The organism is Burkholderia sp. AU45274, assembly GCF_030482505.1.
Classification (GTDB): domain Bacteria; phylum Pseudomonadota; class Gammaproteobacteria; order Burkholderiales; family Burkholderiaceae; genus Burkholderia.
The window spans coordinates 223,675-334,936 of record NZ_JAUJQE010000007.1 but is presented as its reverse complement, the minus strand read 5'-3'; the positions used below and the strand labels follow the sequence as shown (position 1 = coordinate 334,936).

Genomic DNA, 111,262 nt, shown 5'->3' with positions numbered 1-111,262 from the left:
TGCCGGCCCCATTCGCGCAATGGCGGAAATGGCATTCCACGGGGATATTGCATTCAAATTTCGAGATACTGGAATATCGAATTTGAATGCAATGGGCGGAATGTTTTGTCCGAAGCGAACCGCTAATGGGCGGCGTTCGGATTTCACGAAACGGCCTGAATACGGAATAGAAAAATGAAGATCGGCAAATACATCATCGCGGCGGGCGCGTGCATTGCATTCACCGGCATCGCCCAGGCGGGCCCGACGTCGCCGCACGCCGTCGTCAAGACGATCCGGTTGACGGCGCACATTGGCGACAGCCTGTTCGTGTCGACCTCGGGCGATGCGGCCGCCCATGGCGTGGTCGAGCTGAATGCGACGGACGGCTCGCCGCAGGCGTTCGGCGCAACGCTGCCGATCCGCGTCTACACGACGAATCCCGACGTCCGCGTCGCGCTGCTGCAGCCGCTGAGGCTGTCGAACGGCCGCTACGACATGACCGACGCGAAGGTCGTGCTGGCGGACAAGGCCGGCGGCGCGGACATCGCGCACGACGGCGCGCGCACGCTCACCCTGGTCAAACCCGGCATCAATGGCTACGACGAAACCCGCAACCTGACGATCCGTGCCAATGCGCCGACTACGCGCGGGGCAGCCGGAGTCAACGGAAGCTACCGGGGCGATCTGTTGCTGATGTTCGAACCGGTCGCGTCGGCGGGGGACGATACGGTCCCGGGCGGCAGGGTGGCGGCGGTAGGCAAGTAAGGATTGGGCCGGCCGGGTTGCTGCAATAAAAGTTTTTGCGCATAAACCGACAGCGGCACGACTGGCCGCTGTCGTATTGCATGGAAAGTTAGTGTGTGCTCACAGTCGGGCTGTTGCGTTCGACGTGTGTTCGGCGCCGGTCCATGGTGTGCCGACGTCGCTGCGAATGACGGGAGCGTCGACGCGCGGTGCCGGTGAGTGGGTGCTCGCTTGGCGGTGCCTGGCGCTTCCCGTTCGCAGCAGCGGCACGCTACGCCAGCGTCTTGACCATGTGGTGCTCGTCATAGAACCGCCCGTCGACGAACATCGAGCGCGGTTCCGTCCCGAACCGCACGAACCCTTGCGACGCATACAGCCGCTCCGCGGTGGCGTTGACCTCGTTCACGCACAGCATCAGTTGCTTGCAGTCCCATTCCCGCGCCGCGTGGGCGGTCGCGCTTTCGAGCAGCGTTTGCGCGATGCCTTGCCCGCGATACGCGGGATCGACGAACACGCCCCAGATCGTCGCCTTGTGCGCGATCTTCACGCGCGCATCGCGGCGCACGCCGGTGATGCCGACGAGCGTATCGCCGTCGAACGCGCCGAACACGGCGCGTTCACGGGTCGGCGTGATGCGCGTCGCGAATTCGTCGACCGGCACCTGCGACTCTTCGTCGAGCGTCGGCAGGAAGGAGGTGGGAGCGGTGTCGACCGCACGCAGGCGAACGGTCTGGAAACGGGCGGCGTCGGCCGCATCGAGCAGGCGGGTGGTGATCGTCATCGGGGGCGTTCCGGTTGAAGGTCGTGCATGCCGGCGCGAGCCGCTGGGGCCGCGGGATGCATCGTCCTTATCGTAATAGGAATCCCGGTGTTGCGCGGCGACGTTCGGCACCGCCGCGTGATCGCATTCAGATCGTCAGATCGTCAGATCGTCAGATCGCGTCGCGCGGCCGCCTGGCATCGCCGTCGACGCAGCACGCGAGCACCTCGGCATCGGTGTCGCCGAGGCTCAGGTACACGTGCCCGACCGCGCTGTCGAAATACAGGCTGTCGCCGGCGCCGAGCCGGTACGCATGGCCGTTCTCGAAGCGCAGCTCCAGCTCGCCGCTCAGCACGAACACGAACTCCTCGCCGCTGTGCCGGATGTAGTCGGCGAAGTCCGACAGCTTGCGCGCATGGATGCGCCCGCGCACGGGCACCATCCGCTTGCCGGTCAGGTCGTTCGCGAGCATCCCGTACGCGTAGTTCGGCGTGTCATAGACCATCTGCTGGCCGGCCGGCGTGAACGACGGCGTCATCGCGCCGGCGGGCGCCGGGCGGCCGAACATCGTGTCGAAGTCGAGCGCGAGCGCATGCGTGAGCGCCGCGAACTTGTCGTAGGTGAGCGCGATGTCGCCGCGCTCGGCCTTCGAAATCGTCGACACCGCGATGCCGGAGCGCTCGGACAGTTGCGCGAGCGTCAGGCCGCGCGACTTGCGCGCGTCGCGCAGCCGCGCGCCGACCGTCTGGTGGTCGAGCTGCGGCGCGGCGTCGGTGGGCGGCGGAACGGGGACGGTGGCTTTGGGCATGCGGATACGGGGCGCGGCGTACGTGACGTGAATACGGGTTTTGTCGTATACGAGAATATATTTTCTCGTATATGATAATTTTCGTCGAAATCGCCGACGGTGGGCGTGACGGCCACTCTAGCATCGGACGGCGCGAAACTCGCGGGACTGGTGCGGCCGGCGTGAACGACACGTGTGCGTATCGGCACAGCTCGCCCGTGCGGCGGTTGCCCGACGATTCCGCACACGGCAGCGGCTTTCCCAGCCATTTATTTTCCCGGCCGGTCGCGGCCGGCCTTGCGAAGGTGCAAACCATCATGTCCAGTGAAATCCAACGTCTGCAGACGAGCGCACGCATGAGCCAGGTCGTGATCGCGAACGGCTTCGTCCACCTGGCCGGCCAGGTGCCCGATACGGCCGGCGCGCCGATCGCCGTGCAGGCGACCGAAATCCTCACGCGCATCGATGCGTTGCTCGCCTCGGCCGGCGTCGACAAGACGCGCATGCTGACGGCCAACATATGGCTCAGCGATGCCGCGCACTTCGACGCATTCAATGCGGTGTGGGACGCCTGGGTGCCGGCCGGCCACGCGCCGACCCGCGCCTGCGTGCAGGCGTTGCTGATGAAACCCGGTCTCGACGTCGAGATCGCCGTGACCGCGCTCGCCTGACGCCGGCACCGCCCGCCCCGAGGAACTCCCGATGACATTCGACACGCTCGTCCTGGGCGGCGGCATGATCGGCGTGTCCGTTGCCGTGCATCTGCAACAACGCGGCCTGTCGGTCGCGCTCGTCGACCGCAAGGCGCCCGGCAACGAGACATCGCTCGGCAATGCCGGGCTGATCCAGCGCGAAGGCGTGTATCCGTATGCGTTTCCGCGCGGCTTCGGCACGCTGCTGAAATACGCGTGCAACCGCTCGCCCGACGTCCGCTATCACGTCGGCGCGCTGCCGAAACTGATTCCGTTCCTGTACCGCTACTGGCGCAACTCGCATCCGGCGCGCCATGCGGAGATCGCGCGCGCGTATGCGCCGCTGATCGAACATTGCGTGACCGAGCATCGTGCGCTGATCGAAGCGTCCGGCGCCGGCGCATTGCTGCGCGAAGGCGGCTGGCTGAAGGTGTTCCGCACGGCCGCGACGCGCGATACGGAAACGCGCGCCGCCGAGCGCTGGCGCGCCGAATACGGCGTGACCTTCGACGCGCTCGATGCGGCCGCGCTGCGCGTCGCCGAGCCGAACCTGAGCCGCGCGTTGGTGGGCGCGCTGCGCTACACGGGCTCCGATTCGATCAGCGATCCGAATGCACTCGTGAGCGCGTATGCGCGCCACTTCGAGCAGCTCGGCGGTCGCATCCTCACCGGCGACGCGCTGACGCTGTCGGCCGCGAACGGCTGGCGCGTCGACACCGCGCAAGGCCCGGTCGATGCGCGCGCGGCAGTCGTCGCGCTCGGGCCGTGGTCGGACCTGCTGTGCGAACGGCTTGGCTACACGCTGCCGCTCGCGGTCAAGCGCGGCTATCACATGCACTACGCGGCGCAGCCGGGCGCGCGGCTGAACGGGCCCGTGCTCGATGCCGACAGCGGCTTCCTGATCACGCCGATGACGCGCGGCATCCGCCTGACGACCGGCGTCGAGCTCGGGCTTTGCGATACGCCGCCGACGCCCGTCCAGCTCGCCGCCGTCGAACCGGTCGCGCGCGAGCTGTTTCCGCTCGGCGCGCGCGTCGACGGCGCGCCGTGGCTCGGCCGCCGGCCGTGCACGCCCGACATGCTGCCCGTGATCGGTGCGGCGCCGCGCCACCGCGATCTGTGGTTCGCGTTCGGGCATGCGCATCACGGCTTCACGCTCGGCCCCGTGACCGGCCGGCTGGTCGCCGACCTGATGACCGGCACGCAGCCGTTCGTCGACCCGACGCCGTTTCGCGTCGAACGCTTTCTGCACGGCCGCTGAACCGGCGACCGTGCGCTGCAGCAGGGCGGCCGGCACACGACGCCGGCCGCTCCATCCAGCGGCCGGCCGACCCGGCTCGCCGCGACGATCAACGACTGGAGACAACATGCAACAGCACACGATGCGGCGCGAACTCGGCGCGCGCCAGATTTCGTTCATGGCCCTCGGCATGGCCATCGGCGTCGGCCTGTTCCTCGGCTCGGCGTCCGCGATCAAGGCGGCCGGGCCCGGCGCGCTCGTCGCCTACCTGATCGGCGGCGCGATGATTTTCCTGATCATGCGCGCGCTCGGCGAGATGGCCGTGCACCGGCCGGTGTCCGGCTCGTTCGGTGCGTATGCGTTCGAATACGTCGGGCCGTTCGCCGGCTACGTGGTCGGCTGGAGCTACTGGCTGCTGATGGTCGGCGTCGGTGTCGCGGAGACGACCGCCATCGGCATCTACATGGGCTTCTGGTTTCCGGACGTGCCGCAGTGGTTGTGGGTCGTGTCGGCGATCGCCGCGATCTCGGCGTTCAACCTGCTCAACGTGAAGGTGTACGGCGAACTGGAGTTCTGGTTCGCGATCGTGAAGGTCGTGACGATCGTGCTGATGATCGCGGGCGGCGCGCTGATCGTGTTCACCGGGATCGGCCATGGCGGCGAGCCCGTCGGCCTGTCGAACCTGTGGCGCCACGGCGGCGTGTTTCCGCATGGCGTGCTCGGGGTCGTGAGCGCGCTGCCGATCGTCGCGTATTCGTTCGCGGGCGTCGAGATGATCGGCCTCACCGCCGGCGAGGCGCGCGAGCCGCAGAAGATGATTCCGCGTGCGATCAACTCGGTGCTGTGGCGCATCCTGATCTTCTACGTCGGCGCGCTGTTCATCATCATGGCGCTGTATCCGTGGCACGAGCTCGGCGAGCATGGCAGCCCGTTCGTGACCACGTTCGAATCGCTCGGGCTGCGACAGGCGGCCGGCATCGTCAACTTCGTGGTCGTGACGGCCGCGTTGTCGAGCTTCAACTGCATCGTGTTCAGCGGCGCGCGCATGCTGTCGAGCATGGCCGGCAACGGCCTCGCGCCCGCGTCGTTCGCGGCGCTGAGCGCAAGCGGGTCGCCGTCGCGCGCGGTGCGGGCGACCGTGCTGTTCATGTCGGTCGGCGTGGTGCTGAACTACGTGATCCCGGCACGCGTGTTCGGCTGGCTGATGTCGTTCCTGTCGTTCGACGTGGCCGTGATCTGGGCGATGATCGTGCTGACCCACATGCGGTTCCGGCGCGCGCTGGCCGCGCGCGGCGAGACGGTGGCGTTCCGCATGCCGTACGCGTCGGTCACGTCGTGGATCTGCCTCGTGTTCGTCGCGTTCGTGTTCGTGATGCTCGGCGTCGATCCGTCGACGCGCGGGTCGCTGTATGCCGGCGCGGCGGTGATGGCGCTGATGGCGATCCTCTACCGGCGTTCGCGGCACCTGCAGGCGGCTGCGCGGTCGACGCGCGTCGGGCTTGGCGTCGAGCGCGTTTGATGGCGATGCGCTGAGTCGTGGCTGTTGGTGCGGGAGAGTGGCCGTGCGATGGCGCGCGTTGGAGACGGGTGCGAAGGCGCCGCGGCAGTGTCGGCGGCGCGTCATGCGCGCCGCGCGGGCACGAAGAATGAGGGTGAGGTGAAACAGGCGCGCCGTCGCGCCGAACCGGTGCCCGACGCCAAACGCGCGACGAGGCGCCCGATCAGGTCAGGCGCACCACATCGGAATCAATAACGCGACAATTGATTGCCATTGATCTGCACGCGATCGCCCGGACGCAGGTTGCCCGGCGACTGCACGTCGAACGAGCGCATCGTTCCGTCGCTGACCTGCACGTCGATCCGGTAGCTGCTCGGGCCTTGCGCGGCGCCCATCTGCTGGCCGATCTGGTTGCCGGCCACCGCACCGCCGAGTGCACCGATCACGGTGGCGGCATCGCGGCCGTGACCGCGGCCGAACTGGTTGCCGACCAGGCCGCCGACCAGTGCACCGACGACGGTGCCGGCGACGCCCGACGGGCCGACCGAGCCGTTGACCGGCTGGATGTTCGAGACCGTGCCGTATTGCGTGCCGTAGCCGTTGCCGTACTGCTGCTGATTGCCGTACTGGTCATACGGCTGCGATCCGTATTGCTGCGGGTTGCCGTACTGGTCGTACGGTTGCGGCGCCTGGTTCGGATACGGCTGTTGCTGCTGCACGTAACCCGGTTGCGAATACGCGGGCTGCGCGTAGCCGGGCGTCGCGTATTGCTGCTGCTGCGGATACCCCGGCTGCGCGCCGTAGTAACCCGGCGCGACGCAGGCGGTCAGCGGAAGCGCCGCGACGGCGACGAGCGAGGCGAACAGAACGGTCTTCGTGGAAGGCATGCGCATCATGATGTTTCCTGCATCGGCAACGGGTTCGCCGACGAATACCGGAACGGGTGGCGAACTCGGCGTGAGTATAAGGAATGGCCGGAGGCGCGTCCGGTGCGGCCGGGTAACAACGTGTAAAGTCTGTTGCCGCGTAAATCGTCGAGCGGGCGGGGCGTTGAAGCGAGTCCCGGCAAGGGCGCGAGACGGCCGCATTCCGGTGATGCCGACGCTGCGCGGCCTTCGGTTTTTCCGTCGCTTTCCCCGCGATCCCGCCCCATCGCCGTGCCAGGCCCGGCGGCCGCGCGCGCCGCGCATCGCGAAATCGAATGCGCGGCATCGCGACATTTAATTGGCCTCGGGCGACGGCGTCCGATATCGTGGCCGGATTCCCTGCCAACGGTCGCGCCGTGCCGGCTGCGGTGCCTTCCCCTGTCCGCGCCGGCGACGTGCCGCGACCGCCCCACATTCCGAGCCATGACCGATCGTATCTTCATCAACGCCGTCGACGCCGGCGGCCAGCCCATCCATCTCGTCGTCCGTGACGGCCGCTTTACCGCGATCGGCGCCGATTGCGCCGCCGCGCCCGGCGCGGAAACGATCGACCTCGACGGCCGCGTCGTGCTGCCCGGCTTCGTCGACGGTCACATCCACCTCGACAAGAGCTTCGTCGGCGATCGCTGGGTGCCGCACGAACCGGTCGGCACGCTGCGCGAGCGGCTCGCGGTCGAGAAGCGCCAGCTCGCGGCCGCGCCGCCGATCGTCGAACGCGCGAATGCGCTGATCGCGCAGGCCGCCGCATTCGGCACGGTCGCGATGCGCAGCCACGTCGACGTCGATGCAACCACCGGCCTGTCGAACCTGCAGGCCGTGATGGCCGCGCGCGAGCAATGGCGCGGGATCGTCGATATCGAACTGGTCGCGTTTCCGCAGGCCGGCGTCGTCACGTGCCCCGGCACCGCCGAGATCCTCGACGCGGCCGTGCGCGAAGGTGCGGACGTGGTCGGCGGGATCGACCCGACGACGCTCGACGGCGATGCGGACGGCCAGCTCGACATCGTGTTCGGCATCGCCGAGAAGCGCGGCGCGAAGATCGACATCCACCTGCACGAGCCTGGTGAAACGGGCATCGCGCAGCTGCTGCGGATCGCGGCGCGCACGCGCGCGGCGGGGCTCGGTGGCCGCGTGAACGTGAGCCATGCGTACGCGCTCGGCCAGGTGAGCGATGACGACGTGCAGCGCACGGCGGCGGCACTGGCCGACGCCGGCGTGTCGATCCTGACGAATGCGCCGGGCGACTGCGCGTTTCCGCCGGTGCAGGCGCTGCGCGACGCGGGCGTGCTCGTGTTCGCGGGCAACGACAACATCCGCGACGCCTGGTGGCCGTACGGCAACGGCGACATGCTGCAGCGCGCGATGATGGTCGGCTATCGGTCGGGCTTCTACACCGACGAAGCGCTCGGCATCGCGCTCGACATGGCGACGCACGCCGGCGCTCGCGTGATCGGCAAGGATAACTACGGAATTGCAGTCGGCTGCGATGCGACGTTCGTCGCGGTGCGTGCGCCGAATGCGGCGGCGGCCGTCGCGGGCGTGCCGGCCGAGCGCTGGGTGTTCCGTCGCGGTGAAAGCGACACCGGCGCGCCGTTCGCTCCCGCGCTGCGCTTCACGCGCTGACCGACCTGACCGGCGGCACGGCATGCGCCGTGCCCGCTTCACGCTGACCGCACTGACTGCACTGACCGACCTTACCGGAACCGACATGACGAACCTGCTGATCCGCAACGTCCGCCCGAACGCCGACGCCGCGCTCGACATCCTGATCGAAGGCGATCGCATCGTGCGTGTCGGCCCGTCGCTCGACGCGCCCGCCGGCTGCGCGATCGAGGACGGCGCAGGCGCGCTCGCGCTGCCCGGCCTCGTCGAAGGCCACACGCACCTCGACAAGACGCACTGGGGGATGCCGTGGTATCGCAACCAGGTCGGGCCGCGCCTCGTCGACCGCATCGAGAACGAGCGCCACTATCGCGCGACGAGCGGCCATGACGCCGGCGCCGCGTCGCTCGCGCTGGCGCGCGCGTTTCTCGCGGCCGGCACGACGCGCATCCGCACGCACGTCGACATCGATACCGAAGCCGGGCTGCGGCATCTGCACGGTGTGCTCGCGACCCGCGAGACGCTGCGCGGGCAGGTCGAGATCCAGATCGTCGCGTTTCCGCAATCGGGCGTGCTCAAGCGGCCGGGCACCGATGTGCTGCTGTCCGAAGCGCTGGCCGCCGGCGCCGATCTGCTCGGCGGGCTCGATCCGTGCGCGATCGAAGGCGATCCGGTCGAAGCGGTGGACGTGCTGTTCGCAATCGCCGAGCGCCACGGCCGCGGGCTCGACCTTCATCTGCACGAGCGCGGATCGATGGGCGCGTATTCGCTCGACCTGATCCTGCAGCGCACGGCTACGCACGGCATGCAGGGCAAGGTGACGATCAGCCACGGGTTCTGTCTCGGCGATATCGCCGAACGTGAGCGCGATGCGCTGCTCGCGCGGATGGCCGAACTCGGCGTCGGGCTCGTCACGACCGCGCCCGCGGCGGTGCCTGTGCCGCCGGTAGCCGCGTGCCGTGCAGCGGGCGTGACGGTCATCGGCGGCAACGACGGCGTGCGCGATACGTGGACGCCGTATGGGTCGCCCGACATGCTCGAACGCGCGATGCTGATCGGCATGCGCAACGATTTCCGTCGCGACGATGCGCTCGAAGTCGCGCTCGACTGCGTGACGCACGGCGCGGCGCGCGGTTGCGGCTTCGACGGTTACGGGCTGCAGCCGGGCAGTCGCGCGGACGTCGTGCTCGTCGACGCGCTGACGTTCGCCGAGGCTGTCGTTGCGCGACCGGTGCGGCGGCTCGTCGTGTCGTCGGGGAAGATCGTCGCGCGCGACGGCGCGCTGGTCTGAGTGAAGCGTGAGCGCAGCGTCGCCCCGCTATGATCGGGTTTTCAGCGGGATTGCCCGGGAGACGACGATGCGACGCACGACAGCGGCACGGGCCGCACGATGGATGGCGGCGGCCCTGTTCGCCGTGAGCGCCGCGCACGCGGTGGCGGCCGGCCCAACGGACGCACAGCAGGAAGCCAACCGGCGGACGGTGCTCGCGTTCTACGAAAAAGGCCTGAACGAGAAGGACGCCGACGCCGCGCTCGCGTACGTCGGCGATCGCTACGTGCAGCACAACCCGAACGCGGCCGACGGCCGCGACGGCTTCCGCAAGTTCGTCGCGTTCCTGCGCGACAAATATCCGCAGTCGCACAGCGAGATCAAGCGTTCGTTCGTCGACGGCGACTACGTGATCCTGCACGTGCATGCGGTGCGCGAACCCGGCACGCGCGGCAGCGCGATCATGGACATCTTCAAGCTCGAGAACGGCAAGATCGTCGAGCACTGGGACGTCAATCAACCCGTGCCCGAGCAGGCCGCGAACGGGAACACGATGTTCTGACGAGGGCCGGGCGCTCGGGCATGTCGACGCGCCCGCGATCTCGTCGTATCGGCAGTGCCGCGGCGTCCTTCACGTTGCCGCCGCATCCGGCCTGCTTGCTACTCCTCCAATTCCAGCATCGTCGCGAGCGCCTTCGTCAGTTCGCTGACCATCGGGTCGGCCGTCGGCCGGTGCAGGATCGCGATGTCCATGTGCTCGATCGGCGCGAAGCCCTGCTTCGCGGTCAGCACGACGTGCTCGTCCGTCACCACGCGCGCGGGCAGCACGCTGATGCCGAGCCCGTCCGCGACGGCGGCCTGGATGCCGCTCAGGCTCGACGTCGTGAAGCTGATCCGCCAGCGGCGGCCGCGTTCCTCGATCGCCTTGATCATGTCGTCGCGATAGAGCCCGCGCGGCGGGAACACGACGATCGGCACCGGGTCGAGGTCGATCGACGGATGCTTTGCGCTGTCGATCCAGCGCAGCTTCTCGGGCCAGCGCACCACGGCCTCGCGGCTGTCGCGACGCTGCTTGATCAGCACGAGGTCGAGCTCGCCGCGGTCGTACGCGGCGCTGATGTCGCGGCTCAGCCCGCACATCACTTCGAGCTTCACTTGCGGATGCGCGCGCTTGAACGCCGCGAGCGCGTGCGTCGTGCGGCCCGCCGCGAAATCGTCGGGCACGCCGAGCCGGATCGTCAGCGCGACCGTGGCGCCCGACAGCGCTTCCAGCATCTCGTCGTTCAGCGCGATCATGCGCCGCGCATAGCTGAGCACCGTCACGCCCGCGTCGGTCGGCCGCACGTCGCGCGTGCCGCGGTCGAGCAGGCGATGCCCGGCGATTTCCTCGAGGCGGCGCACCTTCTGGCTGACCGTCGACTGCGTCGAATGCAGACGCGCGGACGCCGTCGTGAAGCTGCCGCAGTCGGCGACCATCACGAGCGCGCGCAGCAGGTCGAGGTCGAACAGGGGTCTATTCATTTATGCACTTCTGCGGATTCGAACATTTCATTTCCAAATGCGTGCGACGACTTTTAACATGGCCGGACGGAGTGGGCAATCGCGGTTTCGCCGGACCCGGCGCGGCGTCGCGGGGGCTATTGAGGCGTCTGGCGCTTACTCCAGTGGCGGTATAGGGCGCTTTGCTCGAGCGGTCTGAACCGCGCTTGGAAAGTGCTGCGTCAATCGCCTGTGTAGACGTCGCCGCTCGCGAATATCCGGGGAAATACGCTGTGCGTCGGATGTGCATCGCGCAGGGTAAACACGCAAAAACCACTCTTTTATCCGTAGACCAGCCACTGCACTAGCCTTCAGGTTCGCCCCCGCCTTCACCGCCTCTCTATTCCCGTTTCCCCCGCTTGCACTCAAAAATTGAGCGGTCTAGACTGCAACGCAGTTTCATCGAAGTCCCTGCCTTTCGCGCACCGCTCCCCACCGGACGCCGGCGTTCGCCCGCCGCGTCGAGACCTACAAGGACGCACCATGAACCGCACTGCAAAGCTTCTCGTTACCGCGCTCGCGTTCGCACCGCTCGCGTCGTTCGCCCAGGACACGTCGACGATCCGCTGGGGCATCGACCCCACGTATCCGCCGTTCGAGGCGAAGCAGCCCGACGGCTCGCTCGCCGGCTTCGACATCGACCTGCGCAATGCGATCTGCGAGCAACTGCATGCGAAGTGCGTGTGGGTCGAGCAGGGTTTCGACGGGATGATTCCGGCGCTGCGCGCGCGCAAGTTCGACGTGATCATGTCCGCGATGACGGCCACCGACGAGCGGCTCAAGCAGATCGACTTCTCGAACAAGCTGTACGCGTCGCCGGGTGCGCTCGTCGCGCCGGTCGGCTCGACGCTGCTGCCGACCGCCGCGTCGCTCGCGGGCAAGCGCGTCGGGATCGACCAGGGCACGACGCAGGAGGCGTACGCGAAGGCCGAATGGGCGACCAAGGGCGTGACGATCGTCTCGTACCAGAACCAGGACCAGGTGTACCAAGATCTCGTCAACGGCCGCCTCGACGCGACTTTCCAGGACAAGACGCAGGCCGGCTACTCGTTCCTGAAAACGCCGCGCGGCAAGGGCTATGCGTTCGCGGGCCCCGACGTGACCGACGTGCGGATCACCGGCTACGGCGTCGCAATGGGCGTGCGCAAGGGCGATGAAGCGATGAAGAAGCGGCTGAACGACGCGATCGTCGCGATCCGCGCGAACGGCACGTACCAGAAGATCGCCGCGAAATATTTCGACTTCGACATCTACGGCGCGAAGCAGCAACTGACTTCCGCACCGTGAATCAGTGATTGCGTGATTCCGTGATTCACTCCATCGACAGGCACACCATGACGAGTATCCAGGACCGCGTCGCGCAAGCCGTGACGCCCGAACTGATCGCCGCGTTCCGCGAGGAAGGCGCGGTCTGCATCAAGGGCATCTTCTCGCCCGACGAAGTCGCCGCACTGCGCGCCGGCATCGACACGAATCTCGCGCACCCGAGCGAGCGCGCGAAAGTCGCGAGCCGGCCCGACGATCCGGGCTGGTTCTTCGAGGATTTCTGCAACTGGCAGCACAACGACGCGTATCGCGACTTCATCGTGCGCTCGCCGGCGCCGTCAGTCGCCGCCGCGCTGATGGGCACCGAGCACGTGCGACTGCATCACGACCACCTGCTCGTGAAGGAGCCCGGCACGCGGCAGCGCACGCCGTGGCACCAGGACCAGCCGTACTACAACATCGAAGGCGACGACAACGTCAGCATGTGGATTCCGGTCGATCCGGTGCCGCTCGAATCGACGCTCGAATTCGTCGCGGGCTCGCATCTCGGGCCGTGGCTGATGCCGCGCACGTTCATGGACAAGGAAGCGAAGTGGTTCCCGGAAGGGAGCCTGGCTGACCTGCCCGACATCGAAGGCGACCGCGCGGCGTTTCCGATCCGCCACTGGGCGCTCGAGCCCGGCGACATGGTGTGTTTCCGGATGCTCACGCTGCACGCGTCGGGGGGGACGCAGAACCGTCGGCGTGCGTTCTCGATCCGCTTCGTCGGCGACGATATCCGTCACGCGCCGCGCCGCTGGAAGACGTCGCCCGATTTCCCGGGGCTCCCCGAGCAATTGGCCGACGGCGCGCCGCTCGATCACCCGCTGTTTCCTGTCGTGTGGTCGCGTGACGCGGGGCAGGCCCGCGCGATCTGACGCGGGCGGGTGTGCGTGACGGACGCGGCGGCCGCTTTCTGATGAAACGGCCGCCGCGCGCTTTTTACTGTGGGAGCAGGATCAGGTCGGGTGGCGTCCGGCGCCCGGCTTGAAGCGCGAGCCGAGCCGGTAGCGGTTGCCCGGGTGCAGGAAGTGCACGAACGTGACGGGCTGCCCGTTCGTCCAGGTGCGGCGCGTGAGCGTGAGGCACGGCTCGTCGGCGCGCATGTCGAGCAGCCGCGCCTGTTCGCCGGTCGGCAGCGACGCATCGACCACGTGCTCGATCTCCAGTTCGTCGTGCGACACGTTGTTGAACAGGTACTCGGACGGCGGCTCGACCTGGAAATCCTGGTCGATGAAGCCGGGCGCGGCGGCCGGGTTCACGTAGCGATCCTCGAGCTGGATCGGGCGGCCGTTTTCCTCGTGCACGCACACCACATGAAACACCGGCGTGTTGACCGGCAGGCCGAATGCAGCCGCGACATCGAACGACGCGGGCTCGCTCGACTGGCTCAGCACGCGGCAGCGATATTCGTGCCCACGCGCGCGGATTTCGTCGCGGATGTGCGCGATCATCAGCAGGTTCGACTGCGGCTTCACTTCGGCGACGAACGTGCCGACGCCCGCGATGCGCTTCAGCACGCCTTCCTCGGTCAGCTCGCGCAGCGCGCGGTTGACCGTCATGCGTGCGACGCCGAACTGGGCGGCGAGATCGAGCTCGGACGGGATGCGGTCCCCCGGGCGCCAGTCGCCCGCTTCGACGTTCTGGCGAACGAGCGTCTTGATCTGCTGGAACGGTGCGGTGGCCTTCGTGACCATCGGGGATCCTTGCGCGAAAAGGTGACGATGCTAGTCGTCGTGACTGACGATGACCAGGATCTCCGCCTGCGCGGTGCCGAGGCTGCGCGTGCGGTGCGGGATGAGTGCGTTGAAATAGACTGAATCGCCGGCCTTGAGTTGCACTGTCTCGTTCGGAAATTCGATTTCGACGCGACCCTTGTGCACGAACAGGAATTCCTCGCCTTCGTGCTCGCGGAACGTCGACGCGACGAATTCGTGCGGCGGATGCACGACGAACGGCAGCATCTTCTTCGGCGCGACGCCGGCCGCGATGCTTTCGAAGCGGTGGGCCTGGCTGTCGGCTGCAGCGCCCATCGCCGTGCGCTCGCCGGCGCGCGTGACCGTGATCAGCTCGCGGTTGTGGCTTTCCGAGAACAACTGCTCGACGTCGACGTTCAGTGCCTTCGACAGCTTCAGCGCGACCGCGATCGACGGCACGCTCAGGCCGCGCTCGACTTTCGACAGGTAGCTCTTGGTGAGGCCCGTCTCGTCGGCCAGCACGTCGAGCGTCCAGCCCTTCTGTTTTCTGAGCAGCTTCAGGCGAATCGTCATGGGGCGCCAGGTGTCCTTCGAAAAACCGATTGTAACGCATGACACAAAGTGTCCTGTGGTGTATTGTGTGTCATGTTTTGCCGGGAAAGCGGCCGCGGACGGCGCGACCCGACCCGATCCATTCAGGAGGTGAACATGGCGGAAACACTGAATCTGACGAAGGAGGCGCTGGTCGCGCTGGCGGAGCGGCGTCTGGACAACGCGGTGGGCGACAGCGGCTGGTCCGCGCGGCAGAAGCTCGCGCTCACGTGCCGGATCCTGTTCGACGCCGGTCACGATTCGGGCCTGGCCGGGCAGATCACCTGCCGCGCGGGCGACGCCGGCACGTACTACACGCAGCGGCTCGGGCTCGGTTTCGACGAGATCTCGGCGGCGAACCTGTTGCGGGTCAACGAGGATCTCGACGTCGTCGACGGCGAGGGTATCCCGAATCCGGCCAACCGGTTCCATACGTGGATCTACCGCGAGCGCCCGGACGTGAACTGCATCATCCATACGCATCCGGCGCATGTCGCGGCGCTGTCGATGCTCGAACAGCCGCTCGTCGTATCGCACATGGACACCTGCCCGCTGTACGACGATTGCGCGTTCCTGAAGGACTGGCCCGGCGTGCCGGTCGGCAACGAGGAGGGCGAGATCATCTCGAAGGCGCTCGGCAGCAAGCGCGCGATCCTGCTGTCGCACCACGGCCAGCTCGTGGTCGGCAAGACGATCGAGGAAGCGTGCATGCTCGCGCTGCTGATCGAGCGGGCCGCGAAGCTGCAGCTGCTCGCGATGGCGGCCGGTGAAATCAAGCCGGTGCCGCCGGCGCTGGCGCGCGAAGCGCACGACTGGATTTCGAAGCCGAAGCGCGATGCGGTGACGTTCGACTACTACGCACGCCGGGCATTGCGGACGCATCAGGACTGTGTCGCATGAGCGGGCGATTCGTCGTTCTCGTCTCAGATCATCATTGAGGAATACCTATCGTGTCCATTCTGCTGAAAGGCATCATTGCCTACCCGGTTACGCCGTTCTCCGCTGACGGCGGCGTCGACCTGAAAGCACTCGAAGTGCTGATCGAGCGGCTGATTGCCGACGGCGTCCACGCGATCGCCCCGTTGGGCAGTACCGGCGAAAGCGCGTACTTGGCCGACGCCGAATGGGAGGCCGTCGCCACCGCGTCGATTCGTGCGGTGAAGCGGCGCGTGCCGACCGTCGTCGGCATTTCCGATCTCACCACGGCGGGCGCGGTGCGCCGCGCGCGCTTCGCGGAACAGGCCGGCGCCGATGCGGTGATGGTGCTGCCGGTGTCGTACTGGAAGCTCGCCAACGACGAGATCGTCGCGCACTATCGCGCGATCGGCGCTGCCATCGGCATCCCGATCATGCTGTACAACAACCCCGCGACGAGCGGCGTCGACATGTCGCCCGACCTGATCGCGACGATCTGCAGGACCGTCGACAACGTGACGATGGTGAAGGAGAGCACCGGCGACATCGGGCGGATGCACCGGCTCGCGCAGCTGAGCGACGGCGCGATTCCGTTCTACAACGGCAGCAATCCGATGGCGCTCGCCGCGCTCGCGGCGGGTGCAGCCGGATGGTGCACGGCCGCGCCGAACCTGAATGCGGCGTTGCCGCTGGCGCTGTTCGACGCGATGCAGGCGGGCGACCTGGCGCGTGCGAGGACGGTCTTTCATGCGCAGCTGCCGCTGCTGCAGTTCATCGTCAACGGCGGATTGCCGGTGACCGTGAAGGCCGGGTTGCGCCTGCGCGGCTTCGATGCCGGCGAACCGAGAAAGCCGCTGATGCCGCTCGGCGACGCGCGCACGCGCGAACTCGAACGCCTGCTCGCGGCGCTGCCCGACGGTGTGACGACGTGAGCGATACGGCACGGCCGCTGATCTCCGCCGCCATCGACGCGGTGCGGGTCGGCAAGCGCCGGCCGCTGGCCGGCACGCCGCACGCCAGCGCGATCGACAAGCAGCCGGTCGACGCGCGTCTGTGGCTGGGCACGCTCGGCTTCGCCGGCGACGAGCAAGCCGATGCGCGGCATCACGGTGGACCTGACAAGGCGGTGCACCACTATGCGTACGATCACTATGCGTGGTGGTCGGCGCAGATCGGCGCGCGCGACGTGCTGGCGCAACCGGGCGCGTTCGGCGAGAACCTGTCGACGCTCGGCGTGACCGAGCACGGCGTATGCCTCGGCGATGTGTTCACGCTAGGCGGTGCCGTGCTTCAGGTGTCGCAGTCGCGGCAGCCGTGCTGGAAGCTGAACGCGCGCTTCGATCATCCGCGGATGGCCGCGCTCGTGCAGCAAAGCGGCCGGACCGGCTGGTACTACCGCGTGCTGCAGGAAGGCTCGGTGGAGTTGGGTGACGTGCTGACGCTGCACGAGCGCCGCTACCCGCAATGGCCGCTGGCGGCGGTGCTCGACGTGCTGTACCGGCGCACGCTCGACATGGCCGCGCTCGATGCGCTGTGCGCCGTGCCGATATTGCCGCCCGGCTGGCGCACGATGCTCGAAAGGCGCCGGACGGAGCGGCAGGTCGAAGACTGGACGAAGCGGCTCGAAGGACGATGATGCGCCGCGCGCCGCGCGCCTCAGTGGCTCGGCAGTTCCCGCACGTCGGCGGTGGGCACCGAGCCGAACGCGTCGCTCAGCGCATAGCCGATCAGCTGTCGCGCGGCCGCCTCGGGCGTCGCGAGCGCGCCGCTCGACTTCAGCTGGTCGAATTTCTCGCGCATCGGGAAGTTGTCTTCGCTGGTCGAGCGGATCGTCGCCTGCATGCCCGTATCGACGACGCCCGGCGCGACGCTGCAGATCCGCAGCGCGCGGTTCGCGTCGAGTGCGACTGCGCGCGCATGGTGATCGAGTGCCGCCTTGGTCGCACAGTAGACGCTCCAGCCCGCGTACGCGTTGCGTGCCGCCCCGCTCGACACGTGCAGGACCCGACATTCGGTCGTGGCCGATACCGCTTGCGTGAGCGCGGCCGACAGCATCAGCGGCGCCGCGACGTTCACGCCGACCGCGCGCGCGACGATCGCCGGGTCTTGCGCGGCGAGCGGGCCGATCGGGTCGACGATGCCGGCGTTGTTGAACAGCAGCACGATCGACGCGCCGTCGACGAAGCGGCGCAGCGTGTCGCCGGCCAGCCAGGCCGCGACGGCCGCCGTGTCCGACAGGTCGAGTTCGATTTCGGCGAAACGGTCGCCGGCTTGCGACGCGAGCGACGGATGGCGGCTGCGCGACACGCCGAGCACGGCGACGCTTTCCAGCAGCAGTTGCTCGGCGAGCGACGCGCCGAGGCCGCGAGTGTGTCCGGTGACGATGGCGCGCACGTGCGGGGCGGAAGAGGATGCGGTCATGGTGGTGAACGGGTCGAAGGGGTGAACGGGATGAGCGGCGTCGACGCGCGGTGCGCATGCGTGGCGGCATGGCGTGCGGGACGGACGATGCGTGGTATTGCGTGCGATGGCGGTCGCGCGGCGCCGCAGACGTCGGGGTGACGCATATCGTAGCGCTCGCATGCGGGGCGTGCAAACGCCGCCGTGCGTGCGGACGCGGAATCCGCGGGGCTGCGCGTATCCGACGCCGCGCGGCGCGGGCTCGCCGATACGTTGGACGAAAGCCTGCTGCGGCAAGTGCGCGCGCCGGCACGCCGCGCGGCGCCGGGCCACGCGACGCGAGCTATCATATGGCTCGCCCGTGCGCGATGCCGGACGGGCCGCGACCGTTTCCCTTCACCTGCTGCACGCTGCGACCCACTCATGAACACCACGCCGGATACGCCCACGCCACGCGCCCTTCGCGAACTCACGCCCCTCGAGGCCCGCATTCTCGGTGTGCTCGTCGAGAAACAGCACACGGTGCCGGACACCTATCCGCTGTCGCTGAATGCGCTGACCGCGGGCTGCAACCAGAAAACCGCGCGCTCGCCGGTGATGAACGTCAGCGAGGATGAGGTCACGACCGCGCTCGACGGGCTGAAGCACCTGAGCATCGTGATGGAAGGCAGCAGCAGTCGCGTGCCGCGTTTCGAGCACAACATGAACCGCGTGCTCGGCATTCCGAGCCAGGCGATCGCGCTGCTGACGATCCTGCTGCTGCGCGGCCCGCAGACGGCCGCCGAACTGCGCCTGAACAGCGCGCGCCTGCACGGTTTCGCGGACATCTCGTCGGTCGAGGCGTTTCTCGACGAACTCGCGGCGCGTGCGCAGCCGCTCGTCGTCCGGCTGCCGCGTGCACCGGGCGCGCGCGAGAACCGCTGGATGCACCTGATGTGCGGCGAAGTGAATCTGGCCGATTTCGCGAGCGCGGAGGCCGGCGGCGCGGATTCCGTGCCGCCTTCCGAATTCGAAGCGCTGAAGGCCGAACAGAAGCGCCTCGCGGATGAAGTGGCGCGGTTGAATGCGCTGGTTCTGCGGATGGCCGGCGAGTTGGGCATCGACGTCGACGCGCAAGGCGACGCGGGCTGATGTAGATGGCGGCGGTGGCCCGCCACGGGATGGCCACGTCGCGGCACGGCCGGGTCGGGGCGCGATGCGGGGACTACCCGCATCGCCGCGTTACTTCAGCTTGACGCCCGATACGAGATAGCGCGAACCGCCCGGTTTCAGGATCGGTGCCAGCGCGGCAAACGGCACATCGAGTTGCGGCCCGAGACAGGCGCCCGCCGCGTGACCGATTCCGGATACGACGAACGACAGCTTGCCGGGCGCATCGAGTTCGAACGCCAGATACTCGGGGAACACGTCGGCGCACGACAGCCACTCGCCTTCGCCGTCCGTTACTTGCCGACCGTGTGTCGCCTTGTCACGCAACCGCGTAATGAAGCTCACCAGCGCGGGGCTTGTTCCCGGATCGCCGTCCTTGCCCGCCGTAGTCGCGTCGATCACGCGATTCCAGTCGAGATACGCGCCGCGCAGCAGGTCGAACGTGACCGGATGGTAGTGATTGTTCGGATGGGCGCCGCCGCAGAACGTACTGCCCGATTCCACGATGCCGAGTGCCGCAGGTGACAGCCACGTGACCTTCACCTGTTCGTCGTCGAAGCCGCCGAGCAAACCGGCGGCCGGCCCGTCTTCGGTATAGCGAGTCGAAGCACATGCGAGCGCGGCGAGATTCATCTGCCAGTGCTGCTGCTCGAGCAGGCGGTTGACCCGTGCCATGACCGCGGGATCGGGATGACGGCTCAGACGCGGATACATGAGCTCCGTGCGCGGGTCGCGCCACATCCGGTACGCGACGGTGCCGTCGCCGATCTCGGGGCCTGCGGGCTGCGCGTGCCCGGCAAGCTTCAGCGTCGCATAAGGCGCCTGCCGCATGTCGATGGCCACGCCGTTGGCGATACCGCTGCCGACGCCGCCGGCGATGCGGTCGGTGATGGCTTCGACGGAGCCGGGCGCGACCGCATCGGGATCGTATTCAGCGATGCGTCGCAGCGTGAAGCTGCGCGTCTTGCCGGTGCGTGCGTCGGTCCATTGGCCGCGATAGCCATTCTTGTCCTGCGTGCCGCGCCAGGTTGCCGCTGGATGGTCGAAGTCGGCGCCGTCGCTGTATCCCGTCATGTCGCGCACGTCGTCCGGCAACGCGGTGCGCTCGAGCGGCTCGACGAGCTGCGCAGGGTCGCCGTGCAGCGGAATGTCGATGCCGTACTGCGTATAGAAATAGCGACCCGAGATCGTGCCGTTCCCCGCCGGGCGGCGGTCAAGTTCCATCACGATCTCGCCGGCGCCTTGCAGCAAGCCGCGATAGACGACCCGCGGCGCGGCGTCGGCCGCTCCCGCGCGCAGCGCGATCATCACCAGCACGATCCGGATCAGCGGGCGCATCACCAGCGGCACCCGGTTTGTTCGGACGCGTCGACGTCCAGTACCCTGCCGAACGCGGTCTGCTTGCCGGTGCGCGCGCTGGTATAGGTCATCGAATAGATCATCGCGCCCTGCGACATCATCTCGTAGCGCCCGTTGATCCTGCCGTCGACCATCTCGACCCAGGTTGTCGTGAACTGGTGCGGGCGGCCCTCGGCGAGCACTTCCTCGTCCACGTGCTCGACCACCAGCGGCAGCGCCGTTTTCGCTTTCGCATAGCGAACCATGCCGCCTGACCAGCCGACGGCGTCGTCGTAGTAGGTGCGCATCTCGAAGCGCACGGGCTTGTCGCCGTCCGACTTGAAGCAGTACACCTCGGTGGAGACCTTGGCGAACGCGGGCAGCGACGCGCAGAGCAGCAGGGCGGCAAGGATTTTTTTCATGATGGGCCGGTGAAGAATGAAGTGCGGCATCAACCGAGCACGATCCGCGTCGCGCCTGCATCGACGAGCCGGAACAGCAGATCCTCGACGGCCGTCTCGGGCGCGGAGCCGAGATCCGCGTTGACGCGCCACCCGTGTTCCGTGCGAACCGGTTCCGACAGGTAGTGAGCGATGCCGTGCAGGCCGTCTTCGGCCGGCGTGTTCTCGTCGTCGACGTCGAACCACGCGAAGAACCACGCCTTGAACGCCTCGACGGCCGCGCTTTCGTCGAGACCATCGGCCTCGATCGCGGCCCAGTCCCACACGAACGGGCGGATCGACACGGCCGCTGTTTCGAGGTCGAATTCCAACGGCTCGAACGCCAGCTGCGTGGCGGAATCGACCATCGCCGGCTGGCCCGCCGATTTGCCTTCGGTCGCGATGAGGTCGGCCCGGCACGGCAACGCGAGCGGCCCTTCGGTGGCGAGCGTGCCGTCGGCCCGCCGGTAGGCCGGTTCGACGATCACGGCCGGTTGCGCCGCCGCTTTCGCGAGCAGGTCGGCATACGGTTGGCGGATGGCGCGGAGCAGTTCGGAGACGGTCATCGTGGCGTATCGGTTGGGCAGGGAGCGATCGGTTACAGGCAGTCAGTATGCGGCGCGGCCGGCATCGCACGACGCGGCCTTCGGTACCGGACAGCCGTGATCGTACGGCACTTCGACAACACGCGGACAGTCGGCCGAATGACCGGAGCGACCCTGCATCGCGCGACGACCGATTTAGACGTTTACCTTCAAACAATCGAAAACGCCCATCGAGCGCGCGCTCGTTGTGCTTCAATTCATCCGGTTTGTAGTCCTACTAAAATTACAGGTTCAGAACAGGCCGGATTACTCATTCACAGGAGACAGTCGATGGCTCGGAAACGGTTTTGAAGCGGCACACGCGATGGTCTGCAACACCGCGAACTTCCTTCGATGAAAGCAGGTTATCCCAGGGGCCCCAACCATGTCCTCCAGACGTTTCATGATGGCCGCGGCAGCGATGTCCGCCGCGTTGGCCATCAACGCGCCGGCAGCCAGCGCCGCCGCGCCAGCCGTATCCGACCCGTTCTACACGTACACCGGCACCACGCCGTTGGCATCGATTCCACCGGGCACGGTGCTCAAGACGCGCAACGTCACCTACCACGTGGCCGGCATCCCCACCGCGCTGACCGCGCAGCAGTTGCTGTATCGCACCCATAACGCGCTGAACCAGCCGGTCGTCAACGTGACGTCCGTGATCCGGAGCCCGGTCAGCAACGGCCAGGCCATCTCGTACCAGTCGGCCTACGATTCGCTGAACCCGTACGACGAGCCGTCGCAGGTGATCGCCGGCGACCGTGACGTGACCAAGATCATCAACGTCGGCACGCTGCTCTACAGCGCGGAATCGATCCCGCTGTCGACGCTGCTGCTGCTCGGCTACAACGTCATCGTGCCCGATACGGAAGGCCAGACGGCCGACTTCGCCGCCGGCCCCGAATACGGGATGACGACGCTCGATTCGATCCGCGCGGCGCTCAATACGCCGTCCACGGGCCTGAATCCGTCGAGCAAGGTCGCGATGATCGGCTATTCCGGCGGCGCGATCGCGACGAACTGGGCCGCGCAGCTCGCGCCGAGCTATGCGCCCGAGATCAACAGGCAGCTCGTCGGCGCGGCGGAAGGCGGCGTGCTGGTCGATCCCGCGCACAACCTGCGCTACGTCGACGGCAGCATCGTGTGGGGCGGGGTGGCCGCGGCCGCGCTGGCCGGGCTGTCGCGCGGCTACGGCTTCGACCTGACGCCCTATCTCAGCGATACCGGCGTCGCCGTGTTCAAGGACATCCAGAGCCAGTCGCTCGCCTACATCCTGCCGAAGTACACGGGGCTGCGCTGGGGCACGCTGTTCAAGCCGCAATACGCGAACGACATCAACAGCATTCCCGTGTACGTGACGTATGCGAACAAGGTGAATGCGGGGCTGGCCGCATCGCCGACGATCCCGATGTTCATCGGCCAGGGCACGGCGGGCGCGCTCGATGGCACCTTCAGCAGCCAGGTGGGCGACGGCGTGATGATGGCGTACGACGTGCGCGCGCTGGCGCAGAAGTTCTGCGCCAGCGGCACGCCGGTCACGTACAACGAGTATCCGCTCGAACATGCGGGCGCGATCGTGCCGTGGGTGGCCGGCATGCTGCCGTGGCTCTACGACCGTTTCAACGGGAGGGCCGCGCCGAGCAATTGCTGGCTGACGTCGCTGCTGCCGAGCAATTCGCTGGCGCCCGAGACGCTGCACTAGCCGCAACGCCGCGTGCGATGCGGTGCATGGCCGGGCGACCCTTCGCGGGTCGCCTTTTTCTTTTTGCCTTTTGATCTGCGTCGCGCTGCGGCAAGGCCGCCGCGTCGGTCCCCCCGCCGCAACCCGCCACCGTCCCGCCCGGGTGCCATAATCGAGCCTGCCCATCATTCCAGACGTCCCCCGGAGAATCACCATGCAGAACCTCGACAATCCTTCCCACGATCGCGAGGTAGGCAGCGCCGACGCGACGCAGGACACCACGCGCATCGACGACGTCCGCATCGGCGCCGTGCGCCCGCTGATTTCGCCGGCGCTGCTGCTGGACGAACTGCCGGTGCCGGCCGCCACGCAGACGCTCGTCGAGGATACGCGCCGCGCGATCGGCGACATCCTGCACGGCCGCGACGACCGGCTGCTGCTCGTCGTCGGCCCGTGCTCGATCCACGATCACGACCAGGCGCTCGATTACGCGCGCCGCCTGAAGGCGGCCGCCGATGCGCTGAAGGACGACCTGCTGATCACGATGCGCGTCTACTTCGAGAAGCCGCGCACGACGGTCGGCTGGAAGGGCTACATCAACGATCCGCGCCTCGACGGCAGCTTCCGCATCAACGAAGGGCTGCGCGCCGCGCGGCAACTGCTGCTCGACATCAACGCGCTCGGCCTGCCGGCATCGACCGAATTCCTCGACCTGCTGAGCCCGCAGTACATCGCCGACCTGATCGCGTGGGGCGCGATCGGCGCGCGCACGACCGAGAGCCAGAGCCATCGCCAGCTCGCGTCGGGCCTGAGCTGCCCGATCGGCTTCAAGAACGGCACCGACGGCGGCGTGCAGGTCGCGTCCGACGCGATCGTCGCCGCGGCCGCGAGCCATGCGTTCATGGGCATGACGAAGATGGGGATGGCCGCGATCTTCGAGACGCGCGGCAACGACGACGCGCACGTGATCCTGCGCGGCGGCAAGAACGGCCCGAACTACGACGCCGAACATGTCGAGGCGAGCTGCGCGGTGCTGCGCAAGGCGGGCCTGCGCGAGCAGGTGATGGTCGACTGCTCGCACGCGAACTCGAACAAGTCGCACGACCGGCAGATCGACGTCGCGCAGGATCTCGCGCGGCAACTGTCGCAGGGCGAGCAGCGGATCGTCGGCGTGATGGTCGAAAGCCATCTCGAGGCCGGGCGCCAGGACCTGAAGCCGGGTGTGCCGCTGAAGTACGGCGTCTCGATCACGGATGCATGCCTGAGCTGGACGCAGACGGAGCCGGTGCTCGACGTGCTGGCGGAGGCGGTGCGGCAACGGCGCGCGCAGGCGCGCAGCGCGTGACGAGGGCGATGTACGCGATTCGCTGCGGTGTCCGTAATGTCGCCATGGCAAGAGGCGCCTGACAGCGGCTGCGCCATCACGTCCGATGCAGCGTTTCGCGAGTGGCGCTAACATGGGCCGGTGTGATGCGTCGTACAGAGGCCTTCTCGTTTCACGCGGCGCATGCACGGAGGCGGCTTGGCCGGCCGCCGACACCGACAACAATTCACCGGAGTGCATAACAGCATGGCTTTCTACAAGACCCTCATCGCAGCAACCGTCCTCGCCTCGAGCGTCAGCGCACATGCGCAGATCGCGGGTGCGCAGCCGATCAGCGTGACCGTCGAGCAATCGCAGGCGCTGCTCGAAGGCTGGAGCGTGAAGAAGAGCGTGCTCGGCAAGGCCGTCTACAACGACGAGAACCAGAAGGTCGGCACCGTGCGCGACCTGATCGTCGCGCCGGACGGCTCGGTATCGGCGGCGATCGTGTCGGCCGGCGGCTTCCTTGGCGTGGCCGCGCATGACGTCGCGGTGCCGATCGCATCGCTCGACGTGCGCAACGGCAACATCTACCTGCCGGGCGCGACGAAGGATGCGCTGAAGGCGACGCCTGCGTTCCAGTACGCGAAGGTGCCGTCGCCGCCGAAGCCGAAGAAGCTCGACGACAAGCACTGAGCGAGCACGGATTGGCAATACCCGGCGCGCAACGCGCCGGGTATTTTGTTTGCGGTCAGCCGTTCGACGGATCGTCCGGTGGCGCGAGCGCCACAATGTGGCTGATGCCTTCGTGCGCCATCTTCGTATAAGGGCTGAAGCGCTCGGTATTGCGGACGAGTTCTTCCGCCACCGTGCGCTCGACCCCCGGCAGCTGCACGCGAATGTTCGCGTTCAGCATGAACAGCCCATCCACCGGATCGCGGCAGAAGTCGACCGATGCGCTGACCGACGCGCCGGCGATCGACACGCCGGCTCGCGTGGCGAGCAGGCTCAGCGCCCCGTGAAAGCACGCCGCATAGCTCGCGGCAAACAGTTGCTCCGGGTTCGGGCCGTCGCCCGGCCCGCCGAGTGCGGACGGCAGGCGCAGCGCCACGTCGAGGCGGCCGTCGTCGGAACGCGCGACACCCGATGCGCGGCCATGCTCCGCTGCCCCGCCCGTGACGGTCACCGTCGTCGAATAGAGCGTCTGTGGTTCCCGCCCGCGATACTTGTCGAGCAGCGAGAGCGGCGGCGGCCGTAGCGGCGTCATGGTGTGCGCGATCCTGCGGTGCGGCTCAGCGCGCGGGCTGGTTTTTTTTGAACCACGTATCGAAGGTCGTCGCAGCGAGGCGCGCGCCGGGCGCGGGGACGAGCGTGTCGTCCTGCAGTATCGCGCCGAAGTAATCGGCGCCTGCGTCCCTGACCACCGTGCGCGGGTCGTGCGTGATCTTCAGGAAATGCTCGACCAGGTCGGCGATCCGCACCCGATCGGGGCCGCCGATTTCGGCGATGCCGTTGCGCGGTGCGTCGAGCGCGACATCGGTGACGGCGGCCGCGACGTCGTCGGATGCAATCGGCTGGAAGAACGCGGTGGCCTGCCGCGTGGTGTCGCCATCGGCGCTCGATTGTGCGATCGCGCCGACGAAGTCGAAAAACTGCGTCGAGCGTACGATCGTATAAGGCACGCCTGCTGCGCGGATCAGGTCTTCCTGAATGAGCTTGCCGCGGAAATACGCGCTTTGCTGCAGGCGGTCGGTGCCGACCACCGACAGCGCGACGTGATGGCGCACGCCCGCCGCGCGCTCCGCGGCGAACAGGTTGCGCCCCGACGTCTCGAAGAATGCCTTCACGGCCGCTTCCTCGAACGACGGCGAGTTCGCGAGATCGACCACGACGTCCGCGCCCGCCAGCGCGTCGCCCAGCCCCGCGCCCGTGATCGTATCGACGCCGGTCGACGGCGCTGCCGCCAGGGCGTCGTGGCCGCGCGCGATCAGGTTCCTGACGACTTTGCTGCCGATGAGGCCGGTACCACCAATCACGACGATCTTCACGATTGCTCTCCTTGAACGGGCGCGCGAGAGACGCGCCGCCTGAATCGGTCGAAGCCGGCGCGCATCGCATTCGCACGCGTGCGCCGGCACGTTGCCGAATGGCGCGCCGCGATGCCCGCACGCCGTTCGATCAACCCGCATCGTAGGCAGATGCCGCGCGATCCGGTAGAGCCCCACAGGTGCTCACGGTGTTGCTTCGAATGCATCAATCGACCGGCTCCAGCGGTGCCGTCGTCGTTACAGTGGTCACCGTGGTCATCGTCGTCAGGCACTGCAGGTCGCGTGCGCGCGTCTGTTCGATCATGTAGTCGATGAATACGCGGATGCGCGTCGGCAGGTGCTTGCGGCTCAGGTAACACAGATAGTGTCCGCCGTCGTCCGGCGCGTGCTGGCCGAGGCAGCTCACCAGTTGCCCGTCGGCGAGCAGGTCGCACACCTGGTACGCGGGCAGTTGCGCGATGCCGAGCCCGTCGAGCGCCGCGCGCACGACCAGATCCGTGTCGTTGAAGGTGTGATGCGCGGCGAGCTGGTGCTGCTGCGCCAGCCCGTCGACCTTGAATTCCCATTCCGTCACGCGGCCCGACGCGGTGCGCAGGTTGATGCAGCGATGCTGCGCCAGCTCGTCCACGTGACGCGGCAAGCCGTGCCGGTGCGCGTACGACGGCGACGCGCAGACGATCATCTGCATCGGAATCAACTGGCGCGCGACGATCGCGCTGTCCTCCATGCGACCGTCGCGAAACGCGACGTCGATGCGGTCGGCGGAGAAATCGGCCGGCCGGTCGTTCAGCAGCAGCTCGAGCGTGATGTCCGGATACTGCGCGTGGAAATCGCCCAGCAGCGGCGCGATGATCTTGCGGCCGAAGCCGGGCGTCGAGCCGATCCGCAGGTGTCCGCTCGGCGGGCCGCTGCGCAGCTCGCGCATGTCCTCGAGCGCCTGCGCGAGCTGTTCGATGCCGGGGCGGCAGTTTTCATAGAAGCGTTCGCCTTCGCGCGTCAGCGACATGCTGCGCGTCGTGCGCTGGAACAGGCGCGCGTCGAGCCGGTCCTCGAGCCGCTGCACGTGGCGGCTGACCGACGAGCGGCCGACGCCGAGGCGATCGGCGGCGCGCGCGAAGCTGCCTTCGGTGACGACGGCCAGGAAGGTGACCACGCCGGCGTAGCAGGTCGAGAAGCTGCGCGCGAACGGATCGTCGGCGTCAGGGCGGCGGATGGAAGTATCTGGCATAAAGGTGCTGGAATCGTGGTGTCCATACGCGACTAGACGTTTCAGCACAGCGGCCTGTGACACCGCCCGCCAATTTTTCTAAAAAAGCGACGCGGCGGCGGGCGGGCAGGATTTTTGCCGGCACGAGCACGAGCACGAGCACGAGTACGAGCTTCGCTGGCGCTCGAGGCGCGCACGTCAACCGGCGGTGCAGGTTGCCGCGAGCCGGGCGAGCTTGTCGGGGTTGCGCTGCACGAGAATCCGGACGATGCGTGTACCGTCGGTCTCGAACGACATCGCGGCGTCGAGCTGTCCGTCGATGAAGCGCAGCATGGCCCACTGGCCGTTGAGCACGACGGACCGCATCTCGACCCCGCTGCCGTGGCGCAGCCACGTCGCATAGAACAGTTGTGCGACACGCCGGCTGCCGACCATGGGCCTCGGGACACTCCGGACCTTGCCGCCGCCGTCGCCGATCAGGATCGCGTCTTCGGCGAGCAGCGCCTGGATCGACGGGAAGTCGCCCTGCGCGAGCGCGTGCGAGAACGTCTGCAGCAACCGGTGGTGCGTTTCGCGCGGCACCGCGTGGCGAGGCGAGGCGTCGTCGCGCAGCCGCGCCTTGGCACGGCTGACGAGTTGCCGGCACGCGGCTTCGGACTTGCCGATCGCGTCGGCGATCCGGTCGTAGTCGATCTCGAAGATTTCATGCAGCAGGAAGGCGGCGCGCGCCTCCGGCGTCAGCCGTTCGAGCAGCAGCAGGAACGCGACCGACACGTCGTTCGCGCGCTCGGTCATTTCCTCGGGCGTGGCCGGTGATGCGTCGAGTTCCGGCTCGGGCAGCCAGATCCCCGCGTATTGCTCGCGCCGGATCTTTGCCGCGCGCAGGCGGTCGATCGACGTGCGTGTCGTGACGGCGACGAGCCACGCTTCGGTGTTCTCGATCCCGTCGCGTGCCGTGTCGTGCCAGCGCAGCCAGACGTCCTGCACGATGTCCTCGGCGTCCGCGATGGAGCCGAGCATCCGGTACGCGATCTTCTGCAGGCGCGGACGCAGTGCCTGGAACGTGTGTGCGTCGTCGGCCGTCACGGCCATACTCCGCTGAACCCAAATGTGACCGGCCCGCTCAGGAGCACACTGCCGGCGCCGTCCCAACGCACCGTCACGTCGCCGCCGTCGCACTCGACCCGCACGGTCTCGTCGAGCAACCCGCGCCGGATGCCATTGACGACCGCCCCGCACGAACACGATCCCGAACCGAGCGGCACGCCGCCGCCGCGCTCCCAGATGCGCAGGCGAATATGCGTGCGATCGATGACCTGAACGAAGTGCACGTTGGTTTTCCGCGGAAACAGCGGGTGCGTTTCGATGGCCGGGCCGAGCACCGCGACATCGATCGCGCGGAGATCGTCGACGAAGAACGTGCAGTGCGGATTGCCCATGTTGCACGCGGCCGGCGCGCCGGGCAGCGGCAGCGCGAGGGTGTCGAGGGCCTCGGCGAGCGGCACGTCGCGCCGGCCGGTGAGCGGCCGGCCCATTTCGACGGTGATCAGGCCGTTCGCCTCCGTCGAGCACACGAGATACCCGCGGGGCGTCCGCAGCACGAGCGACGACAGGCCGGTTTCCCGCATCAGTTGCCATGCGACGCCGCGCGTCGCGCTGCCGCAGGTGTCGAGCGGCGTGCCGTCCGCGTTCCAGAACGCGACGCGGGCCGCCGCGTCGTCGCAGTCCGACACGACCGCGAGCTGGTTGAAGCCGATGCCGAAACGCCGGTCGCCCATGCGCCGCACCAGATCCGGGGCGATGGGGGGCGCTTGATCCTGACCGCGCAGGTCGACGATGGCGAAGTCGTCGCCATTTGCGTTCATCTTCTGAAATCTGAGCGGCATGACAGTTCCGGAAGGGAGGCAGGTGAACACTGTATGTGGCTCGCCGTTCGCGATCAATCACCGCACGACGTTGGTTTGCACAAATTTGTGCCTTTTCCAAGCGCTATAGGTAATTTTGTAACTATTCCCGCGTCGAGCGTTTTGATCGCCTAGCGCTTGATGAGTATTGGTGGCATTCGCTGGCCGCCGAGGCGTTGTTGCTGCGGCGCATAGGGGCTGCGAATGATTGACGAGGCGTTTGACGGTCAGGCTTGTCCGTCATGCGCGTCAGCATGACGTCAGCAAAGTCGTCCTAGCGCAAAACTAGATGGGAATCTATTGGAGAGAACTGGATTGGTTGGTCCTCTCGCTCCTTGGTCAGCTTGTCGATCTCGTTGTTTGAGCACGCACCAACTCGGGATTTTCACCTTCGCTGATGTTCTTCGTTGGGCTACCAATAATCAGGATGCTTGGGACCGGCAAACCCATCAGGTCCGCAGCTGAGTGAACCGCTAGTGCGAAATTACGCTAACGTAGTCTTCTTCCCGCCGCCGGCCGGCCTCTGCCGTTTCATTACTGCTTGATCCCCTCGGCCTGAATGCGCAGCGTGGTCTTGAGACTGAATCCGTAATCCTAACCCGGCCTACGGTGCCTTGACCGTCGGGCCTCAATATACGGCATATTCCGTACGGCCCTACCCAATGGCTGACCGGGTATTTTGGTGCGCATCCCGGCGATATCGACTCTCTCGACACGGGGTATCGCGCGGGCAATGCGGTTGTGTACATATCGCACGAATGTGCACGGCTTGCGGACACAAAACCACATCAAATCAATACTTTCCGCCACTTCCTCCAATTTTTTGTGGAAATACAGTTCCCAATTACATGGGAGTTTCAGCCGCATTCTGGGAGCAAGTTAGACGACTCTTGATGGTGGTCAAACGCTGCCTTCGGATGGCAAATAGCTCATCGAATCCAGACAAAACAAGCACAAAATTGGCACTTATTAGCGCAGGGACAGAAAGTACCCCCGACGCATTCAAGCGCCAAAATCATTCGACGAATTTTAATTACTTAGCTTTCGCTTGCTTTTCGTGAGCAGTGCCTTTCATAGCATCTTTTCCTACTTGACTCTCTGGAAATGATGCAGTTGCAACTTTTGCTGCATCTCGCATCCAGCCCGGCCATTCTGCAACATTCTTTTTAGAGGCTTCAAACTGGGCCAGAAATCGGACCGTTTGTTTATCTTCCATAGCGCTCTCCTTTACTTCGCGGGCATAATAGTTTCCTTGATTATTATATCCTCAAGGGCAAGATAAGTCAAAACATATCTTTTAACTCGTGGCGTTTTTGCATAGTTACTTAGATTAAGCGTGCTCCCCATTTTGTCCTTTCGATCCGACGCCATTTTAAACCACGCCATATAACGCCGAGGAGCGACCCCCACGAAGGCGCGAAAGTTAGACTTGGTTGATGACGGCTCCGATGGTTCAACGGCAATCGAATCATCATACAAATCTTTAGTGCGACTTTTCTCGTAAGGTTCAATGAACACAACTTCCGACAATCCGCTCGAAACAATATGGCGTGCACATATATGACATGGAAAAGTTGTGCAAAACAGTCTGTTTCCGGACAAAGATATTCCATTTCTGGCCGCCTGCGTAATTGCGGCCATTTCAGCGTGAACAGCGCGGCCAAACTCGATAACATCGAATAATTTTGATCCTCGCAAAAATGCCTTGCCAACAAATAAACTTTCATCCGCAAGCAGCGAGTTATTTTTCTTCTTAGCCTCATCCGACAACCAACCCGCTTCGCGGAGGTGTGCAAATGCGTCCTCGACTATCTCGCGCTTAATTGCGACGTTAGTATCGTGCCCAATCTCTACATCTCGTTTTCGGTTCGAATCTTCGCCCCAGTAAAGTCCTCCGCCATGCTTGGGTACTTCGTTGCAACCAGTAGATAACAGATCACCGTCCCTTGAAATAATGGCAGCCCCAACTTGGCGGGACAGATCTAATGAACGCAGAGCAGAGGCTTGTGCAAAGAACATGCCCTGCTCATCGCGGGTCGGCGAGATATAGGGGTCGCCAAAAATCAAGTATATTAGTCGCTTGACATTTTCTTCAACAACCATTTTCGAATCGGTTGTCAGAAAATAATCGGCCAACGGGAAGGTCTCACTTACGCCTTGGCCATACCTTTTACTACCCTCTTCCGCGTAATCTCGATTAATAAGCTCCGCCGCCAACTCATCGGCAGTTCTGCTTACACCAGCAATTTGCGAAAATTTCCTACGCATATGCTTCAACCGAGCATCTCGTGGAGAATAAACCGAGATCAGCGTAAATGCCTTTCCGTATATTGTTCTATACAACTCGACCTCCTCGGGTCTTTTAAGAGATCGAACAATATATGCGGCCCGTGGGATCGGTTTTAACGGATTATTGTTTCGAGCCTCTCGCAATGCCCGAATTTCCGCAACCCCTAATCTCGCAACAATATCAGCCTGCCCAGTATTTTCTCGTAGTTTCGTCCCCATCTTCATGAGTGACTTGATCCGATCATATTCATTGGCTGGCTCGAACGCATTCGGCTTAGTGATCCTTGGTATCAGCTTGCTCAGGTTCACCACAAACGGTTCATATCCTACATTTGTAAGCTGAGCACGGAGAGCATCACAAACCATTGTTAAATCTACGCCAGTAGGTCCGACCAATCCGAAGACCAGTTCGATGCCCTCAGCTGGGACCGTTGACGCTGGCAGCGCCAAATCACTATCTACTGCACCCAAATCTCTCGACTTACGCCCCGCTGATTTTGATTTCTTGGTCATGACATAATTTTGGAAGAAGTTTTAATTTTTTCTGTTACACTTTATACCATGATAACCGTCGTTATATAGGTACATACCTCTATCTTGGCCGAGTCAATATTCGGCTACTCCGCCTTCTGTCCGCCCTGAAAACTCAACTTCGTGACACCTCAGGCAAAGGTGATTACAAGTCTCTTCCCGCACGCAGCTGGACATTTGCGCAACATGGCGACGACGTCGTGCCCGCGCCATGCGCCTACGTAATTCTACGTAGCTCCGCATACGTAGTTATCCGCTTGTAAGCCGCCCCGGTCGCGCGGAATACTACGGCCCATCGCCGCGACCTCTGCGAGGCTGCGGCACGACGCATCGACGTCACGCGGGTTCGGCCCCTCGCCGCATCCACTCAAAAACACATTGGAGACCAGGAGACGCCATGAATCGGGCTTCCAGTACCCTGCTCTGGATCGCGGTCGCGCTGCTCGGCGCGTTCGCGTTCGGCACGATCGCACTCGCTCACGGCGAACGCGTCAGTGCCCTCTGGATCGTGATCGCCGCAGTCTGCGTGTATCTGATCGCGTATCGCTTCTACAGCCGTTTCATCGCCAGCAAGGTCATGCAGCTCGACGGGCTGCGGATGACGCCGGCCGTCAAGTACAACGACGGCCTCGACTACGTGCCGACCAACAAGTACGTGCTGTTCGGCCATCACTTCGCCGCGATCGCCGGCGCCGGCCCGCTCGTCGGGCCCGTGCTCGCCGCGCAGATGGGCTACACGCCCGGCATGTTGTGGATCCTGGCCGGCGTCGTGTTCGCCGGCGCGGTGCAGGATTTCATCGTGCTGTTCATCTCGACGCGCCGCGACGGCCGCTCGCTCGGCGATCTCGTCAAGATGGAGCTCGGCACGGTGCCCGGCGTGATCGCGCTGTTCGGCGCGTTCCTGATCATGGTGATCATCCTCGCGGTGCTCGCGCTGATCGTCGTGAAGGCGCTGACCAATTCGCCGTGGGGCACGTTCACCGTCGCCGCGACGATCCCGATCGCGCTGTTCATGGGCGTCTACACGCGCTACATCCGTCCGGGCCGCATCGGCGAAGTGTCGATCATCGGCTTCGTGCTGCTGATGGCATCGATCGCGTTCGGCCAGCACGTGCACGATTCGCCGACGCTCGCCGCGTGGTTCACGTTCACGGGCACGCAACTCACGTGGATCCTGATCGGCTACGGCTTCGTCGCGTCGGTGCTGCCGGTGTGGCTGCTGCTCGCGCCGCGCGACTACCTGTCGACCTTCCTGAAGATCGGCACGATCCTCGGCCTCGCGATCGGCATCCTGGTCGTCGCGCCGGAACTGAAGATGCCCGCGCTGACGAAGTTCGTCGACGGCACGGGCCCGGTGTGGTCGGGCAACCTGTTCCCGTTCCTGTTCATCACGATCGCGTGCGGTGCCGTGTCGGGCTTCCACGCGCTGATCTCGTCGGGCACGACGCCGAAGCTGATCGACAACGAAACCAACGCGCGCTTCATCGGTTACGGCGCGATGCTGATGGAATCGTTCGTCGCGATCATGGCGCTGGTCGCCGCCTGCGTGATCGAGCCGGGCATCTACTTCGCGATGAACGCACCGGCCGCCGTGCTCGGCTCGACGCCGGAAGCGGTGGCCAACACGGTCACGCAATGGGGCTTCGTGCTGACGCCCGACATGCTGACGCAGACCGCGAAGGCCGTCGGCGAAACGACGATCATCGCGCGCGCGGGCGGCGCGCCGACGCTGGCCGTCGGCATGGCGCACATCCTGCACCAGGTGATCGGCGGCGAAGCGATGATGGCGTTCTGGTATCACTTCGCGATCCTGTTCGAGGCGCTGTTCATCCTGACGGCCGTCGATGCCGGCACGCGCGCGGGCCGCTTCATGCTGCAGGACCTGCTCGGCACGTTCCACCCGGCGCTCAAGCGCACCGAGTCGCTGCCGGCGAACCTGGTCGCCACCGCGCTGTGCGTGGCCGCGTGGGGCTACTTCCTGTACCAGGGCGTGGTCGATCCGCTCGGCGGCATCAATACGCTGTGGCCGCTGTTCGGCATCTCGAACCAGATGCTCGCCGCGATCGCGCTGGTGCTCGGCACCGTCGTGCTGTTCAAGATGAAGCGCGAGCGCTATGCGTGGGTGACGATCGTGCCGACCGTGTGGCTGCTGATCTGCACGCTGACCGCCGGCTGGCAGAAGATTTTCGACGCGAACCCGAAGGTCAGCTTCCTCGCGCACGCCGCGAAGCTGCAGGCCGCGGTGGACGAAGGCAAGGTGCTCGCGCCGGCGAAGTCGATCGCGCAGATGAAGCGGATCATCTTCAACGACTACATCGATGCGGCGCTGGCCGGGCTGTTCATCTTCGTCGTCGTGGCGATCGCGGTGTACGGCGTGATCGCCGTGCTGCGCGCGCGCCGCGAGTCGAAGCCGACGGTGCGCGAGACGCCGTACGAAGCGATGCCGGCCGCGCAGGCGCTCGGCAGCGGACGTTAAGGGGAGGCCGCGATGTTCAGCGATCTTGGCAGCGACCTGCGCAGCGCGGGGCGTTACCTCGGGCAGGCGTTGCGGCTGATGGTCGGCCTGCCCGACTACGACACCTACGTCGCGCACATGCGCGCGACCCATCCGGACCGCGAGCCGATGACGTATGAGGAATTCTTCCGCGAGCGTCAGAACGCGCGGTACGGGTCGGGCGCGGGGAAGTGCTGTTGAACCGGGCGGTTCAGGCCGTTCGGTCATCGAAAGGGAAGCGCCGCGATGCATGTCGCGGCGCTTTTTTCTTTGGCGGGCCGGCGGCGCGCTGCGCCGTTTGCCTGAACGCAGCACGGCAAATTCCGCCGGCCGGTATCATAGGGTTTCCTCTTTTCCCGATGGACCCGCAGGAGAACACGTCGTGCATGTCGGTGAGCGTTTCAACAGCATTTCCCATCTCGTCGGCGCGGTGCTGTCGGTGGTCGGTCTCGTCGCGCTCGTGACGATGGGCGCGCTCGAAGGCGATCCTTACAAAGTGGTGAGCTTCAGCGTGTATGGCGCGATGCTGATCCTGCTCTATGCGATCTCGACGCTGTATCACAGCGTGCGCAATCCGCGCCTGAAAGCGATCCTGCAGAAGTGCGACCACTCGGCGATCTACCTGCTGATCGCCGGCAGCTACACGCCGTTCACGCTGGTCACGCTGCGCGGCCCGTGGGGCTGGTCGCTGTTCGGCGTGAGCTGGGGGCTGGCCGTATTCGGGATCGTGCAGGAGCTGACGCTCGGGCGGCGCACGCGCCTGCTGTCGATGATCCTGTACGTGGCGATGGGCTGGCTCGCGCTCGTCGCGGTGCGTCCGCTGATCCACGCGCTGCCGCCGGTCGGCACCGCGTGGCTCGTGGCCGGCGGCCTGATCTACAGCGCGGGGATCTACTTCTTCATCAACGACGAGCGCATCCGTCACGGGCACGGCATCTGGCATCTGTTCGTGCTGGCCGGGAGCCTGTGCCAGTTCGTCAGTGTCGCGATGTATGTCGCGTGAGCGGCAGGCGGCGTTGAGACAATGACGGCGCGCTGCGCCGCCGCGCGCGCACCTGCGGGAGCTTGCGTTACCGGCGCGTGGCGGTTTGTAGCGGCGCGGCCGGTTCGCCGGATGCCGGTGTCGGCCTCGCCGTGACCCACCACGTCGCGGCGGCGAGCGCCGACAATCCGGTCGCGATCCCGAGCGCCACCCGCATCGCCGCCGGAAACGGCTGCAACGTCGCGATGCACGCACCGAAAATCGCCACCCCGAGCGCCGATCCGCTCTGCCGCGCCGCGTTCAGCGCTGCCGCTGCAACACCAGCGCGGCGCCGGTCGACCGTCCCGAGCGCCGGCGACGTCGCGGCCGGCGAGATGAATCCCGATGCAAAGCCGATCGCGAGCATCGGCGCGACGGCGAGCCATGCGGGTGTCGTCGCGCCGATGCCCGTCATGCCGAGCGCGCCGGCCACATAGAGCGCGAACGCCGCGCACATCGTGCCGCGCGCGCCGAAGCGCGCAACCAGCCTGCCCGAACCCAGCCCGCCGAGCGCGACCATCGCGGTCATCGGCAGGAACGCGAGCCCCGTATCGAGCGGGCTCGCGCCGCGGACCTGCCGATAGAACAGGCTGAGCACGAACAGCAAGCCGTAGAACACGAACGCCGACGCCATCGACACGACCGTCGATCCGGCGAACAGCCGGTTGCGGAAGAACGCGAGCGGCAGCATCGGTTCGCGGCGCCGCGCTTCGATCGCGATGAACGCGCTCCACGCGACGACGCTCGTCACCGCGCCGCTGATGGTCGGCGCCGAGCGCCAGCCGAGCGACGGGCCTTCGATCAGCGTGCCGATCAGTGCCGCGATCGCAACGATGGCCGCGGCCTGGCCGCCCCAGTCGAAATGCCGCGATGCGTCGACGACGGCGGCGCGCACGACCGAGCGGCCGAGCCAGATGCCGGCCAGCCCGAGCGGCAGGTTCACGAAGAACAGGCTGCGCCACCCGAACAGATGGATCAGCAGGCCGCCGATCAGCGGGCCCGACGCCATCGCGATGCCACCGCAGCCCATCCACAGGCTGGTCGCCGACGCGCGCGCGGCCGGTGCGGGGAAGGCGCGGTTGAGCAGCGCGAGCGAGCAGGGCACCAGCATCGCGCTGCCGACGCCTTGCAGCGCGCGGGCGATCGCGAGCGCCGGGAGGGTCGGTGCGACGCCGCACAGCGCCGACGCGGCGACGAATACCGCGAGCCCGGCGAGATAGACGTCGCGATCGCCGAGCCGGTCGCCGAGCGTGCCGCCCGTCATCAGCAGGCTCGCGAACGCGAGCGTGTACGCGTTCACGATCCACTGCAGGCCGGCCACGCGGCTGCCGAATGTCTGGGCGATGTCGGTGAGCGCGACGTTGACGATGGACGCGTCGAGCAGCACGAGCGTGTAGCTCACGCAGGTCGCGGCGAGCACACGGCGGGCCGCGGCGCGGTTTGGCGCGGCGGCCGTCATGCGCGCTCCGGCGCCGGCGTGGCGGCGCGCAGCGCGAGAAAGCCGACCCATCCCCAGTACACGCGATGATGCGCGATCAGCCCGTCGCGCAGGTCCGAGAAGAACAACCCGGTGCGGTACCAGCGCCCGAGCTTGTTGCCCGGATTGCGCAGGCCCGCCGCGAAGAATGCGCCGATCGCGGCCTTGCCGTGCAGCACGCCGGAGCCATGATCAGGCAGCGTGACGACGATCAGCGGCGTTTCGAGTACGGCGTCGTCGGCATACAGCGCCATCAGCGCATCGACGTCGCGCGCGACGACGGCTGCGTGCCAGCCTTCATAAATATGCCGGACATCGGCGGTGGCGTGTGACATGACGGGTTCCCGAAGCATCGATAACGGAACCCACTGTAGGGGCGCGCCGCCGCGGGACGTTTCACGTCAACCCGAAACGTGGATGTCGCCGCGCCGCAGGCGGCTGCGTGACGGCCGTTATCCGGCCAGTGCGTCGAGATTCAGCTGATACGACTTCCCGATCCACACCGCGCAATCGCGATGGTCGCGCAGTTCGTCGTTCGTATTCGGGTGCAGGAAGATATCGAGCGCGCCGTGGTTCAGCACGAGCCACGGCACGATCTCGTCGAAGCGCGCGGCGTCGAACGCGATCTGGTACGACCAGGCCGGATGCGGGCCGACGGGGCGTTCGTGAAAGCGGCCGAGTTCGATGACCGTGCCGAACCGTTCGTCGACGACCTGGCGAAACGCCCAGGCCGCGTCGCGGCTGGCCGCATCGAAATAGACGTGTGCGTGCCAACTATGGATGGCGGTGGTGTCGAGGGCAGCCATGGACGGACTCGATGAAAATGGGAATGCATGAGGTGCCGTGCGAAACGGCCGATGCGTGATTATCGCGCGTCATTGCCGTGCGCGTCGTGTCTCGATCCGGCAATCCGGAAGCGACAACTTGTCCTGAATCACGAGAACCGTTCGATTCGACGGGCCCACCGATTGAAGTGTCCGCACGCGCGATATCACGCCGGAAGCCTTGTCGGCGGGTGTGCCGGTGGTGATCGCATCGGCAACATGTCATTTCGGAAATTGAAACAGCGTGGCGTGCGCTGCTTCGGATCGTCTGAACAAAGGCGATCAGGGCATTGAATGAAATAAAGAAATTCCTGTTTGACGGGATTCGCGCATGACGCGATTTGCGCACCGGGTGTCGACACCGAAAATATCAATTGCAGAATCGGCTATTCATACGGAATGCAGCGCGTCATACGATGGTTTCAACGCATCGTCGAACATGATCGATGCGGGGACAACCACCTGGAGGCCACTATGCGATCCCTCGTTCCCGTTGCGGTACTTTCCTGCGCACTCGCTGCGCTGCCCGCTGTCAGTTTCGCTCAGTCCGTCGTCATCGACGGCACCTCGAATGCGTCGCTGTCGAGCTGGTCGGCGGCGCGTGCCGAAACCGACGCGCAACTGATGCAGATGACGCGCGCCGGTTATCGCGCAACGTCGGCCGGCAACCAGAACTATCCGCTCGCGATGCAGCGTGCGCTCGAACGGGTCCACAACCCGGTGCCGGACCGGTCGCGCGAAGAGCATGCCGCAATGGAAGCGCGCGCCGCGCGCGATGCGCAGGGCGGCCATCCGGTCAAGGCGTTCTTCGTGAAGACCGCGTACTACCTGAAGGGCGAGAACACGTTCTGATGCAGGAGGCGAGCATGGCTTGCACGATCCGATTTGCAGGCGTCGCTCGCGCGTCGGCGCCGCTCCGGCCGCCGGACGCACGAGCGACGCCACGGCGCGACGATGGGCACGACGATGGGCACGGCGCGCGGCGTCGTGCGAAGTATCTGCGCGATGCGCGCCGCGACGCCGCTGCGTGCCGCATCGCATGGCCGGCTTTCGACGCGAGCGATGCGCCTGCCGACGGGAGCCCATCATGAAGGGCGCCCGGAAGAACCGTCGCCACGTGCCGCTGACCCGCGAGTGGCTGCTGCCGCTGCCGCCCGTGCATGCACGCGACATCTCGCTGAAGTGCCACATGGCGCTCGTCGCGCTGCGTAGCGGGCATGGCAGCGAGGCGCTGCTGATGCGCTTGCGCACGAGCGTCTACCTGGTGTTCCTGGCGCTCGACGATGCGGTATGCGCGGACGCGGACATCGACCTGTGCGTCGATGCGGAACGGGCGCTCGATGCGGGCGTGGCGCGCGCGTCGCAAAGCGGCGCATGGACGCTGCGCGACGACGAATGCGCGGTGCTCGAGCATGTGCTCACGGCGCACGACACGTGCGTCACGACGCTCACGCGGCACCGGCTGGCCGAGCTGTGGGAGCACGTCTGCGCGTTTGCATCGAGCGGCCAGCCGGCGCTCGTCGCGGGCGCGGCGCAGAAGCTGCGCATGCATGCGGCCGAATCGCTGGCCGCGTAGCGTCGCACCGGTTTCGCAGGGAGGATGGAGGAGACAGGGCCGGACGCACCGGCGCAGCCGACACAGTCGCGTTGATTCAGCGTATGCGTGACTGTCGCGGCAATCGATACGGTGGCGGCGAAACGCGAGGCAAAATCGCGGCCCAAAACAAAAGCGCCACGGAGCGGACTCCGTGGCGCTTCATTTTTTCCCGCCGGCGCGGAGGCGTGACCTCCGCGTGGCGAACCGCGCTTACGCTGCGGCTGCCGGCTTCGCCGCCTTTTGCAGCTTGCCCTTGCCGGCGCGCTGGATTTCCTCGAGCTTGATCTCGACGTGACGCGAGAACACGTACTCGGCCGGGCGCTGCTTGTCGATCGGAATGTCCGGCGCGAACGGGCCGTCGGTCTTGATGCCCTTGCGGCTCACGGCGAACGCCTTCAGCGGATGCGCCATCGTGTCCATCACGGCGGTCGCTTCGAAGCCGCAGTGGACCATGCAGTCCGCGCACTTCTCGTAGTTGCCGACGCCGTAGTTGTCCCAGTTCGTGTCTTCCATCAGTTCCTTGAAGGTCTTCACGTAACCTTCGCCGACCAGGTAGCACGGCTTCTGCCAGCCGAACACCGTACGCGCCGGGTTGCCCCACGGCGTGCACTTGTACGTCTGGTTGCCGGCCAGGAAGTCGAGGAACAGCGACGACTGGCTGAACGACCAGCGCTTGCCGCCTTCGCCGCGCTTCAGGATTTCGCGGAACAGGTTCTTCGTCTTGTCGCGGTTCAGGAAGTGCTGCTGATCCGGCGCGCGCTCGTACGCGTAGCCCGGCGACACGGTGATGCCGTCGACGCCGATCGGCTTCAGCGTATCGAAGAACTTCGCGACGCGCTCGGGGATCGCATCGTTGAACAGCGTGCAGTTGATGTTCACGCGGAAGCCGCGGCGCTTCGCTTCCTTGATGGCCGCGACCGCCTTGTCGTACACGCCTTCCTGCGACACCGAATGGTCGTGCATCTGCGCGTCACCGTCGAGGTGGACCGACCAGACGAAGTACGGGCTCGGCTGGTAGTCGTCCATCTTCTTTTCCATCAGCAGCGCGTTCGTGCAGAGGTAGACGAACTTCTTGCGCTTCATGATGCCGCGGACGATTTCCGGCATTTCCTTGTGCAGCAGCGGCTCGCCGCCTGCGATCGACACGATCGGCGCGCCGCATTCGTCGACCGCTTCCAGGCATTCCTGGACGGACAGACGCTGGTTCAGGATGGGGTCCGGGTAATCGATCTTGCCGCAGCCGTTGCACGCGAGGTTGCAGCGGAACAGCGGCTCGAGCATCAGCGCGAGCGGATAGCGTTTGTTGCCGGACAGGTGTTGGCGCGTGATGTACGCGCCGACGCGGACTTGCTGGAGCAGCGGAATAGACAAGAGATGTCCTCCTTAAACTTCGCGGGCGACAGCTTGCGTGAGCTTCGCCGGCAGCTTGAATTCGACTTTTTCCTCACGGCCCGCCATCGTCGTGACGTCGACGGGACCCAGCGCGCGCAACGCGCCGATGACATCTTCGACCATCTCCTCGGGCGCGGACGCCCCGGCGGTCAGGCCCACGGTTTTCGCATGCGCGAACCATTCGGCCTTGACTTCCGAACCGTCGGCGACGAGGTAGCTCGGCACACCGCTTTCGGTGCCGATCTCGCGCAGGCGGTTCGAGTTCGAGCTGTTCGTCGCACCGACGACCAGCAGCACGTCAACCTGTTCGCTCAGCTCGCGCACGGCGGCCTGGCGATTTTGCGTCGCGTAGCAGATGTCGCGCGTGTCCGGGCCGACGAGGTCGGTGAACCGGCGCTGCAGCGCTTCGATGATGCCGCGCGTATCGTCCACCGACAGCGTGGTCTGCGTAATGTACGCGACCGGCGTGTCGACGGGCAGCGTCAGCGTATCGACTTCGGCTTCGCTCTGCACGAGGATCACCTCGGCCGGAATCTGGCCGATCGTCCCCTCGACTTCCGGGTGGCCCGCATGGCCGATCAGGATCAGCCGGCGGCCCGCCGCGACATACTGGCGGCCCTGCACGTGCACTTTCGTGACGAGCGGGCAGGTGGCGTCGAGCACGTCGAGCCCGCGCGTTTCCGCGTCGCGCTCGACCGTCTGGGCGACACCGTGCGCGCTGAAGATCGCGACAGCGCCGTGGGGCACCTCGTCGAGTTCCTCAACGAATCGGGCCCCTTTATTACGCAGATTTTCGACGACATGCCGGTTATGCACGATCTCATGACGCACATAGACCGGCGCACCGTGCTGTTGCAGCGCGCGATCGACGATCTCGATCGCGCGGACAACCCCCGCACAAAAGCCGCGGGGCTGGGCAAGGATGACTCGCATAAGTGAGCGAACTCCGACGACAGACGCCGGGGTTCGAGGAGCTGGCACTCGCTCGCTCGCCCCGGCTTGATGTTATGAAGGCAGGAACGAACCGGCCGGCCAGGCCCCGGAACCCCGAATTAATCGCGCATTTTAACTCTATCGGGAAGTCCTTGCTCTGGTGCTGTGTCCGGCGTGTTGCATTTGCGGGAGAACCGCGTCGGCGCTGGCGCGCGCGGAACCCAGTAAACTACGCGGTTTCGCGGGCAGCCGCTCCGGCTGCCCGGCGTCGCGCTCATTTCAAGGCCATTCGATGACCGTCGATTCTTACGCGTATTGCCCGCCCGCCCGTGCGGTTTCGGGCGTTTTGATCCAGACCCCTATTAGTTTTGCCGATGCCGGCGCCCGACAGGAGGCGCGCCGATGATGCTGGTTCTTGCATTCCTGGTGTCCGGCGTGTCGCTGATGATCTGGATCGTGCTGCTCGTCGCGCGCGGCGGCTTCTGGCGTGCGGTGCCCGCGCGGCCGCTGCCGTCCGAGGCGCGCGGCGCGGCGGCCGAGGCCGGCTGGCCGGCCGTCGTCGCGGTCGTGCCGGCGCGCAACGAGGCCGACGTGATCGCCCGGGCGGCGACTTCGCTGCTCGAGCAGGATTACCCGGGCGACTTTCATCTGATCATCGTCGATGACCACAGCGACGACGGCACCGCCGACGCGGCCCGCGCGGCCGCGCTCGCGATCAACCGCGCCGACCGGCTGACGGTGCTGGCCGCGAAGCCGCTGCCGGCCGGCTGGTCGGGCAAGGTGTGGGCGCAGTCGCAGGGGATCGCCGCGGTGCAGACGCTCGGCCTGCCGGCCGACTACCTGCTGCTGACGGATGCCGACATCGGCCATCCGCCCGACGCCGTCGCGCAGCTCGTCACGCGCGCGCAGGCCGAGAACCGCGATCTCGTGTCGCTGATGGTGCGGCTGCGCTGCGATTCGTTCTGGGAAAAGGCGCTGATCCCGGCGTTCGTGTTCTTCTTCGCGAAGCTCTACCCGTTCTCGTGGATCAACAACCCGCGCAACCGGACGGCCGGCGCCGCGGGCGGCTGCATGCTCGTCAAGCGCACGGCGCTCGAGGAAGCGGGCGGCATCGAGTCGATCCGCGGCGCGCTGATCGACGACTGCAGCCTTGCCGCGCAGATCAAGCATCGCGGCGAGGGCCGCCATCCGATCCGGCTCGACCTGGCCGACCGCAGCGTGTCGTTGCGCCCGTACGACAGCTGGCGCGACATCTGGAACATGATCGCGCGCACCGCGTTCACGCAGCTGCACTACTCGCCGCTGCTGCTGGCCGGCACGCTGCTCGGGATGACGATCATCTATCTCGTGCCGCCCGCCGCGGCGCTCGCGTACGGCGCGCGCGCCTGGCCGGCGTGGCTCGCGTGGGCGTCGATGTGCGCCGCGTATGCGCCGATGCTGCGCTACTACCGGCGCTCGCCGCTGTGGGCGCCGGCGTTGCCGCTCGTCGCGCTGTTCTACGTCGGCGCGACGTTCGCGTCCGCGTGGCGTTACTGGCGCGGCAAGGGCGGCCAGTGGAAGGCGCGCGTGCAGGCGCCGGTGGATCGCTGAGTGTTGCCCGGGAGGCGTGCCTCCCGGCAGCCGGAACGCAAAACAGCCCGATCGGTGGAAACCGGTCGGGCTGTTTCGTTTTGGACGGTGCCTGTTCGGCGCTGTGGCGTGCCGGTACTCAGCGCTGCGTCAGCATCATGTACATCTGAACCACGACGTCCGGCGAGAACGTGAACGGCACCCAGCCGTAGCCCGTGTGGCGGGCCACCAGCAGGCGGTCGCCATTCGACTGCTTCTGCACGGCCATCATCGGGTTCTTCGTCGTCACGAAGCGCCAGCCGGCCGGGATGCCGGGCGGCGGCTCCGGCTGCATCGACGCGCGCGCATGCGCGAGTTCCTCGATCAGCTGGCCCAGTTGTTCCGGATGCAGCGTGATCGATTCGCCGTTGATGGTCAGCGTGAGTTCGTTCTGCGTCGGGCGCGACACGTGCAGCGTCGCTTTGTCGGACGGGGCCGGGGTGGTGGCGACGTCGGCTTCGGCTTCGACTTCAACCGGCGTTTCGGCTTGCGCCGTCGCGACAGTGGCCGTTTCGGCGTCGGCCGTTGCATCCACCGTTTCGGCCGCCGCCGCCGCGGGCGCGATCACGGCCGGTTCCGCCGCCGGCGTACCGGCCGGTGCAGGTTCGACGACTTCGGCTGCAACGGCCGTGGCGGCGACTGCGCTCGTCGCGGCTTCCTTGACGACGGCCTCGACCAGCGCCTCGGCGTCGGCGATGGCCTTCGCGTGGTGCTGCGCGGCCGCTTCGGCTTGTGCGATCGCTTCCGCATGACGCTGCGTGACGGCCTCCGCCTGCGCGGTGGCATCGGCGTGGCGCTGCGCGGCCGCCTCGGCCTGCGCGATCGCTTCGGTATGGCGTTGCGTGACGGCTTCGGCCTCGGCGGTCGCTTCGGCATGACGCTGCGCGGCGGCCTGCGTTTCCGCGATCGCCTGCGTGTGCTGCTGCGCGAGCGCTTCGGCTTCCTTGATCGCAGCCGTGTGGCGCTGAGCGGCGGCTTCGGCTTCGGCGATGGCAGCCGCGAGACGCTGCGTGGCCGCTTCGGCTTCGGCGGTCGCTTCCGCGTGCCGCTTCGCAGCGGCTTCGGCTTCGACGGTCGCGGCTGCATGGCGCTGCGCGGCCGCCTCGGCTTCGGTGGCAGCCGCGTGATGGCGTTGCGCGGCGGCCTCCGCTTCGGCGATCGCTGCCGCATGGCGCTGCGACGCTGCTTCGGCATCCGCATGACGCTGCGCGAGCGCTTCGGTCAGCGCGGTGGCTTCCGCATGGCGCTGCGACGCGGCTTCGGCTTGCGCGGTGGCATCGGTATGACGCTGGGCGGCGGCTTCGGCCGCGGCGGTCGCGCTGGCGTGGCGCTGCTGCGCCGCCTCGGCATCGGCTGCTGCTGCCGTGTGGCGTTGTGCGGCGGCCTGCGCTTCGGCTTCCGCGGCGGCGTGACGCTCGGCCGCCGCCCGGGCCTCCGCTGCCGCGGCGCGCGCGAAGGCTTCCGCGCTGCGGGCCGCCTGCTGCGCGGCGTGGTGATCGTGGAGGAGCTGATCGACGCCCACGGTGAGCGAAGCGATCTGATCGTTCAGGTTCATGCGTGTCTTCTCTGCGTAAGACCCGCGATTTTAACCGCTGCGCCGGTAGCGGGCCGCGCGCGACGTGTAACAAAGTGCGCAAAGCGGCGTGAAGCACGCCGCTTTGTGTTACTTCAGGTAGCCCGCGGCGCCGAACCAGTCGAGCGCATCGCGCAGCCCTTCACGGTACGGGCGCGCCCGGTAGCCGAGTTCGCGCTCGGCTTTCGCGGACGTGAAATACATCTTGTTCTTCGACATCCGCAGCCCGTCCACGGTGACGAACGGCTCCTTCTTCGTGAACTTCGCGACCGCTTCCGCACCGACCGCGAGCGGGTAGAGCGGCCAGCGCGGCAGCGCGATCGTCGGCGCCTTGCGGCCCGTCATCTGCGCGATGTCGGCGAGCATCTGCTGCAGCGGCAGGTTCTCGCCGCCGAGGATGTAGCGCTCGCCGATCCGGCCGCGCTCGAGCGCGAGGAAATGGCCGTGCGCGACGTCGTCCACATGCACGAGGTTCAGCCCCGTGTCGACGAACGCGGGAATCTTGCCGAGCGCGGCTTCGACGATGATGCGGCCGGTCGGCGTCGGCTTCACGTCGCGCGGGCCGATCGGCGTCGACGGATTGACGATCACCGCCGGCAGCCCTTCGTCGGCGATCATCCGCTCGACCGCGCGTTCCGCCAGCACCTTGCTGCGCTTGTAGACACCGATCGCCTGCTCGGCCGTGAGCGGCCGGTTTTCGTCGGACGGATCGCCGGCGCTCGTCACCTTCAGCGTCGCGACGCTGCTCGTATAGACGATCCGCTCGACGCCTTCCGCGCGCGCCGCGCGCATCGTCGCGACCGCGCCCTCGAGGTTCGCGCGCTCGATCTCGTCGGGGTCGGGCGCCCACAGCCGGTAGTCGGCTGCCACGTGCAGCAGGTAGCGCACGCCGCGCAGCGCGGCGCGCATCGACGCCTCGTCGCGCATGTCGCCGGTGACGATCTCGGCGTCGAGATCTGCCACGTTCGTGCGCGGGCTGGTCGGGCGCACGAGCACGCGCACCGCATAGCCTTTCTGCTGCGCAATGCGCGCGACGGCCGAGCCGACGAAGCCGGATGCGCCGGTGACGAGAACGAGATCGCGGGAGGTATCAGTCATGCGTTTCCTTCAGGGCCGCGCGCGGGCGGCGCGGCGGTTGAGCATCGGCGAGATTGTACGTGGTCGGCGCGGGCGGCGACGCCACGCCGTGACGGGCATGAAGCGGCTCCGGCCCGTGTGCGAAGCGGCCGACGCGACTACAATGCCGGGCTTGAATGCAACGGGAGGGCGACGCGATGAGCCGCAATGAACTGGACGAACGGATCGAGACCTACTACGTGCGGGTGCGCGGCGTCGTGCAGGGCGTCGGCTTCCGTCATGCGACGGTGCGCGAGGCGCATGCGCTGAAGCTGCGCGGCTGGGTCGCGAATCTCGAGGACGGCACCGTCGAGGCGATGATCCAGGGCCCCGGCGCGCAGATCGACCGGATGCTCGCGTGGCTGCGCCACGGCCCGCCGGCCGCGCGCGTGACCGAGGTGACGTTCGAGGAACGCAAGACCGAGAAACGCTTCGAGCGCTTCCAGCAGCAATAAGAGGCGCGGAACGATCATGACGGGGTATCCGGAGGCCGGGCGCGGCCTCGTGTTGTCGGTGATGGCGTCGACACTGTTCGCGCTGATGTCCGCTTACGCGAAACTGCTGGCGCCGCTCACGGGGCTCGACATCTTCGCGTGGCGCGTGTTGTGGACCGCGCCGGGCGCGCTCGCGCTGATCGCGCTGCGCGGCCGTTGGCCGGCGCTCGTCGACCTCCTGCGGCGCAGCGTGCGCGACTGGCGCCTGCTGATTGCGCTGCCCGTGAGCGCCGCGCTGCTCGGCGTGCAGTTGTGGCTGTTCCTGTGGGCGCCGCTGCACGGCCGCATGCTCGAAGTGTCGCTCGGCTATTTCCTGCTGCCGCTGACGATGGTGCTCGTCGGCCGCTTCTACTATCACGAACGGCTCGATCCGCTGCAATGGGCGGCGGTCGCGTGCGCGGCGCTCGGCGTCGCGCACGAAGTGTGGGCGACGCGCGCGTTCGCGTGGCCGACGCTCGTCGTCGCGCTCGGCTATCCGCCGTATTTCGTGCTGCGCCGGCGGATCAACGCCGATTCGCTCGCCGCGTTCGCGGTCGAGATCGTGCTGCTGTGCCCGATCGCGTTCGCGATGGTCGTGACGAGCACGACGCACGTGGCCGACCACCCGGTGCTGTGGGCCGCACTGCTGCCGGGCCTCGGCGTGCTCAGCACGCTCGCGCTCGCGAGCTACCTGAAGGCGAGCCGGATGCTGCCGATGGCGCTGTTCGGGATTCTCGGCTACGTCGAACCCGTGCTGCTCGTCGCGGTGTCGCTGCTGCTGCTCGGCGAGACGCTGAGCATCGCGAAGCTCGCGACGTACGGGCCGATCTGGGTCGCGGTCGCGCTCACCGCGTGGCACAGCGCGATGTTGATGCGGCGCCTGCCCGCGCGCGGATAAACGTCGGTCGCGACGCGGCGGCTGCATGCGGCGTGCCGCGTCGCGCATCGCAAAACCACCATGCCGCAGCGGTCGAACCCATCGATGCTGACCGCAAGCTGGCATCGCGCTGACGCGAGTCTGGCGACGCTGCCCGCCTTGCGCGACAAGGCTCGCGCGTGTAATCGAACAGAAGATTCGGTTGCACTTTGTTACTTAGGGTCTCCCCGGATCGGCCATTAGACTGGCCTTACCGACTTCCCTTCGTATGCAGCCTTTCAATGAACGGTCATCTCCGTGCCTGGCCGGCCGGGTTGGCGCGATGCGGGCATACGCGTATCGTCGCTGATCGCGCTCGCCTTCCGCTCCTCGATCCATTCTCCGGTGCGTGTCGCACCGCCGTCGTGCAGGTGTGCTCATGTCGTTGAGCCCGCCGCCTTCCGCCACGTTTCCACCGTCGCGCAGCGGCCGCCTGATCGAAGTCGATTTCTTCCGCGGCATCGTGCTGTTGATGATCGTCGTCGATCACATCGGCGCGAGCGTGCTGTCGCGCGTCACGCTGCACGCGTTCGCGCTGTGCGATGCGGCCGAGGTCTTCGTCTTTCTCGGCGGCTTCGCGACCGCGAGCGCCTATGGCGCGATTGCCGAGCGACACGGCGCGCGCGCCGCGCAAAAGCGCTTCGTGCGCCGCGCGATGCAGATCTACCGCGCGTTTCTCGCGACCTCGACGCTGATGCTCGTCGTGTCGGCCGTGCTCGATCACTACGGGATCGATGCGCCGAACCTCGCGCTCGACGACGTTAGCGTGATGCTCGCGTCGCCGCTCACGGGCGCAGCCGAGCTGCTGACGTTCCAGCGCCAGCCCTATCTCGCGTCGGTGCTGCCGATGTACGTGCTGTTCGCGCTCGCGTCGCCGGTGCTCGTGCCGTTCGCGCGCCGGCATCCGTGGCTGCTGGTTGCGCTCAGCGTCGCGTCGTGGCTGACGGCGGGCTGGCTCGGCCCCGAGTTGCTGGATGCCGACGGATTCCGCTGGAGTTTCAATCCGTTCGCGTGGCAACTGATGTTCGTCGCCGGCGTGCTCGCGCGCTGCCAGCCGTTCTACCGGCGCATCGCGCTCGGGCGCTGGGGGGCCGCCGCGACCGGGCTCGCGTGCGCGGTCGTGCTCGGCTGCGCGAGCTACAAGCTGTTCTCGGGGCTGCCGCTGCCGGAAGGCGTGTTCAAGCGCGATCTCGCGCTGCCGCGCGTCGTGAGCTTCGCGGCCATCGCGTGGCTGATGGCCGATTGCGTGCGCTTCGGCTGGATCGCGCGGATCGCGCAGGGTGTGCGGCCCGTCGTGGCCGTGGGCCAGCGCGGGCTCATCTGCTTCGTCGCGGGCGCGGCGATCTCGCTCGTCATCGATTCGCTGCTGCATCCGGTCGTGCGCAGCGCGGATCTGCGGCACGTCGGCGTCGGCCTCGTGGCCGACGCGTGCGCGCTCGGGCTGATGATGGCCGTGGCCGGCTCGGGATCGTGGATCGCGCGGTGGCGCAGCGCGGCCGCGTGAGCGGCGCGGGACGCAGTGCGTGCGGCACGGAGCGTGCCGCGCGGCGTCAGTGAGGTGAGTCGATACGGGAGCGGGGAACGGAGGTGGCGTCGTCGGCTTCCGCGTCGTCGCGTTCGTCGGGCGCCGGCTCGTCGCGTTCCGCGAGTACCGCGTCGGCTTCGGCCGCGGCGCGCGCGGCACGTATCGCGGTGCAGCGCTGAGCGTGCCGGATGTCCGACAGTATCCTCAAGAGCCGCGTTGCTTTGCTTTTCATCGTCTTCTCCCGCCAGTGCGCATCTCGCGAAGCGGATGCGCTTCCTGCAACCAGTGTAGGACGCGTTCGCGTGCCTGGCGGGAGAATGTGGCGTGCACGCCGCACGCCGAGGGATATTACTTACTGCGCGGTGGCGACGCCCTGCGCCTGCGGCGCTTCTTCGCGGCGCGCTTCCGCACAACGCTGGTGCTGGCGCGACAGGCGGTTCATCAGCGGCAGCAGCAGCAGCGCGAGCACCATGCCGATCGCGGCGAGCCAGCCGAGCTTCTCGAACAGCGACAGGTACAGCGGCAGCGATTCGGTGGCCGGCAGTTCGTGCGACGGCATCTGCGCGAAGTTCGCGACGACGCTGCCCAGATACTGCGACACGCCCGTCGCGACGAAGTACGCACCCATCATGAAGCCGCTCATGCGCGCCGGCACGTAGCGGGCGATCATCGCGAGGCCGAGGCCGCTCACCAGCAGTTCGCCGAGCGAGTAGAGGCCGTAGCCCCACACCATGAACCACGACGACACACGGCCGTCGACCGCGTAGCGGCCGCTGATCGTGAACACCAGGTAGCCGGCGGCCACTGCGCCGAAGCCGAGCGCGTACTTCGCGGCGACCGGCAGGTCGCGGCCGCTCTTCGCGACGGCGTTGTACACCCACACGAGCACCGGGCTCAGCAGCATGATCCAGATCGGGTTCAGCGCCTGGAACTGCGCGGCGCTCCACGTGAACAGCGTCGTGTCGAACAGCATGAAGCGCGGATCGACGTTGCGCAGCGCGAACAGCGTCAGCGACGTCGACATCTGCACGTAGAAGATGAAGAACAGGATCACCTGGCCGATCAGCACGAGCGCCGCGATCAGGCCCGCGCGCTCCGAGCGCTCCGACTTCGCGATCATGTACGCGAAGATCGCGAGGATCGCGAACGCTGCCGTCCACACGCTGGCGACGGCGAGCTGCTTGTGCTGCAGCACGTACAGCGTGATCAGCGCGAGCCCGACCCCGCCCAGCGCGACCGCGCCGAGGCGCTTCCAGCGGATCGGCTGGTCGTCCGGCAGCGAGCCGACGTGCGCGAGCGTGCGATGCATCAGCATGAAGTTGAGGATCGCGAGCAGCATGCCGCCGCAGCAGACCGCGAACGCGGCGTGCCAGCCCCAGTGATCCTTGATCCACGGCGTCGCGAGCATCGACACCGTCGAGCCGATGTTGACCGCCATGTAGTAGATCGTGAACGCGCTGTCGATGCGCGCGTCGTCGCCTTCATAGATGCGTCGCACGAGGTTGGCCGCGTTGGCCTTGAACAGGCCGTTGCCGACGACGATCACGCCGAGCGACGCGTACATGTACGTCAATTGATCATTCGGGACCGACAGCATCAGGTAGCCGGCGCACAGCACGGCCGCGCCGATGATCATCGTGCGACGGGCGCCGAGCACCTTGTCGCCGATCCAGCCGCCGATCGACGGCGCCGCATAGACGAGTGCGGTGAACGCACCCCAGGTCAGGTTCGCATGGCTGTCGGTGAAACCGAGCCGGTCGACCATGAAGAGGACCAGGAGCGCGGCCATGCCGTAGTAGCCGAAGCGCTCCCACATTTCGATGAGGAAGACCGTCGTGAACGATCGGGTTTGTGAAACGGGTGGTTGCATCATCAATCTCGTTTGAAACGGACGGCACGGATCACGCGTCGTCTTTGGGGTCGAACTGGCGCCGATGCACAATGGGCCGGGTAGGCTTCGTGACGGCGATGGAACAGTCGGGCGGTTAGCCCGGGCCGGGGTCGGACTCCGCCGGGTGTGGCGGGGAAGGGCCCCGACCGGCGCGCGCATGGTAACGGCTGCCGGTCCGGTGCGTCAGGTGCCTGCCACCTAGGGAAACTCCCAATGTGGCAGCAGCTTTCAGGAACATTCGTCTCATCATCTATTTGTAAGATTCCGTGCAGGTCCTCCGAAGATTCCCGGAGAGCCGCTTGCAGCTTGCCTGTGAAGCCGGCGAGTCTGGCAAGATAGCGCGTCGTTTCGCTCGCTTCGTGTCCCGTTTAGTGCACCGGGCTTGACACCGAAGACGTGGGCGAACCCGAAGACTAAGCTATATCGTTCTAACTTAGTTATTTTCCATCAAACATTTTTTGACGATCACTTTTCGGCCTGCTATGGTTCCCCCCACTGAAAACTCGCGGGCTGCAGATGCTGCCGCGCTGGGCAGCAAGATTCGCGCGTTGCGCCAACGACTCAAGCGCACGCTCGACGACACCGCTACCGCCGCGGGGATTTCGAAGCCGTTTCTGTCTCAAGTCGAACGCGGGCTCGCGTCGCCGTCGCTGACATCGTTGGCCGGTATCGCGCACGCGCTCGGTGTGACGGTGCAGTACTTCGTGGATACGCCGAGCGAGGAACGCTCGGTGTGCCGAGGCGAGCAGCTGCGCTTCTTCGGGTTTGCCGATTCGGCGAACCTGTTCGCGCGGTTGACGAACGTATCCGAAGGGCGCCAGCTGGAGGCGATCCTCGTGAGGATGCCGCCGGGGCAGAAGCGGTCCGAGGTGACGACACATGCAGGAGAGGAGTTCCTGTATGTGATTGAAGGGGAAGTGTCGCTGACGCTGGAAGGCAAGACGTTCGTCCTGCAGGCCGGCGACAGCTCGCACTATCAGTCGACGGTCCCGCACAGCTGGGTCAACACCGCGAAGATCGAGTCGGTGGTGGTCTGGGTCGGTACACCGAGGCTGTTCTAACGCACAGGTATTCCTTCGTTTCGAAGACGGAATGCCTGTCGAAAGAAACGTAAGGAATACTAAAATGCAATACGAGAATCACGGGCCTCCTCAATCGCTGCGCCCGTCAGCGTCTCAAGCGTAATCCGCGGCATCCGCCGCGCGACGCTCACCGAACAACCTTTCTCAAGACTGCCACGATGAAATCCTTGCATGCCATGTCGGCCGTGCTGGCCGCGCTCGCCCTGACGCCTGCCGCCCATGCCGTTACCGTTCCGTCGAACGTCGCGCTCGCGCCTCAACAGGACCTGACGCGACAGGTGCCCGCCGAAATCGAGTCGCTCGACCCCGCGCACATCGAATCGTGGACCGGCAACACGATCGGCCTCGACCTGTTCGAAGGGCTGGCCCGCATCGATGCGGCCGGCCAGGTCGTGCCGGGCGTCGCGCTGTCGTGGGAGCGCAAGTCGCCGACGACGTGGATCTTCAAGCTTCGCCATGACGCGAAGTGGAGCAACGGCCAGCCGGTGACGGCCGCCGATTTCGTCTACTCGTGGCAGCGCCTCGTCGATCCGAAGACGGGCTCGAAGTACACGATCCTCGTCGAGTTCGTGAAGAACTCGAAGGACATCATCGCAGGCAAGGCTGCGCCGTCGACGCTCGGCGTGCGCGCGATCGATCCGTACACGCTGGAAGTGACGACCGACGTGCCGGTCGCATTCTTCCCGGAACTGACGGCCATGGTGCCGCTCGCGCCGGTGAACAAGGACACGGTGACGAAGCTCGGCGACGCATGGACGCGCCCGGGCAACATCGTCAGCAACGGCGCATACCAGCTCGTCGACTGGCAGCCGAACAACCGCATCGTGATCTCGAAGGATGCGAAGTACTGGAACGCGCCGAAGGTCGTGATCAACAAGGTCACGTACTTGCCGATCGAGAGCGACGAGACGGCGATGCGCATGTACCAGGCCGGCCAGATCGACTACAGCTACTCGATCCCGTCGGGGATCTTCCAGCAGGTCAGCAAGCAGTTCGGCGGCGAACTGCGCCAGGGCCTGCAGCTCGCGACCTATTACTACTACCTGAACAACAGCGATCCGGCGCTGAAGGACAAGCGCGTGCGCCAGGCGCTGTCGATGGTGCTCGATCGCGACGTGCTGACGCAAAGGCTCACGCAGGCCGGCGAGAAGCCGATGTACGGCCTGATGCCGAGCGGCACGAAGGGCGTGCAGCCGTTCACGCCGGATTGGGCGTCGTGGCCGATGGCCAAGCGCGTCGAGACCGCGAAGAACCTGCTGAAGCAGGCCGGCTACTCGGATGCGAAGCCGCTGTCATTCACGCTGACGTACAACACCAACGACCTGCACAAGAAGGTCGCGCTGTTCGCCGCGTCGGAATGGCGCACCAAGCTCGGCGTCAATACGAAGCTCGAGAACGTCGAGTTCAAGGTGCTGATGAAGGAGCGTCATGACGGCAAGGTGCAGATCGCCCGTGACGGCTGGTTCGCCGACTACAACGACGCGATGACGTTCTTCGACCTGCTGCGCTGCGGCAGCGCGCAGAACACCGTCGGCTACTGCAACAAGCAGGCCGACGCGCTCGTCGACGAAGGCAACCAGAAGCTCGACGACAAGGCACGCGCCGCGCTGCTCACGCAGGCGCACGACATGGCGCTGAGCGACACGCCGATGGTGCCGCTGTTCCAGTACTCGGCCGATCGTCTCGTGAAGCCCTATGTGGGCGGCTACTCGCTGAAGAACGTGATCGACATGCGTGCTTCGCAGGACATGTACCTGATCAAGCACTGAGCGGAGCGATCATGCTGGCCTACGCATTGAGGCGCACGTTGTGGGCGGTGCCGACGATCCTCGCGGTCGTCACCGTCTGCTACCTGCTGCTGCACTTCACGCCCGGCGGTCCGTTCGATACGGAAAAGCAGTTGTCCGCCGCGACGCTCGCGAACCTGAACGCGAAGTACCACCTCGATCAGCCGCTGTGGAAGCAGTACCTGATGTACCTCGATTCGCTGCTGCATGGCGATCTCGGTCCGTCGTTCCGCTACGTCGACTGGTCGGTGAACGATCTCGTGAAGAAGGCGCTGCCCGTGAGCCTCGGCGTGGGCGGCGTGTCGATCCCGATCTCGATCGTGTTCGGCGTGTTGCTCGGCACCGTCGCGGCGGTGCGCCGCGACAGCTTCATCGACCGCGTCGTGATGCTGATCGGCAACGTCGGCAATGTCGTGCCGCCGTTCGTGCTCGGCCCCGTGCTCGTGTGGATCTTCGCGATCCTGCTGAAGACGTCGTCCGGCAACGGCTGGCTGCCCGCGGGCGGCTGGGGTGACGGCGGCTGGGAGTACCGGCTGCTGCCGATCGTGCTGCTGACCTTCATCAACATGTCGCTGCTCGCGCGCGTGATGCGCGGCTCGATGATCGAGACGCTGTCGAGCAACTACATCCGCACCGCGCGCGCGAAGGGCCTGCCGGGCTCGACGATCGTGCTGCGCCATGCGCTGAAGCCTGCGCTGATGCCGGTCGTGTCGCTGTTCGGCACGGTCTGCATCACGTCGATCACGGCGGCCGTCGTCACCGAATCGGTGTTCGCGCTGCCGGGGCTCGGGCAGCTCGTCGTGAACGGTGCCATCAACCGCGACTACACGCTGGTGCTCGGCCTCGTCGTGCTGACGACCGTCTGCGCGGTGCTGTTCAACCTGCTGGTCGACCTCGCGTACGCGTGGCTCGATCCGCGCATCCGTTATTGAGCGAGGCACAGCGATGACTCCGACTACTCCCGTCGTCGGCCTGCCCGTGCAGGCCGACTCGCCGCCGCGTTCGCGCTCGCCGTTCGCGCTTGCGATGGCGCGCTTCCTTCACAACCGTGCGGCCGTGTTCAGCCTCGTGCTGCTCGCGCTGATCACGCTCGCCTGTTTCGTCGGCCCGTGGCTGCTCGCGGCCGATCCTTCGGCAAGCGACTGGGGCTCGATCAGCCTGCCGCCCACCTGGGCGAACCAGCACTGGTTCGGCACCGACGAGCTCGGCCGCGACCTGCTGGTGCGCACGCTGATCGGCGGCCGCGTGTCGATCGAGGTCGGCCTGCTCGGCACGCTCGTGTCGGGCCTGTTCGGCGTCGCATGGGGCGCGACCGCGGGCTTCGCGGGCGGCCGCGTCGACTCCGTGATGATGCGCATCGTCGACATGATGTACGCGATCCCGTACCTGCTGATCGCGATCCTGATGATGACCCTGTTCGGCCGCTCGTTCATGCTGGTCGTGCTGACCATCAGCGCGTTCTCGTGGATCGACATGGCGCGCGTCGTGCGCGGCCAGACGCTGTCGCTGCGCAGCCGCGAGTTCGTCGATGCGGCACGGGCGATCGGCGTGACGCCGGCGTCGATCGTGCTGCGCCACATCGTGCCGAACCTGCTCGGCGTGGTCGTCGTGTACGCGACGGTCTCGGTGCCGGGCATCGTGCTGACCGAATCGGTGCTGTCGTTCCTCGGCCTCGGCGTGCAGGAACCGATGACGAGCTGGGGCGTGCTGATTCAGGACGGCGCGCAGAAACTGGAATCGACGCCGTGGCTGCTGCTGGCCCCGGCCGTCATGCTGTGCGTGACGCTTTACTGCGTGAACTTCGTCGGCGATGGCCTGCGTGACGCGCTCGACCCGAAGGACCGCTGAAGATGGCCGCACTGCTTGAAGTAGACAACCTCGGCGTGCGCTTCACGCGCAAGGACGCGCCGCCGGTGGACGCCGTGAGCGGCGTGTCGTTCTCGCTCGAAGCCGGCAAGACGCTCGGCATCGTCGGCGAATCGGGCTCGGGCAAGAGCCAGACCGTGATGGCGATGCTCGGCCTGCTGGCCGGCAACGGCACGACCACCGGCGCCGCGCGCTATCGCGGCGACAACCTCCTCGAGATGGATTCACGCGCGCTGAACAAGATACGCGGCGACCGGATCGCGATGATCTTCCAGGATCCGATGACGTCGCTCAATCCGTTCCTGACGATCGAGCGGCAGATGACCGAGACGCTTCAGCTGCATCGCAAGCTGTCGCGCAAGGACGCCACGAAGCGCGCGATCGAGGCGCTCGAATCGGTGCGCATTCCCGATGCAGCACGCCGCATCCGCATGTATCCGCACGAGTTCTCGGGCGGCATGCGCCAGCGCGTGATGATCGCGATGGCGCTGCTGTCCGAGCCGGAAATCCTGATCGCCGACGAGCCGACCACCGCGCTCGACGTGACCGTGCAGGCGCAGATCATCGACCTGCTGCGCGAGCTGAACCGCGAGCGCGGCACCGCGATCGTGCTGATCACGCACGACATGGGCGTGGTCGCGGGCCTCGCGGACGACGTGATGGTCATGTATGCGGGCCGCACCGTCGAATACGCGCCGGCCGATTCGATCTTCGCGGCGCCGTCGCATCCGTACACGATCGGCCTGCTCAACGCGCTGCCGCGCCTGACCGACGCGGACGATGCGCCGCTCGTCGCGATTCCCGGCAATCCGCCGATGCCCGGCACCGCGCCGGCCGGCTGCGCGTTCGCGAAGCGCTGCACGTATGCGGAAGAACGCTGCGGCGCGGCGCGCCCCGCGCTCGAAACCTATGGCGCCGTGGGCGCGGTGCGCGCGTGCCACCGCCCCGTGGCCGATCTGACGGGAGGTCTGCGATGAGCGTCAATGAACGCCGCAATACCGGCGCGACGGACGACACGCTGCTGTCCGTCGACGGTCTGAAAGTGCATTTCCGCGTGCCGCTCGGCGGCTATCCGTGGTCGCCGAAGGGGACGCTGCGCGCCGTCGACGGCGTGTCGTTCGACGTGAAACGAGGCGAGACGGTCGGGCTCGTCGGCGAATCGGGCTGCGGGAAGTCGACGCTCGCGCGCGCGCTGATCGGCCTCGTGCCGATGACGGCCGGCACGGTGAAATGGCGCGGCGAAGCCGTGGCGCCCGATCACCTGCGCGGCACCACGATGCGGCGCGAAGTGCAGATGATCTTCCAGGATCCGCTCGCGTCGCTCGATCCGCGCATGACGATCGAACAGGTGGTCGCGGAGCCGCTCGTCACGCACCAGGCCGGCCTCGGCCGCACCGAGGTGCGCCGCCGCGTCGTCACGATGCTCGAACGCGTCGGCCTGAACGCGCATCACCTGCTGCGTTATCCGCACGAATTTTCCGGCGGGCAGTGCCAGCGCGTCGGCATCGCGCGCGCGCTGATCGGCGAGCCGAAGCTCGTGATCTGCGACGAACCCGTCTCGGCGCTCGACGTGTCGATCCAGGCGCAGATCGTGAACCTGCTGCGCGACCTTCAACGCGAACTGTCGTTGTCCTATCTGTTCGTAGCGCACGATCTGGCGGTGGTGAAGGCCATCAGCCAGCGTGTGCTCGTGATGTATCTCGGCCGCGTGATGGAGTTCGGCACGCGGCATGACGTGTACGGCGTGCCGCAGCACCCGTACACGAAGGCGCTGCTCGACGCGGCGCCGACGCCGGAGCCGGCGCGCGAGCGTGCTCGCCGTCCGATGCTGCTGGCGGGCGAGATGCCCTCGCCGCTCAACCCGCCGTCCGGCTGCGCGTTCCGCACGCGCTGCCCGGTCGCGATCGACGCGTGCGCGCAGGACGTGCCGCTGCCGGAAGTTCGGCAGGGGTCGGCCGCGCGTGTCGCGTGCATCCGCGCGGGTGTGGCGTGAGCTGAAGTGACGCAGCAAACATAACCAAGGCAGGTCAACAGGGGTAGGTGCGGCGCGAACGATCTTCGCGCCGCGGGTACAGGCGCGTCTTTAATCGGGCGCGCCGGGGGGCCGGGCGCGGATCGCAACCGGCGTGGACGATATCAACACAAGACGAGAATTACGATGAAAAAACAGAAGACGATCGGGACGGCATCGAAAATGCTGCTTGCCTGGGGGCTGCCGGCACTCGCCGGTGTCTCGCTGACGGGCGTCGCGCACGCCGACGACGCGGCCCCCGCACCGCTGACGGTCGCGCAGGCCGCACCGGGCACGACCGTTGCGCAGGCAACGACCCCGAACGCCGTCATCAACGCCGAGGCGAACCAGGCCGTCACGCCGCCCGACGAGCCGTCGGCGCAGTCGCAGTCGAAGGGCTTCATCGCCGACAGCCATCTCAACTTCCTGTTCCGCAACTATGCGGACGTGCTCGACGCCAAGGGCGGGCCGCATCGCCACGCGTGGGTCCAGGGCGCGATGGCGAACTTCGAGTCGGGCTACACGACGGGCCTGATCGGTATCGGTTTCGACGCATCGCTGTATGCGGCGCTGAAGCTCGACGGCGGCCAGGGCGCGGGCAGCATGGTGCACATCGCGAAGGGCGGCGGTGGCGGCAACCAGCTCGCCTGGGCCTATCCCGGCATCTACGACGTGAAGGCGCGCATCTCGAACACGGTGGTCAAGTACGGTCTGCAGGCCGTCGACAACCCGTTCATGGAGCAGCACGACAACCGCGCGCTGCCGCCGACGTTCCTCGGTGCGACGCTCGTCAGCAATGAATTCAAGAACGTGATGCTCGAGGCCGGCAGCTTCACGAAGACCGACGCGCGTGGTCATACGACGCTCACCAACCTGACGACGCAATACGGCGGCACGCGCATCAACCGCCTGTCGTACGTCGGCGGCACGTGGGACTACTCGCCGAACGGCGAAATCGCGCTGTACGCGAACCAGGCCGACGACGTGTGGCACCAGTACTACGCGTCGGTGAAGCACAGCATCGGCAGCCCGCAGACGATCAAGTGGACGGGCTTCGGCAACGTCTACTCGACGCACGACACGGGCGACGCGCTGCAAGGCAAGATCAACAACAACGCCTACAGCCTGTCGCTGGCCGCGCAGCACGGCCCGCACGAGCTGCTGCTCGGCTTCCAGCAGGTGCTCGGCGACCAGTTCTTCGACTACTTGAACGAAACGAACGGGATCTTCCTGACCAACTCGATGGACGTCGACTACAACGCGCCGCACGAAAAGTCGCTGCAGCTGCGTTACACGTTCTACGGCAAGGAAGCGGGCCTGCCGGGCTTCAAGGCGATGGTCTGGGGCGTGACGGGCTGGGGGGCGGACGGCAGCGCGGGCGCGGCGAACGACCCGAGCAAGTCGAGCATCTACTGGAGCAACGGCGCGCCGGTGCAGGGCCGTCACCACGAGTTCGGCTTCATCCCGTCGTACACGTTCCAGAGCGGCAAGCTGAAGGACACGAAGGTCACGTTCATCGCGATGTGGCACGCCGGTTCGGCACACTACTCGGACGCGACGAACACCGAGTACCGCCTGGTCGTGAACCTGCCGCTGCACGCGTTCTGATCGCAGGGGGCGCAGGCGCCCCCGCCTCGCACGGCCGGCCTTCGATCGACGCGATCAGGCCGGCTTGTGCAGCCCCGCGACCGGATCGTTCGCAGCGGGCATGTCTTCCACGAGCGACGTGAGCTGGCGGCCCGTATCGCGCCATGCATCGAGGCCGCCGCGCAGCGCGAGCGCATCGGTGAAGCCGGCGTCGAGCAGGCGCTTCGCCATCAACGCGGCCGTGAACTCGTTCGGGCACGAGCAGTACACGACGAACTTCTGCGAGAACGGATAACGCGCGACGATGTCGCCGATCTGGCGTTCGTCGGCGAACTGCGCGCCGGGAATCGTGAACGGATCGAGCTTGCGGTGCTCGGGCGAGCGCACGTCGAGGACCACCGGCGCGGACGTATCGCGCAGCATCGCGTCGAGCTCGTCGACGCCGACCCGCGCGCTCGCGAGCTGGCGGATCAGCGCGCGGCGGCGCATCCAGCGGATCGTCGCGTACACGGCCAGCACCGCGACGGCCCCCAGCAGCGCCGCGCGGCCGAGCTGGCCCGCACCGGCGAACAGCCAGTCGATCTGGCGCGCGAACATCAGCCCGACCATCAGCCCGACGATCGTCCACAGCGCGGCGCCGAGCGCGTCGTAGCCGAGGAACGTGCGATAGCGCGTGCCGAACGCGCCGGCCATCGGCACCGACACGAGCGACAGCCCCGGAATGAAGCGCGCGACGGCGAGCACGCGCACGCCGTAGCGGCCGAAGAAGCGTTCGGTTTTCTTCACGCAGCTGTCACGCGACAGCGACAGGCGGCAGATCGTCTTCAGCGTCGTGCCGCCGAAGCGCCGGCCGGCGAGGTACCACACGGTGTCGCCGATCAGTGCGCCGAGCACCGACAGCACGACCACCGTGACCAGTTGCGAGCCGATCATCGCCGGATGCATCGCGGACATCGCGCCGAACAGCACGAGCGTCGGCATCGCGGGCACCGGCAGCCCGATGGCCGCCGCGAGCACGTTGACGAAGACGAGAAGCGGCCCGTATTGGGCGACGAGGTCGCGGAGGAGCATGACGGCTGGCCGAAAAGGAAACGCGCGCGGAAAGCACGCAGATGGGCCGATTATCGGCCTTTTTCAAGTCAGCGGCGGGAATAACGCAACGTGCGTGACGGCGGCAGGGGGCGCGGTGAGCCGGCGCGTTGCGCGCGGCTCACCGTTCGAAATCAGGAGGAGGTGCGGGCGAGTGACGCGGCGCCGTGGTTTTCGCCGGGGAGCTCGGCGCCGTGCGAGCGGATCGCCGCGATCAGTTCGGCCGGCGTGATCTCGTAGCGGACTTCGCGGTGGATGCCGGGCTTGCGTTCGTCGATCTCGATCAGCAGCACGCTCTTGCCGTCGCCGGTTGCTTCGAGCCGGAGCGAGCGCAGTTCGCGACCGTCGGTCGGGTCGTGTTCGGTGAGCAGGGTCATTGCCCCGGATGAGCCGGAAGTGCGCATCGAACCTATCCTCGTATCGTGGATGCCGTAGTGGCGAAGATGTCTTGGTTGAATACAGCTTGGCGCAGTTTAACGCGAACGGGCCGCAATTCGGAGCAATTTCGTTGGGGGGAATTGAGGGCTGAACCATTGATCCTTCTGATGTTTGAGCCGCGCGGGGCGGGCGTTTGCGCCGGATCGGGCGCAGCCGCGGCCGGCGCCTGACCGCCGCTCGCGCCCGGGCCGGCCCGGGCGGCGACACGCGGCGCAGCGCGGGTCGCCGCGGCGGCATCAGAAGCGGTCGGCGAGCCCCATCGCCGGGTCGCTGACCGAGTGCCGGCCGGTTTCGACGCGGCCGGCGACGCGGCGCGAGAAACTCGCGTCGCTGTCGGCGGTGACGATGAAGTCGTACCAGTGGCCGGTCGAGTCGAGCTTCCAGTGCAGCTCGGCCTGGTCGCCGGCGCGTACCGTGACCGTCCACGTGGTACCGGTACCGTGGCCGTGACCCTGGCCGTTGCCGTCCTCGTTGCCGTGGCCATGACCGCGATCGTCGTGCGCGCCGCGTCCGGACAGCGGCCCGTAGACCTGGTTCGACCTCACGGTGAAGCGCACCGTCCCGCCGCCGTGGTTGCGCAGCTTCAGGTGGAGGTTGCCGCTCGCGCCCGCATAGCCGACGCGAACCTCCGGCTGCGGCGCACGTGCACCGGCCAGGCGGCTGAGGTCGCCGGTGAAGCGGCGGTGATAGCCGTTCGGGCCCAGCACCCACAGGTCATATTTACCGCCGTTGTCGGCGCGCGCGGCCCAGTCGCCGTGCAGCGTCTTGCCCGGTTCGACGACGTAGCGCCGCGGCAGGCGGTCGAGGTGCAGCTTGTCATAGACGTGAAACACGGCGGCGGCGCGGCCCGTGTTCGCGAACTTCAGCGTGACCGTGCCGGTGCCGGCATCGGTACGCGCGCTGGCATGCAGTTCGTAAGGCAGCGCGCGCGACGGGCGCACGCCGGTCGCCTGCGCGGGCAGCGACGGCGCGGCCGGCGGCACGATCTTCGGCGCGGCCTGTTGCGCGGCGCTCAGCGCGTCGACCTGGCTTTTCGTCGTATGGCCCGCGAGCGTCGGCAGCGGTTCGTTGTTCGGCGAGCGGAAGTTGAACGCGCTCGTCAGGTCGCCGCACACCGCGCGGCGGTACGCGCTGATCTGCGGCTCCGCGACGCCGAAGCGCTTTTCGAGGAAGAGCAGCGTCGACGTATGGTCGAACACCTGCGAGTTGACCCAGCCGCCACGGCTCCACGGCGACACGACCCACATCGGCACGCGCGGGCCCGGGCCGTACGGACGGCCGTCGATCGCCGGCTGGCTCGACGTGGCCGGCGTGAAGTCGTGGTACTCGGCGGCGACGTCGGCGTCCCGCAGCGTATGGCCGCCCGCGAGCGTGCCGTCGGCGTTGCGCGACGGCACGGCCGGCGACGGCATGTGGTCGAAGAAGCCGTCGTTTTCGTCGTAGTTCACCAGCAGCACGGTCTTGCTCCATACCTCCGGGTTCGCCGTCAGCGCATCGAGCACGGCCTGCACGTACCAGCCGCCCTGCGCGGGGCTCGACGGCCCCGGATGTTCGCTGTACACGGACGGCGGGATGATCCACGACACCTCGGGCAGCGTGCCGTTGCGGATGTCGTCGCGGAACGATTCGAGGAAGCCGTACGGCATCGTGTTGCCGAACCCCTTCGCGAGCGGGCTCAGCGGATCGTCGATCGCCGGATCGTAGAACGCGCCGGCCGCCGTCACGGGTTGCGTGATGTCGGTCGACGCGACGTACGCGGGCCGGCGCGCGGGCGGCATCTGCTCGATCGCCGCGCGCCAGTGGCGGAAGCTCATCATCTCGTTGCAGCCGAAGTTGTCGATCAGGCTCTGGTAGACCTTCCAGTGCACGCCGGCCTGCTGCAGCCGGTCGGCGTAGGTGGTCCAGGTCCAGCCCTGGCTCGACGGGCCGATGTCGTTGCCGCCGTTGAACTGGTTGTTCAGCGCGGCGATCTTCACGCGGCTGCCGTCGGCCGGGCTGATGCCGTTCGGGCCGTTGGTGCCGCTCCAGTAGAACAGGCGGTTCGCGATCGTGCCCGTGTGCATCCCGCAGTGATAGTGGTCGCACAGCGTGAACGCATCGGCGAGCGCGCGCTGGAACGGTACTTCCGCCGCGTCGTAGTAGCCCATCGACAGCGGCGTCTTCGCGTCGGGCCAGCGGTTCATCCGGCCATGGTCCCACGCGGCCTGCGCATCGGCCCACGTGTGCGGCGTGCCGCCGGCGCGCTGCGCGTTGCCCTGGCTCGCGTCGAGGTGATACGGCGTGACGGTGGTGGCCGGCGTCGGCTTCGTGTACGTCTGGTAGAACACGTTGCGGCCGTTCGGCGACGGCACCGCGAAGCGGTCGCCGTAACCGCGCACGCCCTTGAACGTGCCGAAGTAGCTGTCGAATGCGCGGTTCTCCATCATCAGCAGCACGACGTGCTTCACGTCCTGGATGGTCCCCGTTTCGTGAAACGCGGGAATCGCGAGCGCGCGGCGGATGCTCGGCGGAAACGCGGACAGCGCGGCGGCGGCGAGGCCGGAAGTGGCGGTTTGCTGAAGGAATTTGCGGCGTGACGTCATGGCGTTCGGGTCCTGTGATGATGGGAGCGTTCGTGACTTCGTCTGGCGGCGCCCGTGCATCGCCCCCTGGGACGATTCGCGCGGCGTGTGCGTTCGAGTGCATCGGCCGCGCGTGGCGGAGGTGCGCGCATCGCGCGCGATGCGTGGTGTCGCGCGGATGCGTTGGCCGTCGCCGCGATCCCGTGCAACGCGCGCTCGTGATGCGCGGCCGGGACGTCGGCACACGCCGGCCCGGCGCATGCCGGGTTGGGCGGCGCCCAGTCTAGGGACGCGGCGTGACGTCGACGTGATGAAGACATGACATCGCATGTCGCGCGCGTGACGTTGCGTGCGCAACGATTGATCGGGAAGCGATGCGTGACGGAATGGGTCAGGAATTACCGATCGCGGCGTGAGAAATCGGTCATATTTTTCCGGTTCGCGATGGAGGGGTGTGCTCGCGCATCGTTGCGGGTGCAACGGCATCGCATGACGCCCATGTTTCAAATGCGTGAAATCGGATAAGCTCGACACGTTGCTGCGCACGTGTCGCAGCCCGCGCGACTGGCGCGACTTTTCGGAACCGGCTCACCCATGACCGACATCACGATCCGGCACAGCGAGGCGCACGACGTCGACGCGATCCGGCAAATCGCCGCGCATCCCGCGGTGTACGCGAATACGTTGCAGCATCCGTTTCCGTCGCTCGAGAAATGGCAGAAGCGGCTCGACGGCGTGCGCGAGCACGGCGTGAGCCTCGTCGCCGAAATCGACGGCGTGGTGGTCGGCCATCTCGGCCTGCATCCCGAACAGAATCCGCGCCGTCGCCATGCGGCAGGGCTCGGCATGATGGTCGACGCGGCGCGCCACGGGCGCGGCGTCGGCAGCCGGTTGCTCGCGGCCGCGATCGATCTCGCGGAAAACTGGCTGAACATCACGCGTCTCGAGCTGACCGTGTTCACCGACAACCGCGCGGCCGTCGCGCTCTACGAGAAGCATGGCTTCCGGATCGAGGGTGAATCGCCGGGCTATGCATTGCGCGATGGCGTGCATGCGTCCGTGTATCACATGGCGCGGATCAAGGCGCGGCAGTGAAGGCTCGGCCGACGCGTATCTGACAGCACGTGCGGCCGCGATGCCGCGCGTCATATTCATTCGAGAATTCGTTCGTTTTCTGCCGGCTGTGCCCGTCGTATCGTCGAAGGATTTGCCGGTCGCCTCGGCCGGCGTGCGTTTTTCCGAAACGATCATGCGCGGCGTTGCACGTCGGCAAGCTTCATCGTCATCGCTTCATGGCTGTGACTTCCCAGCCATCGCTTCGCGCGCCGCACCTTCCCGCAACCGTCTCTTTCAACGGACCCGCTTCGATGAAAACTGCTCTCCGGAATCTGACTGCCGCCTGCCTGCTCGCCGCCGCGGGTGCGGCGCTTGCCGCTGCCACGCCCACGGGCGCCCCGGCGGCGAGCGCCGCGCCTGATGGCGCGCACCTGCCGCCCGGCATCGCGTGGCAGCACGGCGACGTCGACGCCGCCTTCGCGCTGGCGAAGCGCACCGGCAAGCCGCTGCTGCTCTACTGGGGCGCGGTGTGGTGCCCGTCGTGCAACCAGGTGAAGTCGACGATCTTCAGCCAGCAGGCATTCAAGACCCGCTCGTCGTTCTTCGTGCCCGTGTATCTCGACGGCGATACCGAAAGCGCGCAGAAGCTCGGCGAGCGTTTCAAGGTGCACGGCTACCCGACGATGATCCTGTTCCGTCCCGACGGCACCGAAGTGACGCGGCTGCCGGGCGAAGCCGATCTCGATCGCTACATGCAGGCGCTGTCGCTCGGGATGACGGCCGCGCATCCGGTGCGTCAGACGCTCGCGACCGCGCTGAAGAATGGTGCGTCGCTGACGCCGGACGAATGGCGCCTGCTGGCCGACTATTCGTGGGATACCGACGGCGCGCTGCCAGTGGCGGCCGATCGCGTCGCCGAGACGCTGCAGTCGCTCGCGCAACGCGCACGCGCGGCCGGCGCGAAGGCCGAATCGGCGCGCTTTGCGCTGAAGTCGGCCGTGGTCGCCGCGTCCGACGATCCGGCGCAGGCCGGCGCGCTCGACAAGGCGGTGCTTGCCGATTCGTTGCGCACGGTGCTGCAGGATCCTGTGTTGTCGCGCGCCGACTCGGACGTGCTGGTTGCGGCGCCCGCGCGCGTGGTCGCGTATCTCGGCGGCGACGACGCGCAGCGCGCGAAATTGCGCGGCGCGTATGACACGGCCCTCGCGCGCCTGTCGACCGATACCACGCTGTCGTCGATCGACCGGCTGATGGCGCTGCACGGCCGCGTGCTGCTCGCGCGCGGCGATGCACGCAAGGGGGCACCGCTGGCCGCGCCGGCGCTGGCCGACACGGCGCGCAAGCAGATCGCCGCGTCGGTGCAGGGCGCCGCGAATGCCTACGAGCGGCAGGCGCTCGTCAGCGAAGGGGCCGACACGCTGACCGACGCGGGGCTGTACGACGAGTCGGATGCCTTGCTGAAGACCGAGCTGACGCGTTCGTCCACGCCGTACTACTTCATGTCCGGGCTGGCTGCGAATGCGAAGGCGCGCGGCGACAAGGCCGCGGCGCTCGACTGGTACCGCAAGGCCTATGACGCGGCGAGCGGGCCGGCGACGAAGCTGCGCTGGGGCGCGACCTACTTTGCGAATGCGGTCCAACTGGCGCCGGACGATTCGGCGCGCATCGAAGGGATTGCCGCGAGCGTGCTCGCGCAGGCCGACAAGACGCGCGATGCGTTCTACGGCGCGAACCTGCGCGCGCTGACCAAGGTCGTCACGCAGTTGAACCAGTGGCGCGCCAGCGGTGCACACGATGCATCGGTCAAAGCGATCGCGAAGCAGTTCGACGGTATCTGTGGGAAACTGCCCGCCGGCGATCCGCAGGCAAGCGCCTGCGCGCGCCTGATCCAGCCGGTCAAGGCATAGATCCGGTGGCACTGCGTGGGCTGTCGGGATGCCTTGCGGCGCTTGTCCCGATACCCACGAGGCCACCGACACCATGCCCCACCTGACGCTCGAATATTCCGCGAACCTCGACGGGTTCGACGCCGGCGCGACCTTGCGCGCGCTCAATGCCGCGCTTGCCGCGTCCGGTCATTTCAACGAGCTCGACATCAAGAGCCGCGCGCTGCGGTTCGATACATTCGCGGTCGGCACGTCGCCGGCGCCGCGCGCGTTCGTCCACGCGAAGCTCGCGGTGCTGAGCGGCCGGACGACCGACGTCAAACGTGAATTTTCGGAGCAGGTGCTGGCGGAACTGAAGCGGCACGTCGTTGCGCCGCCCGGCACGCACCTGCAGCTGAGCGCGGAAATACTCGAACTGGAACGCGAGTCCTACGCGAAAGCGAGCATCGAGCCGCGCTGAGCGGACGGTGCGGTGCGTGCGGCGCGAGCCGCGAACGTGGCGGTGATGCGCGCACGGCCGGCGGATTCGAAACCGGACTATTGGCCCGTGGAGTACGTGCCGCGATTGCCGTAGCCGGCGCCCGCGGCCCGCGGCGCACCCTGCTGCCGCGCGATCTTCGCCTCGGCGGCCTGAATGCTGGCCGGGTAGAACCAGTCGCTCGGCTGGAAGCCGGCCTTTCTCAGTGCAACCACTTCGGCATGAACTTCGGCGCGCGTGAGCGGCTGGCTGGTTTGCGCCTGCGCGGCGAGCGGCGCGGCGAAGACGGCGGCGAGGGCGATGGTGCGGATGAGCGGGTTCATGAGCGGATACCTCCAGGTTTTCGACGGTGCCGATCGCATGCGGTCACCGTTGAAAGCAGTGTAGGCCTCGCCCGACGCGCGAAAAATGCCGCTGCGACCAACGTAGTGTTCTGCTGCGGATAACAATGCGTGAGCCGGCGAGCGCGCGTGGGCGGCGTGCGGCAAAAGGGGGAGGAGTGGAGGCGCGGCCGGCCGCATCGACGCGGCCGGCGGGCGGCGGCCCGGAGACGGGCCGCTGCGGGGTGTTACACGAGCCCTGTCGTGTAGTACACGGCGATCACGAAGAACACCGCGAGCGTCTTGATGATCGTGACCGCGAAGATGTCGCGATACGACTCGCGGTGCGTGAGGCCCGTGACCGCGAGCAGCGTGATCACCGCGCCGTTGTGCGGCAGCGTGTCCATGCCGCCGCTGGCCATCGCGACGACCCGGTGCAGCACGTCCAGCGGGATATTCGCGGCCTGCGCACCCTTGATGAACAGGTCCGACATCGCGGCGAGCGCGATGCTCATGCCGCCCGACGCCGAGCCCGTGATACCGGCGAGCGAGCTGACCGACACGGCCGCGTTGACGAGCGGGTTCGGAATGCTCTTCAGCGCATCGCTGACGACGAGGAAGCCCGGCAGCGCGGCGATCACGCCGCCGAAGCCGTATTCCGACGCGGTGTTCATCGCGGCGAGCAGCGCACCGGCGACGGCGGCCTTCGAACCGGCCGCGAAGCGCCCGCTCACGCGCTTGAATGCGGTCAGCACGACCAGCACGATGCCGAGCAGCAGCGCGGCCTCGACCGACCAGATCGCGACGACGGTCTTGATCGACGTCGTGACCGGCGCGTGCACGCCGGGCAGCACGTCCGGCGCGACCGTGTACGACGCGGCGCCGTACCACTGCGGAATCAGCTTCGTGAACGCGAAGTTCGACACGCCGACCAGGATCAGCGGCAGGATCGCGAGCGCGGGATGCGGCAGCGACGTGGTCTCGACACGCTCCGGCTCGTTGACGAGCGACGTGCCGTAGCCTTCGCCCTTCGCCATCGCTGAACGGCGGCGCCATTCGAGATACGTGAGGCCGACGACGATGATGAACAGCGAGCCGATCGTGCCGAGCACCGGCGCGGCCCAGGCGGTCGTCTTGAAGAACGTGGTCGGGATGATGTTCTGGATCTGCGGCGTGCCGGGCAGCGAATCCATCGTGAACGAGAACGCGCCGAGCGCGATCGCGCCGGGCATCAGCCGTTTCGGGATGTTGCTCTGGCGATAGAGTTCGGCCGCGAACGGATAGACCGCGAACACCACGACGAACAGCGATACGCCGCCATAGGTGAGCAGCGCGCACACCGCGACGATCACCGCATTCGCGCGTGAGCGGCCGATGTAGCGGATCGCCGCATGGACGATCGACTCGGAGAACCCGGAGAGTTCGATCACCTTGCCGAACACTGCGCCGAGCATGAACACCGGGAAATACAGTTTGACGAAGCCGACCATCTTCTCCATGAAGATGCCGGAGAAGACCGGCGCGACGGCGGCGGGTTCGGTCAGGAGCACCGCGCCGAGCGCGGCGATCGGCGCGAACAGGATCACGCTGTAGCCGCGATACGCGGCGAACATCAGGAACGCCAGCGCGGCGAGGACGATCACGAAAGACAAGGGAGTCTCCTAATGGCTTTGGTTGTTGTTCGATCGCGGGACGCGCCGCGGACCGGCTCAGGTTCGTGCAGGTTTCGTGCCATCGGCCGGATTGCGCCGCCGGACATGGGTCCGCCGGAGACTGGCGGGCCCGCGCCGGTCGTTGTCTGAGGATTCTACATAAAACGTCTCCATCCGGAGACGAAATGGCCGTCCGGCCAGCCCGTGGAATCGGGCAGGCTTTCCTGGGCAACGTGTTGCGGCGTGTCTCCAGAGTGAGATAATCCGTCTCGTTCCGGAGACAGCCGGCCCAAAATACACGGAGACGACGACACGATGATGAATGACTGGGCCCGCCTGCCCGTCAACTACGGCGACGTGCTGCGGCGCGCCGCCGAGTCGCTGTTCCGGACCTTCGAGGATTCGAGCGCGGGCACGGTGGTCGTCGACCGCGATGCGCGTGTGGTGTGGATGAACGAGCGGTACGCGGCGCGCTTCGGTTTCGCCGATCCGCAGCAGGCCGTCGGCCTCGACTGCGAGGCCGTGATCCCGAACAGCCTGATGCGCGAGGTCGTGTCGACCGGGCAGCCGATCCTGCTCGACATCATGGAGACGGGCCGCGAGCCGCTCGTCGTCACGCGCCTGCCGCTGAAGAACGAGGCCGGCGAGACGGTCGGCGCGATCGGCTTCGCGCTGTTCGACCAGTTGAAGACGCTCACGCCGATCTTTTCCCGCTACGCACAGCTGCAGCAGCAGCTGATCGCGACGCAGCGTTCGCTCGCGCAGGCGCGCCGCGCGAAATACACGTTCGCGAGCTTCGTCGGCACGAGCGCCGCGAGCCTCGAAACCAAGCGCCAGGCGCGCCGCGCCGCGCAGGTCGATTCGCCGGTGCTGCTGCTCGGCGAGACGGGCACCGGCAAGGAACTGCTTGCGCATGCGATTCACGCGGCGTCGGCGCGCGCGCTCCAGCCGCTCGTGACCGTCAACGTCGCCGCGATTCCCGACACGCTGCTCGAAACCGAGTTCTTCGGCGCGGCGCCCGGCGCATACACGGGCGCCGATCGCAAGGGGCGCATCGGCAAGTTCGAGCTGGCCGATCGCGGCACGCTGTTTCTCGACGAGATCGGCGACATGCCGCTGCCGCTGCAGGGCAAGCTGCTGCGCGTGCTGCAGGACAAGGAATTCGAGCCGGTCGGCTCGAACCGGATCGTGCGCGCCGACGTCCGGATCATCGCGGCGACGAGCGCCGACCTGCCGGCGCTGGTCGCGGCCGGGCGTTTTCGCGCGGATCTCTATTACCGGCTGAACGTGCTGACGATCCACGCGCCGCCGCTGCGCGAGCGCGCGTCCGACATCGCGGCGCTCGTCTACGCGACGCTCGAGGAGTTGGCCGCGCAGCACGGGCGCGCCGCCCATTGCGAGCTGACCGACGATGCGCTGCGGATGCTGTGTGCGTATCCGTGGCCGGGCAACGTGCGCGAGTTGCGCAACACGCTCGAACGCGCGTTGATGCTGTCGGACCGATCGGTGATCGATGCGCGCGCGCTCGCGCCGTTCCTTGGGCCGGTGCGCGTCTCGACGGACGGGGCCGCACCCGCGCAGCCGCTGGCCGTGGCACCGGTCGAACGGCGCGCGGGCGAGCAGCCTGCTGCGCCGGCCGCTTCGTATGCCGACGCATTGGCGGCGTGGGAGCGCCAGTTCCTGACCGATGCGCTGGCGGCCTGCGACGGGAAGGTGGTGGAAGCGGCCGCGCGCATCGGGATCGGCCGCGCGACGCTGTACAAGAAACTGGCGGCGCTGGGCATCGACCGGTAAGCCAGACGGCCAAACGTGCGCGCTCGGGCGTGAAGCATCGAACAGGAGATCACGATGAAACGGATCGGCATCGCAGGGTGGCTGACCATGTTGCTGGCGACCGCTGCGTTCGCGCAGTCCGGCGACACCGATGCGCCCGAGGCGCGGCGCAACTGGTACAACGATCCGTTCATCGCGCTGTCGCGGGACGTGGCCGAATGCCCGTTGCCGCTCGGCCCGTGGATGACCCGGGCCGAGATGACGGACGACGCGCATTACCGCGCCGAACGCGGCACCACCTGCTGGCTCGCGCATCGCTGCACGAAGCCGAATTCCTATATGTATGACGCACCGATCGCCGATGCCGTGAAGGCGCACTTCGCCGGCTCCGATCGGCTGCATGGCACGAGCCTGTGGATCACCGTGCAGCGACGTTTCATTTACGTCGAAGGATGTGCGGATACGGCGTTCGATCAGCCGGCGTTGCAGCGCGAACTCGAGGCGCTTCCGGACGTCGAGCAGGTGTTCGTTCGCATCACCGACGATCCACGCAAGCGCTTGCCGTACAAGGCGCGCGGGCAACCCGGCCGTACGCCGAACTGACGGCCGAAGGGCCGCGCATGGCATACTCGCGACATTCAAAAAAAGGTTGACGGGAACCACAATGAAACACATGCTTGCGTCGGTCTGTCGGCGGCCTCGGGCGGCCGTTGTCTTGGCTCTGGTTGCAGGGCTCGGCGGGTGTGGCGGCAGCGCACCGCTGTTCACTTCGGACGGGCGTCCGACTACCCAGGTGCAATGCACCGGTAGCGACTGGAGCAATTGCACCGACAACGCGCGGGCGATCTGCAACGGCGATTTCGAAGTGATTCAGCAATCGAGAGATGACGCCACGCGAAATCTTCTCTTCGCGTGCAAGAAAAAGAGCGGTTATTGATCCCGAGATAACCGGCTGAGGAGACCACGATCGGGCGAAGCGTTTTTCTGTTGGCTGAGCGTCATCTATTTTTCACGAATAACACTCACGGAGTCCCATCCATATGGCGACCTACAGGCAACTGAGCGCGCAGCTCGAACGGCTTCAGCAAAAGATCGACAAGGAACGTGAAAAGGCGATTGCCGATGCGATTGCCGATATCCGCGCGAAAATCGAGGAATACGACATTACGCCGGAAGAGCTCGGGTTTCGTCCGGTAGGCGCGGCCGCTGGCGCAACCAAGCCGAAGCGCGTGTCGCCGCCGAAATATTTGAACCCGAAGACGGGTGAAACCTGGAGTGGCCGCGGGCGCTCGCCGACCTGGCTCGGCAAGAATCGCGAGCGTTTCCTGATCAAGGACTGACTCCCGAAAAACCTCACCTTTCGCGTACTGACTGACGGTGCGAACGGCCATGCGGCCGCCGCACCGTTTTGTTTTTGTGCATTTCCGGCGCGATTCCCGATGGCGTATTGAACTGCGACGCCGCGCAATTAACGGATCCCGTTTTGCGAATTCGCTGCGATTCGCCGGGATATCGCGGCGAATTCCGGTAAACAGCCGCGCAATTGCGCAGCGCATGCGCATTGGCCTGCGCCATTCTCGTGGTGCACGCGTGCTGCGAATTCCGATCACCTTTCGCGTGTTGGCGCGTGGCGCCGTGCAATTCCCGAAGAGTCTCACCATGGCTCCTGTAAATCCTCACCTTTGACGAAGTGGACGCAGCGTCGCGCTGCACGCCTGCACCGTGTGCGCCGAGCGGATGTGCTCGGCCGGCGCGCGGCGATGGCTTCCGTACTGGTGTTGCAGGCCCATGATGCGAGCGTTGACGTGGGTCGAACAGTCGGCCGTTCGGCATATAGGCAGCCGCATGCGCTTCGCCTATGCTTGGGGTTCGCGTCGATCGGCGTATGGCCTGCCCGTGCCGCATGCCGATCGGGTCGTCTTTCGTTACCGCAGGGAGCCGATGTGACCGTTCGCCATCTCGATGCGTTGTTCCAGCCCAAGTCCGTTGCGGTCGTCGGCGCGTCGTCGCGCGCGGGCAGTATCGGCGCGATGGTGTGGTCGCGCGTGCTCGACGGTGGATTCGAGGGGCCCGTGTGGCCCGTCAATCCGAAGTATCGTGAGCTGCACGGGCATCCGGTCGTTGCCGATGTCGACCGGTTGCCCGCGCCGCCATCGGTGGCCGTGATCTGCACGCCGCCCGCGGCCTGGGCCGGCATCGTGCGCAAGCTCGGCGAGCTCGGCACGCGCGTTGCGGTGATCGTCGGCGAGGCGCGCACCGATGCGGATCGCACCGCGCTCGATCGCACGCTGAAGGCGGCGAAGCCGTTCGTGCTCCGTATCGTCGGGCCGGGCAGCCTCGGCGTGCTGTCGCCTGCACGGCACGCGCATTTCGGCGCGCCGGCCTACACGGCACGATCGGGCGGCGTCGCGTGGGTGTCGCAATCGAACGCGCTGACGAACGCGGTGCTCGGCTGGGCCGATGCACGGGGCCTCGGCTTTTCGCACGTCGTCGCGCTCGGCGGCGAGTCCGACGTCGATGCGGGCGACGTGCTCGATTATCTCGCGAGCGATCCCGGCACGCGCGCGATCCTGCTCGAACTCGATACCGTGCGCGCCGCGCGCAAGTTCATGTCGGCCGCGCGCGCGGCCGCACGCAACAAGCCGGTGCTCGCATTGCGCACCGGCCGCGCCGATCCCGGCGACGCGCTCTATACGGCGGCGTTCCAGCGCGCGGGGATGGTGCGGGTGGATGCGCTCGACGATCTGCTCGACGAGATCGAGACGCTCGGCGTCGGCCGCGTCACGGCGCGCGGCGCGGCCACGCTCGTGACGAGCGACGCGGGTGTCGCGAAACTCGCGGTCGATGCGGTGGCCGAGGTGCGCGATGTGCTGACCGACTGGTCGCCCGCGGCCACGTCGGCGGTGTCGGCGGCGCTGCCGCATCTTGCATCGCCCGGCAATCCGCTGACGCTGGGCGACGATGCGCGCCCCGAGCATTTCGCCGCGGCGGTCAAGGCGCTCGCACCGTTCCCGCAAACGGGCACGCTGTTCGTCGTCCATTCGACTTCCCACAGCGCGCCGGCCGATGCGGTTGCGCATACGCTGATCGAATCACGGCAGTACGCGCATCGCGGCATCCTCGCGTGTTTCTTCGGCGCGGTCGATGCGGCGACGCGCGATGCGCTGCACGCGAACGGCATTCCGGTGCACACCACGCCGCAGCGGCTCGCGCGCGCGTATGCGCGTCTCGTCGACTACAACCTCGGGCGGCAACTGCTGATGCAAACGCCCGAGGGTACGCCGCTGCAGCCGGCCGAGTGCGTGGCATCCGCGCAGGCCGACGCGCGCCGGATGGTCGAAGCCGGCCAGCATGAACTGACCGGCGAAGCCGCGCTGCGCTGGCTGTCTCATTTTGGCCTGCAGGGCGAGCCTGCCGTCGAGCCGGCTGGAAAGAAAGTCGTCGATGTCACCGTCGACATGTACGACGATTCGAACTTCGGCCCGGTGTTTCGCTATGCCGTGCCGCCCGCGGACGGCGTATCGGCGCCGTTCGTCGTCTATGGCCTGCCACCGCTGAACACCGTGCTTGCCCGCGCGGTGATGGAGCGCTCGCCGTATGCACGCAGCACACCCGTCGAGCCGACGCTCGACGCGTTGACGGCGCTGTCGCAGGTCGTCTGCGACGTGCGTGAAGTCGTTGCGATGTCGGTCACGCTGCGCGTGCTGTCCGACCGCGCGCACGTGATCGCGCCGCGCATCACGCTGGCCGCGGGGCGCAGCCGGCTCGCGATCATGCCGTATCCGCGCCACCTCGAGCAGACGCTTGAGTGGCGCGGCGAGACGGTGACGATCCGCCCGATCCGTCCGGAAGACGAGGCCGCGCACAACGAACTGCTCGGCGCGATGACGCCGGAGGATCTGCGGATGCGTTTCTTCGGCGCGGTGCGCAGCTTCGATCATTCGCAGGTCGCGCGCATGACGCAGATCGATTACGACCGTGAGATGGCCTTCATCGTATCGTTCACCGATGTGTCGGGGCGCGACCACACGCTCGCGGTGGCGCGCGCGGTGGCCGATCCCGACAACGAGACGGCGGAGTTCGCGATCGCGGTACGACCCGATCAGAAGGGCAAGGGGCTTGGCCGGCTGATGATGACGCGCATCATCGACTACGCGCGCTCGCGCGGAACCGCCTGGATGGTGGGCGAGGCACTGCGCGAGAACACGGCGATGATCTCGCTGGCGAAGGCGTGCGGGTTCGCGGTGTCGACGACGGAGGAGCCTGGCGTCGTGGGCTTCAGGATGAAGTTGCAGCCGTAGCGTCTGTCGGTGGCCCGACGCGCGGAGGCGTTGCATGCGGTGGATGTCTCCGGCCTCCCGGCATGTTCCGAATGTTCCCGGTCAGGAATGCAGAGCATTCGAGCCTGCGTCGCGAGCGAAGCAACCGCGAACGTGTCGGCGCCTGTTCGCACCGGAAATATCGACGCGCAAATGGCACCGATCCGGCACCGCGAGACGCGTACCGCTTGCCGCGATATCCGCCCCGCAGCGCTGTTTCAGGCAAGGTGTCCGCACGCATTTACCGTCGCATTCCACCTTCGAAAATTCGAACTTGCCCAAAAGGTGAGATTTTTCGGGAGCTGTCGGTGAGCTTCTCCGGGAAGGTTGGGGTGAGTCGATACGGGAGCGCTTGGTGAGCCGATACAGGAGCACTCGGTGAGCCTTCCCGGGAATGGCCGGTGAGCACCTGCGGGAGCCGCCGGTGAGCCTTTCCGGGGCGCATGGGTGAGGAACTGCGGGAAGTGTCGGTGAGGACATCCGGGACGCTTGGGTGAGGGTCTCCAGGAGCCTGGGTGAGCTTTTTCGGGAGGGTTGGGTGAGCGCTTGCGGGACGCAAAGGTGAGGCTTTTCGGGAGCGTCCGGATGCACGTCTCCCGCAAGCGCAACGCCGGCCTGGGCCGGTGTCATGCGGGGTGCGGGCACGCATGAACCGTGCCCGTGGCTACATTCAGGCAGCGAGTTTCGACGCCGCGTCGTTCACCTGGTCGCGCGAAATCGCGAGTTCCTCGAGGTGCGGATCGGCATAGACGGCGCCGGTTTCGCGCTCGAGGCGGGCGATCGTCAGCGCACAGCGCGCGGTGTCCTTCGGCATTGCGATGAAGCGCTTGACCGATTCGCCGGACGTGAATGCTTCGAACAGCGCGCCGCGCACGTCGTCCGGAAGCGTCTTGGTCCACTGGTACGGCTTGCCGTTGAACGTGATCGACGGCGGCAGCGTGCGTTCCTTCTTGGTCGCCGTGATGAGCCCGTAGGTGCGGGCCGCGTCGCCGATCTGCTCGGGCGAGAAGAGTTCGTCGGGCGTGATGTCGAACTGCTCGATGTAGCTCTCGATCGCCTGCATTGCAGCGGTACGATCGTCGCGCTTCTTCTGCGCGCGCGCGACGATATCGCGCAGCTCGTCCGCCTCTTCGGGCGTGATCGTGAAGCTTGCCTGCTTCTGCTGAAGTTCGGAGAAACGCTGGAATTCTTGATCGTTCAGAAGTTTGGCCATGACATCCATCGGACACGACGGCCGCGACAACCGGCCGCCGTAGTTTTTGAGAGGGCCGCTATTTTAGCGTAGCGCCGTGGGCGCACGATATGGCACCGTGCATCGCGCTCCGCAGAGGGGTTGCGCGCGACCGGGGGCAACGCGATAGCGCCGCCCCCGGTGCGCTCCGCCGGGCCTGCGCGTCAGCAGGTCTCGTCGCGGCACATCGACAGATGGGCGGCTGTCTCGCGCACCCCTTCGACGACCGTGTCGACGGACGGCGCCATATGCGCATCGATCCGGCGCATGTACGGGCAGGTGAGCACCGCGATCGCATGGCCGGACGGCCCGAGGATCGGTGCGCTCAGGTCGGTCACGCCGTACGCCTGGCGGCTGTCCTCGCGCAGGTAGCCGTCCTGCCGGATGGACTGGCACGCATACGCGAGTTCCTGCTCGTTCAATGGCGCTTCGCCCTTGACCTTGCGGTGCTCGGCGAGCATGTGCGCGCGCTGCTCGGCACCCTGGAACGCCAGCATCACGCGCCCCGATGCCGTATCGACGAGCCCGACACGCGAGCCGAGCCGGACCGACACGCCCCACGGGCCGGGCCCGTCGACCTGCGCGATCACGAGCAGGTTGCCGCGATCGTAGACGGACAGGTGACACGATTGCTCGGAGGCATCGGCGAAACGCTGCATCGGCGGCAACGCCTCGGCGATCAGCCGGCTCATCGGCGGATGGCGGTGCGCGAGCGAGAACAGCTTGAGGCTGAGCGTGTAGCGGTCGCCGCCGGTCGAGCGCATCACGTAGCGGCGCGCGACGAGGCGTTCGAGCATCCGGTAGATCTCGCTCGCGTTGCGGCCGAGTTCCTTCGTGATTTCGGTGCGGGTGAGGCCTTCTTTCTGCTCCGACAGGAGTTCGAGAATGTCGAGACCCTTGTCGAGCGCGGGTGCGCGATAGCGGTCGATTGCGCCCATCGATTCCCGTGCGTCGCAGCCGGGAAGCAGGTCGTTGGTTGTTTGCATTGTCGGTGTGAAGTTGGGGGATTACTTTCGATCGATTGGCGACGCACGCTGACCGATTCTGCAACACGCTTGTGTCGAGCCCGCGTGTGGCGACGAACGCCATCCGTTTGAGCTTAACAACAAACATTTAGTGTGCAATGCAGCGTCTTTTTACGGATCGTTACCGAACAAGAACGGATCGATTCCCGTTCGGGATGACAGGGAAGCCCCGAATACCCGGTATTCATGACAGGTGGCACCGGTTCAAGGTAATCGAAAGGAAATCGGGCGGGGGCGCTGCCCTCGATGCTGCGCCGCAGCGCCGGCGGGCGCACCAATAGTCGGTATCCGTCGCGCGTCATTTCACGGCGCGCGGCCGATGGTACAAAGGCTGGCGGGCCAGCGACGGTGCGGCCGCGCGTGAAGCCGGCCGGTATGGGCCGGACCATGTCGCGGGTGCCGGGCCGTCGTCGCCGATGCGCAGACCGGCGGCCGCCCGTTCGATGCGCGCCATACTTCCGTGCGGCGCCGCGATCGCTGCGCCCGCGCGAGCCTCGCGCGTCGACGGCATGCCGGATGCGGCGTCGACGCGCGCAATCGACGATCGACAATCAGTCCGGCGCGCGGCCGCGAATGGCCGCGTCGGCCGGAATCCTGTCCCATTCGACAACAGAGGTTGACCACGATGAAACTGCTTCGCTATGGCCCGTCCGGCCAGGAAAAGCCCGGGATGCTCGACGCGGACGGCCGGATTCGCGACCTGTCCGCGCAGGTGCCGGACCTGTCCGGCGATGTACTGTCCGACGCGGGTCTCGCGCGGCTGCGCGCGATCGATCCGGCCACGCTGCCGCTGGTGTCGGGCGAGCCGCGCATCGGCGCGTGCGTCGGGCAGGTCGGCAAGTTCATCGGCATCGGCCTGAACTACGCCGATCACGCGGCCGAAGCCGGCATGCCGGTGCCGAAGGAGCCGGTCGTGTTCGGCAAGTGGACGAGCTCGATCTGCGGCCCGAACGACGGCATCGATATCCCGAAGGGCTCGGTCAAGACCGACTGGGAAGTCGAGCTGGGCGTCGTGATCGGCGCGACCTGCAAGGACGTCGACGAAGCGCGCGCGCTCGATTACGTCGCGGGCTACTGCGTCGTCAACGACGTGTCCGAGCGCGAATGGCAGATCGAGCGCGGCGGCCAGTGGGACAAGGGCAAGGGTTTCGACACGTTCGGCCCGATCGGTCCGTGGCTCGTCACGCGCGACGAGGTGCCCGATCCGCAGCGTCTCGACCTGTGGCTCGAAATCGACGGCCACCGTTATCAGAACGGCAACACGCGCACGATGGTGTTCACCGTCGCGCAGCTGATTGCCTATCTGTCGAGCTGCATGACGCTGCAGCCGGGTGACGTGATCACGACCGGCACGCCGCCGGGCGTCGGCATGGGCATCAAGCCGTCGCCGGTGTTCCTGAAGGCCGGCCAGACGGTGCGCCTCGGTGTCGAAGGACTCGGCGAGCAACTGCAGCACACGCGCGACGCGCGATAGCCGCGCACCCGGCGATTCCGTCGAACGACCGCTACCGGCAGTTCAATAGCAAGGGCCCGATTCCGCATTGCGCGAAATCGGGCCCTTGTCTTCGGTGACGCGAGCGCGATTACACGATGTTGTCGAGTTCGCAATGCGCTTCCAGCCGATACCCGTCGGGATCGACGACGAACGCTGCGTAGTAGCCGGGGCCGTAGTGTTCGCGCTTGCCGGGCCCGCCGTTGTCCTGGCCGCCGTGCTCGAGTGCGGCACGGTAGAACGCGTCGACTTCGACGGGCGAAGCGGCCTTGAACGACAGGTGCATCCCCGAGTCGGGATCAGGGGCGACGGGGCGGGGTGCATATTGCAACCACAGCTGCGGCTCGGTTGCGCCGTACGCGATGGATTCGTCGTCGGTATGCAGCCGTTTGTAGCCGAGCGCGCCGAGCGTGCTGTCGTAGAAGGCTCGGCTGCGGCCGACGTGTGCAACGCCGAACGAAAGGTGATCGATCATGTGTGGCTCCTTGGACTGAAGCGGAACGGCAGTGCGGCAAGCCTGCTTATAACCACCATGCCAGCCGCTTGTAGCGGAGTGTGCCGAGTGTGCTGTCGTAGAACGCGCGGCTGCGGTTGTTGTGGATAACGCCGGACAAAAGACGATCGATCATCTGTGGCTCCTTGGACTGAGGCGGGTGTCAGTGCAGCAAACCTTTTATAACTACCATGCCGGTTATGTTAGGAAGCGCTCGCGGGCTTGTCAACCGGCATGGTGGTTAGATACGATCCGGGCATGAGCGATACGCAACCTTCCGTCACGATGGACTGCCTGATTCCGGCGCCGCCCGAAACCCTGAGCATCGATTTCGCGAACACGCTGTACTGGCGCGGCAGCGATCCGCCGACGGAAACCTTCGGCACGATGGACGACCTGCTGGCGTGGTGTCGCGACCAGGCTGGCGCGCCGGCCGGCCTGGCGGAAGCGTGTCGTGCGCACGGCGAAGAAGAAGGGGAGCCGGCGATGCTCGCGCACGCGCTCGCGTTGCGCGAGGCGCTGTATCGGCTCTTTCTTGCGCAGGCCGAACAGCGCGAGCCGCAGGCGGACGATCTCGCGCTGCTCGGCGGCTTCCTGGCGGAAGCGGCGCCGCGTGTTGCGCTGGCACGGATCGATGGCGGTTACACGTGGCGGATCGGGGAGGCGCGTGCGACGCTGGCCTGGCTGCTGAGCCCGGTATTGTGGTCGGCGATCGACCTGCTCGGCGGCGCGCGGCTCGCGAAGGTCAAGCGTTGCGCGAACGACGCCTGCCAGTGGCTGTTCATCGACGACAGCAAGAACGGCAGCCGCCGCTGGTGTTCGATGTCGTCGTGCGGCAATCGCGCGAAGGCGTACCGCCACTATCACAAGGCCGACTGACGGTCGGCCCGTTCACTGCGCGGCAACCGCCCTGGTTATTTCACCGACAGCTTCCGCCACAGTGTCGTCTTGCTGATGCCGAGCATCGCGCACGCGCGGTCGCGGTCGCCGCCGCATGCGTCGAGCACCGCGCGGATCTCGTCGGCCTCCGCGCGACGGCGGCGCGCGTGCAGTGTCTGCGCGTCGTCGCTGTCGGCCGTGTCGGCTGGTGCCGCGAACAGCTCGGGTGCGATCGCCTGCAGCGCGTCGGGATCGAGCGCGCCGCACGCGGCGGCCGGATCGCTTTCATCGACTTCCTCGGCCAGTTCCACCGCGATCCGCTCGATCACGTTCTGCAGTTCGCGCACGTTGCCGGGCCACCGGTAGCGTACGAGCGCAGCCTGCGTTACGCCGAGCACGCGTGTGGCATCGGCGGCGTCGCGCAGACGTTCGGCGAGGCGCGGTTCGCGTCGTGCAGCCTGCACGAGCAGCGTGGCCGCGAGTGCGGGGATGTCGGCGGCGCGCTCGCGCAGCGGCGGCAGGCCGACATTCAGGATGTTGAGCCGGTAATAGAGATCCGCGCGGAACGTGCCGGCCTCGACGGCCGCGAGCAGCGGCCGGTGCGTCGCGGCGATCACGCGCACGTCGATGCGGATCGGCTCGGTCGAGCCGAGGCGGATCACCTCGCGCTCCTGCAGCACGCGCAGCAGCCGGCTCTGCAGCGACGGCGGCATCTCGCCGATCTCGTCGAGAAACAGCGTGCCGCGGTGCGCGGCTTCGAACAGGCCGGTCTTGCCGCCGCGCCGCGCACCGGTGAACGCGCCTTCCTCATAGCCGAACAGCTCGCTTTCGAGCAGCGCTTCCGGAAACGCGCCGCAGTTGACCGCGACGAACGGGTAGCTGCGCCGCGCGGACAGCCCGTGCAGGCTTTGCGCGATCATCTCCTTGCCGGTGCCGCTTTCGCCGAGCACGAGCACGGTCGCGTCGGATTTCGCGTAGCGGCGCACGAGATCGCGCACGCGCGCCATCGGCGCCGATGCGCCGACCACGTCGTCGAGCGCATAGCGCGCGGCGAACTGCTGCATGGTGGGCTGCGAGCGCAGCGCGCGGTCGAGCCGTTCGACCGCGCGCGATTCCTGGAACGTCAGCACGCTGCCCGACGTGACGCCGCGATCGACGAGCGGCCCGCGATGCACGACGTAGCGCACGCCGCGCACGGTCGCGAGCGCGTCACCGTCCTCGCCGCGCAGCGTGCGCAGCTCGGGCCGCAGGTCGACGAGCGCGCGGCCGACGGCCGCCGCGGGTTCGACCCCGAGCGCCGACGCGAGCCGCTCGTTGATCGCTTCGACGCGGCCGTGTGCGTCGAGCGCGACCACGCCGTCGCGCAGGTGCTGGAGCAGGTTGTCGAGCCGCTGGCGGCGGAACGCCTCGGCGTGCGTCGCATACGCGACTTCGAGTGCCGTATCGACGGCCTTGCGTACCGATGCGTGCGAATACAGGAACACCGCGCCCATGCCGGCGCTGGCCGCGAGATCGGTGACGAGGCCGGGGCCGACGATCGTCTCGATGCCGCGGTCGTGCAGGTCGTGCACGCAGGCTTCCGCTTCCTGCGCGGACTGATATGACGCAAACTGCACGTCGAGGCCGTACGCGGCGACGAAGCGGCGCACTTCGGGCGGCGTTTCCCCGGCGCTGACGAGCGCGATCCGCGACGCGTCGCGCCGGGCGCGTGCCAGCGCCTGCATCACGTCGAAACCGGTCGGCGACACGACCACCACCGGCACCTGCGCACGCGTCTTCAGGAACCCGCCGTTCGAGCCGGCCGCGACGATCACGTCGGGCCGCGCGGTGCCGGCCTCGGCGATCGCGCTGAGCGCGTCCTCATAGGCGCGCGTCACGATGCGCACGTCGGCGCGTTCGTCGAATTCGCCGGCGATCTCGCGAAACAGATCGCGCAGGCGGCTGATGCCCATCGCCCAGATGCGCGGGCGCGTCGCGCGATCGGCCGGGCCGACGGGCTTGGTCGAGGAGAGGTCCATGGCGGTCGATTATGCGCGCGCGATTTCATTTTTGAAACATGAAATTGCTGAATTGAAATCGCCGGGCACTTCGACGCCCGTGCCGGTTGCTTAAGAATCAGTGGGTTAGCGACGTGGCGCGAGCTGGCCCGGTCCTTGCTGTTGATGGTCGTTCCTTCAGGAGGCCGTTCATGAGCAATACGCATCTTCAGAGCGCCGGCGCGAAATTCCGCGCGGCAGTCGCGGCGGAGCAGCCGCTGCAGGTGGTCGGCGCGATCACCGCCTACGCAGCCAAGATGGCGCAGGCCGTCGGCTTCAAGGCCGTGTACCTGTCGGGTGGCGGCGTCGCCGCGAACTCGCTCGGGATCCCCGACCTCGGCATCAGCACGATGGAAGACGTGCTGATCGACGCGAACCGGATCACCAACGCGACCGACCTGCCGCTGCTGGTCGACATCGATACCGGCTGGGGCGGCGCGTTCAACATCGCGCGCACCGTGCGCTCGTTCATCAAGGCCGGCGTCGCGGCCGTGCACCTGGAAGACCAGGTCGGCCAGAAGCGCTGCGGCCACCGTCCGGGCAAGGAAGTCGTGCCGATCGAGGAAATGGTCGATCGCGTCAAGGCGGCGGTCGATGCGCGCACCGACGACCAGTTCGTGATCATGGCGCGCACCGACGCCGCCGCCGCCGAAGGGATCGACTCGGCGATCGAGCGCGCGGTGGCCTATGTCGAAGCCGGCGCGGACATGATTTTCCCGGAAGCGATGAAGACGCTCGACGACTACCGCCGCTTCAAGGCCGCCGTGAAGGTGCCGATCCTCGCGAACCTGACCGAATTCGGCTCGACGCCGCTGTTCACGGTCGACGAGCTGCGCGAGGCGAACGTCGATATCGCGCTGTACTGCTGCGGCGCGTATCGCGCGATGAACAAGGCCGCGCTGAACTTCTACGAGACGGTGCGCCGCGACGGTACGCAGAAGGAAGCCGTGCAGACGATGCAGACGCGTGCCGAGCTGTACGACTTCCTCGGTTATCACGAATACGAGCGCAAGCTCGACGAGCTGTTCGCGCAGGGCAAGAAGTAACGCGCCCGCGCGCCGGGACGCGATTCCGGAGAGCGTTGCATGGGGCTGGATCAGGTGCTGAAGCGCCGAATCCGGCCGACAGCTTTGCATCGGTCGGGCCTTGTGCCGTGGCGCCGGTTCAACCGACAGCCTTGCATGGGGCCGCACTAAGCGCTAAAGCGCCAAGTCCGGCCGACAGCCAATATCCCGATACACATTGGAGAGCAGAAACATGAGCGAGACGAAAGACGCAGCAGCACCGGCCGCCGCAGGCGCATTCAAGCCGAAGAAGTCGGTGGCGCTGTCGGGCGTGACGGCCGGCAACACGGCGCTGTGCACGGTCGGCAAGACCGGCAACGACCTGCACTATCGCGGCTACGACATTCTCGACGTCGCCGAGTCGTGCGAATTCGAGGAAATCGCCCACCTGCTCGTGCACGGCACGCTGCCGAACCTGACCGAACTGGCTGCGTACAAGACCAAGCTGCGCGCGCTGCGCGGCCTGCCGAGCGCGCTGAAGGCCGCGCTCGAACAGATCCCGGCGTCCGCGCACCCGATGGACGTGATGCGCACGGGCGTGTCGGTGCTCGGCACCGTGCTGCCGGAGAAGGACGACCACAACCTGCCGGGCGCGCGCGACATCGCCGACCGCCTGATGGCATCGCTCGGCTCGATGCTGCTGTACTGGTATCACTTCTCGCACAACGGCAAGCGCATCGAGACGGAAACCGACGACGACTCGATCGGCGGCCACTTCCTGCACCTGCTGCACGGCAAGACGCCGTCGAAGTCGTGGGTCGAGGCGATGCACACGTCGCTGATCCTGTACGCGGAGCACGAATTCAACGCGTCGACGTTCACCGGCCGCGTGATCGCGGGCACGGGCTCGGACATCTATTCGGCGATCACCGGCGCGATCGGCGCGCTGCGCGGGCCGAAGCATGGCGGCGCGAACGAAGTCGCGTACGAGATCCAGAGCCGCTACAGCTCGCCGGACGATGCGGAAGCCGACATCCGTCGCCGCGTCGAGAACAAGGAAGTCGTGATCGGCTTCGGCCACCCGGTCTACACGATCTCCGATCCGCGCAACAAGGTGATCAAGGGCGTCGCGCACAAGCTGTCGAAGGAAGCGGGCGACCTGAAGCTGTACAACATCGCCGAGCGCCTCGAATCGGTGATGTGGGAAGCGAAGAAGATGTTCCCGAACCTCGACTGGTTCAGCGCGGTGTCGTATCACATGATGGGCGTGCCGACCGCGATGTTCACGCCGCTGTTCGTGATCTCGCGCACGTCCGGCTGGAGCGCGCACATCATCGAGCAGCGCATCGACAACAAGATCATCCGCCCGAGCGCGAACTACACCGGTCCGGAAGACCTGCAGTTCGTGCCGATCGAAAAGCGCTGACATGCCCACCGTGCACGCCGGCCGCCCGCGTGACGGGGGCGGGCGTGCGCCGGACGCCATACCCGAGTTCCCCACACCATGAATACCGCCAACCGCAAACCCCTGCCCGGCACGTCGCTGGACTATTTCGACGCGCGTGCCGCGGTCGAAGCGATCGCGCCCGGCGCCTACGACACGCTGCCGTACACGTCGCGCGTGCTCGCCGAAAACCTCGTGCGCCGCTGCGATCCGGCGATCCTTGCCGATTCGCTGAAGCAGATCATCGAGCGCAAGCGCGAACGTGATTTCCCGTGGTTCCCGGCGCGCGTCGTGTGCCACGACATCCTCGGGCAGACCGCGCTCGTCGATCTCGCCGGCCTGCGCGACGCGATCGCCGACGGCGGCGGCGACCCGGCCAAGGTGAACCCGGTCGTGCCCGTGCAGCTGATCGTCGACCACTCGCTCGCCGTCGAATGCGGCGGCTTCGATCCGGATGCGTTCGCGAAGAACCGCGCGATCGAGGATCGCCGCAACGAGGATCGCTTCCACTTCATCGAGTGGACCAAGAAGGCGTTCGAGAACGTCGACGTGATCCCGCCGGGCAACGGCATCATGCACCAGATCAACCTCGAGAAGATGTCGCCGGTGATCCAGGCGCAAGCCGGCGTCGCGTATCCGGACACCTGCGTCGGCACCGACAGCCACACGCCGCACGTCGACGCGCTCGGCGTGATCGCGATCGGCGTCGGCGGCCTCGAAGCGGAGAACGTGATGCTCGGCCGCGCATCGTGGATGCGCCTGCCGGACATCGTCGGCGTCGAGCTGACCGGCAAGCGCCAGCCCGGCATCACCGCGACCGACGTCGTGCTCGCGCTGACCGAGTTCCTGCGCAAGGAAAAGGTGGTCGGCGCGTACCTGGAGTTCCGCGGTGAAGGCGCGGCGAGCCTCACGCTCGGCGATCGCGCGACGATCTCGAACATGGCGCCCGAATACGGCGCGACGGCCGCGATGTTCTTCATCGACGGCCAGACGACCGACTACCTGCGCCTCACCGGCCGCAGCGACGAGCAGGTGAAGCTCGTCGAGACCTACGCGAAGGCGGCCGGCCTGTGGGCCGATACGCTGAACGATGCGCAATACGAGCGCACGCTGACGTTCGACCTGTCGAGCGTCGTGCGCAACATGGCCGGCCCGTCGAACCCGCACAAGCGGCTGCCGACGTCCGATCTCGCCGCGCGCGGGATCGCCGGCCAGTGGGAAGAGAAGGCGGGCGAGATGCCCGACGGCGCGGTGATCATCGCCGCGATCACGAGCTGCACGAACACCAGCAACCCGCGCAACGTGATCGCGGCGGCCTTGCTCGCACGCAACGCGAATGCGCGCGGCCTCACGCGCAAGCCGTGGGTGAAGAGCTCGCTCGCGCCCGGCTCGAAGGCGGTCGAGCTGTACCTGGAAGAAGCGAACCTGCTGCCCGAACTCGAGAAGCTCGGCTTCGGCATCGTCGCGTTCGCGTGCACGACCTGCAACGGGATGTCGGGCGCGCTCGACCCGAAGATCCAGCAGGAGATCGTCGATCGCGACCTGTACGCGACGGCCGTGCTGTCCGGCAACCGCAACTTCGACGGCCGCATCCATCCGTATGCGAAGCAGGCGTTCCTCGCATCGCCGCCGCTGGTCGTCGCGTATGCGATCGCCGGCACGATCCGCTTCGACATCGAGAAGGACGTGCTCGGCCACGACCAGGACGGCCAGCCCGTCACGCTGAAGGACATCTGGCCGACCGACGAGGAGATCGATGCGATCGTCGCGTCGAGCGTGAAGCCCGAGCAGTTCCGCAAGGTTTACGAACCGATGTTCGCGCGTAGCGCCGATGCGGGCGAGCGCGCGGCACCGCTGTACGAGTGGCGCGCGCAGAGCACGTACATCCGCCGTCCGCCGTACTGGGAAGGCGCGCTGGCCGGCGAGCGCACGCTGCAGGGGATGCGCCCGCTCGCGGTGCTCGGCGACAACATCACGACCGACCACCTGTCGCCGTCGAACGCGATCCTGCTGGACAGCGCGGCCGGCGAATACCTCGCGAAGATGGGCCTGCCGGAAGAAGACTTCAACTCGTACGCGACGCACCGGGGCGACCACCTGACCGCGCAGCGCGCGACCTTCGCGAACCCGACGCTGATCAACGAGATGGCGATCGTCGACGGCGCGGTGAAGAAGGGCTCGCTCGCGCGCGTCGAGCCGGACGGCAAGGTCATGCGGATGTGGGAGGCGATCGAGACGTACATGAATCGCAAGCAGCCGCTGATCGTGATCGCCGGCGCCGACTACGGCCAGGGCTCGTCGCGCGACTGGGCGGCGAAGGGCGTGCGGCTCGCGGGCGTCGAGGCGATCGCCGCCGAAGGCTTCGAGCGGATCCACCGCACGAACCTGATCGGCATGGGCGTGCTGCCGCTCGAGTTCAAGCCGGGCACGAACCGGACGACGCTCGGCATCGACGGCACCGAGACCTTCGACGTGATCGGCGAGCGCACGCCGCGCGCCGACCTGACGCTCGTGATTCATCGCAGGAACGGCGAGCGCGTCGAGGTGCCGATGACGTGCCGGCTCGATACGGCCGAGGAAGTGTCGATCTACGAAGCGGGCGGCGTGCTGCAGCGCTTCGCGCAGGACTTCCTCGAATCGTCGCAGGCGGCTTGATCGGGTCACACAGGGATAACGCACATATGGCTCACACTCTTCAAATCAGGATTCCCGCGACCTACATGCGCGGCGGCACCAGCAAGGGCGTGTTCTTCCGGCTGCAGGACCTGCCGGACGCCGCGCAGGCGCCGGGCGCCGCGCGCGACGCGCTGCTGCTGCGCGTGATCGGCAGCCCCGATCCGTACGGCAAGCAGATCGACGGGATGGGCGGCGCGACGTCGTCCACCAGCAAGACGGTGATCGTGTCGAAGAGCACGCGGCCCGGCCACGACGTCGACTACCTGTTCGGCCAGGTGTCGATCGACAAGGCATTCGTCGACTGGACCGGCAACTGCGGCAACCTGTCGGCGGCGGTCGGCCCGTTCGCGATCAGCGGCGGGCTCGTCGATCCGTCGCGCGTGCCGCGCGACGGCGTCGCGACCGTGCGGATCTGGCAGGCGAACATCGGCAAGACGATCGTCGCGCATGTGCCGGTGACGAACGGCGCGGTGCAGGAGACGGGCGATTTCGAGCTGGACGGCGTCACGTTCCCGGCGGCCGAAGTGCAGCTCGAATTCATGGACCCGGCCGCCGAGGAAGAAGGCGCGGGCGGGTCGATGTTCCCGACCGGCAACCTCGTCGACGATCTCGCGGTGCCGGGTGTCGGCACGCTGAAGGCGACGATGATCAACGCGGGCATTCCGACGATCTTCGTCGAAGCGGAAGCGATCGGCTATACGGGCACCGAGCTGCAGGACGCGATCAACGGCGATGCGAAGGCGCTCGAGAAGTTCGAGACGATTCGTGCGCACGGCGCGCTGCGCATGGGCCTGATCGACACGCTCGATGAAATCGCGACGCGGCAGCACACGCCGAAGATCGCGTTCGTCGCGAAGCCGGCCGATTACGTCGCCTCGAGCGGCAAGCGCGTGAACGCGGGCGACGTCGACCTGCTGGTGCGCGCGATGTCGATGGGCAAGCTGCACCACGCGATGATGGGCACGGCGGCGGTCGCGATCGGCACGGCCGCGGCGATCCCCGGCACGCTCGTCAACCTGGCGGCGGGCGGCGGCGAACGCAACGCGGTGCGCTTCGGGCATCCGTCGGGCACGCTGCGCGTCGGCGCGGAAGCGCAGCGCGAGAACGGCGAGTGGACCGTCACCAAGGCGATCATGAGCCGCAGTGCGCGCGTGTTGATGGAGGGCTGGGTGAGGGTGCCGGGCGACGCGTTCTGAGCGTGGCCGGTTGAGCGGTACGGATGCGGGCGGCTTCGGCCGCCCGCGTCGTTTTCATCATCCGTGCAGGAACCGGCGCAGTGCATCGTGGCTGAGGCGGCGCGCCGTTTCGGACACGCGCGCGCCGGGCACGATGTCGAAACCGTGCACGCCGCCGGGGAGCACGTGCAGTTCGGTCGGCACGCCCGCGCGAAGCAGGCGCTGCGCGTAGTCGAGATTTTCGTCGAGGAACAGGTCGAGCGAGCCGACCGACAGGAACGCGGGCGGCAGGCCGTCGAGCCGCGTGGCGCGTGCGGCGGCGGCGTACGGCGACACGCCGTCGACGCCCGGCGCGTGACCGAGCAACGCGCTCCAGCCGAACCGGTTGTTGGCCGCATGCCAGACGAACTCGCCGGCATGCGGATGCGACGCACGCGTGCAGGTGCGATCGTCGAGCATCGGATAGATCAGGTGCTGGAACGCGAGCCGGTATTCGCCGCGGTCGCGTGCCAGCAGCGCCAGCGCGGCGGCGAGCCCGCCGCCCGCGCTTTCGCCTGCCACGCCGATCCGCGCCGCGTCGATGCCGAGTGCATCGGCGTGGCGGAAGACCCACGCGAGCGCGGCGTAGCAGTCCTCGATCGCGCCGGGAAACACGGTTTCCGGCGCGAGGCGGTAGTCGATCGAGATCAGCGCGCAGCCGAGCTGCGTCACGAGCGACCGGTGCACCGCCTCGAGATCCTTCGCCGCGCCGCGCACGTAGCCGCCGCCGTGCATGTGGACGATCGCCGGGAGCGGGCGTGCGCCGGCCTCGGGCAGATAGACGAGGACCGGGACGTCCGGCGCGCCGGCGGGGCCGGGCACCGCGCGGTGTTCGAGCGTGCTGCCGGCGAGGTCGGGCGGTGGCAGCGGCAGCACGCGTTCGCGCGACTGTGCGAGGTTGTCGGCGCTGAGCGTGACGGTCGGCCAGGCCGCGAGCAGCGGGCGGATTTCAGGATCGACGAGATGCAGGGTATCCAACGCATGGCTCCATCGTGACGGTGGGTCGCGCGATCACAGCACGCTGCGCGCGACGACCCAACGGTGTACCTCGGTCGGGCCCTCGAAGATGCGCATCAACCGCGCTTCGCTGGCCATCTGCTGTAACGGCATTTCCTTCGTCATGCCCATCGCGCCGAGCGTCTGCATCGCGTGATCGATGACGCTCGATGCCATTTCGGTCGCGAACACCTTGACCATCGAGATCTGCGTGCGCGCGTCCTGCCCGGCATCCACGCGCGCGGCCGCTTCGTAGGTCATGAGGCGGCACGCGTGGATCTGCGTGAGTGCGTCGGCGACCCACCACTGGACAGCCTGGCGTTCCGCGAGCGGCACGCCGAAGGTCGTGCGCTGCTTCGCATGGTCGCACAGCATCGCCACCGCGCGCTCGGCGCGGCCGATGCACCAGGCGGCCATCTCCAGCCGCCGGTTCGCGAGCCGGGCCTGCATCGGCGCGAAACCGGCGCCTTCCCGGCCCAGCAGTTGCGCGGCGGGAAGGCGGCAGTTCTCCAGCACGATTTCATACGTGGACAGCCCGCCGATCATCGGGATCCGGCGTTCGATGACGAAGCCCGGCGTATCGCGGTCGACGATGAACGCCGACATGCCGCCGCGCTTGCCCTTGCTTCGATCGGTGAGCGCCATCACGATCGTCCAGTCGGCTTCGGTCGCATGGCTGATCCAGATCTTGCGGCCGTTCAGCACCCAGCTGTCGCCGTCGCGCACGGCCGTCGTGGACAACGCGCCCGGATCCGAGCCGGCGCCCGGCTCGGAGATCGCCATCGCGGCACGCGTGACGCCGCGTGCGTACGGATCGAGATAGCGCGCGCGCTGCGCGTCGTCGGCCACTTCGCACAGCATCCGCAGGTTCGGCGAGTCCGGCGGCAGGATGTACGGGGTCACGGTCGCGCCGATCGCTTCGTTCACGCCGACCATCGCGACGGCCGGCAGGTCGGCGCCGCCTGCCTCGAGCGGCGCGTCGAGCCCCCACAGGCCGAGCTGTCGCGAGCGCTCGTCGAGGTGCGCGCGCTCGTCGTCGAGCAGCCCGAAGCGCTGGCCGTCGGCCTCGCGCGCCATCACGGCCGCTTCGAGTGGAATCAGTTCGTCTTTCACGAAGCGTGCGACGAGGTCCCGGATCATCCGGTGGTCGAGTTCGAGGTCGAAATTCATGAGGGTCGATGAGAGTGAGGGAGGAACGGCCGACGCGGTCAGCTCGCGTCCGGACGAGACGATGCGCGGGTGCGCAGCGTGAACAGCAACGCGATGGCGCCGGCTGCGAGCAGCGCGGCGTTGAAATAGAGTCCGCCGCGCATCGACCCGGTGGCCGTGTTGAGCACGCCCATCAGGAACGGACTCGCGAATCCGCCGATCGCGCCGGACATCGTGATCGCCGCGATCGCGACCGCCATCGAGCGCTTCGGCAGCGCGAGCCCCGGCAGCACCCAGAACGCCGGTAACGCCGCGGCGTGCGTCGCGACCGCGACGCAGAGGGCGATCATCATGTGTGTCGTGCCGGTCACGCGCGCCAGCCCGGCGAGCGCCGCTGCGCACGCGATCATCGCGATCGCGCCATGCCCGCGCCATTCGCGCCGGCGTTCGGTGCGCCAGCCCATCCCGAGCATGCCGACGATGCCGCACAGGTAGGGCAGCGCGGACAGCAGCCCGATCTGCATCGCGCCATGCAGGCCGCCGCGATGCAGGATCACGGGCATCCAGAACACCAGCGCATAGCCGGCGGCCGCGATCGCGAAATTGGCCGCGCACAGCAGCCAGAAATCGCGCTGCGCGAGCAGCGGGCGGGCCATGTTCGCCTCCGGCGTGCCGGCTTCGGCCTGCGTATGCGCGGCGCGCAGCGCGGCCTTGTCGGCGTCCGACAGCCAGCGTGCGTCGTCCGGCCGGTCGTCGAGAAACCGCAGCGCGACGAAACCGAGCACGCTGCTCGGCAGCCCTTCCACGAGGAACAGCCATTGCCAGCCGCTCAGGCCCGCGGCGCCGTCGAAGTACGACAGGATCGCGCCCGACACGGGGCCGGCGATCATCCCCGCGAGGTACAGCGCGGTCATGAAGAGCGCGAACGCCTTCGCGCGCTGCTGCGGCGGATACCATGCGCCGAGATAGAACAGGATGCCGGGGAAGAAGCCGGCCTCGAACACACCCAGCAGGAAGCGGCACGCGTAGAACTGCGCGGGCGTCGTGACGAACATCGTCGCGGCCGAGCCGAGCCCCCACAGCACCATGATCCGGGCGATCGTCCTGCGCGCGCCGATCCGCGCAAGCAGCGCGTTGCTCGGAATCTCGAACGCCATGTAGCCGATGAAGAAGATGCCCGCGCCGAGCCCGTAGACGGCGTCGGAGAAGTGCAGCTCGGCCGCCATCTGCGCGTGCGCGAAGCCGATGTTGATTCGGTCGATGAACGACAGCGTGTAGCAGAGGATCAGGAACGGCAGCAGCCGGCGCGAGATCCGGCGGTAGAGCGCCGGCGTCGCACCATCGTCGGCGGCGGCCGGGTGGGTCGAAAGGGTCGGGGTCATGAGCACTCCGTCAGAAGCGGTGAACGAGGCCGAGCGCGAACACCTGCTCGGTGCCGCCCGGTTGCGGCTGCAGGCCGACGACGACCGTGTTGCGGGCGTTGCCGGCGTTCTTCATGAAGAGATAGCGTGCGTAGAGCGACGTCCGCTTCGACAGCGGGTGGTCGTACCCGATGCCGAGCGCGGTCGCGTCGTTCGCCGAGCCTTTCACGTCGCGGCGCACGACCGAGACGAGCACGCGATCGAGCGCGCCGACGTCGATCGACGCACCGGCGCTCGCGGTCGAGAACGCAGGCAGGTTGCGCGCCGTGCTGACGCCATAGAGAAACGCGGCGTACAGCTTGACGTGCGCGAATGCGTAGTTGGCCGCGAACACGTAGTGGCGGGTCGTCGACGGGGAGACGACGGGCGCCAGGTTGCCGGCCGACGTGTCGCCCTGGAAGCCGGCGCCGACGTAGAGCCCGCCGATCCGGTACTGGAGTCCCGCGCCGTAGTTGCGGCCGGCCTGCGTGGACAGCGCGTTCGGCGTCGGGAAGCCGTACGTGGCCATCACGCGCAGGCCGTTCCAGTCGGGGCTCAGGTACGACACCGCCTGGTTGAAGCGCGGAATCGGCGGCGTCGTGTTGGCGGTGATCGTGTCCGTCGACGTCGCGAGCAGCGCGAGCGGCGACAGCCGTTCGTTGAGCCCGAACGGATCGCCGTCATAGACGACGTAGAACGATGGCGTGTATTGCCGGCCGAGCCGGAGGTCGCCGTAGCGCGTGTTCTGCAGCGCGACATAGGCCTGCCGGTAGAACAGCGTGCCGCCCTGGAACGACCCGTCGGCCGGCGAGAAGCCGCTTTCCAGCACGAACTTCGTCGACGTGCCGCCGCCGAGATCCTCGACGCCCGTCAGCCCGAACCGGCTCGTCGACGAGCCGCCGCCGCTTTGCCGCACGCTCGACAGGCTGCCGACGCGATCGAATTCGACGTAGCTGTCGACGATCCCGTACAGCGTGACCGACGACGCGTGCGCCGATGTGGCGCATAGCACGCACACGCCGACCAGGAATGCTTTCCGTTGCATGAAGGTGTCTCCGTTCCATGTTTTTTGCGCGCCCGCGTTCTGGGAGCGGTTGCGTGCGCTTTGTCGCCGTGCTGCGTCGGGCTCAGCGTCCCTTGAACACCGGCTTGCGTTTCTCGAGGAACGCGCGGGCGCCCTCGAGCCGGTCTTCGCTCGCATAGACGTCGGGGCCGACGTCGAGCCGCAGCGCGGCGGCCACCGGCAGCCCCTGGCTGCGGGTCGCGGTTTCCTTGATGCGGCGGATCGTGAGCGGCGCGTTCGCGGCGATCGTCTGCGCGAGTTCGCGCACGGTGTCGTCGAGTGCGGCGCCGGGGACGACGCGGTTCAGCAACCCGGCGCGCTGTGCCTCGTCCACGTCGAAGCGGCGGCCCGTGAACAGCAGCTCCATCGCGATCGCGCGCGGCAGCAAGCGCGGCAGCAGCACGCTCGCGAAGTTCGCGCCCATGCCGACGCGCGCTTCGGGCAATGCGAAGTACACGTGGTCGGCGGCGATCCGCAGGTCGCACGCGAGCGCGATCTCGAAGCCGCCGCCGATCGCGTAGCCGTTGATCGCCGCGATGGTCGGCTTGCGCAGCTCGAGGATCAGCTCGTGCACGTTGCGTGCGAGCCCGCGCATCGGCTGCATGCCGCGTATCTCGGGGTCGCCGAGATCGACGCCCGCGCTGTACGCGCGTTCGCCCGCGCCGCGGATCACGATGACGCGGATCGACGGGTTGTCGTCGAGCGTGACGAGTTCGTCGCACAGCCGCCGGATCGCTTCGGCGGACAGTGCATTGGCGACGTGCGGACGATGGATCGTCAGCCACGCGATGCCGCTGTCGTCGTTGCGCAGGATCGACGGGGCGTCGTCGCCCGTCAGCGAAGAGAGCGAGCCGGATGGGGTCATGACGCGCTTCCGGTGGCGTCCGCACGCGTGTCGTGGAGCACACCCGCCTGCCGCAGCGCGTCCCGGTGCGCCGCGTCGATGCCGAGCGCGTCGAGCACGGCGTCGGTGTCGGCGGCGAACGGCTGGGGCGGCCGGCGTATCGATCCGGGCGTGCGGGAAAGTTTGGCGGGGACGCCCGCGCCGGTGTACGTGTCGGTCTTGACGAACATCGCGTTGTGCGTGGCTTGCGGGTGGCCGAACGCATCGGCGACGGTGTTCACCGGGCCCGTCGCGACGCCGGCGTTCAGCAGCCGCTCGACGATGTCGTCGGCATGCAGTTCGGCGGTCAGCTGGCCGAGCAGCGTATCGAGCGCATCGCGATGCGCGACGCGCTTCGCGTTGGTCGCGAACCGGGGATCGCGCGCCAGCTCGGGCACGCCGAGCGTTTCGACGAGCCGCGCGAACGTGCGGTTGTTGCCGGCGCCGGTCGAGATCGGCTTGTCCTTGCACGGATAGACGCCGTACGGCGCGATCGCGGCATACACGTTGCCGGTCGCGACGGGCACGTCGCCGGTCGCCATCCAGGTCGTGCTGACCGGATGCAGCATCGACAGCGCGGTGCTGAACAGGTCGATGTCGACGTGCTGGCCGAGTCCGGAGCGGGTCCGTTCGACCAGCGCGAGCAGGACGCTCGACACGGCGCTCAGGCCCGCCGCGTAGTCGACGACCGGGAACGGCACCTTCAGCGGCATGCCGCCCGGCTCGCCGTTGATCGACATGAAGCCGGCGAGACCCTGCGCGACGGCGTCGTAGCCCGGAAACCGCGCCAGCGGGCCGTCGGTGCCGTATCCGGAGATCGAGCAGTGGACGAGGCGCGGGAAGCGCTCGCGCAGGCAGTCTTCGTAGCCGATGCCCCAGCGTTCGAGCGTGCCCTGCTTGAAGTTGTCGATCAGCACGTCGGCCGTGTCGAGCAGGCGGAACAGCACGTCGCGCCCGTCCGGATGCGACAGGTCGAGCGCGAGATTGCGCTTGTTGCGGTTGAGCCCCCAGTAGTAGCTGGAGATGCCGCTCGGCATCGCGGGCCCCCAGTCGCGCGTTTCGTCGCCTTGCGGCGGTTCGATCTTGACGACGTCCGCGCCGTGGTCGGCGAGCGTCTGCGCGCAGAACGGCCCCGCATAGACGCGGCTCAGGTCGACCACGCGCACGCCAGCGAGTGCGCCTTCGTGACTGCTTGTCATGACGATGTTTCCTTCGATGTGGGATTCGGCTGGCCGGCACGCCGGCATGCGATGCGTCGCGGATTCAACCGCGCGCGGCGAACAGGGCGTTCACGGCTTCGCGGTGTTCGGGGGTGGCGTGCGCGAACGCCTGGTACGACGCCGACAGGTCGAGCAGCGTGTCGAGGCTCGCGTGGCGGCCTTCGCGCAGCAGCCGCTTGGTCAGGCGCAACGCGGTGCCCGAATGCCGGGCGATGCGGCCGGCCAGTTCAAGCGCGTGCGCAAGGAGGTCGCCATCGGGAACGACACGCGATACGAGCCCGCAGCGCAGTGCCGCCTGTGCGTCCAGCGCATCGCCCGTGAACGACATTTCCGCGGCGACGGCGGCGCCGACGATCTGCGGCAGGAACCACGCGCCGCCGTCGCCGGGCACGAGGCCGAGGGCGATGAAGCTTTCGGCGAAGCGGGCGCGTTCGGCGGCGATGCGGATGTCGCACATGCACGCGAGATCGGTGCCGGCGCCGATGGCCGGGCCGTTGATCGCCGCGATGGCCGGCACTTCGAGGTGCTGGAACGCGTGTGCAATGCGCTGGATGCCGCGGCGATAGCTGGTCCGGATCGCGGCGAGGTCGTGCTGGTCCGATTCCATGAACGCACGCATCGCCTTCACGTTGCCGCCCGACGAGAACGTCGTGCCGGCACCGGTCAGCACCAGCACGCGGATCGATTCGTCGCGGTTCGCGTCGTCGCAGCATTCGGTCAGTGCGTCGATCGCATCGTTGTCCGAAATGGCGTTGCGTGTTTCCGGACGGTTCATCGTGACGGTCAGGATCGGTCCCTGCCGTTCACGGATCAGAAAGGCTGTCATGGTGTCTCCGTATGTTCCGTGCCGCGCGACTTCACGCCGCGGGCCGAAGCCTAGTATCGTCACGACGGTTGGCGGCGGGAAATTCCGTTCCACGTATGTGGAAGGCTCGCCCGGTGGCGTGAGGAGACGGCGGGATGAGCGGAAACGTGGTCAAGAGCGCGGCGCGCGTGTTTGAAGTGCTGGAGCTGTTCAGTGCATTGCAGCGGCCGCTGAGCGTGCGGGAGATCTCCACGCGCTGCGGCTATCCGGGGTCGAGCGCGGCGGCGCTGCTGACCAGCATGAAGGCGCTCGGCTATCTCGCGTACGACGATGCCACCCATACGTATGCGCCGACTGCGCGGCTCGTCAATCTCGGCGAAGCGCTCGTCGATTCGACGGCGGGCAGCCGGCGGTACTGGCATGCCGTCGCAAAGCGGCTGGCGGTCCGCACGCGCGAGGCCGTCGTAATCGCGGTGCAGAGCGACCTGTACGTGCAGTACATCGATGCGGTCGAGGGCGCGCATACGCTTCCGATCCACTTCTACGCGCCGATCGGCACGCGTCGCGAGATCTGCATGTCGAGCCTCGGCTGGGCGTTGCTGAGCCTCCAGCCGGACAGCGCGATCCGCCGGCTCGTGTCGCGCAGCATCCGCCGGCTCGGCAAGTCGGGCCGGACGATCGACGAGGATGTCGTGCTCGACAAGGTCGAACAGACGCGCCGGTTCGGCTATTCCTATTCGGCGCACACGGTCACGCAGGGCGCCGCGATGATCTCGATGGTGATCGCGGACGGCTGGAACGGCCTGCCGCTGGCCATGGGGGTGGCCGGGCCGGTCGAGCGGATCGACGCGCAGCGCGACGCGATCGTGCGGGCGATGCGGGAGGTGCTGGCCGGGCAGGGGCCGGATGCCGCGGCGGGCTAGCCGGCCGCGGCTGGCGCGCGCAGGCATTCGCATAGAATCGGGAGGTTTCGTTGCTCCTGTCCCGGCTGCATTTCAGCGAGGTCGCCATGCCATTGAACACGCCGCTTGCCGGCATCCACATCGTCGAATTCGAAGGGCTCGGCCCCGGCCCGCTGGCGGGCTGGATCCTCGCCGGGATGGGCGCGCGGATCACGCTGATCGCGCGCCCGGCCGGCCGCACGAGCGCGCCGGACGCGTTGAAGGCCGGCGATGGCGACCTGTTGCGCGAAGGCAAGACGATCGTCGAACTCGACCTGAAGTCGCCGGCCGGCCGCGACGCTGCGCTCGACCTGGTCGCGCAGGCCGATGCGCTGATCGAGGGCCTGCGGCCCGGCGTGATGGAGCGGCTCGGCCTGGGGCCCGACGATTGCGCACGCCGCCATCCGACGCTCGTGTACGGGCGGATGACTGGCTGGGGCCAGCACGGCCCGCTCGCGGCTGCGGCCGGGCACGACCTGAACTACGTCGCGTTGACGGGGCTGCTGTCGCTATCGGCACCGCGCGACGGCCGGCCGGGGGTGCCGCCGACCGTCGTCGGCGATGCGGGCGGCGCGCTCGGGCTCGCGTTCGGAATCGTCTGCGCGTTGCTCGACGTGCGCGGCGGTGGCCCCGGGCGCGTGGTCGACGGCGCGATCGTCGACATCGTGTCGATGCTCGGCTCGCTCGCGCTGTGGGCGCGCGCGAACGGGCAGCTCGACGGCGCGCAGCCGAGCCTCTTTCACGATGCGCCGTTCTACGACGTGTATCGCTGCGCGGATGGCGAATGCGTGACGATCGGCGCGCTCGAGCCGCCGTTCTATGCGCTGCTGGTCGAACGGCTCGGGCTGACCGACGTCGATCCGGCGTCGCAGTACGACCGCGCGCGCTGGCCCGCGCTGAAGGCGCGTTTCGCAGAGATATTTGCGCAGCAACCGTCCGCGCACTGGCGCGCGCTGCTCGAAGGCACCGACGCGTGTTTCGCGCCGCTGCTGAGCGTGGCCGATGCGGCCGTGCATCCGCACAACACGGCGCGCGCGATCTATCGGACGGATGAGAACGGTAACGTGCGGGCGCGCGTGGCGCCGCGGTTTTTGCCGCTGGCGGGGGACGCGGCGGAGTAGACGGACTGGCATGTCGAGGTCGTTGAGCCAGCCGCGAAACGCACATTATCGAAAGACTTCGCGAGTCGTGGGTGCCAATTATGGTGCTAAATTTGGCGTCAAAAAGAGTACAATCGATCTCTTGTTGAAAAAGGAGTCGACATGCCTCATACCATCCTGGCCAGCGTTACGGCGAGCGTTTCGGAACTGAAGCGGAACCCAATGGGCACGGTCGCGGCAGGAGAGGGTTTCCCGGTCGCGATCCTGAATCACAACGAACCCGCGTTCTATTGCATCCCGGCGAAGACCTGGGAGGCGATGGTCGAACGCCTTGAAGATATCGAAGACAACGCGCTGGCCGACAAGCGCGCCAAGGAGAAGGTCGTCAAGGTCAAGCTGAATGACCTTTGAGCTTGCCTTTCTCGAACCTGCTCTGAAAGAGTGGAAGAAGCTCGACCGCACCGTTCGCGACCAGTTCAAATCCCGGCTCGCCGAGCGGCTCGAGAATCCTCGAATACCGTCCGCAAAGCTGCAGGGTCATCCGGACCGCTACAAGATCAAGCTGCGCAGCGTCGGCTATCGGCTCGTCTACGAAGTGCGCGATTCGGAAGTGCTCGTACTGGTCGTGGCGGTCGGTCGACGCGAGCGCGATGCGGTCTATCTTGCCGCGATGAAGCGTTAGATCCCGATGCGCCGCACGGGGAGCGGCAAGCTTGTCCGCATGTCTGACCGCTTGGCTCGGCTACGCGCTCGTCGTCTTCTGGAAAGACGGGCGATCCATCAAGTGCGGAGAACCGCTCACGCCGTTTCCTCCGGCGCATCCGGCATCTTGCCGTCGCCGACGCGGTTGATCGTGCCCTGCGCGATCGCGACGAGCCGCTCGTGATCGCCGTCGATGACGAACACATGACACTGGCAGGTCGCCTGGTGCCGCCCCGCGTAGACGAGCTTCGCGCGGGCGACGAGCGTGCCGTTCACGGCCGGCCGCAGGTAATTGATCTTGTATTCCGCGGTGATCACGCGCGGGCCGAGCACGAGCGCGCCGGCAAACGTCAGCGCGTTGTCCGCGAGGTAGCTGATGACGCCGCCGTGCACGAAACCGTGCTGCTGCCGCAGTTCCTCGCGCACGGGCAGGCACAGCGACACTTCGTTGTCGCCGATATGCATCAGCTCCGTGCCCAGCAGCATGCTGAACGGTTGCGCGCGCAATGCGCCGCGCGCGTGATCCGTGATGTCGGTCATCGACTTTCCTCGAAATGAGTGCCCGCTTGCGCTGAACTCTAGGAAGGGGGATGCCGATAAGCAAGGAAATTCGTCCGCATTTCGCGCAATTTCCAGCGCGATGCGACGCGATTATTGCGTCGAATGCCGTAGATTTCCCTGTTTGCGGGGGATTCCGCTGGAATGCGCGGACAACGTGAATTTCGTTGCCGTCCGTACCTAAAGTCGGACGAAGAAATGCCGCTAATGCCGGGGCATTGCCTCATCGTCCGCTTTCCAGGAATCTCCCCCATGTTCGGAAAAATCAAGCTCGCGTCGGGTCTGCTCGGCGTGTTGACCGTGTTTTGCGTCTTCCTGTTTGCGATCGAGGCGCTCGGCTTCTGGGCGCTCAAGTCGACGCGCAGCGGCGTCGACGATCTGTCGAACGTCGCGATCACGCAGGTCGAGGCGGCCAGCCAGGCGACCCAGCAGCTGCTCGACGCGCGCATCAACCTGTCACGTGCCGGCACGCGGATGGTGCGCGGCGGCCCGAAACCCGAGGACATCATCCGCCATGCCGGCGCGTCGCTCGCGGAAGCGGACAAGGCGTTCGCCGCGCTGACGGCCGCGCAGCCGGTCGACGATGCCAACCGCGCGCGGGTCGCGGCGCTCACCGAGCGCTATCGCGCGCTGCGCGGCGCGCTCGGCGAACTCGTGCAGTTCCTCGACGCCGACAACATCCAGGCCTTCCTCGACCAGCCGACGCAGAGCATCCAGGACGCCTATATCGCCGAGTTGCGCCGCTTCACCGACTACGGCGGCGCATCGAGCCGCACGGCGCTCGACACGATCGACGGCGGCATGCTCTGGTTCAAGTCGGTCGGCATCGTGCTGCTGGTGGCGATGCTCGTGGCGAGCGCGGCGATCTACGCGGCCGCTCGGCGCGCGGTCGTCGCGCCGCTGGAAGAAGCCGGCCGCCATTTCGAGCGGATCGCGCAGGGCCGGCTCGATGAGGTCGTGCGGGCAGGCGGCGTGTTCGAGATCGACCGGATGCTGCGCGGCCTCGCCACGATGCAGACGAGCATCGCGGGCACCGTGCGCACGGTGCGCCAGGCGTCCGACGCGATCCACCTCGGCGCGGGCGAGATCGCGGGCGGCAACGCCGACCTGTCGGCGCGCACCGGCACGCAGGCCGCGTCGCTCGAGGAAACGGCCGCGAGCATGGAGGAACTGACGGCGACCGTCCGGCAGAACACCGACAGCGCGCGTGCGGCGAGCGCGCTGGCCGACGCGGCGCTCGAGGCGACGAGCCACGGCGGCGGCGTGGTCGACAGCGTGATCGACCGGATGCGCGGCATCGCGCAGAGCTCGGGGCGGATCGCGGAGATCATCTCGGTGATCGACGGCATCGCGTTCCAGACCAACATCCTCGCGCTGAACGCGGCCGTGGAAGCCGCCCGCGCAGGCGAACAGGGGCGCGGCTTCGCGGTCGTCGCGGGTGAGGTGCGCTCGCTCGCGCAGCGCAGCGCGCAATCGGCGAAGGAGATCAAGGCGCTGATCGAGGATTCGGTCGCGCAGATCAACGGCGGCGCGGAGCTCGTCGAGCGCGCCGGTGATGCGATGCGGACGGTGTCGGCGTCGATCACGCGCGTCGTGCAGACGATGTCCGAGATCACGGCGGCGTCGGTCGAGCAGAGCGTCGGGATCGAGCAGGTGAATCAGGCCGTCACGCAGATGGATCAGCTCACGCAGCAGAACGCGGCACTAGTGGAGGAGGTCGCGGCGGCGGCCGCGTCGCTGAACGACCAGACCGCGCACCTGATGCAGGCAGTGTCGGTGTTCGAACTGGGCGACGGCCGCGCCGCACGCGGCGAGCGCGCGGCGCCGTCGTTCGACGACGCGGGTTACGCGCCGGCCGGCAGCGCCGCGTAGGCGGTCTCGAGGTGGTAGGGCGTCGTCGACGGCATGTCGGCGCGCGCCACCTGCCCATCCGCCGTCTTGCACTCGAACCAGCCGCGCGGGTGCAGGAAGCGCGCGGCGAAGCGTTCGATCTGCCGCGCGAGCGGCGCGGAGGCCGGCGTGCCGCCGTGCGTCGCGAGCGCGCGCAGATACTCGGTCTGCGCCCAGATCCGCTGCGTGCCGTCGATGCACGCGCCTTGCGCGTCGAGCGCCGCGCAGACGCCGCCCGTCTGCGGATCGACGCCGTATTGCTCCGCGAACACGAATGCGCGCGCCAGCGCGCCGGGGAGCCCGGTCTGCGCGAGCCGCGCGCCGGCCGCATCGACCAGATAGAACCATTCGAACTGATGGCCGGGCTCGAACCGGTTGTCGGCTGCGCCGAGCGGCAGTTCGGCCACGCAGCCGGTTGCCGCGTCGACGAACGTGCGCTCGACGGCCTGCGCGGTGCGTGCGAGCGCGTCGTCGAACGCGGTGTCGCCGAATGCGGCCGCCGCCGCGAGCCACGCTTCGGTCAGGTGCATCAGCGGATTCTGCAGCGCCCCGCTGCCGGATGACGAGAAATCGGCGTGGCGCGCCGCGTCGAGCAGCGCGTCGCCGCGGTGCGGCGCGAAGCGGTCCTGAATCAGCGCGGCGGTCTCTTCGGCTGTCTTGCGCGCGGCGGCGTCGCCCGACGCCGCATACCACGCGGCGCACGCGAACACGATGAAGGCGTGCGTGTAGAGATCCTTGGTCGTGTCGAGCGGGGCGCCCTGCGCGTCCACGCTGTAGTGCCAGCCGCCGTGGCGCGGGTCGCGAAAGTGGCGGCCCAGCGCGTCGAACAGCGTGGCCGCGTGCGTGGTGTCGCCGGCCTGCGCGAACACGAACAGTTGCCGTGCGCAGGCCATCGCGCGATAACGGGTCACGGGCAGCGGCGCGTGGGTGGCCGGATCGACGGCTTCGAACGGCAACTGTAATGTCTGGTCGAACCCTGAACCCCGCCAGATCGGCAAGACGACGTGCGCGAAATGGTGGCGCAGCTGGGCGGCCTGGGCGGAAGCGGAGTCGGAAACGGACATGACGGGGTTGAGCGCTGGGTTCGAAACGTGTCGGCGCGGCCCGGAGGATCGGCGCGGCCGGGGCCAAGGATAAAACATTCCGCACGGCCGGCACCAGAAAAGGAGATAAATCGCATGCTGAGCAACCTGGAACTCGTGATGCGGCTCGTCCTCGCGGCGGCACTGGGCAGCGTCATCGGCTTCGAGCGCGAGCGTCTGTCGTGGGCGGCCGGCCTGCGGACGCACATGCTCGTCTGTGTCGGTTCGACGCTGATCATGATCGTGTCGGCGTTCGGGTTCGCCGACGTGCTCGGCAGCAGCGAGCACATCGTGCTCGACCCGTCGCGGATCGCCGCGCAGGTCGTATCGGGCATCGGCTTCCTGGGGGCGGGCTCGATCCTGCTGCGCGGCGAGATCGTGCGCGGGCTGACGACCGCCGCGAGCCTGTGGTCGGTTGCCGCGATCGGCCTCGCGGTGGGCGGCGGGCTCTACGTCGCGTCGATTTCGGCGACGATCATCATCCTGATCATCCTGGCCGGCATCAAGCCGCTGGAGCGGCGCTACTTCACGGTGCGCCAGCGGCGCCAGCTCGCGCTGACGGTCGTGGGCGGCACGCTGAACTTCGATTCGCTGCACGCGGCGCTCGGCCCGGACAGTGCGCGGGTGAAGCAGTTCATCGTGCAGCGCGCCGACGACACGGGCGAGCACGACGAGGTGCGCATCGCGCTCGCGCGGGTGTCGGAACTCGAATACCAGGCGATCTGCGACAAGCTGCGCGCGCTGAAGGGCGTCACGCGTTTCGAAGAGGGCAACGGGTTGTCGGGCGACGAATAGGCGGAATCGGCGACGGGGCGTACGACAATGGCCGACCGCCGATTCCGTTCGACATCCGGTTCCGCGCTTGCGGGCCCCGCCATCCGATTTTCTTGATCTCCGCCAAATACGAGTCGAAATTGTCGTGATTTTCAAGGGTTTGCGGAGAATTGCTTTTCGACCCTTCAATCGCGAGAGGCTTTGCTTCAAGTCAGTCGATCCATCTGGGGATGGCGGGAACGAGGGGAGGGTGGGGCACCGATACGATTCGTCGGGCGTGGGCGACCTTGCGCCAGTCGGGCGCTGTTTGTGGGGCGCTATCATCTCGCCACTTCAAAGACTGGGGTTCGTCCGCATCCAGGTTGCAAGCAATCGCGGGAGATGGGGCGGCGCCGGCACTTTGTCGGCACCTTTCACAAGATCATTCATTCTCAGCCCGATTGTCGTGGCTGGCGTGGCCGCTGCTTCAATCGCTTTGAGGGTTTCATGTCGATCGAGTGCGACTTCCCATTTTGTCGTCGCAAGCATGCACTTGGGAAGTTGTGCGGTCATTTTTTCTTTGGTAATGCGTATCTATTGCTGAATTCGGCGACGTCTTTATATCCATGCCTGGATGCAAGAAAATGCTTAATTCTTGCCTCGGCATCTCGATGTTTGATCGTCCGAAATGAGTGGTTTTTGACGGCGCAACCATAAAAAAACGACATTCAATGGAATCATCGTCTGTCATTTTCGAGTAGAGCGCTTTACTTCGACGTGAGTGGGTTGCCCGCCCGCTTGCGGCGAACTTAAGGTAAGCTGGCGGAGCATGATCGCGCTTGCCGAAAGGCACAGCATGACTGTCGATGTGCTGGATGACGGGCGCCGCCCCAAAGTGGGGCGATTATTCCGAACAGCGCGTGCGGTATGCCGCTTTAAGAGGGAAAGCCGTTCTTCCGCGCCACATTCACAACCCACTGTTGCGACACATGTCTTGTCCTTACTCGATTACGGTTCGCGGCGCGTTGAATTCGGCAGGAGCCGAAGTCGTTCGATCCATGCAATTGCCGTCGGGCATAACCCTGTCAGAATGGACAGGTCGCAATACGTTGACCGAATATAAAAGCTCGGCGGAGAACGTGCTGAGTATCTATTTGTCGGGCGGCGAAAATTGTGCACAGGTCGACGGAAGGCAGGTCGTTCGCCGGGGATTCAAAAGTGCAGTCTGTCTGTTTCCGGTTGGCGAAGGCGAATCGCAGTGGCAAATCACCGAGCGCCTCAATTTTCTGCATATCTACTTCGACATGCGCAACTTCGAGCCCAGCCTGCTTCGGGCCTTGCGCCAGCCACCGGAGGCCTACCGGTTCCGCGAGGTCTTCCAGGAAGCCTCCCCGGTCATCAGTGCGGCGGCGCACAGCATTGCGCAGTCCGACTGGAACGACGAGACGCTGTCGCTCGGTATCGATAGCCTGATGAGCTGGATTCTGCTCAACGCGATCCGCGGTTACGCCGAGGCCGATCTGGAGCCCGTGGATACGCGGGGCTGCCTGTCGACGAAGCAGGCCGACATGATCCGCGAGTATTGCAACGCCAATCTCGGCGAGATGGTGCGGCTCGAACATCTGGCGGATCTCGTGAGTCTCAGCCGCTACCACTTTCTGCGTAAATTCAAGAACACGTTCGAACAGTCTCCGCACGCGTTCTTGACCGGATTGAGGATGGCCCGGGCACACGACCTGCTGAGACACACCGACCAGAAGATCATGAGCATCGCACTCGAGTGTGGCTATGCGCAGCACAGCCGGTTCTCGACCGCATTCAAGCGACATTACGGCTATTCTCCCGGCGCGGTGCGCGGAAAGTGATATCGCTCAAGTCAGGGACCGTTTTGCGCGTCGCGGATCAAGCCGGCCAGGTCGGCTGATCTCAACTTGCGATGCGAGAGGGCGGGGACGCGAAGTTCCTGTGCGAGATTGCGCACCTGCTGCTTGTGGGCAGCCTTGAGGTTGTCGTGAAACGCGATCGCATCGACACCGCCCTTGATCGACCGGGCGCATGCGATCAGGTCCTTCAATCGTTCCGGCGAGTCGTAGTCGTGCGCGACCAGCCAGTGATTGGGAAGCACGTGCGACAGCGCGAGTCCTTGCGTGTCGCCGTAATCGCGCAGCAACTGCGTGAATCCGGGCTCGAAATGGGTTCCGCCGATACAGAGCAGCGAGATCGCCGGTTGAGCCGCGTGTTCCCCCGCCGTCAGCAGTGCACGCACAAGCACGTCGGCGGCATCCGGGTTTGCCCACGCGTCCGCCGTGCTGCCGATTTCCAGATCGATGACCGATGGCGTCACCGCGGAGACGAGGCTGCCGGGCTGGGCGCCGTAGAGCGGGCCGGACCAGTGCGTGGCTTCCATCCACGTCGAATACGAATCCAGGCCCGCTTTCCGACGCTCGTGTTCGACCGCCAGAAACAGGCTGCGCGTGATGGCGGGATCGACTGGACTGAACGTGCCGCTTTCCATGTCGCCGGTTGTCTGGACCGTGAAAATGCGGTCGGGCGCATTTTTCCCTTCATGCCAGTTGACGATAACGATCGCGTCGGCGTCGCCGAAGGCCTCGTTCACCCGTGGCGCGTAGCGTCGGTAGTCGTGGCTGAGCACCTGGTCGAGCTGCAGCAGGTCGTAGCGCACGCCGCCGGATTGCGCGCGCAGTACCGGATGTCCGTCCAGGGTGCCTTCGGCTTGCCAGTCGATGCCGGAGCCGAGGAGCCGGGCCAGCACGTGCGCCGACACCGGATCCTTGTCGAGATCGGTGCAGAAAGCCAGAACGATGTGCTTCACGGGTGAGTTTTCCTGAAGTGGATCATGGCGAACGTTCAGAACAGCAGAAACGCGATCGAAGAGGCGGACAGCAGGGCCAGTGTTCGTTGGAGTGCCCTGCCGCGCAGGACTTGCGACATCACGAGGCCGAATACGGCCCAGATCGAGTTGCACGGGAAGAAAATGATCCCGAGCGTGAGCGACAGGAGCGTTGCGTCGACGTACAGGTTGCTGGTCAAGGGCACGAACGTTGACGTCGCGCTGGCGCCGAGCAGCCAGATTTTCGGATTCAGAATCTGGAGCAGCGCGGCCTCACCGAACGTGATGGGATGCTCGATCGAGAGATTCCCGGCATGCGTCGGCTGCGACGTGTACAGCTTGTAGGCCAGGTACAGGATGTACGCGGTGCCCACCACCTTCAGCGCCGGGTGCAGCAACGGGTATCGGCTCAGCACGCTGGACAGCCCGAGCGCGATGACCATGAACAGGACGAATACGCCAACCGAAATGCCGGTCAACGACGGCAGCGTGCGTCGATACCCGAACTGCGCGCAGTTGGCGGTCGTCATCAGGTTGTTCGGCCCCGGAGAGATGATCAGCGGGATCGAGAACAGTCCGATCTGGAGCAACTTGGCGACAAGCGCGGCGTCGACGTTCATCTAGCCTCTCACCTTGTCGCGATTCGCGCCTGCCGCTGTGCGCCGTCGGCGAATTGCGCCGAGGTGATGGGCAAGCTCGACGAGCGGGCCGCGGTCGCGCATGCGGTAGGTCGAGCCGACGTCCGGTTGCGGTTCGCTGTGCCACGTCGCGAGATCGGCGTTCTGCTTCAAGCGGGCGACGAGACTGTCCACTGCGGCTCGTTCGGCGCGCGAATAGAGCGTTTCCGAATTGTCGCCGTCGGAGAACCGGACTGAATGACGGCTGATGATGGCGCCCGTATCGAGGCCGGCGGACACGCGATGAATCGTCGTGCTCAGCTTGTCGAATTCGCCGTGATGCAGTGCGAAGAAGAAGCAGTGATTGCCCCGGTAGTACGGCAGGTGACCGCCGTGGATGTTGATGATGCGCCCGGGCGGTACGAGCGACAGCAACGCCTCGCCGATCTTCTTGGTGCCCATCACGATATAGACGTCGGACATGTCCTCGCGCAGTGCGTCGAGCACGCTCGTGTCGTTGATCCACGACGTTTCCAGATATCGAACACCGGCGTGACGTCGAAGTGCGTCCCAGGTTCGCAGTTCGTCGTCGCGAAGAAAATAGCGGCGGCGGTACGCGTCGTATCCTGATAGTCTGCGTCGCCATTCGTGATAGCGAGTCCACAGATACGCACGATAGTTGCCGTTGCGAAACAGGCGAGATGCCTGTTCGCGCCCGGGCTCGACGATGACGCGAACGCGTCCGAACGCGGTAACAAGCTCCGCGGCGAGATAGAGATGATGCGGACCGTCCGAACAGAGCAACGTGACGTTGGTCATGCGAGCACACTCATGAAGCGGCGATCGAGCGCCTGTTGTGTCGCAGCGGTGCGGGACTCGCAGGATCGCTGGCGCCGGCGCTGATCCAGCAGGCGCGTGGCGAGTACTGCTACCGCCGCGTGCGTGTTCCGCGTCGATGGCCCACCGCCGCCGTCGAGCGCGTCGAACACGTTTGCACTTTCCAGCCGGGCATGAACGCGGTCGAGCATCGCTGCCGCCGTGGCGTCGAGCGAATCCGACGTGGCGCCGGGCACGCCGGACAGTGCGCGTCCGACCGCCGCATGGGCATCCCTGAATGATGCCGCGCGTTGCTGCACGAGCGATTCCGCGACGAGCGTCGCGCCTGCATTCCCGATTTCGATCGCGCGGCGTGCGGCGTCGGCGTCGAATCGGATCTCGTTCATCGCATAGACGAGCACCCTCAGCATGTCGATGACGAGTCCGCTCATCTCGGCGACCGTTTCGACCGCGGTGCGGCTGGCCTGATACGAGTTGCCGGTCGGCAGATGCGATAGCGACGACAGTGCCGCGGCGCAATGTCCGACGATGCGGTCGTGACCGAGACGCAGCCATTCGAGCAAGTACGGGTTGCGTTTCTGCGGCATGTTGGACGAGCCGCCGTACATGCCGTCCGGCAATGTGACGAGCCCGATTTCGCGCATCGACCAGAGCTGCAGGTCGGTCGCGATACGGTTCAGATTGCCGCTCAGCTCCGCCAGCAGGCACACGCAGCGCAGTGCCGGATTCTTGTCGGTGATCGCGCTCAGCGAATTGAGCGGGCCTGCCGAGAAACCCAGCAGGGTCGCCGTGCATTGCGGGTCGGTGGCGAACGTCGTGCCCGCGCCGGCGCATGCGCCGAGCGGGGAAACCGTGAGGCCGTCGCGCAGCGAAGAGAGCGCGTCAAGCGTGCCGAGCAGTATTTCGCACTGCGCGACGAGGTAATGCCCGGCCGATCCGGGCATCGCGGTCTGGTACTGGCTATAGATCGGCAGCAGGATGTCGGCCGAATCGGCGGCGCGTCGCATGAGCGCCGTGCCGAGATCGACGGCCTGGCCCGTGACGTGCGATAGCGCCTGGCGAATGGTCAGCAGAAGGTGCGTGCCGTTGATGTCGTTGCGTGAGCGCGCCGCCTGAATCATGCCTCCGGTGTCCCGTCCGCAGCGGCTGATCACATACTGTTCGTAATCGAAGTAGTCGCCGCGTCCGGAAACGTGTTCGAGCAACAGCGCCGGATTCGCTTCGAGTGCCATGACCGCATCGCGCAGCGAGTCGAACTGCTCGGCGTTCAGGATCGATCGTTCTCGCAACATGATCAGATGGGCTTTTTCGATCGCGAGAAGATGGGTCTTGAGCTTGCCGAAGCACGCGGGCGTACGTTCGTAGACGATGTCGTGAATCGTGTCGCGGTTCGGCACCGCCCGATCCGGTTCGTCGTAAAGCACGCGTGAACGCCTCCGGAGCGACAGCGCCTGCCGGAGCACCGAAGCAGCGCTTCGGCCGAACGAAATGACGTAACCGGCGCGATCGGAGAAGTCGAACTTGCCGGCGTTGACGCCTGCTTCGCGAAACAGGCCGGCGTCGGCGCAGTCGTCCGGAAAATCGATGCCGACATAGCGGCGCCCGACTTCCGGCACGACGAACGCGACCGCGCTATGCAACGCGGGCGTCGGCACGACGAACTGGCTGCGGCGCGCAAGATGGCTGCGCACGTATAGATCCGCGATCGACCATCCGTATGCACGCTCCATCAAGCGGGGAATCATCCCGCCGGCAAGGCGCGCGTTGATTTCGATGACGGTGATCGTGCCGTCGTGAACTTTCAGTTCCGTGTGCGCGGGACCGAATGCATAGCCGACCGCATCGAGTGCGCGACGTACCGTATCGACGATGCGGGCATGGGTGGCTGCATCGAGGTCCGCCGGCAGGACGTGCGCGAGTTCGAGAAAATGCGGCGGCTTGGTCACGAACTTGCGCGTGACCGCAAGCACATGATGGCCGTCGGCATCGCTGAACGATTCGACCGAGAACTCCGTTCCCGGAATGAAGCGCTGGCAGATGAGCGCGCCATCGGACGCATCCGGAAAATCCGGCTCGTGTTCGACGAGGCGCACGCCGATGCTGCCCGTGCCTTGCCTCGGCTTCACGATGACCGGATAGGTCAGATTGTGCGCCGCCTCCGCGGAATCGATCGCAGCGGTATACGGGTACGGGACGCCGTGGTCGCGCAACACATCCTGCAGTCGCAGCTTGTCTCGACACAGCGCGACCGTGGCGCCCGGATTGCCGGGCAAGCCGAGCCGCTCGGACAATCGTGCCGCGTTCTCGATGAATGCATCGCTCGTCGATACGACGTAACGCACGTTGGCGATTTCACCGACGACACGCTCGAGTGCATCGACCGATTGCGTGTCGCAATCGATCACGCGAACGCCGGGCGGCAACCGATCGATAAACGCGTAGCGCGCACGGTCGCGCACGAGGAAGCAGGTTTCATCGTAGTGCAACGACGCGTCGAGCAGCATCTGCCCGAACCCCGTGGTGTTTGATTCGATGTAGATGATCGCCATGATTCACTGAAACCTGTGGATGTCCGAGCGATTCCAGTTCATCCACGCCCATTCCGTCTCCGCATCGTAAGCCGTCGGGTGCCCGATCTCGATCGGACGAAGTCGATCGTATGCGGGACTGTCGGGATGCGCGGTGAAGGTCGAGCCGACGTAGCGGGAACCGTCGTCGGGGCTCAGGAAGACGATCGGCGTATCCGGACATCTGTCGCGCACGGATCGGACGACCGCGTAGGCGGCGCCGGTGGTCGGCCCGCGGAAATGTCCGGTGGACGCATAGAGCTTGCGCGTGAAATGATCGGCAAGCTCCGCGCTGACCCAATGTACTTCGTCGAACAACGCATGCTTCAGGTTTCCGGGCATGATCGTGTTGCCGAGACCACGCAGTTTGCGCGGGCCGTCGACCTGGCCGAACAGGACGCTGTTGAAGGTGTCGACGCCGACGAGCGTGCAGTCGGCGCCTGCCGCGCGCAGCGACGTCGCCATGCCGCAGCTCGAGCCGCCGGAGCCGACCGGCGCGACGAGAGTCAGGCGGGGGCCGATCCGGTCCAGCAGCTCGTGGGCGATGTTGGCGTAAGCGAGCGCGTTGTTCTCGTTGTCGTACTGGCGGCACCAGAACGCCCCTTTCTCGGCATCGAGAATTTCGTGCAGTCGATCGAGTCGCGCCTTCTGGTACCCCTGGCTGCCCTTTTTGTCCGTGACGATTTCCACTCTACCGCCCAGCATTTCGAGCTGGCGCTTGAATGTCGGATCGATCACGGGATCGCCGATCGCCACGAAGGGGTGGTTCAAGCGGTTGCACACGATGGCCATCCCGAGCGCGAAGTTGCCGCTCGATGTTTCCACGACCGTTCCGCCCGGCTGCAGTTCGCCGCGGGCGCGTGCCGTGCTGATGATGTAGTTGGCAGGCACGATTTTCATCGCCTTGAACGACACCATGTGCAGCGAACGCTCGATTGGAAACAGCACTGCGTCCTGCATCGCGTCGAGCGACGATTCGTATTGAAGCATGTACGTTTCCTATACCGTTGTGTATTGAGTGGATTCGATTCGAAGTGCGTGCAGTCGCTTCCGTGCATAAGCGGCCGCGTCGGCCGTATCGGCTGCGTTTGCGTCGTAGAGCAAGCCGACACACGTTCCCGAATGCGTCGCGGCGAGGCCGAGCGCGCCGGTCTCGGCGCTCAGCTTGCGCAGGACAGGGAGGTGCG

Annotated in this window: 104 protein-coding genes and 1 pseudogene (1 of these 105 cut by a window edge); 54 read left to right on the top strand and 51 right to left on the bottom strand. The window is 66.9% G+C overall.

The genetic code is table 11. The features are described from left to right. Positions 1-174 precede the first annotated feature (174 nt). Positions 175-747 carry a fimbrial assembly protein gene (locus tag QZM35_RS25565; protein ID WP_301777034.1) on the top strand — a complete coding sequence of 191 codons (573 nt, stop codon included), beginning with the start codon at positions 175-177 and terminating at the stop codon, positions 745-747. A gap of 250 nt (positions 748-997) precedes the next feature. Here QZM35_RS25565 and QZM35_RS25560 read toward each other — a convergent pair whose 3' ends face one another. Together QZM35_RS25560 and QZM35_RS25555 are read right to left on the bottom strand one after the other, a co-directional pair. Next, positions 998-1,507 carry a GNAT family N-acetyltransferase gene (locus QZM35_RS25560; protein ID WP_301777033.1) on the bottom strand — a complete coding sequence of 170 codons (510 nt, stop codon included), beginning with the start codon at positions 1,505-1,507 and terminating at the stop codon, positions 998-1,000. A 151-nt stretch (positions 1,508-1,658) separates the two neighbouring features. Further along, the gene (locus tag QZM35_RS25555) at positions 1,659-2,294 is read right to left on the bottom strand and encodes a helix-turn-helix domain-containing protein (protein WP_089433512.1); all 636 of its coding nucleotides are present in this window, start codon (positions 2,292-2,294) and stop codon (positions 1,659-1,661) included. 296 nt (positions 2,295-2,590) lie between these two features. Between QZM35_RS25555 and QZM35_RS25550 the strand changes: the two genes are divergently transcribed. The 3 genes from QZM35_RS25550 (at position 2,591) to QZM35_RS25540 (ending at position 5,724) form a co-directional block, all read left to right on the top strand. Then, on the top strand, positions 2,591-2,944 hold the full coding sequence (locus QZM35_RS25550) for a RidA family protein (RefSeq protein ID WP_301777032.1): 354 nt from the start codon (positions 2,591-2,593) through the stop codon (positions 2,942-2,944). A gap of 31 nt (positions 2,945-2,975) precedes the next feature. Beyond that, positions 2,976-4,226 carry an FAD-binding oxidoreductase gene (locus QZM35_RS25545; RefSeq protein ID WP_174973938.1) on the top strand — a complete coding sequence of 417 codons (1,251 nt, stop codon included), beginning with the start codon at positions 2,976-2,978 and terminating at the stop codon, positions 4,224-4,226. A 106-nt stretch (positions 4,227-4,332) separates the two neighbouring features. Beyond that, positions 4,333-5,724: an amino acid permease gene (locus QZM35_RS25540; RefSeq protein WP_174973940.1), complete on the top strand. Its 1,392-nt coding sequence runs from the start codon at positions 4,333-4,335 to the stop codon at positions 5,722-5,724. 227 nt (positions 5,725-5,951) lie between these two features. Here QZM35_RS25540 and QZM35_RS25535 read toward each other — a convergent pair whose 3' ends face one another. Continuing rightward, the gene (locus tag QZM35_RS25535) at positions 5,952-6,599 is read right to left on the bottom strand and encodes a glycine zipper 2TM domain-containing protein (RefSeq protein ID WP_089428777.1); all 648 of its coding nucleotides are present in this window, start codon (positions 6,597-6,599) and stop codon (positions 5,952-5,954) included. A 453-nt stretch (positions 6,600-7,052) separates the two neighbouring features. Here QZM35_RS25535 and QZM35_RS25530 point away from each other — a divergent pair, with 453 nt between their 5' ends. The 3 genes from QZM35_RS25530 to QZM35_RS25520 all read left to right on the top strand — a co-directional run bounded on the left by QZM35_RS25530 (position 7,053) and on the right by QZM35_RS25520 (position 10,063). Continuing rightward, positions 7,053-8,252: an amidohydrolase family protein gene (locus QZM35_RS25530; RefSeq protein ID WP_089428778.1), complete on the top strand. Its 1,200-nt coding sequence runs from the start codon at positions 7,053-7,055 to the stop codon at positions 8,250-8,252. A gap of 85 nt (positions 8,253-8,337) precedes the next feature. Then, complete coding sequence (locus QZM35_RS25525; RefSeq protein ID WP_089429211.1) at positions 8,338-9,522, top strand: amidohydrolase family protein; 1,185 nt, start codon at positions 8,338-8,340, stop codon at positions 9,520-9,522. A 67-nt stretch (positions 9,523-9,589) separates the two neighbouring features. Beyond that, entirely contained in the window at positions 9,590-10,063 is a 474-nt protein-coding gene (locus QZM35_RS25520) for a nuclear transport factor 2 family protein (RefSeq protein ID WP_089428779.1), read from the top strand. A gap of 98 nt (positions 10,064-10,161) precedes the next feature. On the opposite strand, the gene QZM35_RS25515 is transcribed toward QZM35_RS25520, so the two are convergent. Then, entirely contained in the window at positions 10,162-11,022 is an 861-nt protein-coding gene (locus QZM35_RS25515) for a LysR family transcriptional regulator (RefSeq protein ID WP_046548765.1), read from the bottom strand. A 501-nt stretch (positions 11,023-11,523) separates the two neighbouring features. Here QZM35_RS25515 and QZM35_RS25510 point away from each other — a divergent pair. Together QZM35_RS25510 and QZM35_RS25505 are read left to right on the top strand one after the other, a co-directional pair. After that, a complete protein-coding gene (locus tag QZM35_RS25510) occupies positions 11,524-12,327 on the top strand; it encodes an ABC transporter substrate-binding protein (RefSeq protein ID WP_089433508.1) in 804 nt (267 codons plus the stop codon). A 47-nt stretch (positions 12,328-12,374) separates the two neighbouring features. Then, positions 12,375-13,223: a phytanoyl-CoA dioxygenase family protein gene (locus QZM35_RS25505; RefSeq protein ID WP_301777031.1), complete on the top strand. Its 849-nt coding sequence runs from the start codon at positions 12,375-12,377 to the stop codon at positions 13,221-13,223. Between the two features lie 81 nt (positions 13,224-13,304). Here the strand turns inward: QZM35_RS25505 and hutC are convergent, their stop codons facing one another. Together hutC and QZM35_RS25495 are read right to left on the bottom strand one after the other, a co-directional pair. After that, on the bottom strand, positions 13,305-14,042 hold the full coding sequence (gene hutC / locus QZM35_RS25500; RefSeq protein WP_069252748.1) for a histidine utilization repressor: 738 nt from the start codon (positions 14,040-14,042) through the stop codon (positions 13,305-13,307). A gap of 30 nt (positions 14,043-14,072) precedes the next feature. After that, a complete protein-coding gene (locus QZM35_RS25495) occupies positions 14,073-14,615 on the bottom strand; it encodes a helix-turn-helix domain-containing protein (RefSeq protein WP_039340426.1) in 543 nt (180 codons plus the stop codon). A gap of 135 nt (positions 14,616-14,750) precedes the next feature. On the opposite strand from QZM35_RS25495, the gene QZM35_RS25490 reads away from it, so the two are divergent. Genes QZM35_RS25490 through QZM35_RS25480 form a run of 3 tightly spaced genes read left to right on the top strand, consistent with a single transcriptional unit; the run spans position 14,751 to position 17,184 of the window. Continuing rightward, positions 14,751-15,533: an aldolase gene (locus QZM35_RS25490; protein ID WP_089428789.1), complete on the top strand. Its 783-nt coding sequence runs from the start codon at positions 14,751-14,753 to the stop codon at positions 15,531-15,533. Between the two features lie 50 nt (positions 15,534-15,583). Further along, on the top strand, positions 15,584-16,480 hold the full coding sequence (locus QZM35_RS25485) for a dihydrodipicolinate synthase family protein (RefSeq protein ID WP_089428790.1): 897 nt from the start codon (positions 15,584-15,586) through the stop codon (positions 16,478-16,480). Continuing rightward, the gene (locus QZM35_RS25480; protein WP_301777030.1) at positions 16,477-17,184 is read left to right on the top strand and encodes an MOSC domain-containing protein; all 708 of its coding nucleotides are present in this window, start codon (positions 16,477-16,479) and stop codon (positions 17,182-17,184) included. Before QZM35_RS25485 ends, QZM35_RS25480 begins: the two co-directional genes overlap by 4 nt. A 20-nt stretch (positions 17,185-17,204) precedes the next feature. On the opposite strand, the gene QZM35_RS25475 is transcribed toward QZM35_RS25480, so the two are convergent. After that, the gene (locus tag QZM35_RS25475; RefSeq protein ID WP_301777029.1) at positions 17,205-17,969 is read right to left on the bottom strand and encodes an SDR family oxidoreductase; all 765 of its coding nucleotides are present in this window, start codon (positions 17,967-17,969) and stop codon (positions 17,205-17,207) included. A gap of 402 nt (positions 17,970-18,371) precedes the next feature. On the opposite strand from QZM35_RS25475, the gene QZM35_RS25470 reads away from it, so the two are divergent. Beyond that, a complete protein-coding gene (locus QZM35_RS25470; RefSeq protein WP_089428793.1) occupies positions 18,372-19,079 on the top strand; it encodes a YceH family protein in 708 nt (235 codons plus the stop codon). Between the two features lie 90 nt (positions 19,080-19,169). Here QZM35_RS25470 and QZM35_RS25465 read toward each other — a convergent pair whose 3' ends face one another. From QZM35_RS25465 to QZM35_RS25455, 3 genes are read right to left on the bottom strand one after another with little or no spacing between them, the layout of a single operon-like run. Continuing rightward, positions 19,170-20,435 (bottom strand): hypothetical protein, encoded by a 1,266-nt coding sequence (locus QZM35_RS25465; protein WP_301777028.1) that lies wholly within the window; start codon positions 20,433-20,435, stop codon positions 19,170-19,172. Then, complete coding sequence (locus QZM35_RS25460; RefSeq protein WP_301777027.1) at positions 20,435-20,887, bottom strand: hypothetical protein; 453 nt, start codon at positions 20,885-20,887, stop codon at positions 20,435-20,437. Before QZM35_RS25460 ends, QZM35_RS25465 begins: the two co-directional genes overlap by 1 nt. Beyond that, positions 20,887-21,441, bottom strand: coding sequence for a hypothetical protein (locus tag QZM35_RS25455; RefSeq protein WP_301777026.1), 555 nt, complete (start codon positions 21,439-21,441; stop codon positions 20,887-20,889). The genes QZM35_RS25460 and QZM35_RS25455 overlap by 1 nt, the downstream gene beginning before the upstream one ends. Positions 21,442-21,844: 403 nt before the next feature. On the opposite strand from QZM35_RS25455, the gene QZM35_RS25450 reads away from it, so the two are divergent. From QZM35_RS25450 to QZM35_RS25440, 3 genes are all read left to right on the top strand, one after another. Continuing rightward, the gene (locus tag QZM35_RS25450) at positions 21,845-23,161 is read left to right on the top strand and encodes a lipase family protein (protein WP_089433502.1); all 1,317 of its coding nucleotides are present in this window, start codon (positions 21,845-21,847) and stop codon (positions 23,159-23,161) included. A 193-nt stretch (positions 23,162-23,354) separates the two neighbouring features. After that, a complete protein-coding gene (locus QZM35_RS25445) occupies positions 23,355-24,485 on the top strand; it encodes a 3-deoxy-7-phosphoheptulonate synthase (RefSeq protein WP_301777025.1) in 1,131 nt (376 codons plus the stop codon). A 225-nt stretch (positions 24,486-24,710) separates the two neighbouring features. Then, the gene (locus tag QZM35_RS25440) at positions 24,711-25,139 is read left to right on the top strand and encodes a PRC-barrel domain-containing protein (protein ID WP_046548755.1); all 429 of its coding nucleotides are present in this window, start codon (positions 24,711-24,713) and stop codon (positions 25,137-25,139) included. A gap of 55 nt (positions 25,140-25,194) precedes the next feature. Here the strand turns inward: QZM35_RS25440 and QZM35_RS25435 are convergent, their stop codons facing one another. From QZM35_RS25435 to dapF, 5 genes are all read right to left on the bottom strand, one after another. Further along, positions 25,195-25,710, bottom strand: a complete 516-nt coding sequence (locus tag QZM35_RS25435) for an Ohr family peroxiredoxin (RefSeq protein ID WP_089475879.1) — start codon at positions 25,708-25,710, stop codon at positions 25,195-25,197. Between the two features lie 25 nt (positions 25,711-25,735). Further along, positions 25,736-26,491 (bottom strand): SDR family oxidoreductase, encoded by a 756-nt coding sequence (locus QZM35_RS25430; protein WP_301777024.1) that lies wholly within the window; start codon positions 26,489-26,491, stop codon positions 25,736-25,738. A gap of 205 nt (positions 26,492-26,696) precedes the next feature. Next, complete coding sequence (locus QZM35_RS25425) at positions 26,697-27,719, bottom strand: LysR family transcriptional regulator (protein ID WP_301777023.1); 1,023 nt, start codon at positions 27,717-27,719, stop codon at positions 26,697-26,699. A gap of 177 nt (positions 27,720-27,896) precedes the next feature. Beyond that, on the bottom strand, positions 27,897-28,790 hold the full coding sequence (locus tag QZM35_RS25420) for an RNA polymerase sigma-70 factor (RefSeq protein WP_301777022.1): 894 nt from the start codon (positions 28,788-28,790) through the stop codon (positions 27,897-27,899). Continuing rightward, positions 28,781-29,584 carry a diaminopimelate epimerase gene (gene dapF / locus QZM35_RS25415; protein ID WP_301777071.1) on the bottom strand — a complete coding sequence of 268 codons (804 nt, stop codon included), beginning with the start codon at positions 29,582-29,584 and terminating at the stop codon, positions 28,781-28,783. Before dapF ends, QZM35_RS25420 begins: the two co-directional genes overlap by 10 nt. Before the next feature lie 614 nt (positions 29,585-30,198). Between dapF and QZM35_RS25410 the strand changes: the two are divergent. After that, positions 30,199-30,355 (top strand): annotated as a pseudogene (locus tag QZM35_RS25410) (porin); the annotation flags it as partial. A gap of 280 nt (positions 30,356-30,635) precedes the next feature. Here the strand turns inward: QZM35_RS25410 and QZM35_RS25405 are convergent. Then, positions 30,636-30,818, bottom strand: coding sequence for a hypothetical protein (locus tag QZM35_RS25405; protein WP_301777021.1), 183 nt, complete (start codon positions 30,816-30,818; stop codon positions 30,636-30,638). A gap of 11 nt (positions 30,819-30,829) precedes the next feature. Continuing rightward, the gene (locus QZM35_RS25400; protein WP_301777020.1) at positions 30,830-32,404 is read right to left on the bottom strand and encodes an anti-phage dCTP deaminase; all 1,575 of its coding nucleotides are present in this window, start codon (positions 32,402-32,404) and stop codon (positions 30,830-30,832) included. Positions 32,405-32,819: 415 nt separating this feature from the next. Between QZM35_RS25400 and QZM35_RS25395 the strand changes: the two genes are divergently transcribed. The 3 genes from QZM35_RS25395 (at position 32,820) to QZM35_RS25385 (ending at position 35,919) form a co-directional block, all read left to right on the top strand. Next, entirely contained in the window at positions 32,820-34,898 is a 2,079-nt protein-coding gene (locus QZM35_RS25395; protein ID WP_089428804.1) for a carbon starvation CstA family protein, read from the top strand. A 12-nt stretch (positions 34,899-34,910) separates the two neighbouring features. After that, positions 34,911-35,117 carry a YbdD/YjiX family protein gene (locus QZM35_RS25390; RefSeq protein ID WP_011353713.1) on the top strand — a complete coding sequence of 69 codons (207 nt, stop codon included), beginning with the start codon at positions 34,911-34,913 and terminating at the stop codon, positions 35,115-35,117. Between the two features lie 181 nt (positions 35,118-35,298). Further along, positions 35,299-35,919 (top strand): hemolysin III family protein, encoded by a 621-nt coding sequence (locus QZM35_RS25385; RefSeq protein ID WP_039349524.1) that lies wholly within the window; start codon positions 35,299-35,301, stop codon positions 35,917-35,919. A 67-nt stretch (positions 35,920-35,986) separates the two neighbouring features. Here QZM35_RS25385 and QZM35_RS25380 read toward each other — a convergent pair whose 3' ends face one another. From QZM35_RS25380 to QZM35_RS25370, 3 genes are all read right to left on the bottom strand, one after another. Further along, positions 35,987-37,396, bottom strand: a complete 1,410-nt coding sequence (locus QZM35_RS25380) for an MFS transporter (protein WP_301777019.1) — start codon at positions 37,394-37,396, stop codon at positions 35,987-35,989. Further along, entirely contained in the window at positions 37,393-37,749 is a 357-nt protein-coding gene (locus tag QZM35_RS25375; RefSeq protein WP_301777018.1) for a nuclear transport factor 2 family protein, read from the bottom strand. Before QZM35_RS25375 ends, QZM35_RS25380 begins: the two co-directional genes overlap by 4 nt. Before the next feature lie 117 nt (positions 37,750-37,866). Then, positions 37,867-38,220, bottom strand: a complete 354-nt coding sequence (locus QZM35_RS25370) for a DOPA 4,5-dioxygenase family protein (protein WP_089428807.1) — start codon at positions 38,218-38,220, stop codon at positions 37,867-37,869. Between the two features lie 492 nt (positions 38,221-38,712). Here QZM35_RS25370 and QZM35_RS25365 point away from each other — a divergent pair, with 492 nt between their 5' ends. Continuing rightward, positions 38,713-39,090: a hypothetical protein gene (locus QZM35_RS25365; protein ID WP_089433493.1), complete on the top strand. Its 378-nt coding sequence runs from the start codon at positions 38,713-38,715 to the stop codon at positions 39,088-39,090. A gap of 235 nt (positions 39,091-39,325) precedes the next feature. Further along, positions 39,326-39,814, top strand: a complete 489-nt coding sequence (locus QZM35_RS25360) for a hypothetical protein (RefSeq protein WP_089428809.1) — start codon at positions 39,326-39,328, stop codon at positions 39,812-39,814. A gap of 231 nt (positions 39,815-40,045) precedes the next feature. On the opposite strand, the gene hpnH is transcribed toward QZM35_RS25360, so the two are convergent. Both hpnH and ispH read right to left on the bottom strand, forming a co-directional pair. Beyond that, positions 40,046-41,206: an adenosyl-hopene transferase HpnH gene (gene hpnH / locus QZM35_RS25355; protein ID WP_039349540.1), complete on the bottom strand. Its 1,161-nt coding sequence runs from the start codon at positions 41,204-41,206 to the stop codon at positions 40,046-40,048. Positions 41,207-41,218: 12 nt separating this feature from the next. Continuing rightward, on the bottom strand, positions 41,219-42,160 hold the full coding sequence (gene ispH / locus QZM35_RS25350; protein ID WP_301777017.1) for a 4-hydroxy-3-methylbut-2-enyl diphosphate reductase: 942 nt from the start codon (positions 42,158-42,160) through the stop codon (positions 41,219-41,221). A gap of 402 nt (positions 42,161-42,562) precedes the next feature. Here ispH and QZM35_RS25345 point away from each other — a divergent pair, with 402 nt between their 5' ends. Then, positions 42,563-43,750, top strand: coding sequence for a glycosyltransferase (locus QZM35_RS25345; RefSeq protein ID WP_301777016.1), 1,188 nt, complete (start codon positions 42,563-42,565; stop codon positions 43,748-43,750). 118 nt (positions 43,751-43,868) lie between these two features. Here the strand turns inward: QZM35_RS25345 and QZM35_RS25340 are convergent, their stop codons facing one another. After that, complete coding sequence (locus QZM35_RS25340) at positions 43,869-45,323, bottom strand: phage tail protein (protein WP_174973967.1); 1,455 nt, start codon at positions 45,321-45,323, stop codon at positions 43,869-43,871. Positions 45,324-45,431: 108 nt separating this feature from the next. Continuing rightward, on the bottom strand, positions 45,432-46,439 hold the full coding sequence (hpnA, locus tag QZM35_RS25335; RefSeq protein WP_059780150.1) for a hopanoid-associated sugar epimerase: 1,008 nt from the start codon (positions 46,437-46,439) through the stop codon (positions 45,432-45,434). A 176-nt stretch (positions 46,440-46,615) separates the two neighbouring features. Here hpnA and QZM35_RS25330 point away from each other — a divergent pair, with 176 nt between their 5' ends. From QZM35_RS25330 to QZM35_RS25320, 3 genes are all read left to right on the top strand, one after another. Next, complete coding sequence (locus QZM35_RS25330; RefSeq protein ID WP_069253069.1) at positions 46,616-46,912, top strand: acylphosphatase; 297 nt, start codon at positions 46,616-46,618, stop codon at positions 46,910-46,912. Between the two features lie 16 nt (positions 46,913-46,928). Beyond that, a complete protein-coding gene (gene rarD, locus QZM35_RS25325) occupies positions 46,929-47,828 on the top strand; it encodes an EamA family transporter RarD (protein ID WP_089428813.1) in 900 nt (299 codons plus the stop codon). 397 nt (positions 47,829-48,225) lie between these two features. Next, positions 48,226-49,350, top strand: a complete 1,125-nt coding sequence (locus QZM35_RS25320; RefSeq protein WP_301777015.1) for an OpgC domain-containing protein — start codon at positions 48,226-48,228, stop codon at positions 49,348-49,350. Between the two features lie 46 nt (positions 49,351-49,396). Here QZM35_RS25320 and QZM35_RS25315 read toward each other — a convergent pair whose 3' ends face one another. After that, on the bottom strand, positions 49,397-49,603 hold the full coding sequence (locus tag QZM35_RS25315; protein WP_089428814.1) for a hypothetical protein: 207 nt from the start codon (positions 49,601-49,603) through the stop codon (positions 49,397-49,399). Between the two features lie 120 nt (positions 49,604-49,723). Beyond that, the gene (locus tag QZM35_RS25310; RefSeq protein ID WP_089475860.1) at positions 49,724-51,244 is read right to left on the bottom strand and encodes a peptide MFS transporter; all 1,521 of its coding nucleotides are present in this window, start codon (positions 51,242-51,244) and stop codon (positions 49,724-49,726) included. A 500-nt stretch (positions 51,245-51,744) separates the two neighbouring features. Here QZM35_RS25310 and QZM35_RS25305 point away from each other — a divergent pair, with 500 nt between their 5' ends. The 7 genes from QZM35_RS25305 (at position 51,745) to QZM35_RS25275 (ending at position 59,616) form a co-directional block, all read left to right on the top strand. Further along, a complete protein-coding gene (locus QZM35_RS25305; RefSeq protein ID WP_069252724.1) occupies positions 51,745-52,323 on the top strand; it encodes a cupin domain-containing protein in 579 nt (192 codons plus the stop codon). 179 nt (positions 52,324-52,502) lie between these two features. After that, positions 52,503-54,113, top strand: coding sequence for a peptide ABC transporter substrate-binding protein (locus QZM35_RS25300; protein WP_089428816.1), 1,611 nt, complete (start codon positions 52,503-52,505; stop codon positions 54,111-54,113). 11 nt (positions 54,114-54,124) lie between these two features. Then, complete coding sequence (locus QZM35_RS25295) at positions 54,125-55,063, top strand: ABC transporter permease subunit (protein WP_089428817.1); 939 nt, start codon at positions 54,125-54,127, stop codon at positions 55,061-55,063. Between the two features lie 13 nt (positions 55,064-55,076). Next, complete coding sequence (locus QZM35_RS25290) at positions 55,077-55,979, top strand: ABC transporter permease (protein ID WP_089428818.1); 903 nt, start codon at positions 55,077-55,079, stop codon at positions 55,977-55,979. A 2-nt stretch (positions 55,980-55,981) separates the two neighbouring features. Then, positions 55,982-56,974, top strand: a complete 993-nt coding sequence (locus tag QZM35_RS25285) for an ABC transporter ATP-binding protein (protein ID WP_089428819.1) — start codon at positions 55,982-55,984, stop codon at positions 56,972-56,974. Then, on the top strand, positions 56,971-57,990 hold the full coding sequence (locus tag QZM35_RS25280) for an ABC transporter ATP-binding protein (RefSeq protein WP_179255115.1): 1,020 nt from the start codon (positions 56,971-56,973) through the stop codon (positions 57,988-57,990). Before QZM35_RS25285 ends, QZM35_RS25280 begins: the two co-directional genes overlap by 4 nt. Before the next feature lie 165 nt (positions 57,991-58,155). Further along, positions 58,156-59,616, top strand: a complete 1,461-nt coding sequence (locus QZM35_RS25275; protein ID WP_039349592.1) for an OprD family porin — start codon at positions 58,156-58,158, stop codon at positions 59,614-59,616. A 54-nt stretch (positions 59,617-59,670) separates the two neighbouring features. Here the strand turns inward: QZM35_RS25275 and QZM35_RS25270 are convergent, their stop codons facing one another. From QZM35_RS25270 to QZM35_RS25260, 3 genes are all read right to left on the bottom strand, one after another. Continuing rightward, positions 59,671-60,666 (bottom strand): DedA family protein/thiosulfate sulfurtransferase GlpE, encoded by a 996-nt coding sequence (locus tag QZM35_RS25270; RefSeq protein ID WP_301777014.1) that lies wholly within the window; start codon positions 60,664-60,666, stop codon positions 59,671-59,673. Positions 60,667-60,818: 152 nt separating this feature from the next. Then, positions 60,819-61,088 carry a hypothetical protein gene (locus QZM35_RS25265; RefSeq protein ID WP_089428821.1) on the bottom strand — a complete coding sequence of 90 codons (270 nt, stop codon included), beginning with the start codon at positions 61,086-61,088 and terminating at the stop codon, positions 60,819-60,821. Between the two features lie 270 nt (positions 61,089-61,358). Beyond that, positions 61,359-63,704, bottom strand: a complete 2,346-nt coding sequence (locus tag QZM35_RS25260; protein WP_089433486.1) for a phosphocholine-specific phospholipase C — start codon at positions 63,702-63,704, stop codon at positions 61,359-61,361. 573 nt (positions 63,705-64,277) lie between these two features. Between QZM35_RS25260 and QZM35_RS25255 the strand changes: the two genes are divergently transcribed. The 3 genes from QZM35_RS25255 (at position 64,278) to QZM35_RS25245 (ending at position 67,085) form a co-directional block, all read left to right on the top strand. Beyond that, entirely contained in the window at positions 64,278-64,778 is a 501-nt protein-coding gene (locus tag QZM35_RS25255) for a GNAT family N-acetyltransferase (RefSeq protein WP_301777013.1), read from the top strand. A gap of 272 nt (positions 64,779-65,050) precedes the next feature. Continuing rightward, the gene (locus QZM35_RS25250; protein WP_301777012.1) at positions 65,051-66,646 is read left to right on the top strand and encodes a thioredoxin family protein; all 1,596 of its coding nucleotides are present in this window, start codon (positions 65,051-65,053) and stop codon (positions 66,644-66,646) included. Positions 66,647-66,719: 73 nt separating this feature from the next. Further along, a complete protein-coding gene (locus tag QZM35_RS25245; RefSeq protein WP_046548726.1) occupies positions 66,720-67,085 on the top strand; it encodes a 5-carboxymethyl-2-hydroxymuconate Delta-isomerase in 366 nt (121 codons plus the stop codon). A gap of 77 nt (positions 67,086-67,162) precedes the next feature. Here the strand turns inward: QZM35_RS25245 and QZM35_RS25240 are convergent, their stop codons facing one another. Together QZM35_RS25240 and QZM35_RS25235 are read right to left on the bottom strand one after the other, a co-directional pair. Continuing rightward, positions 67,163-67,426 (bottom strand): DUF4148 domain-containing protein, encoded by a 264-nt coding sequence (locus QZM35_RS25240; RefSeq protein WP_089433560.1) that lies wholly within the window; start codon positions 67,424-67,426, stop codon positions 67,163-67,165. Positions 67,427-67,671: 245 nt separating this feature from the next. Further along, a complete protein-coding gene (locus tag QZM35_RS25235; protein ID WP_089428826.1) occupies positions 67,672-69,075 on the bottom strand; it encodes a GntP family permease in 1,404 nt (467 codons plus the stop codon). Between the two features lie 315 nt (positions 69,076-69,390). Here QZM35_RS25235 and QZM35_RS25230 point away from each other — a divergent pair, with 315 nt between their 5' ends. From QZM35_RS25230 to QZM35_RS25210, 5 genes are all read left to right on the top strand, one after another. Next, the gene (locus tag QZM35_RS25230) at positions 69,391-70,869 is read left to right on the top strand and encodes a sigma-54-dependent Fis family transcriptional regulator (protein WP_089433482.1); all 1,479 of its coding nucleotides are present in this window, start codon (positions 69,391-69,393) and stop codon (positions 70,867-70,869) included. A 54-nt stretch (positions 70,870-70,923) separates the two neighbouring features. Further along, complete coding sequence (locus tag QZM35_RS25225; RefSeq protein ID WP_089433481.1) at positions 70,924-71,451, top strand: BON domain-containing protein; 528 nt, start codon at positions 70,924-70,926, stop codon at positions 71,449-71,451. Positions 71,452-71,512: 61 nt separating this feature from the next. Next, positions 71,513-71,785 carry a hypothetical protein gene (locus tag QZM35_RS25220; protein WP_089428829.1) on the top strand — a complete coding sequence of 91 codons (273 nt, stop codon included), beginning with the start codon at positions 71,513-71,515 and terminating at the stop codon, positions 71,783-71,785. A gap of 103 nt (positions 71,786-71,888) precedes the next feature. Further along, entirely contained in the window at positions 71,889-72,188 is a 300-nt protein-coding gene (locus QZM35_RS25215; RefSeq protein ID WP_089433480.1) for an H-NS family nucleoid-associated regulatory protein, read from the top strand. Positions 72,189-72,791: 603 nt separating this feature from the next. Further along, on the top strand, positions 72,792-75,149 hold the full coding sequence (locus QZM35_RS25210; RefSeq protein ID WP_301777070.1) for a GNAT family N-acetyltransferase: 2,358 nt from the start codon (positions 72,792-72,794) through the stop codon (positions 75,147-75,149). A gap of 688 nt (positions 75,150-75,837) precedes the next feature. Here QZM35_RS25210 and QZM35_RS25205 read toward each other — a convergent pair. After that, complete coding sequence (locus tag QZM35_RS25205) at positions 75,838-76,389, bottom strand: hypothetical protein (protein ID WP_039349620.1); 552 nt, start codon at positions 76,387-76,389, stop codon at positions 75,838-75,840. 173 nt (positions 76,390-76,562) lie between these two features. Then, positions 76,563-77,384: an IclR family transcriptional regulator gene (locus QZM35_RS25200; protein ID WP_089433478.1), complete on the bottom strand. Its 822-nt coding sequence runs from the start codon at positions 77,382-77,384 to the stop codon at positions 76,563-76,565. 664 nt (positions 77,385-78,048) lie between these two features. Between QZM35_RS25200 and QZM35_RS25195 the strand changes: the two genes are divergently transcribed. Further along, a complete protein-coding gene (locus QZM35_RS25195) occupies positions 78,049-78,897 on the top strand; it encodes an ureidoglycolate lyase (protein ID WP_089433477.1) in 849 nt (282 codons plus the stop codon). 109 nt (positions 78,898-79,006) lie between these two features. Here QZM35_RS25195 and QZM35_RS25190 read toward each other — a convergent pair whose 3' ends face one another. Next, a complete protein-coding gene (locus tag QZM35_RS25190; protein ID WP_301777010.1) occupies positions 79,007-79,390 on the bottom strand; it encodes a VOC family protein in 384 nt (127 codons plus the stop codon). A gap of 252 nt (positions 79,391-79,642) precedes the next feature. Between QZM35_RS25190 and QZM35_RS25185 the strand changes: the two genes are divergently transcribed. After that, the gene (locus QZM35_RS25185) at positions 79,643-80,287 is read left to right on the top strand and encodes an ABATE domain-containing protein (protein WP_301777069.1); all 645 of its coding nucleotides are present in this window, start codon (positions 79,643-79,645) and stop codon (positions 80,285-80,287) included. Between the two features lie 35 nt (positions 80,288-80,322). On the opposite strand, the gene prpR is transcribed toward QZM35_RS25185, so the two are convergent. Then, a complete protein-coding gene (prpR, locus tag QZM35_RS25180) occupies positions 80,323-82,305 on the bottom strand; it encodes a propionate catabolism operon regulatory protein PrpR (RefSeq protein ID WP_301777009.1) in 1,983 nt (660 codons plus the stop codon). A gap of 170 nt (positions 82,306-82,475) precedes the next feature. On the opposite strand from prpR, the gene prpB reads away from it, so the two are divergent. The 4 genes from prpB (at position 82,476) to prpF (ending at position 88,643) form a co-directional block, all read left to right on the top strand. Beyond that, entirely contained in the window at positions 82,476-83,369 is an 894-nt protein-coding gene (prpB, locus tag QZM35_RS25175) for a methylisocitrate lyase (RefSeq protein WP_039349639.1), read from the top strand. A 211-nt stretch (positions 83,370-83,580) separates the two neighbouring features. After that, positions 83,581-84,753 (top strand): 2-methylcitrate synthase, encoded by a 1,173-nt coding sequence (gene prpC / locus QZM35_RS25170; protein WP_043181158.1) that lies wholly within the window; start codon positions 83,581-83,583, stop codon positions 84,751-84,753. Between the two features lie 78 nt (positions 84,754-84,831). Then, on the top strand, positions 84,832-87,426 hold the full coding sequence (gene acnD / locus QZM35_RS25165) for a Fe/S-dependent 2-methylisocitrate dehydratase AcnD (protein ID WP_301777008.1): 2,595 nt from the start codon (positions 84,832-84,834) through the stop codon (positions 87,424-87,426). 26 nt (positions 87,427-87,452) lie between these two features. Further along, positions 87,453-88,643, top strand: a complete 1,191-nt coding sequence (gene prpF / locus QZM35_RS25160) for a 2-methylaconitate cis-trans isomerase PrpF (RefSeq protein WP_089428839.1) — start codon at positions 87,453-87,455, stop codon at positions 88,641-88,643. A 57-nt stretch (positions 88,644-88,700) separates the two neighbouring features. Here prpF and QZM35_RS25155 read toward each other — a convergent pair whose 3' ends face one another. From QZM35_RS25155 to QZM35_RS25125, 7 genes are all read right to left on the bottom strand, one after another. After that, positions 88,701-89,639, bottom strand: a complete 939-nt coding sequence (locus tag QZM35_RS25155; RefSeq protein WP_089428840.1) for an alpha/beta hydrolase — start codon at positions 89,637-89,639, stop codon at positions 88,701-88,703. Between the two features lie 33 nt (positions 89,640-89,672). After that, positions 89,673-90,827 (bottom strand): acyl-CoA dehydrogenase family protein, encoded by a 1,155-nt coding sequence (locus QZM35_RS25150; protein ID WP_089428841.1) that lies wholly within the window; start codon positions 90,825-90,827, stop codon positions 89,673-89,675. 38 nt (positions 90,828-90,865) lie between these two features. Further along, positions 90,866-92,188, bottom strand: a complete 1,323-nt coding sequence (locus QZM35_RS25145) for an MFS transporter (RefSeq protein ID WP_089428842.1) — start codon at positions 92,186-92,188, stop codon at positions 90,866-90,868. 10 nt (positions 92,189-92,198) lie between these two features. Further along, positions 92,199-93,251: a porin gene (locus QZM35_RS25140; protein WP_089428843.1), complete on the bottom strand. Its 1,053-nt coding sequence runs from the start codon at positions 93,249-93,251 to the stop codon at positions 92,199-92,201. Positions 93,252-93,333: 82 nt separating this feature from the next. Continuing rightward, complete coding sequence (locus QZM35_RS25135; RefSeq protein WP_089428844.1) at positions 93,334-94,134, bottom strand: enoyl-CoA hydratase/isomerase family protein; 801 nt, start codon at positions 94,132-94,134, stop codon at positions 93,334-93,336. Continuing rightward, positions 94,131-95,351, bottom strand: a complete 1,221-nt coding sequence (locus tag QZM35_RS25130; RefSeq protein WP_175239912.1) for a CaiB/BaiF CoA-transferase family protein — start codon at positions 95,349-95,351, stop codon at positions 94,131-94,133. The genes QZM35_RS25135 and QZM35_RS25130 overlap by 4 nt, the downstream gene beginning before the upstream one ends. Positions 95,352-95,415: 64 nt before the next feature. After that, positions 95,416-96,198 (bottom strand): crotonase/enoyl-CoA hydratase family protein, encoded by a 783-nt coding sequence (locus QZM35_RS25125; RefSeq protein WP_089428846.1) that lies wholly within the window; start codon positions 96,196-96,198, stop codon positions 95,416-95,418. 134 nt (positions 96,199-96,332) lie between these two features. Here QZM35_RS25125 and QZM35_RS25120 point away from each other — a divergent pair, with 134 nt between their 5' ends. The 4 genes from QZM35_RS25120 to QZM35_RS25105 all read left to right on the top strand — a co-directional run bounded on the left by QZM35_RS25120 (position 96,333) and on the right by QZM35_RS25105 (position 98,900). Beyond that, a complete protein-coding gene (locus tag QZM35_RS25120; protein WP_089433470.1) occupies positions 96,333-97,100 on the top strand; it encodes an IclR family transcriptional regulator in 768 nt (255 codons plus the stop codon). Positions 97,101-97,186: 86 nt separating this feature from the next. Then, entirely contained in the window at positions 97,187-98,239 is a 1,053-nt protein-coding gene (locus QZM35_RS25115; RefSeq protein WP_301777007.1) for a CaiB/BaiF CoA-transferase family protein, read from the top strand. 141 nt (positions 98,240-98,380) lie between these two features. Further along, on the top strand, positions 98,381-98,629 hold the full coding sequence (locus QZM35_RS25110) for a type II toxin-antitoxin system Phd/YefM family antitoxin (protein ID WP_089428849.1): 249 nt from the start codon (positions 98,381-98,383) through the stop codon (positions 98,627-98,629). Continuing rightward, complete coding sequence (locus tag QZM35_RS25105; RefSeq protein WP_039349649.1) at positions 98,619-98,900, top strand: type II toxin-antitoxin system RelE/ParE family toxin; 282 nt, start codon at positions 98,619-98,621, stop codon at positions 98,898-98,900. The genes QZM35_RS25110 and QZM35_RS25105 overlap by 11 nt, the downstream gene beginning before the upstream one ends. A gap of 116 nt (positions 98,901-99,016) precedes the next feature. Here QZM35_RS25105 and QZM35_RS25100 read toward each other — a convergent pair whose 3' ends face one another. After that, positions 99,017-99,460: a PaaI family thioesterase gene (locus QZM35_RS25100; RefSeq protein ID WP_011353771.1), complete on the bottom strand. Its 444-nt coding sequence runs from the start codon at positions 99,458-99,460 to the stop codon at positions 99,017-99,019. A gap of 270 nt (positions 99,461-99,730) precedes the next feature. Here QZM35_RS25100 and QZM35_RS25095 point away from each other — a divergent pair, with 270 nt between their 5' ends. Beyond that, positions 99,731-101,350: a methyl-accepting chemotaxis protein gene (locus tag QZM35_RS25095; RefSeq protein ID WP_089433469.1), complete on the top strand. Its 1,620-nt coding sequence runs from the start codon at positions 99,731-99,733 to the stop codon at positions 101,348-101,350. Here QZM35_RS25095 and QZM35_RS25090 read toward each other — a convergent pair. After that, on the bottom strand, positions 101,323-102,432 hold the full coding sequence (locus tag QZM35_RS25090) for an AGE family epimerase/isomerase (RefSeq protein ID WP_089433468.1): 1,110 nt from the start codon (positions 102,430-102,432) through the stop codon (positions 101,323-101,325). The two genes, QZM35_RS25095 and QZM35_RS25090, sit on opposite strands and share 28 nt — an antisense overlap. Positions 102,433-102,546: 114 nt before the next feature. On the opposite strand from QZM35_RS25090, the gene QZM35_RS25085 reads away from it, so the two are divergent. Continuing rightward, positions 102,547-103,245, top strand: a complete 699-nt coding sequence (locus QZM35_RS25085; protein ID WP_046548701.1) for an MgtC/SapB family protein — start codon at positions 102,547-102,549, stop codon at positions 103,243-103,245. A gap of 312 nt (positions 103,246-103,557) precedes the next feature. On the opposite strand, the gene QZM35_RS25080 is transcribed toward QZM35_RS25085, so the two are convergent. After that, positions 103,558-103,776, bottom strand: coding sequence for a hypothetical protein (locus QZM35_RS25080; protein ID WP_144025246.1), 219 nt, complete (start codon positions 103,774-103,776; stop codon positions 103,558-103,560). Positions 103,777-104,078: 302 nt separating this feature from the next. Between QZM35_RS25080 and QZM35_RS25075 the strand changes: the two genes are divergently transcribed. Further along, positions 104,079-105,068, top strand: a complete 990-nt coding sequence (locus tag QZM35_RS25075) for a helix-turn-helix transcriptional regulator (protein WP_254600223.1) — start codon at positions 104,079-104,081, stop codon at positions 105,066-105,068. Between the two features lie 11 nt (positions 105,069-105,079). Here the strand turns inward: QZM35_RS25075 and QZM35_RS25070 are convergent, their stop codons facing one another. The 6 genes from QZM35_RS25070 to QZM35_RS25045 all read right to left on the bottom strand — a co-directional run. Beyond that, a complete protein-coding gene (locus QZM35_RS25070; protein ID WP_089428854.1) occupies positions 105,080-106,036 on the bottom strand; it encodes a D-aminoacyl-tRNA deacylase in 957 nt (318 codons plus the stop codon). 35 nt (positions 106,037-106,071) lie between these two features. After that, a complete protein-coding gene (locus tag QZM35_RS25065; RefSeq protein ID WP_301777006.1) occupies positions 106,072-106,674 on the bottom strand; it encodes a LysE family translocator in 603 nt (200 codons plus the stop codon). Next, on the bottom strand, positions 106,675-107,490 hold the full coding sequence (locus QZM35_RS25060; RefSeq protein ID WP_301777005.1) for a formyl transferase: 816 nt from the start codon (positions 107,488-107,490) through the stop codon (positions 106,675-106,677). Beyond that, the gene (locus tag QZM35_RS25055) at positions 107,487-110,057 is read right to left on the bottom strand and encodes a lyase family protein (RefSeq protein ID WP_089433466.1); all 2,571 of its coding nucleotides are present in this window, start codon (positions 110,055-110,057) and stop codon (positions 107,487-107,489) included. The genes QZM35_RS25060 and QZM35_RS25055 overlap by 4 nt, the downstream gene beginning before the upstream one ends. Positions 110,058-110,060: 3 nt before the next feature. Further along, complete coding sequence (locus QZM35_RS25050; RefSeq protein WP_367620794.1) at positions 110,061-110,993, bottom strand: PLP-dependent cysteine synthase family protein; 933 nt, start codon at positions 110,991-110,993, stop codon at positions 110,061-110,063. Positions 110,994-111,074: 81 nt separating this feature from the next. Beyond that, positions 111,075-111,262, bottom strand: partial view of a GHMP kinase gene (locus QZM35_RS25045; RefSeq protein WP_254600225.1) — the final stretch only. 781 nt of this gene lie beyond the right edge of the window; 188 of the gene's 969 nt are visible here — the last part of the coding sequence; its start codon lies beyond the right edge, outside the window; its stop codon occupies positions 111,075-111,077.

What these genes read in the sequence shown, in the direction of transcription:
- QZM35_RS25445 (WP_301777025.1), top strand. Translation starts at nt 23,355, where the DNA reads ATGCAGAACCTCGACAATCCTTCCCACGATCGCGAGGTAGGCAGCGCC.
- QZM35_RS25290 (WP_089428818.1), top strand. Translation starts at nt 55,077, where the DNA reads ATGACTCCGACTACTCCCGTCGTCGGCCTGCCCGTGCAGGCCGACTCG.
- QZM35_RS25145 (WP_089428842.1), bottom strand. Translation starts at nt 92,188, where the DNA reads ATGACCCCGACCCTTTCGACCCACCCGGCCGCCGCCGACGATGGTGCG.
- acnD (WP_301777008.1), top strand. Translation starts at nt 84,832, where the DNA reads ATGAATACCGCCAACCGCAAACCCCTGCCCGGCACGTCGCTGGACTAT.
- QZM35_RS25435 (WP_089475879.1), bottom strand. Translation starts at nt 25,710, where the DNA reads ATGACGCCGCTACGGCCGCCGCCGCTCTCGCTGCTCGACAAGTATCGC.
- QZM35_RS25315 (WP_089428814.1), bottom strand. Translation starts at nt 49,603, where the DNA reads ATGAAAAGCAAAGCAACGCGGCTCTTGAGGATACTGTCGGACATCCGG.
- QZM35_RS25120 (WP_089433470.1), top strand. Translation starts at nt 96,333, where the DNA reads ATGAGCGGAAACGTGGTCAAGAGCGCGGCGCGCGTGTTTGAAGTGCTG.
- prpR (WP_301777009.1), bottom strand. Translation starts at nt 82,305, where the DNA reads ATGGACCTCTCCTCGACCAAGCCCGTCGGCCCGGCCGATCGCGCGACG.
- QZM35_RS25490 (WP_089428789.1), top strand. Translation starts at nt 14,751, where the DNA reads ATGGCGGAAACACTGAATCTGACGAAGGAGGCGCTGGTCGCGCTGGCG.
- QZM35_RS25245 (WP_046548726.1), top strand. Translation starts at nt 66,720, where the DNA reads ATGCCCCACCTGACGCTCGAATATTCCGCGAACCTCGACGGGTTCGAC.
- QZM35_RS25230 (WP_089433482.1), top strand. Translation starts at nt 69,391, where the DNA reads ATGATGAATGACTGGGCCCGCCTGCCCGTCAACTACGGCGACGTGCTG.
- QZM35_RS25110 (WP_089428849.1), top strand. Translation starts at nt 98,381, where the DNA reads ATGCCTCATACCATCCTGGCCAGCGTTACGGCGAGCGTTTCGGAACTG.
- QZM35_RS25460 (WP_301777027.1), bottom strand. Translation starts at nt 20,887, where the DNA reads ATGCCGCACTTCATTCTTCACCGGCCCATCATGAAAAAAATCCTTGCC.
- QZM35_RS25130 (WP_175239912.1), bottom strand. Translation starts at nt 95,351, where the DNA reads ATGACAAGCAGTCACGAAGGCGCACTCGCTGGCGTGCGCGTGGTCGAC.
- QZM35_RS25295 (WP_089428817.1), top strand. Translation starts at nt 54,125, where the DNA reads ATGCTGGCCTACGCATTGAGGCGCACGTTGTGGGCGGTGCCGACGATC.
- QZM35_RS25225 (WP_089433481.1), top strand. Translation starts at nt 70,924, where the DNA reads ATGAAACGGATCGGCATCGCAGGGTGGCTGACCATGTTGCTGGCGACC.
- QZM35_RS25305 (WP_069252724.1), top strand. Translation starts at nt 51,745, where the DNA reads ATGGTTCCCCCCACTGAAAACTCGCGGGCTGCAGATGCTGCCGCGCTG.
- QZM35_RS25400 (WP_301777020.1), bottom strand. Translation starts at nt 32,404, where the DNA reads ATGACCAAGAAATCAAAATCAGCGGGGCGTAAGTCGAGAGATTTGGGT.
- QZM35_RS25125 (WP_089428846.1), bottom strand. Translation starts at nt 96,198, where the DNA reads ATGACAGCCTTTCTGATCCGTGAACGGCAGGGACCGATCCTGACCGTC.
- QZM35_RS25475 (WP_301777029.1), bottom strand. Translation starts at nt 17,969, where the DNA reads ATGACCGCATCCTCTTCCGCCCCGCACGTGCGCGCCATCGTCACCGGA.
- QZM35_RS25085 (WP_046548701.1), top strand. Translation starts at nt 102,547, where the DNA reads ATGCTGAGCAACCTGGAACTCGTGATGCGGCTCGTCCTCGCGGCGGCA.
- QZM35_RS25285 (WP_089428819.1), top strand. Translation starts at nt 55,982, where the DNA reads ATGGCCGCACTGCTTGAAGTAGACAACCTCGGCGTGCGCTTCACGCGC.
- QZM35_RS25060 (WP_301777005.1), bottom strand. Translation starts at nt 107,490, where the DNA reads ATGACCAACGTCACGTTGCTCTGTTCGGACGGTCCGCATCATCTCTAT.
- rarD (WP_089428813.1), top strand. Translation starts at nt 46,929, where the DNA reads ATGACGGGGTATCCGGAGGCCGGGCGCGGCCTCGTGTTGTCGGTGATG.
- QZM35_RS25340 (WP_174973967.1), bottom strand. Translation starts at nt 45,323, where the DNA reads ATGAACCTGAACGATCAGATCGCTTCGCTCACCGTGGGCGTCGATCAG.
- QZM35_RS25525 (WP_089429211.1), top strand. Translation starts at nt 8,338, where the DNA reads ATGACGAACCTGCTGATCCGCAACGTCCGCCCGAACGCCGACGCCGCG.
- QZM35_RS25380 (WP_301777019.1), bottom strand. Translation starts at nt 37,396, where the DNA reads ATGACGGCCGCCGCGCCAAACCGCGCCGCGGCCCGCCGTGTGCTCGCC.
- QZM35_RS25455 (WP_301777026.1), bottom strand. Translation starts at nt 21,441, where the DNA reads ATGACCGTCTCCGAACTGCTCCGCGCCATCCGCCAACCGTATGCCGAC.
- QZM35_RS25540 (WP_174973940.1), top strand. Translation starts at nt 4,333, where the DNA reads ATGCAACAGCACACGATGCGGCGCGAACTCGGCGCGCGCCAGATTTCG.
- QZM35_RS25260 (WP_089433486.1), bottom strand. Translation starts at nt 63,704, where the DNA reads ATGACGTCACGCCGCAAATTCCTTCAGCAAACCGCCACTTCCGGCCTC.
- QZM35_RS25565 (WP_301777034.1), top strand. Translation starts at nt 175, where the DNA reads ATGAAGATCGGCAAATACATCATCGCGGCGGGCGCGTGCATTGCATTC.
- QZM35_RS25150 (WP_089428841.1), bottom strand. Translation starts at nt 90,827, where the DNA reads ATGAATTTCGACCTCGAACTCGACCACCGGATGATCCGGGACCTCGTC.
- QZM35_RS25510 (WP_089433508.1), top strand. Translation starts at nt 11,524, where the DNA reads ATGAACCGCACTGCAAAGCTTCTCGTTACCGCGCTCGCGTTCGCACCG.
- QZM35_RS25105 (WP_039349649.1), top strand. Translation starts at nt 98,619, where the DNA reads ATGACCTTTGAGCTTGCCTTTCTCGAACCTGCTCTGAAAGAGTGGAAG.
- QZM35_RS25545 (WP_174973938.1), top strand. Translation starts at nt 2,976, where the DNA reads ATGACATTCGACACGCTCGTCCTGGGCGGCGGCATGATCGGCGTGTCC.
- prpF (WP_089428839.1), top strand. Translation starts at nt 87,453, where the DNA reads ATGGCTCACACTCTTCAAATCAGGATTCCCGCGACCTACATGCGCGGC.
- QZM35_RS25375 (WP_301777018.1), bottom strand. Translation starts at nt 37,749, where the DNA reads ATGTCACACGCCACCGCCGATGTCCGGCATATTTATGAAGGCTGGCAC.
- QZM35_RS25535 (WP_089428777.1), bottom strand. Translation starts at nt 6,599, where the DNA reads ATGATGCGCATGCCTTCCACGAAGACCGTTCTGTTCGCCTCGCTCGTC.
- QZM35_RS25495 (WP_039340426.1), bottom strand. Translation starts at nt 14,615, where the DNA reads ATGACGATTCGCCTGAAGCTGCTCAGAAAACAGAAGGGCTGGACGCTC.
- QZM35_RS25530 (WP_089428778.1), top strand. Translation starts at nt 7,053, where the DNA reads ATGACCGATCGTATCTTCATCAACGCCGTCGACGCCGGCGGCCAGCCC.
- QZM35_RS25330 (WP_069253069.1), top strand. Translation starts at nt 46,616, where the DNA reads ATGAGCCGCAATGAACTGGACGAACGGATCGAGACCTACTACGTGCGG.
- QZM35_RS25190 (WP_301777010.1), bottom strand. Translation starts at nt 79,390, where the DNA reads ATGATCGATCACCTTTCGTTCGGCGTTGCACACGTCGGCCGCAGCCGA.
- QZM35_RS25560 (WP_301777033.1), bottom strand. Translation starts at nt 1,507, where the DNA reads ATGACGATCACCACCCGCCTGCTCGATGCGGCCGACGCCGCCCGTTTC.
- QZM35_RS25515 (WP_046548765.1), bottom strand. Translation starts at nt 11,022, where the DNA reads ATGAATAGACCCCTGTTCGACCTCGACCTGCTGCGCGCGCTCGTGATG.
- QZM35_RS25450 (WP_089433502.1), top strand. Translation starts at nt 21,845, where the DNA reads ATGTCCTCCAGACGTTTCATGATGGCCGCGGCAGCGATGTCCGCCGCG.
- QZM35_RS25185 (WP_301777069.1), top strand. Translation starts at nt 79,643, where the DNA reads ATGGTGGTTAGATACGATCCGGGCATGAGCGATACGCAACCTTCCGTC.
- QZM35_RS25465 (WP_301777028.1), bottom strand. Translation starts at nt 20,435, where the DNA reads ATGCGCCCGCTGATCCGGATCGTGCTGGTGATGATCGCGCTGCGCGCG.
- QZM35_RS25115 (WP_301777007.1), top strand. Translation starts at nt 97,187, where the DNA reads ATGCCATTGAACACGCCGCTTGCCGGCATCCACATCGTCGAATTCGAA.
- QZM35_RS25360 (WP_089428809.1), top strand. Translation starts at nt 39,326, where the DNA reads ATGAAGGGCGCCCGGAAGAACCGTCGCCACGTGCCGCTGACCCGCGAG.
- QZM35_RS25065 (WP_301777006.1), bottom strand. Translation starts at nt 106,674, where the DNA reads ATGAACGTCGACGCCGCGCTTGTCGCCAAGTTGCTCCAGATCGGACTG.
- QZM35_RS25395 (WP_089428804.1), top strand. Translation starts at nt 32,820, where the DNA reads ATGAATCGGGCTTCCAGTACCCTGCTCTGGATCGCGGTCGCGCTGCTC.
- QZM35_RS25320 (WP_301777015.1), top strand. Translation starts at nt 48,226, where the DNA reads ATGTCGTTGAGCCCGCCGCCTTCCGCCACGTTTCCACCGTCGCGCAGC.
- QZM35_RS25100 (WP_011353771.1), bottom strand. Translation starts at nt 99,460, where the DNA reads ATGACCGACATCACGGATCACGCGCGCGGCGCATTGCGCGCGCAACCG.
- QZM35_RS25140 (WP_089428843.1), bottom strand. Translation starts at nt 93,251, where the DNA reads ATGCAACGGAAAGCATTCCTGGTCGGCGTGTGCGTGCTATGCGCCACA.
- QZM35_RS25215 (WP_089433480.1), top strand. Translation starts at nt 71,889, where the DNA reads ATGGCGACCTACAGGCAACTGAGCGCGCAGCTCGAACGGCTTCAGCAA.
- ispH (WP_301777017.1), bottom strand. Translation starts at nt 42,160, where the DNA reads ATGCGAGTCATCCTTGCCCAGCCCCGCGGCTTTTGTGCGGGGGTTGTC.
- QZM35_RS25240 (WP_089433560.1), bottom strand. Translation starts at nt 67,426, where the DNA reads ATGAACCCGCTCATCCGCACCATCGCCCTCGCCGCCGTCTTCGCCGCG.
- QZM35_RS25255 (WP_301777013.1), top strand. Translation starts at nt 64,278, where the DNA reads ATGACCGACATCACGATCCGGCACAGCGAGGCGCACGACGTCGACGCG.
- QZM35_RS25470 (WP_089428793.1), top strand. Translation starts at nt 18,372, where the DNA reads ATGAACACCACGCCGGATACGCCCACGCCACGCGCCCTTCGCGAACTC.
- QZM35_RS25440 (WP_046548755.1), top strand. Translation starts at nt 24,711, where the DNA reads ATGGCTTTCTACAAGACCCTCATCGCAGCAACCGTCCTCGCCTCGAGC.
- QZM35_RS25195 (WP_089433477.1), top strand. Translation starts at nt 78,049, where the DNA reads ATGAAACTGCTTCGCTATGGCCCGTCCGGCCAGGAAAAGCCCGGGATG.
- QZM35_RS25080 (WP_144025246.1), bottom strand. Translation starts at nt 103,776, where the DNA reads ATGACCGCACAACTTCCCAAGTGCATGCTTGCGACGACAAAATGGGAA.
- hpnA (WP_059780150.1), bottom strand. Translation starts at nt 46,439, where the DNA reads ATGACTGATACCTCCCGCGATCTCGTTCTCGTCACCGGCGCATCCGGC.
- prpB (WP_039349639.1), top strand. Translation starts at nt 82,476, where the DNA reads ATGAGCAATACGCATCTTCAGAGCGCCGGCGCGAAATTCCGCGCGGCA.
- QZM35_RS25425 (WP_301777023.1), bottom strand. Translation starts at nt 27,719, where the DNA reads ATGCCAGATACTTCCATCCGCCGCCCTGACGCCGACGATCCGTTCGCG.
- QZM35_RS25280 (WP_179255115.1), top strand. Translation starts at nt 56,971, where the DNA reads ATGAGCGTCAATGAACGCCGCAATACCGGCGCGACGGACGACACGCTG.
- QZM35_RS25275 (WP_039349592.1), top strand. Translation starts at nt 58,156, where the DNA reads ATGAAAAAACAGAAGACGATCGGGACGGCATCGAAAATGCTGCTTGCC.
- QZM35_RS25405 (WP_301777021.1), bottom strand. Translation starts at nt 30,818, where the DNA reads ATGGAAGATAAACAAACGGTCCGATTTCTGGCCCAGTTTGAAGCCTCT.
- QZM35_RS25550 (WP_301777032.1), top strand. Translation starts at nt 2,591, where the DNA reads ATGTCCAGTGAAATCCAACGTCTGCAGACGAGCGCACGCATGAGCCAG.
- QZM35_RS25520 (WP_089428779.1), top strand. Translation starts at nt 9,590, where the DNA reads ATGCGACGCACGACAGCGGCACGGGCCGCACGATGGATGGCGGCGGCC.
- QZM35_RS25420 (WP_301777022.1), bottom strand. Translation starts at nt 28,790, where the DNA reads ATGGCCGTGACGGCCGACGACGCACACACGTTCCAGGCACTGCGTCCG.
- QZM35_RS25505 (WP_301777031.1), top strand. Translation starts at nt 12,375, where the DNA reads ATGACGAGTATCCAGGACCGCGTCGCGCAAGCCGTGACGCCCGAACTG.
- QZM35_RS25365 (WP_089433493.1), top strand. Translation starts at nt 38,713, where the DNA reads ATGCGATCCCTCGTTCCCGTTGCGGTACTTTCCTGCGCACTCGCTGCG.
- QZM35_RS25090 (WP_089433468.1), bottom strand. Translation starts at nt 102,432, where the DNA reads ATGTCCGTTTCCGACTCCGCTTCCGCCCAGGCCGCCCAGCTGCGCCAC.
- QZM35_RS25345 (WP_301777016.1), top strand. Translation starts at nt 42,563, where the DNA reads ATGATGCTGGTTCTTGCATTCCTGGTGTCCGGCGTGTCGCTGATGATC.
- hutC (WP_069252748.1), bottom strand. Translation starts at nt 14,042, where the DNA reads ATGGTCACGAAGGCCACCGCACCGTTCCAGCAGATCAAGACGCTCGTT.
- QZM35_RS25265 (WP_089428821.1), bottom strand. Translation starts at nt 61,088, where the DNA reads ATGCGCACTTCCGGCTCATCCGGGGCAATGACCCTGCTCACCGAACAC.
- QZM35_RS25370 (WP_089428807.1), bottom strand. Translation starts at nt 38,220, where the DNA reads ATGGCTGCCCTCGACACCACCGCCATCCATAGTTGGCACGCACACGTC.
- QZM35_RS25135 (WP_089428844.1), bottom strand. Translation starts at nt 94,134, where the DNA reads ATGACCCCATCCGGCTCGCTCTCTTCGCTGACGGGCGACGACGCCCCG.
- QZM35_RS25555 (WP_089433512.1), bottom strand. Translation starts at nt 2,294, where the DNA reads ATGCCCAAAGCCACCGTCCCCGTTCCGCCGCCCACCGACGCCGCGCCG.
- QZM35_RS25200 (WP_089433478.1), bottom strand. Translation starts at nt 77,384, where the DNA reads ATGCAAACAACCAACGACCTGCTTCCCGGCTGCGACGCACGGGAATCG.
- dapF (WP_301777071.1), bottom strand. Translation starts at nt 29,584, where the DNA reads ATGCCGCTCAGATTTCAGAAGATGAACGCAAATGGCGACGACTTCGCC.
- QZM35_RS25220 (WP_089428829.1), top strand. Translation starts at nt 71,513, where the DNA reads ATGAAACACATGCTTGCGTCGGTCTGTCGGCGGCCTCGGGCGGCCGTT.
- QZM35_RS25075 (WP_254600223.1), top strand. Translation starts at nt 104,079, where the DNA reads ATGACGGGCGCCGCCCCAAAGTGGGGCGATTATTCCGAACAGCGCGTG.
- QZM35_RS25300 (WP_089428816.1), top strand. Translation starts at nt 52,503, where the DNA reads ATGAAATCCTTGCATGCCATGTCGGCCGTGCTGGCCGCGCTCGCCCTG.
- QZM35_RS25250 (WP_301777012.1), top strand. Translation starts at nt 65,051, where the DNA reads ATGAAAACTGCTCTCCGGAATCTGACTGCCGCCTGCCTGCTCGCCGCC.
- QZM35_RS25095 (WP_089433469.1), top strand. Translation starts at nt 99,731, where the DNA reads ATGTTCGGAAAAATCAAGCTCGCGTCGGGTCTGCTCGGCGTGTTGACC.
- QZM35_RS25270 (WP_301777014.1), bottom strand. Translation starts at nt 60,666, where the DNA reads ATGCTCCTCCGCGACCTCGTCGCCCAATACGGGCCGCTTCTCGTCTTC.
- QZM35_RS25310 (WP_089475860.1), bottom strand. Translation starts at nt 51,244, where the DNA reads ATGATGCAACCACCCGTTTCACAAACCCGATCGTTCACGACGGTCTTC.
- QZM35_RS25205 (WP_039349620.1), bottom strand. Translation starts at nt 76,389, where the DNA reads ATGGATGTCATGGCCAAACTTCTGAACGATCAAGAATTCCAGCGTTTC.
- prpC (WP_043181158.1), top strand. Translation starts at nt 83,581, where the DNA reads ATGAGCGAGACGAAAGACGCAGCAGCACCGGCCGCCGCAGGCGCATTC.
- QZM35_RS25390 (WP_011353713.1), top strand. Translation starts at nt 34,911, where the DNA reads ATGTTCAGCGATCTTGGCAGCGACCTGCGCAGCGCGGGGCGTTACCTC.
- QZM35_RS25050 (WP_367620794.1), bottom strand. Translation starts at nt 110,993, where the DNA reads ATGGTGTCGTTCAAGGCGATGAAAATCGTGCCTGCCAACTACATCATC.
- QZM35_RS25055 (WP_089433466.1), bottom strand. Translation starts at nt 110,057, where the DNA reads ATGGCGATCATCTACATCGAATCAAACACCACGGGGTTCGGGCAGATG.